Here is a 112,314-nt window from a genome sequence, read left to right as displayed (position 1 = left end):
GCTTGCCGCTGGGCGCATCAACAAGCCAATGGATGGGCGATATCGCGTGCCGTGGTCGACGGTGCACCGGCGCAAGATCACATGCTGCGCTTCGCACGCGTCGGCGGACAATCCACCTGCAGGCTGTATGAAATGTCGTTCGTCATAGACGAAGGCACCGCAGCCGATCTGCGTCACGCGCTTGCGGACCGCTATGGCGCGCCGCGCGCTAGCGCTCGTGCAACTGCCTCCGCCTCTGCCTCTGCGAGCAACGCTCTGCCGGTCTACGAATGGGAAAACGCGGTGAGCTCGATCACTCTGCGTTTCTCGCCGATAACCCATAACGCCACGCTCGTTTATCTGCTGAAAGCGCCCGACGCCTGGGTGAAGTCTGTTGTGCAGCAATGGAAAACCAGCAGCGTCGATGCAAGTTAGTGCAAGTTGGTTGGCACCGCTCGCGTGAAAAGTCGCGTAATTTTCGAGTGTCACGGAAAAGGTTGAGAAGAGAGTGTGCCTGCTCTCGACCCGCAGAAGAATGCAAAACAGGAGTGGCGGCGTCATGGTTAGCTCGATCGAATGCATGACCGAAGGATACGGTTCGCCTTTTGCCGAACCCGCCATTCGACTCGGCATGACGAACGTCGCAAACCAATGAAACTCCTCGCCCGCCGGGTTAAAAAATCGCTGCACTATGCTTCGCTCATCTGCACTGTGCTCAGCCCATGCTTGTTATCAGGTTGCGCATTGACCGTGATATCCGCCGTTGATGCGGCCGGTTCCGTTGTGCAGGCCGGGATAAGCATTGCGTCGAACCATTCGTCGCCTACCGTCGTCAATGGTGATCAGGCATCCCTCCACGCCGTGTGCATTGAGTGGAATTCCTTGGTCCCCGTTGGCGACTTTGTTCCGGCGTTGCAATACGCTTTGCATAAACGCGGGGTGGAGTCGACCGTGTATGCGCCCGGGACTTCACCTCCCGGTTGCGAAGCGACGCTCGTCTACAGTGCGGCCACGGATTGGGGGCATCGGACATTCACCGACGGATACACCGAATATCTATCGGCCATCAACCTCACGTTGATCCAACGGGGAAAGATCGTGGTCGCCGCCAGCTATGCGACGAGCGGCGCGAAGCTCGACCGTTTCGCGAGCACGGCGACGAAGGTCAGCGCGCTCATCGACAAGATGGTGGTTGCAACGGCGGATTGACCAGAGATTGAAACAACAACGCGGCCAGACAGGCTGCGGCATTATGGAGAGTCCCGTATTCCAGTGACGCAAAGCCGGGACTCGCAGACTCTATAACCTCGCTCGGTTAGCCAACTCAGGCAGCTTGCCTGCACGATGCCTCGTCACAGGCCGGCTCCACACCAACGCATCCAGATAGCGTCGAATTCAATGCCTCGACGGGCTCGGGCCGTACGGTGCTGTGTTCACCCACGGTTTCATCCTGCGTGACGCGAGGCTCGGTTTTGGCGCTCTTACCGGCCCGCGACGGCGGCTGGCAATTCCCGCACACCGTGCCCTGCGCTGCGTCTTGCTTGCGCGTGACGAACTTGCCCGTGCAGCTGCAGCAACGGGTCAACTGGAGAATGCTGGCGTCAAAGAACCGCACGAGCGTCCAGGCGCGCGTGAAGCTCAACATGATGTAGATGTCGTGCCGCTCGCAATGCTCGAGATAGAGCTTGTAGCCTTTCGTCAATGCGTCGAAATGCGAACATCCCGCGAGATCCGTCAGAAATCTATAGATGTTGTAGAAGAGCGATGCGTGAATATTTGGCGCCCACGTCAGGAACCAGTCGACTGAGAACGGCAACATTCCCTTCGGCGGCGACACGCCCTTTACTTCCTGATAAAGGCGAATCATGCGGTCACGAGAGAGATTGACTTCGCTTTCCAGAACTTGAATTCGGGCACCAAGCTCGATCAGGATGGCCGCCCGCATCACATCTTGAGCGTCTTCAGCAATGCTCTTCTTCGCCATTGGCGTAATCCTCTTCTTATATAAAAACGCTCGACTGCCACGTCTGTCAGCGCTATGGGACTAAGCCCAATAATTCACGCCCGGGAACCGAGCACTCGCAAGAACGTCTCCGCGTTCTGCGTCGCCGCGTTAGCCGGACGGTGCGTGATCAGTGCGCCGGGGAGATCGATTACCCGATCCTCAGGCGCGCGGTGTCCAAGGAGGAAAAGCATGAGCAACACTCCGGACATAAAACCTACGGCACCGCCGATTAGCAACATGCTGCCTCCGTGAATTTTACAGAGCTCAAAAAGGGATCGTCGATGAATTGGTCATTGATCCTTTGACGAAAACGTTTAGGAGAAGCGTCGCATTGTATTAGCAACACCCTATCCTGAACGCAATGATCTTCCTTTTCTCTCAGGTAAATAGCGTGGAAAAGACAAGGCTTTATCCTAAGGCTTACGGAATATTTCCTTTAATTGCTAACCGTTTCTGAAATGCGCGCTCTCTCTTTAGTGATTTGAATAAACGGGGGGCGGCCTCAAAAGCGAAGTGCAACACCTATCTCGTATAAGGTGTCGCAATGCCCGAAAAAACTTCGTACCAGCAACTCCAACCTGAAGAGCGCCTGGCCATCGCAAGCCTGCGGCTACAGAATGTGAGTGTCCGGGCCATGGCCCGGATACTCGGGCGCTCGCCAGCCACCGTTAGCCGTGAACTGACGCGAAACAGCTCTGCGGTTGGCTATTCATCCCAGCCGGCTCAAGCACTGAGCGTCGCACGCCGTAGCGCGGGACGCCGCCCCACTAAGCTTTGCCTGCAAACCGTTTGCTGGCGAGTGGTTCTCACCCTGCTCGAGTGGAAATGGTCGCCCCAACAGATATCGGGCACACTTAAACGTATGTATCCGACCGACTCGACCCAGCACGTTTCGCACGAAACCATTTACACGGCTATCTACGCCCAGCCGCGCGGCGAACTGCGTCGTCAGCTCATTGCCTGCCTGCGCCACGGCCACAGCACGCGCATGCCACGTACACGGGGCACAGACCGGCGCGGACAGATTCCCGACATGGTCAGTATCCACGTGCGGCCGCCCGAAATTGAAGACCGACTGCTGCCGGGGCACTGGGAAGGTGACTTCATCAAGGGCGCGGGCAACCAATCTTCTGTCGGCGTGCTGGTCGAACGAACCAGCCGCCTAGTACTGCTCGCCAAGATGGAAGACGCGAGCGCCGAGTCCGCGTTAGCAGGCTTCTCTGCCAAACTAAATTCGATTGTCGCGCCGCTACGGCAGAGCTTGACGTACGACCAGGGTAAGGAGATGTCGCGGCATAAGGAGCTTGCCTGCGCCACCGGCGTGAACATCTACTTCTGTGATCCACATAGCCCCTGGCAACGCGGGAGCTGCGAGAACACCAACGGATTGCTTCGCCAATATCTGCCCAAAGGCACCGACCTCTCGGTCTACAGTCAGGACGAACTCGATGCCATTGCCGACAGTCTGAACAGTCGGCCCCGAGCAACTCACGCGTTCCATTCTCCATTCGAGGTCTTCGCTGCAACACTTGCCTCAGCCAGCCAAACTCAAGGCTCTAAACACTAGAGCCTCCTGTTGCGCTTCGGTTTGAAACCGCCGGGCGAAATTTTTTATAAGATTCAGGAAGGACTTGGCGAACGTACATGCTGCTCGGCGTTTCGTTGCTAGCGAAAGTGCGCAATCATAACGCTGCACATTGACGAAGCAATGAGGATGAATTGCTTGGTTGCAAGCGTTCTTCTTCGTCAGTTGATAAACGGTAATAGAAGATTGCTTAGTACGATCGTGCAGCCTGACGCCCATTCGCCATGCTTTGCCGCTTGCTTCGAAGCAAATGAATAGCAGCGTTGATCAGCTTGTCACCTGTCAAAGGTGAGGTTGCATTGTCATTTTCTAATCGACTTTCGCTTGAGGGAAGTCCTACTCGTCAATCATGAAACAACTTACCCAAACCCTCCTTCTCGCAAGCGTGTTTGCAACCAGCGCTGGCAGCGCGCTCGCCCAAAGCACTTTGCCAGCCAGTCTGGACGGCGGCCGCATTGGCCGCGGTGGCTTTGAGCCGGGCTTTGCGGTCGTTAATGATCTACAGCATTTGCAAAGGCTATATGACCTTAACGGCCGCGAAAGCGAAATGCGGGATATCTACCACGACGTCCTGCTAAAGACGCAGGTTCCCGCGGTCCGTCAATACGTCTACGAAGCACTCGCCCGCAACCTGCTCCGCCCGGCCAACGTCGACCAGGCAATTACGACTATTCGCACGAGTCTGGATGAAGATCTGAGCACGTTGGCGAAACATCCATCCGCTCCGTGAAGCACGTGCGGCGCCCAAGAGGGCGCCAGGTGTTTAGCTGAAGGAAAGATAAGAACGCCGCCAACTCGAAGCGGTCAGCACTGATGCAGTTGCGCTCAGTTCCAGGAATCCTGGCGCCGATCTCGCCCCTACCATCGCAGAATTAGAACGTCAGCACGCTAAGAAACATTCGTTGCAACCAGCCTACCGTCGTTGCATCGGCCAGCATGCCGACACCTGCCTGCTCAATTCGAGCATTAGCGACTTTACTTGACGATACGTAGTTTCCAACCTCGATGTCTTTAGGGTTCACGATACCCGACAACCGCAGGCGATCGCGGTTCTGGTTCATCGCAATGATCTTGTCTCCCGCAATCACGAGGTTCCCCGTCGGCAGCGTGGCGATAACCGATACGGCAAGGGTCCCGGTCATCCCTGTCGTGTTCGACACAGCCCCCTGACCTTTGAAAGTCGTGCTAGCCGATCCAATGTTAAACAACTTGGCTAGTCGCGCTGCTGCGCCGCTAGATTGATCGGCGGCTTGCGCGCTAATGTCGCTCGATCGATTAGCCGAGGCATCGCCGCTGTTATTAGCCGAGTAGGATTCGGAGAGACGGATCGTCAATACGTCGCCCACGTGTTGCGCACGCGGCGTTTCGTATAAGGTCAACGCATTGCCGCCCTGGAAGATCGCGCCGCCCGTTTCTATGTTCAACGGACTTGAGACCACGACCGGCGCAAACGTCGGCATGTCGACGATAGAATTCGAGCCGCCTGAGCATCCGGCTAACGAAACCATACCGCTAGCCAGAATCACAAACTTTAACGAGTTCATGTTTTTATTGGTTCGCCAGATTAAGGTTCTCGGCCGCGCGTGGCATGACAAGATAATGAACGGCGCCTGAGTTGCCGGCTTGTGGCTAAGCGCTAAGTCCGACGCCTAAGCCGTCCTCGCCCGCTCGTCACTCGTCGGTTTGCGCGGCAAATCGGACATGCTCAATCGATGGCGTCGGCGCATGTATCGAACGGCGCGGCAGCGGCATGACCCACTGCCGGCACGATCTTGAGCGTGGCCGATACCAGGCGGCACGGCAGTGCAGCTACGGCACAACCCTCCATCGGCAATATGACCACGCCCGCCATGAGGCATACCGCTAGCCGGACGCAGCGTTTATAAAACTGCAGATTGAACATAAATAAGGCCGCTACCCTTTCAAGCACTGGTGTTGATACGTGTGCCAACCAAGCCGTTCGATGGCAGCGCGGGCGGAGCCGCTTGCTCGATCGGCAGCGACGGCAACTCGGTCTTAGCGCTATTTCCGGCTGCGCTGCCCGAGCTTCCACCAGTTGGACGCATGGGTGTTGGCGCTATACGTTCAGCGGGGCTGTAGTTGTTAACATTCATGATCAGGCTCGCTTTCAATAAAGATGAAGGGATCGAGGCAGCGTCAAGATAGCCTTGCGCACATGCCAGGTCGCTAGAACTTTCTTTCGACACTGAATGATCCTGCTTAAGGGCTAGCATCGATTAATGAATGATCACGGCTTTTTCTCGACTCCTTACCAGCACTTACCGCGCTATCGCAGCCGCAATCAATGCAGCACTCGACTCATTCCGTCGATCAACATTCGGCGCCGGCAGACCTAGATCTTCACGTCGACGAACAGCCCGATCGGATCCCAGCGAACGCCCTTGGTCTCTTCGCTCAAGCCATCCAGAACATCGGCTAACGGCACCTCTCCCGCATTGCCATCAGGCGCTACATAGGATTGCAATGCGTTGTCGAGGGTGCTGACAGCTCCAGCAAGTGTGGTGCTGTCGCTCGTACCAGCATCACTGCCGGATGTGGACACTTGGGGATCATCTAGCTGCCAGTCCCAGACGTCAGATGGATCATTACCTTTCACGGAGGTTGACCGGACAGTTTTCGCAAGCTCTTCTATGGAAGAGCCGAGATCGACATAGGCTGATGTCACCTGGTCTGCTTGCGCCGGATCGCCGACTTGTTGGGCTGTCGCATTGAGACTGTGTTGCAGGACAAGCGCCTGATATAGCGCTACCAGGAATTGCTTGCCTGCGCTTTTGTTTGCGTCTTCGCGCGCGAGGGCTCCAGCCGCGGTGCCGGAGTGGTCAGAAAATGAATCAGTATCGGTGACGTCGCTACTGGCCGACGTCAACGCGCTCGGGTCTAACCCCATTCGTTGCAACGTCAGCTTGAGTGCCGCCATCAAGGCGTCACCGCTTCCGGGCGATGTCGCCGACGTCCGCTCAGGGAGCCCGCTGCTGGGCGCACTGGCCGGTTGCTTGGCCGTATTGCCGGGAAAGTCCGATGATGAAATTGACATACTGGAATCGAGTGCCATGGTGTGCCTCTGTTCGTTGTTCCGTGACGCCGAATCGGCTGCGTAGAGCAGATTCGCAGGTTCGCAGGGGTGCTGATGATTGAGTGGCGAGCGCACGGATTCATTCGCCCAGACGTCATATCGACCCAGCTAACAAGAATCTGTAGTGCTGGAAAGGCGAGGTAAGAAGCCTAGCCTGATGAGCTTGCCGACAGTCTTACGGACTAAGCGCTGTTGCCGCGACAATGAAAGATCCGGTAACGAAATCATCACCTTCCCCCTAGTCGTTAGCTTGAAAGCGAGTGCGATTCTTATCTTTATTGCAAGCGTTCAATGCAAGCAACGTAACTTGACGGCGCGCCATTTGACGGCCTTTCCGCTTAGACAAATGGCGTCACTTAGCCAACTCTCTTACCGGCTCTTTCGTAACCTAAGGTTGTTCGCACCGCTGACGTTATCACTAAGTATTGAATGTACTTGGAGGATGAAATGAATTTTTCCACGACCGGCGATATTGCTTGCAAAGTTCGGATCAACCCTATCATGCTTGTTAGCGGTCAAGGTATAGCAAGCCGTGCAATACGGTATCGCGGCAAACACACGCTGCGGGCCGTGCTTGGATTCCTGGATAGTCAGCGGGAGGTTCGCGCACTCGTTTTTAGCCACACATTCGACGGAGATATGTTGTGGGTCGACATCCAGACTGGAGAGCTACGAAGCTTTGAGGAGTGGCGATTCGAAGCGGCATGATCCACGCGCAAAGAGGCCGGCTTCTGCGTGGTCAGCGAGGCACGGCATTCAGGTAATAAACACGATCCGGTCGCCCACCGTCGAACCGCATTCCACGAAATACGCGGTACGGGCGGCCCTGACGTCGAGAAGAACGCGTTCGATGCCGTCAACACCTGGACTTTCATGAAGATGCGTTTTAACAACGACTTCCGAGCTTCGTCTGGCTAACGCGTCAAGCCGGACTTCCACGAGATACTTGATAGCATCTCGTTGGTTCATGAAATACAGAATCATTAACAACGTGTCCTTACTGCAGATAAAGCGGCGCTCTGTTACCGGGCCGATACTTCTCCCGACATGACGTCGATCCAGACAGGACCCTCTTCAGCTTGATGGCTAAAGACAAGCGCCCGTACTTGCGGCCCCGCTATTCTCAAGAAGCGCAGTACGTCGCTCCTGCGTTGCTTGCCGCGATACGGGACGCTGCATACTCCTTGATCGCATTCCTTCAGCAACACAACGTCGTTACGCTTAAGAAGCCGCTCAATCATTGTTTCAACCAACTCATGCGAAAGCCGAGCGACACTCCCCTGCACCTGACTCGCAAGCGCAGGCTGGCAGGGATCGGTGCGGATATTTGTATGCTTCGCGGCACCAGTCATTTACACCCCACCGCACAGACGATGGCCGATACGCCCGCTACGGCACCGGCAATTCCGCCAAGGGCAAACGTCTCCACCGAACTGGCGCAAGCTTGAAGATTGAGTGTGCAAAAAAGCATCGCAATGTAAACGCAGCGGCGCAAGATTTTTCTCCCTCAACAGTCATTGCTGCGGTCTGGACCGGACAAAACGCCGAGGCACTTGACGCAGCTTCCCGTTGTTGGCCCGACGTGTGTTTGAAGGGGCCAACGCATCAACGCAGAGGACCCCCATGCACGCAGAGAGAGATTAGAGTGCTTTGAAGCGGAGCATTTCGGCAATTACGGGCTGTAGACACCGTCTGCTTACGAGCCATTACCTGGGGCTGGAGAACGCGGCCTGTTTAGCTTATGCAAAGGGGACAGTCTGACTCAACCAAAGGTCGTTGAATTGCGGCAGGTTCCACTGTTTAGGGTCTTCAATTGCCACTATCCGATCACCGCCCTTCAATTTCTTCAGGTCTACTACTTGTGGAAAGACCGGTTGATTCGACCTGCATGAGAAGAATGTCTTGACGATCGGCGAGAGGATTGACCCACTGCCTTGATCGAGCACGACAGCCAGGAATCCAGACTCCAGCCGGACCAGCGAGCCCACCGGATAAATGCCTACGGTGCTTATAAAAGCCGCGAGAATAGTCTTGTCGAACTGTCCCTCCCACGACGCCATGCTGCGAAGCGCCTGAGTCGGATGCCAGGAAGATTTATATGACCGCTCGGATGTAACGGCGTCGTACACGTCGCAGACTGCGCCCATCCTGGCCAACAGGGGAATGGCCTTGTCTTTGAGCCCATGCGGATACCCGCGGCCATTTATCTTTTCATGGTGGTGCAACGCAACCTGCAGCACCCCGGCACTGACATCGGCTGACTGCAGCATTTGCCATCCATCGTAGGAGTGTTTCTTGGCGACCTCGTACTCTTCCACACTCAGCTTTCCCGGTTTGTTCAACACGGCGAGCGGCATGAGTGCCTTGCCGAGATCATGAAGCAATCCGGCCACGCCGGCCTCCAGTACATCCGGTTCGTCCAGTTCAAGTTCGCGCGCGAGCGCCGTCATCAACGCGCAGACGGCGACGGAATGCATATACGTGTAGCCGTCGTGGTGCTTCAGGCGCGCCACGCTGGTCAATGCGTAAGGGTTGCGTATAACGGACGCAGCAATGCTCTTCACCAGCGGCATCATGCTGGCGCCGGACACCGCGCGTCCCATGCGGGCCTGTTGAAACACAACCTTCATTTCATTGGAGGCTGATTCGAACAGTCGCTTTGCGTGTTCAATTTCCTCGCCTACCGGTCTTCGCGGCAATTGCGCGCGCGGTACACCGCCCGCAATGCGTTGCTCGCCATCCCCCGTCTGCGCAGTGGAGCTCGCCGCAACGAACGGGTCAACCGGCTCTCCCAGGCCGTCATCAGGGCACGACAGACCTCGATCCGTGTCGATCACAATGGACGTTATTCCGCTTTCGACGATCTTCTCGATATCGATAGCGGTGAGCAAGAACGAGCTCTTCCAGAATGGGTGATCAAGCCAGCGCCGATCCAGACTGTGCAAGAACATGCCAGGACGCAATACAGAGGCTGCGACCGTTTTCAACATAGCCAACTCCGATGAGCCTTGATTTGGAACTAGCGAGGGAGAAGCCACATCACCTTCAGCTCCGGCCTACACTTACGTGCTCCACCAATGTACTGATCAGATCCTTGATTTCTTTCTCGCAGCGCCTTGTTACATCGTTAGCGCCAAGGTACAGCGCCAACACGTGCTAACCCGCCAACTCGTCTTCCTACATCGAATGATCGCGCGTAACTGCCTGTGATCATCAAAGAATGACCGCAATATATTCCAGACTCCTTACCCTGACTTACCGCCCATTTTAATGGGGTCATCGTAAGCCTCAAGTAAAGTCCTGGACCGCTAGCCGGCTGCCCCTAGCGTACCTCACGCCGCTTGAAAATAAACACAGCCAGCCATTTGCGCGCGCCTGGAACAACGTCCGGTTAATTTGAAATATTTGGTAAGTACTGACCGATCCCTAGTTCTTTTCCTTGCATTCCAGGCATCGAATCCAGTCGAGTATGCGTGAAAGTCCCATTCTTCCTGCGATAACGATGACCCTCTTCAAGTCCACCCTGATCTCTGTGTTTCTATTGGGCAGTCCGCTCGTGGCGCACGCTACCAGCTTCGATTGCAACCTCGGTCGCTCAGCGACGGAAAAGCTGATTTGCCACAACGAATCTTTATCGAAGCTCGACGATGAACTCGGAAAACTGTATTGGAAGGCGCGCCACGCGGTTGCAGATAAGCGCTCATTCCGTGCTGACAGCGATGCCAAATGGACCTGGCGGGAAACGCATTGCACGAATGAAACCTGTCTCACGACCTGGTACTCCGGCCGTATCGAAGAACTTCAGCAAATGGTCGATGACCTGCAATCCTTCTCGAAGCCGTCGCCCGTTCGCACGGCCTCCGTGAGTTTATTGACGGAGGCCACGATTGCCATAGGTCGATGCACTTTTGCCGAGCCCGGCATGATCTCGCTCGACAACTGCAGGTCGCTGATGAAATCCAATATGCGTTGGAAATATGACGTGCATGGAGGCGACTGGTTCTGCGGAGTCGCCGTGCTGAAGGACGAACAAAAATTGCCTACGGTCGCCCTTCAGTGAGCAAGCAAAAGCAAGCGGATTAGCGCCCGGCTTAGTACTTGTTACCGGCGATAGAACACGCGGAAGCGGTTGGTTAGCCGGACGTGTTATTTAAAAATTTCAATACTCGCCCTTCCAGGTTCCAAGCTTTAGCTTAGCGCCGGTGACCTCCCCAGAACCCGTGTGAGCCACTGCTAAATCGCGACGGTCCGCCATGAAAGCCGGAACCCATCGGCGCACCGACGCGTATGTGACCCATTTGATGAAAATGGTCGAAGTGCGAATGGTGATGGAAACGATCGACGAAAATAAAACTCACGCCCGCGCCAATGAACAGCGGCGGCCCCCAGTACCATGGGTCGGGATACGGATAACACGCGACCGGATACAGAAGCATGCTGCCGTCGGGGTTCTCGACCATTTGCCACGTTCCGTCGCTTTGCAGGCACGCCCGTCCCACGACTTGCTGCGCCGAGCCGTCAATATCCGCTTGTCCCGCTACGGCGCGGCAATTGGCTCCAGAGTCGGCATCCAGACCTACGGTGTCGTCGTACAATTGTGCGAGCGCGGGCGCCGCAAACCCCAGTGTGGCGAGCACTATTCCTAACCTGAATAACTGGCGCATCGTCGTCTCCTGCGTGAACCTGGACGCATCGGCATCGTTCGCCTCATGAGTCCGGGTATAGGGGTTAAACGATCGAAGCCATGGAAATATTCCGGCGCATGCACTCGGAAACACTCAGGCGATGCTTTTGCGCGCACTTGATACCGCGCGAGCGCCTAAGCGGCTTTATTGTGGAAATCCTTAGAGGGGACACACTTGGTATGTGCCTAATTTGGCATAAGCTTAATATCAGGCAACCCTCGTTGAGCCGGCGTCATTTTGTCTGCAAGCGCCGCTCTTATCGTGATGGAACGCTATCAGTCTTGTTTGTTTCACCCGGACGCAGTGCGCGCCTTTTCCGGCACAGCAGGTTCACTATTGCGCAAAGCGCTAGCCCTGTTCGCGGGACTGCTGCTCTGCGGTGCGGCAGCCGCAAACCCGGTTGCCGTGGTCATTCCGCTTAACGGCGCTGTCGGACCGGCCAGCGCCGACTTCGTCGTTCGCGCGCTTGCCCGGGCTGCTGAAGAACGCGCGCAACTGGCCATTCTCGAGATCGATACGCCTGGCGGACTTGACCAGTCGATGCGCTCGATCATCAAGGCCATCCTCGCATCGCCCGTTCCCGTTGCGGCGTTCATTGCGCCGGGCGGAGCTCGAGCGGCCAGCGCCGGCACGTACATTGTCTATGCGAGCCATATAGCCGCCATGGCGCCGGGCACCAACCTCGGCGCCGCCACACCTATCCGGCTCAGCGCAGGCGGCGGCTCCACCGAGCCTGAGCCGGGCCACGCGAAGACGGACGCAGGCGCGTCAGCGTCTGCCGGTGCGAATGCGGCATCCACCGAGACCGCCAAGCAAGTGCAGGATGCCGCAGCCTATATACGCGGCCTCGCGCAATTGCGCGGTCGCAATGTGCAGTGGGCCGAGCGCGCGGTGCGCGAAGCAGTCAGCCTGTCAGCGAGCGAAGCACTCGCGCAAAACGTGGTCGACATGAACGCTTCCGACGTACCCGACTTGCTCGCGAAGCTCAACGGCAGGCATGTTCAAACGATCACGGGCGATCATGTCCTGACGACCTCCGGCGCGGTGGTCGTGACGATCCAGCCCGACTGGCGCAGCCGCTTTCTCGCGACCATCACCGACCCAAGCGTCGCGCTCATTCTCATTACGATAGGCATGTATGGGTTGTTCTTCGAGTTCGCCAATCCCGGTCTCGCGTTACCCGGTGTAGCAGGCGCGATCAGTCTGATGGTGGGCCTGTTCGCATTGCAATTGCTGCCCGTCGACTTGGCGGGTCTTGGCCTGATCCTGCTTGGCATCGCCTTTCTCGTCGCCGAGATTTTCCTGCCCACGTTCGGCACGCTCGGCTTCGGCGGCATCGTCGCGTTTGCAATGGGTGCGCTCATGCTGTTCCGTACCGATGCCCCCGGCTATGGCATTCCCGTGGCACTCGTAGTGGGCCTCACCATTGCCACCGCGCTGTTTGTGTTTGTCGTGTCCAGCGTCGCGCTGAGGGCACGCCGGCGGCCCGTGGTCAGCGGAGCGGAAGCGCTGCTTGGCAGCATCGGCGAGATGCTGGAAGACGTGCCGCCGAGTGACAGCGGCTGGGCTCGCGTGCACGGTGAACGATGGCGTGTGTGCTGTCACGAGACTCAAGCCATGCTCGCGCGCGGAGAGCATATACGCGTGCTCGCGCGTCATGGCCTGACGCTGAGCGTGGCGCAGCTTGACGATATAAAACAAGGAGAGAAATGATGGTCGGATTCACGTTTGGCTTTAGCGGCATCTTGCTGGCGTTAGTCATCCTTATCGTATTTTCGTCGATCCGCATTTTTCGCGAATACGAACGCGGTGTTGTCTTCATGCTTGGCCGCTTCTGGAAGGTCAAGGGGCCGGGCCTTGTCCTGATCATTCCTGCGGTGCAGCAAGTCGTGAGAATGGATCTGCGCACCGTCGTCTTCGACGTGCCGCCGCAAGACGTGATCACGCGCGACAACGTGTCGGTGAAGGTGAACGCGGTGGTCTACTTTCGCGTGGTCGATCCGGAGAAGGCTGTGATCCAGGTCGCCCGTTTCCTCGAAGCAACCAGTCAGTTGTCGCAGACGACCCTGCGCGCGATCCTCGGCAAGCACGAACTCGACGAGCTGCTGGCGGAACGCGAACGCCTCAACATGGACATTCAAAAGGTGCTCGATTCGCAAACCGATGCATGGGGCATCAAGGTATCGAATGTTGAGATCAAGGACGTCGACTTGAACGAGACCATGGTGCGCGCGATTGCCCGGCAAGCTGAAGCCGAGCGCGAACGGCGCGCGAAGATCATCCATGCAGAGGGCGAACTGCAGGCGTCGGAAAAGCTGCTGCAGGCCGCGCAAATGCTCGCACAAGCGCCGCAAGCTATGCAGCTGCGCTATTTGCAGACACTGACCAGCATCGCAGGCGACAAGAATTCGACCATTGTTTTTCCCATGCCGATCGATCTGATCAGTTCGCTTCTTGAACGGCTTAAGGGACCCACCCAAAGCTGATTGCAATTTAAAACGCCTAAGAAGGAGCCCGATACTAATCATGCGCTAATCGCATTAATGTGAAAAATAAATGAATTTGACGCCTGATTGCTCAGGCGGTAGATTCGGGTTCACGCTAATTGATATTTTTTATTATCCTCAATCGACAAGCATCAGGACGCTAACTCGACCATTTCTTTCATACTGCTAACATTCCTCGATGCCTGCTCAACCACCCCGCCCCGGCATCCCCGCAAACCCACTAATCAAATTTGCGGTGGTCACCGCTCTTACAGGGATCGGCGCCGGCTTGGGCGGCATGGCGTTGGCCCTCCTCCTGCATTTAATCCAGCACGTCGCCTACGGCTACAGCCTCACGCATCTGGTCGGGCAAGAGAGTTTCTATGAGGGCGTCGAGGCAGCATCGGCTGGCCGCCGGGTTGCCGTGCTCGCGCTCTGCGGTCTCATTGCGGGCTGCGGCTGGTTCGTCATCTATCGCTATGGACGGCCGCTGATCAGCATCAAGAAGGCCGTTGCCTCCGACGACCCGCGCATGCCGCCCGCCACCACGACGGCGCATGCACTGCTTCAGATCATCACGGTTGCGCTCGGCTCGCCGCTCGGCCGCGAGGTTGCGCCCCGCGAGATCGGATCCCTGATTGCAGGATGGCTGTCGCATTACGCCGGTCTCACGGTTGAGCAGACCCGCTTGATGGTGGCTTGCGGCGCAGGCGCCGGGCTCGCCGCGGTGTACAACGTTCCGTTTGGCGGAGCGATCTTTGTGCTCGAAGTCTTGCTTCGGTCGTTCGAGCTGCGTGTGGTGATTCCCGCGCTGGTCACCTCGGTCATTGCAGCCGTGGTCGCGTGGCTCGGCCTGGGAGATGAATCGCAATACGTGGTGCCGCACTTCGGCTTGAGCGTGAACCTCGTGACGTGGTCCATTGTCACCGGCCCCCTGTTTGGCGTGGCCGCTTTCGTCTTTGTCCAGTTGACGACGAAATCCCGCGCAGCCGCACCGACGGGATGGACGCTGCCGCTTTTCTCGCTCGTCAACTTCGTGATCGTCGGCTTGCTCGCAGTGTCGTTCCCGCAGATCCTCGGCAACGGCAAGACACCCGCGCAACTAGGCTTCAGCAATGAGCTCACTATCGGCCTTGCAGGAACGCTGCTGGTCATCAAGGTAGCCATAACCGCCAGCAGCCTGCGCGCGGGCGCTCAAGGCGGCCTGCTCACGCCCGGCATGTCTAACGGTGCGCTGCTGGCTATCGTGCTGGGCGGGATCTGGACGTTGATGTGGCCGGGAACGCCCATGGGGGCTTTCGCGATTGTCGGGGCAACGGCCTTTCTCGCTTCGTCCATGAAAATGCCGATCACCGCGCTCGTCCTCATGGTCGAGTTCACGCGTGTCGATCATGATTTCATCGTGCCCATGTTGTGCGCGGTTGCAGGATCGATCGCGACCAATCGGTTGCTTGAACTCAGGATGCAAGCGCAGCAAGCGCGATCTCCAAACGCGAGTTCCGAACTCAAGGGTGGCGCCATATCGCAAGGCTGACGCGGTTCATCCCGTTCGCGAACAAGGCGTCCGCAGCAGTCGGTAAGAAATCGATATATGAGGAAAGACCTGTTTCAGTCCGAACCGCTTATGCTTGACTACGTCGCGCCAAGACCCCCTCTCCTGGCGAGGACGCTCCGTAAGCTTTATCCCGCGCTTTCGAGAGGGGTGCGGGCTTTTTTTTGCACGTCATTCAACTAATGCGAAACCGTTCCTATGTCGTTGACCTCGACGTTCGATGATCGCGGTTGAACGGCTTGCTTGATCAGCAACGCAACGCATGCGATCACGCCGGGCACCGCCACGACAGCAAAGATGTTTTCAAAACTGAAGTGCTGCCGGGCCAGTTCGGCAACGAGGAACGAGCCCGCGATACCACCGAAGCGTCCAATGCCCAGCATCCATGCAACGCCGGTACCGCGCCCCTGAGTCGGATAGAACGCCGCTGCTAACGCCGGCATGGAAGACTGCGCGGTGTTCATCAGCACGCCGGCCGCAAAAACAACCACGATCAGCAAGCTGATATTGCCGGCTGAGTGCCCAATGCAATACACGGTGACAGCGGTCAACGCATAGCATGCGGCGATAATCCGGTTCGGATTGAACCGGTCCATCAGGACTCCACATAGTACGGCGCCCATGCCGCCAAGCGGGAACAGCGCGGAAATCAACGTCGCGCGCTGCGGGCTCAAACCTGTTTCTTTTAGCAGGATCGGCATCCAGTTGATCGATGCATAGAAGATCACCAACCCCATGAAATAGGTCAGCCAAAGCATCACCGACCCGACGATATATTCCCGCGACAGCACCAGGCGGATACCGCTTTTCCCAGGCACGGGTTGAGCCTGTTCCGTCATGACGAATGAGGCGGCGTCAGCGGCGCTGCGACCAATGCGGCTAAGCGTAGCCCGAACCCTTTCAACGGAATGTGCATGGGCAACCCGGTAACGCACCGACTCCGGGAGGGCAATAAGCAGCAGGACCGCCAGCAAAAGCGGAGTCGCACCGCCGAGCAGCAAAACGCTGCGCCATCCAAAAGCGGGAATCATCCACGCCGCGAGGAAGCCGCCGAATGCAGCACCCAGCGGGAAGCCGCAGAACATCAGGTTGATCAGCGTTGCACGTCGGCGATCCGGGCAGAACTCGCTCATGATCGTCACTGCGTTCGGCATGGCTGCGCCCAGTCCGAGTCCCGTGATGAAGCGCAGGATCGTCAAGTGCGTCAGGTCGCCGGAGAAAGCGGAAGCGAGGCACGCGACGCCGAAGATCACGACCGATGCAATCAGAAGCACACGCCGTCCCAGGCGATCGGAAAGTGGACCGGCGAGGAGTGCACCGAACGCGAGGCCGAACAATGCGGCGCTCAAGACCGGCGCAAGCGCGGGCCGGCTGATATTCCACTCGGTGATCAGCGAAGGAGCAATGAAGCCGATAGCGGCTGTGTCAAATCCGTCCAGCAGGACGATGACAAAGCACATGGCGAAGATCAACCACTGAAACCCGCCGAACGGGTGTTCATTAATGAAAGTCTGGACGTCGACTGACGGACTCCTGCTCATGTCTCTTCCTTATATTTTTGTTAGGTCGTCATCGGGCGTGCGATTCTGTCAGTTTATACACGCCACGTGTCTGCGGCGGCGATACTAGTAGCGGGACATCGGCGTCGACTATGCGGGGCAACCCCTAGGTCCAGGCAAGCGCATTCGGAGCATCGTCTTTGACCCGCTTCGCATAACGCATCTCAAGGACTATCCAGGATTTATATAGTGGATATCGCCAGGGCTAGCAATTGTCTAAAGACGCTAGAGGCGCCTTTAGAATCAGATCAACGTCGCCCTGCAATTGCTAACGCACGATCGCAGTCATCAATCAAGTGGCGAGCGTCAGCCCGCCACTGCAATGATTCAATCAACGTCACGCATGCAGCACCAGCTTCTGTACGCGCCAATTCAGCAATTCGGCAACATACAGCACGTTCTCCGACGGACAAGCCATCTGGTGAATCCAGCCGAACTGCTTGAGCTGCTTGCCGGACTCGCCGAGTACTCCCAGCACCTCACCCTCGAGCGACAGTTTATAAATGCGCCCCGGAAAGGCGTCTGAGCTGTACAGCACCTGGTTAGGCCCCGGCGAAATGCAGATGGCCCACGGCGAGCCGGGTGCGAATGTACCAGCGGCTATGGCGGCCTCATCGGGCGCATAACCAATCGCCGGTCGCGCACCGGGAGACACCGGCACGTCGATAGTGAACTGGCGCTGAAAATTGCCTTCGCCATCGAACACCTGGATGCGCCGGTTACTCCGGTCCGCTACATAGACAAGCCCCTTGGCGTCAAGCGCAATACTATGCGGCGTGTGGAACTGCCCGGGGCCGGTGCCGCGCTCACCCCAGGACTTAAGCCAGTTACCGTCCTTGTCGACTTTTGCCACTCGCGAGTTGATATAACCGTCGCTGATATAGCTGTTACCGGCAGCGTCCCAGGCCACATCGGTTACCTGGCGGAAACGGCCCGGCTCGGCGGGAAGCGGCGGATTCGGGTGCTTGAGCGGACCGGTCTCCTCGTCTGCCGCCTCTTGCTTGCGGCCGAAGACCATTGCGACGCGACCGTCAGGCGTGAACTTGATGACCATGTCCGAGCCCTTGTCCGTCACCCAGATATTGTCCTGGCGATCCACCTTGACCATATGCGCGAAAGACCATGCGTATAGATTGCGGCCAATCTCGCGGACAAACCGGCCGTCGGGTGCGAACTCGAGAAGTTGAGCTGCCGCGGCAGCGTACGCGGGTCCATTGGTATTGCCCCGTGACAGCACGAAGATATGGCCCTTGGAGTTCAGCGCGATGCCAGAACATTCGCCGAAATAGGTATCGCGCGGCAAATGCACTGGGTTGGGGACCGAGTCGTAGGCAATGATTCGAGTTGGATCGGTGTCGGCATAGGCGGAGTGCGGTAGCAAGGCGAGTGCCGCGGCGCCCTCGGCTGCAAAGGCCAGGAAACGGCGGCGGGTCAGCACGCGAGTGGCTGGGTCGCCGCAGCATGGGCAGGATAGTGGATGTGCCTCAAACATTAAATCTCGCTCCTTGTTGTTCTTGACGATGGCGCTAAGCGCCATGTTTATTGAACGCGACCCGAAGGCAAGTTACGCATGGTTAGAGCCTTCCAGTCGTCCCCTGCGCCGGCGCATGGTCTTTTGGTGACCTGAGCGCGCCAGCGTGGCTTTCACTATAGTGCACATCATGAGCGGCAGATGCAGAGTTCGCGTCCGCTTGATGCCGGGGCCGCGAACCCGCGCGCTTATTTAACTTCGTTTGGCTTTAGCCGCTGTATCCGCCTCTGCGCCACCCGACTCTCTTGCCCGATGTAACAGCCTCGCGTCGCTGCGTGCATCCGGGTAAATATCGAAAGAAATGAAGCGGGCGATGTCGAATTCTCAAGGCGTCGTTCGTCATGCGTATAGGGCCGTAATCCGGCAAATGCGCCTTTGGACGCGCCGCATCGTGCCCCCATTTCCGATCGTTCCAGTCAATTCCCCCTCAACCACGAGGAGAGCATTCATGTCTTCCGTAAATGGCTCTGAACAGACGTTGCAGCCGGTCGCGGCACTGGCTCAATCAACGCGCCGGTTCCCGGGCGAAAGTACGCAGTACCGCACCGCACGCGACGCGCTCCTGGCAGAGGAGATCGAGTTACGCCGACACATCGAGCGTGTGGCTGCCCTGCGCCGGGCATTGCCAGCCGGCGGTGAGGTGCCACAGGATTACCGCTTCGAGGGCGAGCATGGTCCGGCCACGATCTCCCAGCTATTCGGCGATCATGACACCCTGATCACCTATAACTGGATGTTCGGTCCCAAGCGCGAACGGCCTTGCCCGATGTGCACGTCATTGCTTGGCGCCCTTGACGGAGAGATGGCCGATATCTTGCAGCGCGTCGCTTTTGCGGTGATCGCCCGCGGGCCAATCGAACGCCTGATAGCATTCAAGAAAGAGCGCGGCTGGCGTCACCTGCGGCTTTATTCGTCGGGTGGCAATAGCTTCAATTGCGATTACGCTAACGAAGATCCGGATGCCGGCGACAATCCTGCGTTTAACGTTTTCACGCGTTCAGGTGGTACTGTGCGCCACTTCTGGGGCGACGAGATGGGACCGCAAACGGCCGACCCGGGGCAGGACCCGCGTGGTGCGCCCGACCCCATGCCGCTGTGGCTCATGCTCGACCTGACGCCCGGCGGCCGCGGCAGGGACTGGTATCCGAAACTGGAATACGCCGCCAAGCGCGCTTGAGCCGGGCACCTGACTCGAGCACTTGAGCGGCATGACATCGAGTACCATGCCGCCATTCTTCCTTACCGATAAATAATGACACGACGCTTTCTTCAACTTGCCATTGTGCTGGGCCTCATTACCGCTGTAGGCCCGTTTGCCATCGACATGTACCTGCCCGCCCTGCCTTCAATCGGGGGAGCGCTGCACGCCACTCCGGCCGAAGTGCAGATGAGCCTGATGGTATTTTTCATCACGCTCGGCGTCTGTCAGCTCGTGTACGGACCGCTCTCGGATATCTTCGGCCGCAAGATGCCGATCTATGTCGGCCTCGCGATCTTTACCGTCGGCAGCGTGGGCTGCGCGTTTGCACCAGACGTCCACGTGCTGATTGGTTTTCGCGTGCTCCAGGCGTTGGGCGCGTGTGCCGGCATGGTTGTTCCGCGCGCGATTGTCCGTGACCTGTACACCGGTCACGATGCCACCCGGCTCATGTCGCTGCTTATGCTTGTTGTGAGCGTCTCTCCGCTACTCGCGCCGCTGACCGGCAGTTTCATCATTGCGGCGTTCGGCTGGCGCGGGGTCTTCTGGGCGCTGACGGTGGCCGGCGGACTCGCCCTCGTGCTTGCGGCTACGCAGTTGAAGGAGACCCGGGAGATTCATCATCGCGCCGGCAGCTCGTGGGCAACGGCATTCGCGGGGTATCGAAAATTGCTTAGTGATCCGACGTTTCTTGGACTCACGTTTGTTGGTGCGTTCGGCGTCTCGTCCTTTTTCATCTACCTGGCGAGCGCATCGTTCGTCATCATCAACCATTACGGCTTGTCGCCCACCATGTTCAGCTTGTGCTTCGCGCTCAACGCGGCGGCGTTTTTCGGCTTCAGCCAGTTGACTGCGCGGCTCACTGCCCGATACGGCATGCCGCGCGTCATTCGCGTTGCCGTTACGGGCTTCGCGATTTCGATGAGCATCGTAGCGGTGCTGTTCCTGGCAGGCGCCGACAGCCTCGCGCTGATGATGGTTTTCCTGTTTATCGGATATGGTTTCCTGGGACTGGTCTTGCCGACTTCCGCGGTGTTATCGCTTGAAAATCATGGCGCAATTGCGGGTACGGCTTCGGCACTGATGGGTGCATTGCAGTTTGTCGTTGGCGCGGCGGTGATGGCCGTATCCGGTTTATTCGCCGATGGCGCGCCAAAGCCGATGGTCGTCGGAATCGCGCTCTCCGCGCTGGTGGCGTTTGTCATTGCCCGTCTCACGCTGCGCGCCGAAAATGCGAGGTTGCCAGCGGCGGCAGAGTAAACAGAGAATGCGGAATTGAGAGCAGATGCGTGCGTGGTATATCCACGCACCTTCCTCTTCAATGTGCCTTGCAAAGAATCGCGGTCATCACCGGCGTGACTTCGTGAACAATAGCGTCGCTGCCCATTTGATGCAGGCGATCCTTGACGTCGTCTGAACCGCCTGTCACCACGACGCCGTAAGCCCAGTCCCCAACGGGATCTCCCTTGCCCGGCTTGAAGAGCGGATCATCCTTCTCATAGCCGAGCACGACAAAGACCGGGAATTCGAACGCCGTGAGCTTCACGCCATGGGCCGGCCTGAATGCGTTGATTGAATTCTTCTCGACATGCATTGGCTTGGACTGTATTTCGCCACTGTTCATCAGCGCGCTGATAAACACATGGCCCGTCGATTTGCAATTGAGTTGTTCTTCTACCGCGCTTCCATGTGCAAGTGTCGACAACAATCCGCAAGGCGCGAGCGCAACTACGCTGACGATCCGAATAAGCTTGGTGACCCGCATGGTTGGCCTCTATTTTTTTCGACGTTGCATCAGCCGCGACGTTTTGGTCGCGGTGTTTCACTCTACCTGCACCCGTAAATTATTGTCGGATTGCCAATATCTTTAGCTGCCCCGAACAAACAATCTTGATTGAGTGGCAGGCGTGAACGCCGCCGCGCCGCTTCAGCGTCCATGAAATCGGCGCCGTCGCCAGATGCAAACCTCCGCTTACAGCGTCACCCTCATTGCGGGCGCGATTGCCAGCTATGTCCGTTCTCTTTCGAACTTTCAAAAGATTTCTAACGACGCCGTTTCGAGGTTTTCTACTAAACCGGATGCGCCGGCTGCCTCTCTTCCATCCGACACAAATGAGCCTTTACATTTTCGAATTTGTTCACTAGCATTCGAATTCGAACATTATCGGTTCGATAGATTTTCTTAATTGATGTTGGAAATTGAAGTGAGCTAGGGCGGAACGATCGATCTGGCAGCGCTGAATCTATGTATTGATCAGCAAACAACATGTGTGATATCGCGGGATGTGACTTCGGCGGTGTTCTTTTTCGAACAAAGTGGATTTGTTTTCCCTCAGCTGGAGTTGCGGATCGGAGCGATCACCGGCGGCTCGCACTAATCGGGCTCCAAGGCCTTCATTCCGCCCCTTGGCAGGTCTTACTCCAACCGCATGAAGTGGTTGGCCTAACTAACGCCGCAATCAAAACGTAATATTCGTAGAAGCGCCTGCCTCACGGAACCGCAGTCAAAACAAGAGTCAGCAACGTCGCGAGGCATCATGCACAAAGCGGCGATCCATCTAAAAACCAGTGGAGAAGACAATGCAGGAGCAATACATTCTCGCGCTCGATCAGGGCACGACAAGTTCACGCGCCATGGTGTTCGATCGCCAGGGCAACGTAGTGTCGGTAGCCCAGAAAGAGTTTGGCCAGATCTATCCGCAACCGGGCTGGGTCGAGCACGATCCACAGGAAATCTGGTCGACCCAGGCGGGCGTAGCCGCTGAAGCCGTCACCCGCGCGGGCCTGAACGGTGCATCGATTGCCGCTATCGGCATTACCAACCAGCGCGAAACCACCATCGTCTGGGATCGCGAAACCGGGCAGCCGATCTATAACGCCATTGTCTGGCAAGACCGACGCACCGCCGACTTCTGCGACCAGTTGAAGGCGCAGGGACTGGAAGAAAAAGTCCGTGCCAAGACGGGCTTGCCTATTGATTCCTACTTCTCCGCAACCAAGATCCGCTGGATCCTCGACAACGTGGAAGGCGCGCGCGAGAAAGCGAAACAGGGACGCCTTGCCTTCGGTACGGTCGATAGCTGGCTCGTGTGGAACTTCACGAAACACGGCTTGCATATCACCGACGTCACCAACGCGTCGCGCACCATGCTCTTCAATATCCACACGCTCAAGTGGGACGACGAACTCCTCGACGCCCTCGATATTCCGCGCAGCATGCTGCCCGAAGTGCGTGCCTCGTCGGACGTGTACGGCCCGACCAAGACCACGGTCTTTGCCTCCAAGATCCCGATTGCCGGCATTGCAGGCGACCAGCACGCCGCCCTCTTCGGCCAGATGTGCACCGAGTCCGGGATGGTGAAAAACACCTACGGCACGGGCTGTTTCCTCGTGATGAACACAGGCGACAAGCCGATCGAATCAAGCAACAACCTGGTCACCACCATTGCATGGCAGATCGGCGACCAGGTCAACTATGCGCTGGAAGGGAGCATCTTTATTGGTGGTGCAGTCGTGCAATGGGTACGCGACGGTCTTGGCATCATCAAGAGTGCCAATGAAATCGAAGCGCTCGCGCGCAGCGTGCCGCATAGCGATGGCGTTTATATGGTGCCCGCCTTCGCCGGCCTGGGCGCACCGCACTGGAATGCGCGCGCACGGGGCACGCTGTTCGGCGTGACACGCGGTACGACCTCCGGCCACATTGCACGGGCGGCGCTCGAAAGCATTGCGTTTCAATCAATCGATGTATTGAAGGCCATGGAAGCCGACTCCGGCATCCGGATTGGCGAGTTGCGCGTGGACGGCGGAGCGGTCGCCAATAACCTGTTGATGCAATTCCAGGCCGACATGCTGGGCGTGGACGTAGTTCGTCCGCAGATCAGCGAAACCACTGCATTAGGCGCGGCGTATCTGGCCGGGCTGGCAGTCGGTTACTGGAAGGACGTGAATGAACTGCAAAGCCAATGGAAGCTGGACCGCCGCTTCTCGCCGGATGTTGCGGCTGACGAGGTCAAGCGACAGATGCACGGCTGGCAACGCGCGGTAAATGCCGCCAAGACCTGGGCCGACGCCACCTGAAAGAAGGGTGAACTCACGTTGAACCTGCGTTCAACGTGAGTCCCCGTCGCGTCCTTCCAAACGTGTTTACTGCCTCGCAATTCATCCTTTAGGAATCCTCCTCATGTCATCAACTATCGCTAAACCGACAGGCAGGCAATTTGTCGGCGAACTTATATCCGAAGCTATCGCCGTCCTCATCATCATCGCGTTCGGGGACTCAGTGGCGTGCATGTACGTGCTGTACGATCCCAGCCCGTATGTGAATGCCTATTGGGGTGTCTGCATGTCGTGGGGCCTGGCGGTGACGCTGGCCATCTATGTGACCGGCTCTATTTCCGGCACCCATGCCAATCCTGCGGTGACACTGGCGCTCGCGTTATTTCGCGGTTTCTCGTGGAAAAAAGTCTTGCCCTACTGGGTGGCGCAACTCGTTGGCGGCATTCTGGGCGCGGTCATTGTTTATGCGCTGTTCGGGCCGGTGATCGACCATTACAATCTGGTTCATCATTTGTCACGGGCGGACGGCGGCGCGGCGGGCGTGTTCTTCACGCATCCGGGCCTGGCCATTACCCCCATGCACGCGTTCTCCGATGAAGTCATCCTGACGGCGTTTCTTTTGTTCGGGATTTTCGCGATCACGGAGCAGTTCAACGAGATGGCGCCGCAGGCAAATGCGGGCGCGCTCATGATCGGATTCCTGGTGGCAATCCTTGGATCGTCGATGGGCTATCTGGAAGCATGGGCAATGAATCCCGCCCGCGATCTTGGCCCGCGTCTGTTTGCCTACTTTGCAGGCTGGGGTTCGTCCGCGCTGCCTTCGCCGGACAACTACTGGTGGATTCCGGTGGTCGCTCCGTTGATAGGCGGCGTGATTGGCGGCGGCGCTTACCAACTGCTGATTCATCCTTTCCTGCCGGCGCGCGTGCGCGCAGCGCAAGCCGAGGCCAATGGCAAGGACTGTGAGGAAGGCCAACGCGTCTGACAAATTGCCAGGCTGACTTAGCCCCTAGCTCAGGCAGCAGCTAAGTGCCGGACGTTGGTTAGTCCGGTGCTTAGCTGCTCAATTCCACGTTCGATGCTGATACCCGCACCGTTGCGTCTTTCAGTGGCCGCAACTTTTTGATGCGCGGGGATACCCGCTTAGCGACCCTCAGCAATCCAGTTGCCGAGCCGGAAACTTCGTTGCTCACGCTTGTTGCTGACAGACACCACGGCTATTCAAACTACCCATGTACTCCAAAGCCCGAATCACTGTCCCTTGACCACTGCTCCGCTCGTTGATGGCTGCGACATCGTCGTTCCGTTCTCCGTGGCTCCGCCGTAGCCAGTAGCGGCGTCTCCTGAATGCACGCGCGCTTCAGCGGCCTGAATATCGCTCGGATAGTAAGCGTCCTGCGAGTTCGGGCGCCATCCCGCGTTCTCGAGCTGGATGAGATCGGCGCGCACCTGGGCACGCGTCACGGGCTGGTCCGTGGTTTGGGCGAACGAGATGGCGGGAGCAGCCAGGACCAGGGCAAGTGTCGTGCAGATCAGTGTTTTCATGATGGGTAGCCTCTTTGAAAAGTGGCTTCACTCTCGATGAATGAAGCGCATGCTTCATCGCCCGGTAAGGGACGGTAAGCAACTTCATTCTGCGCGGCCTGCACTGACTCTAAGCTGACGCCCAGATGACAAGATCGCCATAATGAGCACCCCGAGATTCGAAGAAAACGACTTTGTAATCTTGCCGTCAGTGCCGGGTAAAGACCGGGTCATCACACTGGTTGCACGTGTCAGAGTCGCCGCTTTCTAGCACGTGTCCTATACCTTCATTGTGCTTGCGATCCTGCTCGCCCTGATCGGACCGCTTGGCCGTCATACGGACACCTACGGATATTTTTTTGAAAATTAATATTCCGACGGTCAGGATTTTCTGGTCGTATAGCGGATTCTCTGCGGAATCGGCAAGGGCTTGCGTCAGGATGAGCGCTTGCGCCGCGTGAGTTGGGGCTTACTGCCTGCGTTCATCGCCCCTTGAATGGGCGTGGTCATCATGCTCTAGCGATTCGTGCCGGGAATGCTTCCGTGCGTCGAAGATTCCCCAGATGGCAATGGCCAATCCAATCCCGAATCCGCAACCCAACAACACATAAGTACTCATCTGCGACCTTACAATGGGTGAAGCGATACTTGATGCGTGCGTCAGACATCGCTGTCCCGGATACTACCGATGCATTCTTTCAAAACGCATGCCATGCCCTACGCGGGCATCATCAGTCAGGCTCAGGCACGGTATCGAGCGCGGCCCAGCTAACGCTCGATACGCCCTTGTCCATGCTAAGCCGGCTCGCAACGGCTTCAACCTTCGATTGATATTTCGGATGCGTTTCGAGCGTTGCGATCACTTCCACTCGCTGCGAACCGTCGTCGACATCCGTGCTGCTGAGTCCCTGGAACGAGAGCGGCGCAGACACCATCGAGTTGGTGATCAACGCGCGGATATCCACTTCATCCTCCGCGCGGCAGACGACCGTCAGCACGTATTTGCGCACGAGGTCGGCGGAAGCCACCGGAGCAGTATTGATTGCGCGCCCGATCTCACGCAGCACGGTGTTGGTGAACAGGATAACCACGGTTCCCGCGATGGCGGGTCCATAGTGTGTCGACCCGCAAAGAACGCCAACGGCCGCCGAGCACCACAAGGTGGCCGCCGTATTGATTCCCTGGATTGCTCCCTGCTCGCGCATGATGACGCCGCCACCCAGGAAGCCCACGCCGGACACCACGTATGCCGCCATTTGCGTCACGGTCGCGGTCCCGTCCCCAGTCAAGGTGCCAAGGATCACAAACAGGCAGGCGCCACTGGTCACCAAAGTAATGGTGCGCAAGCCCGCCGTTCGCTGCCGCATCTGTCTCTCCAGGCCGATGCCGATGCCGCACGACAAAGCCACTATCAGAGGGAGAATGTACTCGTAGATCATGAAGCGATTCTTTGATTTGTATTGTTCGTGCACATTGCCTGACGAATACCGCTCAAGCACTCTCGATGGCCGTGCCGTCGCCATGCCGGCGCGGCTCACCGTATTGTCTGCGTGTGACAGTCCGATGACAGCGAGCAAACTACTCCGTTTGCGGGGGCTTGAGCGGTCACTGCCATTGTCCGTCGCCACGGCTGCTTTTCGTGCTTAGGACACTGCGTGATATGCATCCGGCGAGCACATGTCGATCCATGCCCGCGCCATTTCCTTGGAAGGCACAAGTGCCAAGCGAAGTTGCCACGAGTATTGACTCGCCGCAACGCTCCGTTCAAGTGCGGACAACGGCCGCGACTGATTGGCGCTGATAGAAGATAAGAGATGCACGGAAAAAGTACTGCGACGCGCACCATCTGCCTGCTGGCAAGACGGCGGCTAGGAATTCAAGCGCGGGGTCTTGCTGGTCAGGCAGCTAAACAATCCAGGGGATGACGACTACACGAGTCCAAAGCATTAGCCCGATTAATCATAATGAGCGAATTTTAGGCAGCCGCTAAATCGCAAGTCAACACAATTCGCTATTGCCCTTAACCAATTTCGCTAGCCAGCTTCCCTAGGCGTTGCAATGCATCGTCAAGGGTTTGATCGAATGGCTGCGGACAGCTCAACCGAATGAAGGAAGCGAAGCGCCGGGAATTGGAGAATATGGTCCCGGGCGCAATGCGAATGCCGCGCGTCAACGCCTCTTCAAACAGCCGGCCCGAATCCGTACCGGCCGGCAGTTCTACCCAAAGCACGATACCGCCAACCGGCACGCTAAGGCGAGTACCGGTTGGAAAATAACGAGCAATAGCATTGGCGGTCGCTTCCCGCTGCGTCCGCAATCGCTCCCTTAACTGGAACAAATGCCGGTCGTACGCACCCGATCCGATGAATTCCGCGGCAACGAGTTGAGACAAGCTTTCGTTGTTCCGGCTCTGCGCATACTTGAGCATCTTGACGCGTGCGTGCCATCGCCCTGACGACATCCACCCTAACCTCAAACCCGGCGCCAGGACTTTATTCAACGACGCGCAATGAATCACGCCGCCGTCACGGTCCCATGCCTTCAGAGGCTTGTTTTGCGCAGCGTCATCAAGCAATTCCCGATAAGGCTCGTCCTCGATCACCGCCACCTTATGCCGCGCGCAAAGCCGGACAAGCCCGGCCTTTCGTTCATTAGGCATCACACTGCCCAGTGGATTTTGCAGATGAGGTACGACCACCACGGCCTTGATGTTCCCATAGGCGTGCATCGCCATTTCCAGTGCTTCGAGCGACATCCCGGTTGTCGGACTGGTCGAAATCTCGAGCGCGCGCAAACCCAGGCTCTCGATAATCTGCAATAAACCAAAGAACGCCGGGGATTCAATCGCGACAGTGTCGCCTGCCTGAGTCACCGCGCGCAGCGCCAGGTTCACCGCTTCCACGCCACCCGTCGTAGCAATCACCTCATCGGGCGAAAGCGTCATTCCCGCTGAAAGAGCCCGCTTTGCAATGGCTTGCCGAAGCGCGGCTCCCGCAGCGTCTCCTGCGGCTTCCGTGAGCAATGTCGGCTGATGCCGCAGAATCTTTATCGTCAGCGCTTGCAGCCGGGCGGTCGGATAAAGCAATGCAGCGGCCGTCGCTCCGGCCAAGTTCAGCGCGTCGGGAAACCGTTGCGCTTGCGCGATCACTTTCGAAATGGATTCGTGCAAACCGACGAATTGCGCTTCCATTGGTACCGATGGATTGTCCGGCTCACCAACACTGGGTAACAGCGGCGCCGTCCGCCGGCGAACGAAATATCCGGAGCGTGGCTTGGCTTGCAGCCAGCCTGCATCTTCGAGTTGCCTGAAGACTTGCAGCGCTGTCGACAGACTGACCTGATGCCGCTGCATCAATGCCCGGACAGAGGGCATGCGATCACCCGGCGCGAGCGTCCCCGCGGCGATCACCCGGCGGTAGTGCTCGGCAAGACGCTCATACAGCGGCTCCCCGGCCATGGGCAAGTCGCGCGGCGTCGGTTCAATGGAGAGGGTCATTGTGCAGATGCTGCGGCTAACCCGGCGCTCGCGCCAGATACAGAGAACAGGAAATTGGACGGATACAGATAGCGTTTAGCGGATCTGTTACGCAACAGATTGTACCGCGCTGAATCTGTCGCTAAGCGAAGCACATCACTAAGCTTGAGACGTGCTTAAGCCTTTTCACAATGGGCTTGGCGAAAATCCTGAGAAACTTGGAAGGTGACCCTCATGCAATCGATCAGGCAATGTTTCTACCCCGGACAACGGAGCGCCCGGCATCAGCACGCGGGAACGCGGATCATTGCCATCGATGGCATGCTCCGGTTGACCTACCGTGATCCTGCTCTCGATTGGCTTTTAGACGTGACGACCCCCGTGGTGGTCAAGATAGAGGAAGGGGAATGCCACGTGCTGCCTTGCGACACGTTCGTGGAAATCGAAGCGGTCGGTTTTGCCTCGGTCAACGGGCTTGTCCACGTGCCCGGGCGAAGCGATGCGGTCGTTGCGATTATTGGCAGCGGCATCGCATGGCTTGCATCATGTGTGCGTGCTCTCGGTCAAAGATCGGGCAAGCGGAGAACACAAGGCTGACGTCTGCAATTTATATCGCCTAAACGTCTTTCCATTGGCGATACGTAGCGGCCTGTCCGCAATAGACTCCCTCACGATTGACCAGGTTCCACACCGTCACATTCTCGATCCAGAAGCGCCTGCCCGACTTGGCTATGCGAAGGCCGCGGTATCCGCTTGCATAGCCTTTGGTTCGCACGGATTCCAGCAATCCATCGCGTTCCTCGCGGTTAGGATGTTCCGCCGATAACCGGGAGCGCAGCGCCGTCATTTCGTCCCACGTGTATTCGAAACAGTGCTGAGCCGCGCGGTTTGCGTAGACAAACCGCGGGTCAGCGTCCGTGTTATGCGCGACCACGCAGAATGGCGCGTCTTCGTACAACCATCGTGCGGCATCAGCAGGCTGGATGCCCGGATCGAGCAACGGCGTACCGACGATCCGAAGGTGACTGTCCGTCAGCAGGGTGCAGAGCCGGGGTCTTGAGCGAGTGACATCGTCATGGGTCGAGTGTTAGGAGATTCGAATTCGAGCCGCGATATTACCGCGCTAGTCAAAAACCCGTCCCTGCACCGGCAAGACAGACGCCATTTTCTTAATGCCCGTTAGTGTCACTTTGCAAGTGGCTAAGCCAACGCTCCGCTTAGCAACTTCGGCATCTGCTTGAGCGGAGCGATATGATTCGCGTCGACCTTATAGTCCAACTCAAGCGTTGTTGTCACGTCCTGATAGTCCACCCATACCCCGCTCCCGGCGTCTTCCCACACTACGGCCTTTAGCGGTAGCTCAAGCGCTGCGTGCGGGTTGGCCTCCATGACCGGCGTGCCCGCCTTCGGGTTACCGAATAAAAGGAGCCGCGTCGGTCTTAAGCTGGTACCGGCCTTGGCAGCGGCGGCGCTCTGGTCGATATCGGCGAAGAGCGTTACGCCATGCGCGGCCAGCGCTGCCTTGAGCCGGGCAACGGTCGCCTCGAAGTCGTATTTGCTCTGCAACGTAACCACCGATGATGGGAATGCTGCGGGAGCGTCGGTTCGTGCGGTCATGGTATGAGTCATCCGGTCAGTGGCAAAATCAAGCGGTTCATCATGCTACCCGCACCAACGATTTCTCTATAGTGCGCCTCACCCAAGCTTCGCGGCAATCGAATAGCGTGATCGATGAGCGGGTTCTTGCGTCCCCTCAATACAGCCGATTCAAGCCGGTTATAGAGTCGTTTTCCACGTACTGCGGATGACAAATTAATGACACGAACGACCCATGGTGACTCTAGGCTGACGGAAAAAATTGCCGTCCGGTTCAACCAAATTTCATGGCCGTCATGTATGCGCGTCGCTATGCTTGCACTCGCGATCATCTCCGCGCTCTCATTAACGCCCGCGCTTGCGGCGCGCTTATCATCGCGCATCGGGGCGGCACTGGGGACACGCCGGAGAACACGCTGCAAGCGTTCAGCATCGCTCTTGAGAATGGCGCCGACGCGTTATGGATGACTGTGCAGGTAACGAAGGATGGCGTTCCCGTTCTCTATCGCCCGGCGGACCTCGGCTCGCTGACCGATGGAAAAGGTCGTCTGGACGAGATCACGCTTAGCGACCTTCGCAAGCTTAACGCGGGTTATTCATTCAGCCGCTTGGATGTATCGGGACAACTCAGCTATCCGTATCGCGACAATCCTCTGCCCATTCCTACGTTGCGTGAGGCACTGGATGCGGTGCCGCAGAATGTACCAATCATGCTCGACATGAAGCAAACGCCCGTAGCACCCCTGGTCGACGCGGTCGCGAAGGTATTGGATAACGCAAATGCGTGGTCGCGCGTGCGTTTGTACTCCACCGATGCTGAAGCAATCCAGTTAATGAAGGCGCACCGCGGGGCGCAGGTGTTCGAGACACGCGATGCAACTCGCAATCGTCTGGTGGATCTATCGCTGGGTGGTACGTGCGACAACCCGCCGCCCGCCGGAAGCTGGGTGGGAATCGAGTTGCATCGTCAAGTTGAAGTGATCGAGCGCTTCACATTAGGGACCGGCGTGTCGAAAGTAGATGCGAAGTGGTGGACGCCCGCTGCAGTCGAATGCTTCAAGACAAACGGCGATGTGAAGATCGTCGCATTCGGTGTTGATTCAGCCGATGCTTATGCAACCGCTGCCGCTCTGGGTATTGACGCAGTGATGACCGACTCGCCGCGCGCCATGCGCATCGAAAAGAAATCGCAGTAGCGAAGCAATATTGCGGCTTGAGGTCAACACGCGGCAACTCATTTATCGAACCCGTACAAGCGCCCCGGATTGTCGACCAGGATCTTCCGGCGCACGGCGCGGTCGGGTGCCCAGTATGAGAGCAGCGCAAGCATCTCTTGATCGTTCGGCACGGGCTTGCGCCCTGGATGCGGCCAGTTGCTCGCCCACAAGCAACGCTCCGGGTGTGAGGCCGTCAGGGCGCTGGCGAGCTTGCTGACGTCATCGTAATGAGGCGGTCCAAGCTTCGAGGTTTCATACGGCGCAGATACCTTCACCCAGGTCCGGCCCGCATCGAGCAGCGCAAGCAGGCTTCGAAAACCAGGGTGGTCTGTTGCCACCGGCTCGAGAAACTTGCCGATATGATCGATCGTCAGCAAGCAAGGCAGCGCGCGCAGACGCGCTTCATACTGCGCGAAATCGCGGCCATCGAGTTGAAGGTTGATCACCCAGCCAAACTCCGCGATACGGCTTGCAACGACTTCCAGATCGCCCCATCCGAGCAGGCCGCCACTCCCGGGAATCATCATGAAGCGAACGCCTCGCACCCCTGCGTCGTGCATGGCCTGCAGCTCGCTGACAGACGTGTCGGGCTTGATCACTACAACGCCGCGAGCCGTTCCGCCGGACTGTTCTAATGCATCCAGCAAGCAGCGGTTGTCAAAACCGTAACCCGTCGGCTGCACGAGGATCGCGCGTGTGAGACCCAGTTGGCGTTGCACCGCCGTGTAGTCACTCCACGACGCCTGCGGTGGCCCAAAAGTCGCGGTGCCGGCAAGCGGATAACGATCGAGTTCATAGATATGAACGTGGCAATCGCACGCGCCTTCATGCAAATTCAACGAAGCGTCGTTCAAGATTGATCTCCTTGCAAAGCGTCGGAAAACCCCGGCAAACGCGTGAGTCGCGCAGCGCATTCCGCGTTGACCGCGTGCTCCGGCATGACACCATCGAGCAGCGCGCGAACCTGGCGCACCGTATCCATCGCCTGATGCTCGATGGCTGGCGGCGTGAGCCCACCCACGTGCGGACTCGCGATAAGTTTCTGGTGCGCTGCGAGCGCCGCGCTCGGCATCTGGTCGGCGGCACGGCCCACATCGACCGCTGCGCCGGCGATCAAGCCGGCATCGAGCGCATGAAGCAGCGCAGTGTCGTCGACAAGTTCGCCGCGCGAAGCGTTGATGAAAAATGCTTCGGGCCGCATCCGCGCGAACGCTGCGGTACTGAACAAGTCCGCCGTCTCCGGTGTGGCAGGCGCAAGGCAGACAACGTAGTCGCCGCGCTTCAACACATCGTCAAATGAAGCCTGTTCAATTCCCGGCTGCGTGATCGTTGCCAAAGGATCAGTCACAACTACCCGCATGCCGAGCGCCATGCCAAGCTCCGCCAGCCGCCGCCCAATAAAGCCATAGCCGACAATGCCCAGCGCCGCGCCACGCAACTCGCGCCCCATTGCAATAACAGGTGCGCGATGCTGCCAGTACGCCGCGGCGGCCGCGCTAATGCCCCGGCTCAGGTCGATCATCACGCCCAGGACCCACTCCGCGACCGATGTATCGAAGCCCGGCGTTGCTCGCGTCACGAGCACACCTTGACGGCTCGCGGCGCCTACATCGATATTGCGGATATCCACCGCCACGCGGCAGAACGCAATTAGTTCGGATAGCTGGTCGAATAGCGCAGCGGGCGCAGCCGAATCGCGACTCGCGACCACAATGTCCTGCCCTTGTGCTTCGCGAATAAATTCGTCGAGTGACAACGGCCGGTCAAACGGATTGAGTTTCACCTCACCCAGCGTGCGCAATTCCGCCAGCGCCCGGTCGCCGTAATAGTTCTTGAGCGCATCGGGCGAGTGGGTCAAATAGATCTTCGTCATTTTGATGAGGTCGCCTTTTTGGCGCGCGCCGGTTTGGCAACCGACTGACGCACGATTAACGTAGGTTGAAAAAGGAAATCGGCAGCCGGCAAATCAGGCTGCGTCGAACGGGCGATGGCGCGTTCGACCATGGTGCCGGCCATCTCCGTCAAGGGCATCGCGACCGATGTCAACGCCGGATTGGTGAAGCCTGCGACCGACAAGCCGTCCATGCCAACGACGGATACATCGTCAGGGACACGCAAGTTCAGTTGCTGCAGCCCGGACATCAAACCGATCGCGAGCATGTCGTTGACAGTCACGAGTCCCGTGGGCATGGGTTGCATGGCGGCGACCTGGCTTGCCATCGCGAAGCCCAGGTCGGGCAGTTCTGAATCACCGAATGCTTCGGAGACGCGGCCTTCGACCACGCTTGCGCTATAACGCGGACCTTCACGTGACACACGTTCGCGGAACCCCTCGATCTTCTCGCCGCGGCTAAGCGTCTTGCCGCCGGGCACGAGGAACGCAAGCCGCTTGTGGCCATGCGCGATGAGATGGTCGGCAGCAAGATAGCCTGCCTGGTAATTATCGGCCGACACGTGGTCGACAAGCGAATGGCTGCCATCGTTCGCGCTGCGGTCATAGCTGACCACGGCCAGGCCGCGCGCGACAGCTTCGTCCAGATGGCGCTCGTCATTGAGCGACGACACCACGATCACCGCACGCACCCCGAACGAAAGCAGGTCCTCGAACATGCGCGCTTCCTGCTGCTTGTCCCGATGCGTATTGCCGAGCAGCAGCCGGTAGTTGAACCGCGACTGCGCTGCCGCTTCCACGTTCAGCGCGAGTTGACCGTACATCGGATTCGCGGTCGACGGCACGAGCAAGCCGAGCATCGGCGTATGACCGGTCTTCAACTGGCGTGCGGCGCGATTGGGCCGGAACGCGAGCTTGCGGATGGCTTCCTCCACGCGCGAATACGTCTCGGCACTCAGCTTCTCGGTGCGTCCGTTAAGCACGTTCGATACCGAACTCGTCGACACCCCCGCGAGCGCTGCAACGTCATGAATCGTAGCCATGGTGTGTCCGTGTCAGGCCATGTTGAAATGCCGCGGCAGCCACAGCGAAATGGACGGCACGAGGATCAGCAACACCAGCATCACCACGAGCAGCGCCAGGTATTTGAGCATGCGGCGCGAGACGTCCTCGACCCGCGTACCGGTCATTGCGCAGGTCGCGCATAAGCCCAGACCGAAGGGCGGCGAGAACAGTCCAAGCCCCATTGCGGTGACCGCGACCGTACCGAAATGCAGCGGATTGATGCCGGCCTGCACGGCGATCGGCACGAGCAAAGGACCGAAGATGATGAGCGCGGGCGCGCCCTCCAATACCGCGCCGAACACAATCATGATGAGCACCGATACCGCCAGGAACGCCACGCTTCCGTAGGTATGCGCAAGCGCCAGCATGCCGGCCGACAGCATGGAAGGGATCTGCAGGATGGTCAGTGCAAACGCAACGCTGGACGCCGCGGCGATGATGAACAGGATGCCCGCCGCCATGGCTGAAGCGCGTACGAACAAGCTCGCGATTGCACGCGGCGTCAGTTCACGGAACGTAAGACCGCCGACCAGGAGCGCATAGACCACGGCGAACGCGGAGACTTCGGTCGACGTTGCGATCCCAGACGTCACGCCCTTGCCGATCATGACGACCATCACGAGCGCGACCAGTGCACCGCCGAGCAGCCGGAAAATCGGCTTGCGGCTGGCGAAGGCTGTGCGCGGATCAACCTTCCTGCCGAAGATCACGACCATGGTGGCGAGCGCCATCGCCATCACGACCGCCGGCACGATGCCCGCCAGAAACAGGCCGCCTATCGAGATGTTGGCAACGAAGCCAATGATGATCATGTTGATGCAAGGCGGAATGGTTTCGGCCATCACGCCCGACGCCGCCAGCACGGCGGCGGTCTCGTTCGGGTCCTGGCGCGTACGTCGGACCGCGGGCACGACGATGCCCCCGACTGCAGCAATATCAGCCAGCTTGGAACCTGACACGCCGGAGAAAAACGCGGTGGCAAGAATGGCGATGAGATTCATGGAACCACGCACGCGACCGAAGATCCGCACCAGCAACTCGATCAGCCGCGACGACATGCCGTTCACTTCCATCACCAGGCCGGCCAGCACGAAGAACGGAATAGCGAGGAGCACGAAGTGATCCATGCCGGCCATCACCTGCTGCGAATAGATGATCATGGGCAAGGTCGGGTCGCTGATGAAATAAAGCAGCGCCGACAACGCCAGCACGAACGCGATGGGCACGCCGACCACCAAGCCGCCGATAAAACCCGCCAGCAGCAACGCCCACGGCGCGACAGCGTATTCCGGGAGGACCGTACTCCAGCCCCATAGCGCGGCGGCGGCCGCGCAGCAGCCAGCCAAGGTCAGCCATGTGGTACGGGTCGCGCCGGTGATCGCACTGGCTACCGCCACGGCGGTCATCAGCAAGGCGCCCAGCATCACCGGCAACACGTTGATCCACTGCGGCAAGCCCATCGGCGTGGTCACGTTCGCCGAGTCTTCCAGCAGCAGCCATGCCGAATACGCGAGGCCGCCCGCCGTGCCTGCAATGACCCAGTAGCCGGTCTGTAGTGCGGCCGCACGCCATGGTTGCGGCAGCAACGCGCGGAAGAAATCGATATTCACATGCTGCCGGCGTGCGAGCACCGTCGCGCCGCCCAGGAACACCATCGTCACCATGAGACCGCGCGCGATCTCCTCCGCCCAGTCGACGGGGTGGTGCACGAAATATCGAAGGATCACCGAGATGAACACCACCAGGACATCGACGGCAAGCACCACGCCGCACAGGCGTTCTATGAACGTACATAGCGTGGCAAGCAACTGTCCGCTGGTGGTCAGCGTGCCGAAGCCCCACGTGCTTGCGCTGATGACCGGGCCTGCAACCGCTGGCCCTGCTGCGTCTTGCGGACCATCCGCGATGCGCAACTCGTGGCCTGCCATCTTGCTGAGTGATTCATTCATCGTTCGGTTCTCGTCTCATGTTCCCGTGAGTTCCCGTGATCCGGAAGCCCCGTGCTGAATGGGGCATATCACGCACGTCACGCACGGGCGGCGTCGATGGCAGCCAGTACCGGTGCAGTCACCGGATTGCTTTGCGTGAATGGCACCCACAGCCTGTCACGCATCAGCTTGCGAACGTTGTTGCGCTCCGCGTCGGCCATCGGATAGAAAGTCATGCCGGCCTTCTTGAGGGCGCCAAGGGCATCTGCACCCTTCGTTGCAGCCTCTTGCCGCTGATACAAGCTCGCCTCGTGCGCGGCCTCCAGGAACTGGGGCTTGATGGCATCGGGAATCTTCGAGAGTCCCCGCTTGCCGATCACCGTGATGCATGGGCTGAACAAGTGATTGGTCTGCCAACTGTTCTGCACGACTTCATTGAGCTTGTTGGAAAGCACGCTGGCTGCATCGTGTTCAAAACCCTCGACCACGCCCGTCTGCACGGCGGTGTACACCTCGTTGAACGCAATCGGCGTGGGGATGGCACCCATCAACTTGAAGGTTTCGATGAAGGCCTGCGTGGGCAGCACACGCAGCTTGACGTTCTTGAGCGCGCTCAGATCCTTGATCGCGGGCTTGGTGTAGACGCTGCGCGCGTTGAAGTGCGAACCCCAGCCGATGATTGAACATCCGGTGCGCGACAGCATCAGCTTGTTGTAGACATCGGCCACGCCGTGGTCAACCGATTTACCTACATGCGCCCAGCTGTCGAAGAGAAAACCGAGATCCAGCAACGCGAGTTCCTGAAGCGCGGTTGCCCAGATCGAGCTGCCCGTGATCATCATGTCGATCGAACCGAGTCGAACCTGCTGAACGACATCGGCCTCCTTGCCCAACTGCCCGTTCGGAAAAAAGTCGACGCGAATCTGGTCGCCCACGCTCTTCTTCAGGTTCGCCTGAAGGCGTTCGAAATAGATGTAGTGCGCGGAATTTTCGTCGGCGGTCATGGTGGATGAAAACCGCAGTTGGACAGGCGCCGCCGCGCGCCCGATCGCCGGAAACGCGAGCGTGGAAACTGCAGCGCCAGCGGTTTGCACGAAGCGTCGGCGCGATAAGGAACGACGTGGCGAACAACGATCTGATCCGGGCATTTCATGTCTCCGTCTAGTTACCTGTCTAATTTTTCGACCGGTTTTTTGATTTGGTAGAACGTTTTACTAAATCGTTTTACGGATCATAAGGACATTCCCACGACGCTTCAATATCCTGGGGTTAACACGGTTAACTGGGGAATACCCCCGGGTTGAGCGACGGAATTTCTATCGGCCTGAGCACGCCAGGAATCTGCGAGCTGCGCCGCCGTCCAGGTGCCGCTCGGTACTCCATGCACAATGACTCGCTGTAGGAAATGCGGTCCGTGACGGTTTTTAATCGACCGATATTTACCAAGCATTCCTGACTATTTAAACCGGGTTTGATATTCTCGTCGATCGAGACGGCGCGCTCAAACGCCGGGCGTTGTCGGGCATCCCCGCTCTATGGCATTCTTATGCCATGTCTGCGATCAACCCCGCTACTGCACGCATCTGGTGCCGCTCTTGAAGGAGCGGCATTGTCACGTCTTTTTAATGACCATGATCGCCGCAGTCCGGCTGGCATGGATTAAATCCCCGGTTCGCTTGTCCTGCGGCAGTTCTTCAAGAGAATCCGACTATGCACGATCTTCATGACTCACACGACGCCCCGTCGTCCGTTCCGCGTCTGACCGTCCTGACCGGTGACCGCCCTACCGGACCGCTGCATCTGGGCCATTATGTTGGCTCGCTAAAGACCCGGCTCGCGCTTCAGGAAACACACACGCAATACCTCCTCGTCGCCGATACCCAGGCCATGACCGACAACGCTCATGATCCGGACAAAGTGCGCCGTAATGTATTGGAAGTCGCGCTGGATTATCTGGCCGTCGGTATTGATCCGGGCAAGACGACCGTCGCCGTGCAGTCAGCCTTGCCGGCCCTCGCGGAATTGACCCTGCTGTACATGAACTTCGTCACTGTCGCGCGCCTCGAACGCAATCCCACGATCAAGGAAGAGATTCAATCCCGCGGTTTTGGGCGCGATATTCCGGCGGGCTTTCTCTGCTACCCCATCGCGCAAGCGGCCGATATCACCGGGTTCAAAGCTCACTTTGTTCCAGTGGGAGAAGACCAGGCGCCGTTGATAGAACAAACCAACGAAATCGTTCGGCGTATTAATCGCCAGGCGGGTATCGACGTTCTGCCGGAAGCCGAAGCATTGATCCCGGCGATGGGCCGCCTTCCCGGTGTCGACGGCAAAGCCAAGATGAGCAAATCGCAGAACAACTCGATTGCGCTTTCTTCTTCGCCCGACGTCATACGTGAAGCGGTGAAGCGCATGTACACCGATCCAAACCATCTGCGTGCATCTGATCCGGGAACCGTGGAAGGCAACGTAGTTTTCACGTATCTGGACGTATTCGATGACGACCGCGCCGAAGTTGAACGCCTGAAGGCGGCGTATCGCGCAGGAGGGCTCGGCGACATGGCGCTCAAGCATCGGCTGGAGGATAAGCTGCAGGCACTGATCGCTCCTATACGGGAACGGCGAGAACGATTTGCCCAGGACCCGGCATACGTCTTTAGCGTGCTTAAGGAAGGCACCCAGCGCGCGAAGACTGTCACGCAGGAAACGCTGGATGAGGTACGCAGGGCGCTAGGAACATTTTCGTTTGAATCCGTAAGCTCCTAGAAATGATCAAGTGTCATTTGAGCGTGCCGACCCGCCGATCGATATGGTTATCTCCATTTGATATTTAACCTTTGCAGGCCCGGGTGCTAGCCTTTGAGACTGTTCATTCGCCGGGACTGGCCTTAGCCGCTAGCCGCACAAGGGCACCCGGGCGAGTCAGAACGTCGCTTGATCGCCAAAGGACATCAAACAATGAGCACCCTCACCGACGCGCCCGGTCTCACCCTGCACGACACGCCCGTCCGCAAATTCTGGTTCGACGAAGTCCCTCCTCCGGCTACGCCCGCGGCTGAACGCAGGCATCGTCTGGAGCGGCTTGCCGGCGCGTTTCGCCTGTTCGCCCAACGCGGCTTTGATCAAGGTCTGGCCGGCCATATCACTGCACGCGATCCTGAATGGACCGACCATTTCTGGGTCAATCCCCTTGGCAGGCACTTCGCCCGCATGCGGGTTTCCGACTTGCTGCTGGTGAACAGCGCTGGCGAGATCGTGGTTGGCAAGGGACCGGTTAATCAAGCTGCGTTTGCGATTCATGCGGCCATCCACGAAGCTCGTCCAGATATTATCGCGGCTGCGCATACGCATTCCCTCTACGGAAAAGCCTGGTCGACGCTGGGACGCAAGCTCGATCCGCTAACGCAAGACTCCTGCTCATTCTATGAGGATCACGAACTATTCGATGACTTCCAGGGTGTGGTGCTCGACACCAAGGAAGGTGCACGCATTGCCGACGCGCTGGGTTCGAGCAAGGCGGTGATCCTGAAAAATCACGGCATCCTCACCGCGGGCCCGACGGTCGAAGCCGCCGCGTGGTGGTATCTCGCACTCGATAACGCGTGCCACACACAACTACTTGCCGAAGCCGCCGGTACGCCTCAGCGCATTCCGCATGACGTGGCCGCGCTCACGCATGAAAGGGTCGGCCGTCCGGGAGGCGCGCTGTTTTCGTTCGAGAGCTTGTATGAAGGTCTGGTCGAAGCAGAACCTGATCTGCTTGATTGACTTGAAACGGTATGGAGCAACTAAGGCGATGCATCACGCATCGCCTTAGTCAACCGTTCACCATCAAGCTTTAGCGATCTGCGTATCCGAGATAGCGCGTACGTCTATTCTTCTTGGAAGGATGGCATCGCGGAAAGCACTATCTGCGACTCGCTGCAACGCGACAATATCGTTCTCGGCAACAAAACGTTGCTTCAGCGCTGAGCGCGCGATAATGGTCTTTGCAGCATCGAGTGGCAGGCGGGTTAATGACGCGTAGACCTGAGCGTACGCATCGGGATTGGCGACGGCCCACTCGCCCGCGCGTTGCAAGCGCTGGAGCAAGTCTGCAATGGCGAGGCGCTTCAGGGGATCGGCCGCTGCCGTGCCAGACGCCGTCACAAAGCCCAGTCCGCTATTGATGCCAGTGCCATCCCTTAGCACCCGCGCACCCCGTTGAACTGCGGTTCCGAAGTACGGATCGAACGTCGCCCAGACATCGATACGTCCCGATTCAAACGCGGAGAACGCGTCGACCGGCAAGACAAACCGCACTGACACGTCCTCGCGCGAAAGACCCGCTTCGGCCAGCGCACCATAGAGCTGGAATTGCGAAATGCTCCCACGCGCCGACGATACAAACACCGTGCGTCCCTTGAGCTCCGCCACGCTGCGCAGCTTCGAGTCCGCCGGAACGAGGATGCCCAGCTGCGCGCCGGAGCCAACGCGCGTCGCCACGATCTTGAGTGTGGGATCGCCAACGGCTGCAGCCAGCACCGGCAGATCACCGGCAGGCGCCAGGTCGACAGCACCCGCGCGCTGTGCTTCGAAGAGCGGTGCCGCGCCCTGGAAATTAGCCCACTTGAAGGCATACGGGGTGCCGCCGAGCACTTTGGCAGCCTCGGCTAGCGCGCGCGTTCCGCCCGCCTGATCGCCCAGAATAAGCGTGACGGAACGCAAGGCCGCGTCCTCCGCCCTCGCCTGCCGCGATGCGAAACCGCCTAGCCCGGCGACGGCCGGCGCGGCGCCTAGCAAGCGCAATGCGCGCCGCCGTCCATCGAAAACCTTGGAACCATCCATCTGTATCAATCCTCGCGGGCGAAATCAGCGCCCAGAGTAGCGACGCTGCGACGCCTTGAGAATTATTCAATTCCGATATGGTTATGAGCGCCCGAGACTTAAGCATTGCAGGTTTGAGGGCTTCGCTTGGGGCTCGTAACAAAGCTTGCAAAGGTGTCACGATCCACCAAAACACAACGCCGGAACCCGCCCGCCGGGCCAATCTCGCTCCGAAAAAAATATTGACAACACATCTTAAGATATATATCTTAAGATGTGTTTTACGATATCTACGGAGTTTTACGATGCGACATCACCGCAGCCGCGAGTTCGCTCGCACCCACGCTGGATTTGAATCTTCAGGCCATTTTTCCATGCATGCCATGTGGCATGCGATCGGCCGCCATCACCGCCATGACGACGATAGCCGCTTCCCAGGCGGCCCCGGAGGCTTCGGCGGCCGCGGCGACGACGGCATGCCGCGCGGCCGCAAATTCACCTCTGACGACCTGCAATTGCTCCTGCTTGCTCTTCTAGCCGAAGCACCGCGCCATGGCTACGAACTAATCAAGGCGCTTGAAGTTCGATCGAATGGTTTTTACAGCCCGAGTCCCGGCATGGTCTATCCGGCGCTGACCTACCTGGAAGAACTGGGCTATGCAACGGTTGAAGTGGAAGGCAATCGCAAGCGTTATGCGCTAGCCGAATCCGGACGCAATTACCTCGCGACTAATCGCGAGCGCGTCGATGTAATGCTAGCCAAGCTAAGCCATTTTGCACGCAAGATGGATTCGGTGCGCCGCGCGTTTGCAGGCGAAACCGGCGATGAAAACGCGGACGCCAACGGCGACAGCAATGCATGGTTGCCCGAGTTCATCCAGGCACGCCGCGCGCTCAAGCACGCGTTGCTAATGCGTACCGACGCACCCGTCAGCGAGCAACGCCGTATTGCCGCGATCCTTGTCCGAGCCACTGCCGAGATCGAAGGAAAAACCGCAGGAGATCCGGCGTGAATCAACACTCAAGAGAACACACAATGCAAAACAGCGGGCCCGATCTGACGGTCGGCCGCGTCCGTCATCAACTCAAATTCCGCCTGGCTCAAGTCAAGCGCGTTCAACCGCTTACGCCGCACCTCGTGCGCATCACGCTAGGCGGCGACGATCTTCGCGACTTTGAATCGGCATCCTTTGACGACCACATCAAGGTCTTCTTTCCACAACCCGGAGCCGACAAGCCGGTCATGCCGACGGCCGGCCCGAACGGTCCGGTCTTCGCCGACGACCAGCCGCGGCCAATTGCACGCGACTTCACCCCGCGTCGATACGATCGCGAAGCATGCGAGCTCGATATCGAGTTTGCGCTGCATGAGGCAGGACCTGCCGCGACGTGGGCAGCGCAAGCGAAGGTCGGACAGTATTTGGGAATTGGCGGTCCGCGCGGTTCTTTCATGATCCCCGAGGGATTCGACTGGCACCTGCTGATTGGCGACGAGACGGCGCTCCCTGCCATCGCACGCCGCCTGGAAGAGCTGCCGCCGGGAACGCGCGTGGCCACGCTGATTGAAGTGGAAGATCCATCTGCACGTATCGACTTCACGACGCAAACCGACCTGTACGCCGAATGGCGCTACCGCAGCGAATCGGACTTCCCCGGTGCAGCCTTGTTACTGGCGTTGCGAGAAATGTATTTGCCGACTGGCGAAGGCTATGTGTGGGCCGCCGGCGAAGCGACGGTCATGCGTGCGGTTCGCCAGCACCTGTGCACGGAACGTGGTGTCGACAAGAGCCGGATTCGCGCGGCAAGTTACTGGAAACGCGGCGCGGAAGCGGTTCACGAATCCATTGACGACTGACCTGCGCCTTGTCTGCTTTAGCCGTTAAAAGAAATCTAATCAGGATGACTATATGTATAGTCTAGACGCGAGTCGCGAGCGGCGCCTTCTCTGGCTGCTTGCGCTTACACAGTTCACCATCATCATGGACTTCATGGTGATGATGCCGCTCGGCCCGCAAATCATGGGGAGCTTTCAGATATCACCGGCCGCGTTCGCCACCGCCGTTTCAGCCTATTCGTGGTGTTCGGGTCTCTCAGGGTTGCTTGCCGCCACTTACATTGATCGCTTCGATCGTCGCCGTATCATGTTGACGGTCTATGCGCTGTTCGCGCTGTCGAACCTCGCGTGCGCCTGCGCCACCAGTTTTCCCATGCTGCTGATCGCACGCGCTTTTGCGGGCATCACCGGCGGCGTGCTGGGGTCGGTCATCATGGCGATCGTCAGCGACGTTATTCCCGTCTCGCGCCGCGGCGCCGCGACCGGCACGATCATGACGGCCTTCTCACTTGCCGCGGTGGCGGGCGTGCCGGCAGGCGTTCTGTTAGGCGCGCATTTCGGCTGGTTCACGCCGTTCATCTTGCTGGTGGGTTTATCGGTCTTGATCTGGCTCGCCGGAATGAAGCTTGTGCCTTCACTCACGGAGCATTTAAGCCGCACGCCGCCTCCGTTACGAAGTGTCATGCCTACGCTGTGGAGGCTGATATCGAACCCGCGCTACGCCAATGCATTCGCACTGACGTTCATCGTCATGGGGTCGCAGATGCTGGTAATCCCGTTCATCTCGCCCATGCTTGTGGCTAATCACGGCGTGGCCCCGGCGCAGTTGTCGTGGTTATACATGGCGGGCGGCGCCGCGACGTTCTTCACAGCGCGGCTCGTCGGCAGGCTTTCCGATCGCTATGGCAGCCGCCGGATGTTCCGCCTGCTGGTAGTGCTATCGCTCGTGCCCGTGCTGTTCGTCACTCACCTGCCGAACCTGCCGTTCATCGCAATGGTCCTGCTGTTTCCCGTGTTCATGGTGATTGTGTCCGGCCGCATGGTGCCGATGCAAGCGTTGCTGACGACCGTTCCCGAACCGTCCAATCGCGGCGCTTTCTTAAGCACGAACAGCGCACTGCAAGCACTCGGCGCCGGTTGCGGTGCATGGCTTGGTGGACTGTTTCTATCGTTCGATGCGCACGGGGCGATCCGGGGATATGGCACCAACGGCTTGTTGGCGGTCGCGCTCGTATCATTCGCGGCGATCTGGGTCGGCCGCGTGAAAGCGGCGTCGGAAAGGGCTGTTTCGCCGCCTATTGCCGCAGAGCCGGTTGGGGAAGTCTAGTCGTTTTAGCAAGGTTCAAGTGAGCTTGAAAAAGTTGCGCCTCGCAAGTATATTGGTTGCGAGGCGCAACTGTTTGGAGCAGCCATGGACTATGTCGATTTACCCGAACAATCGCGGGATCACACCATCCTCGAGCTTCGCGACTTTTCGCGAAAGCTGGTACGCGAGCTGGGTTTCATGCGCAATACGCTGGCCGACAGCGACCTCGCGCCATCGGCCGTTCACGCGGTCATCGAGATCGGGTTGGCGCCGGGCCTTCAGGCGCGCGACCTGGCCGACACGCTACGGCTCGATAAATCGAACACCAGCAGGCAGTTGGCAAAACTCGAATCCTTGGGACTAGTAACACGGGAAACCGCGAGCGACGACGGCCGGTCGTCACGGCTGTTCCTGACGGCAGCCGGCAAGAAGTTGCGGCAAAAGATCGACCGCTTTGCGACCGATCAGGTCTCCAATGCCCTCAGGCGACTGGTGCCTGCGGACCAGCAAACGCTGGTCCGCTCGCTTGCGCTTTACGCGGATGCCCTGGCGCAGGACAACGTCAACAAGACACCTCGAGCGGCGGCATCGATAGACGAGAAAATCCTTGAGGGCTATCAACCGGGATGCATTGGAGACATAGCGAGCCTGCATGTACGTTTCTATTCGCAAGCAGCCGGCTTCGGTGTTTTCTTTGAAAAGAAAGTCGCCACCGAACTGGCGGAGTTTGCCATGGCCTTGCCGTCTCCCGGTAAGGCGCTGTGGCTCCATGTCGAGAACGGCAGGTCACTCGCTTCAATAGCCGTAGACGCGGACGACGCCAATGACCGGCTTGCTCATCTGCGATGGTTTATTGTCGACGAGTCATTGCGCGGCTCAGGTGTGGGACGCCGCCTCCTCTCCAAGGCGCTGGATTTCGTCGATCGTGAATTCGATGAAACCTATCTTTGGACTTTCAAGAGCCTTGACGCCGCGCGTCATCTGTACGAGTCGTCCGGATTTTATTTGACCGAGGAAGCAGAAGGCTCGCAATGGGGCACTCATGTGATCGAGCAGAAATTTAATCGGCGTTCGAGCGAGAGGTCTTAGTCTTAGGCCCTAGTCCCGGTGTCAGCAAATCCCCTTATAAAGACCAAGCGCCCGCTAAGCCCATGAAGACATGCAGTTAATTACTTGCATTTCCACGTCTCGCTGACTAATATGCAGTCAGGAGGCTGCATATGACATCGTCAACTGATCGAATAGAAAAACAGAGCCTTGTCGAGGCCCCGCGTTCGCGCGTCTGGCGCGCGTTGTCGAATGCCAAAGAATTCGGAAAATGGTTCGGCATGGATTTCAAAGGCGAAACCTTTGTCGCGGGTACGTCCGTCCATGGACGCATTACCCACCCCGGATACGAACATCTTGTCTGCGAGATGTTGATTGAACGCATTGAACCTGAGCGGCTATTTTCCTGGCGCTGGCATCCGGGCGCCATCGATCCGGCCATCGACTACTCCGGCGAGCCCACCACCCTGGTCGTATTCGAGCTTGAAGAAGTTGGCTCAGGTACGTTGGTGCGCATAGTCGAAACCGGCTTTGACAATATTCCGCCCGAACGCCGCGCGGATGCATTCCGCCTGAACAACCAGGGATGGGAAGCGCAAATGACGAACATCGAAAAACATGCTGCCAAGGGCTAGGTCTCCATCGAATAAAGCGCTGCTCAAGGGCCCGGCGCAACGAAACGCGGCGGCGGTTTTTGCGGCGCTAGGCGACGAAACGCGCTTGCGTCTCGTCGCTGTGCTGTGCGCCGGCAGCGCGATGTCAATTGCGCAACTCACTGCCGGGACGGACATCACGAGGCAGTCGGTCACGCAGCACTTGCAGGTGCTGGCGAACGCCGGGCTGGTGCGCGACATCAAGATCGGGCGCGAGCGCTTGTGGGAATTTGAACCGACGCATCTGGAAGCCGCCCGGCGGTCTCTTGAAACGATCGCACAGCAGTGGGATCACGCACTGATGAAACTAAAGCTCGCCGTGGAGCGTTGACATGCAAAGCGATACGGCCGGTTTGTCGTGCGTGGCAATTTAAGATCAAGCGGGGTTCTCTATGGATTGGCCAAGCAACTAATGAATCACTCTTATCAGCTAAGTCCCCGCCTAAGCGTTGCGCAACCTGCGACTTAGCGTTAATCTTGCATCCTTAGCACGCGACTCTATTCAATCCGCTTTCCATGACAAACCCTACGCACATTCACCTTGCCGCTATCGAGCCCGACTCGACGGCTGGTCATGCGCGTCTTAGCGGTCCCAAGGATTTCGGTTTCTCTGTTTCCCCACCTGTCGTTTCTCCTCCGAACACCGTCGCGGCTGGCGCAGTAGCGCCGCCGCACACGGGCGTTCCTGGCTGAACTTTTTCTCCTCAAGTCTTAGGCTTCCGGCCTGACCGCAGCACCTGCTGGTGCCCGGCGGCTTGACCGCGCTCGCCTAAGTCCTTATTCCCCCGACAGGTGAATACTCATGGCTTTTGTAAAATCCGCCGTCGCCGCTTATGGTTCGACGGCACTCTTTGTCCTGCTGTGGAGCAGCGGTGCAATCGTTTCGGAACTGGGACTCCATCACGCCCCGGCCTTCGCTTTCCTTGTGCTGCGTTTTGCCTTGGCGTCGAGCGTCCTTGCGATGCTGGCTGTATGGCGCGGGCGCTGGTTGCCAGCTTCTGGAACGCGTTTGCAAGTCGCGATCACCGGCGCATTGCTGACCGGTGGTTATCCGATTTGCTATCTGCTCGCGCTCGATCGTGGATTGACGCCCGGCATTCTCGCAACGCTCCTGGGCGCACAGCCCATCCTCACACTTGTGCTGGTGGAGCGTCGCTTGACCCCAGCACGCTTGGGCGGCCTGCTCCTCGCGTTGGGTGGTTTGTCTCTCGTTGTATTCGCAGCCGGCAGCGCTAAGCGCTTTCCTCTAGCGGGCGTGCTTCTCGGCGCGGGCGCGTTAGCGTGCATGACAACTGGCGCCATCCTGCAGAAGCGCCTGAAGCAGCAACCGATCGATGTCCTGCCGCTTCAGAACGTTGTTGGCCTCGTGCTCGCCATGTTGTTCGTACCGTTCGAGCCCGTCAGGTTCGTACCTAGCGTGGATTTTCTTATACCGTTGCTATGGCTAGGCATTGTGATATCTGTTTTCGCACAGTTGCTGTTTTATCGGCTGATGCGGGCCGGTAATCTCGTCAACGTGACGAGCCTCTTTTATCTTGTGCCCGTGGTCACCGCCGTGATGGATTACCTCGTGCTAGGCAACCGTCTTGCGCCTCTTGGCGTAGCAGGAATGGCGTCGATCCTTGCGGGTCTGGTACTGGTATTTCGCGCCACGCCGACAACGAAACGCTAAGCGCTAACCGCTGCATTAGCAACTCGAATACGCGGTTCGCATACCGGGTATTCGAGCCGAGTCCACAACTAGCCAGTACACGCCTGATCGCTTCGTTATATGTTGCCGAACATATCGAAAATTGTTACCGGCAATGACTCCACTACAAGAACGATGCCTCGCCACACGTCGACACCCGCGGCTGATCCCGGTGGAGACTATGCAAGGATGTTGTTTGCCAAAGCCGACACGGTACATCCCCAAGGCCCGCAAAATCCTGGAGAAAAAGGCGCAACAACTGGTGGGCGGCCGCGTGACGCGGGACGTGCCTGCCGGGAAAAATCCGGTCAAGTACTTTATGGAAACGCGGCGGGTGGATGTGTTTATCGGCTATTGCAGCTCACATGAAACGACGCCTGATACGAGCGTCACACAAGTTGAGTTGACGACAAATCTGGCCATCTCGGCCGACTACGGCATGACCGTGCTCGACGATTCGCAGAATAAGTCGACATGTGATGCGGCTTATCGATCGGCCATGTACCTGATGAGTCCGCAAGCGCAAGCCATATTGCCTCGCTACGGTTTCAGCGCGGTCGCGATGAGCTTACCTAGCTAGCAAGATGGGCACGTTCGCCGTCATCCGGTTCAAACCAGTCCGGATTGCGTTCGGCGACCGGCTTTAGCGAGACCAGTATCTCGCGCAAATGCGCGCGCATGGCTTCTTCCGCGGCATCGGCATCATGCGCTTTCAATGCACTCACAATGCGTGCATGTTGCTTGATCAGCAATTCAAGCGGCGACACTTCCGGCAAGCTCAGATAACGCACGCGGTCCATCTGAGCCTTGATGTCCTGAATAGTGTCCCATGCCGCCACGCAGTCAATCGATTGTGCAATCAGGAAATGAAAACGCTCGTCGAGTGCAAGGAAGGACGTGGTGTCGTGCGCTTTCGCGGCAGTCTTCTGATCGCGTAGATTGTCGGCAAGATCGGCGAGTTGCGCCTCCGTGATTTCAACCGCGGCCTTGCGAGCCACTGCAGCCTCGATCGCTTCGCGGATGAACCTGCCTTCCCGGACGCGTCGCGGTGAGATCTTCTTAACGAAGGTCCCTCTCTGCGGCAGCACCTGCAGCACACCCGATTCGACCAGCTTGATAAACGCTTCCCGAACCGGTTGCCGGGAGACCTGGAACATGTCTGAAACTTCCGTCTCGGACAGCGGCGTGCCCGGCACCAGCGCGCCCGAAAAAATGGCTTCACGCAAGGCACGAAAGATTTGCTTGCCGATGGGTTCGTGCGATTCAACGCGCAGCTGACCGCGCAGGTTGGGCAGTGCAACACGCGGTTCAATCGTGCGAGCGCGGCCACGGGCAGTGGCGGCCGGTGGCATGGAAGAAGCTGTTTTTTTGTTGCGACCAGCGCCGTCAGACGAAGACGCGTCACGTTGCAACGGTGCCGGCAAGACGTTTTTCGTGACCATGACGCACACCTGACCGAGGAGTAAAGAGAGGACAAGATGAAGCCTGGACTTCATCTTGTAACCTACCATACTACCACGCCATTGCAGCTGTTCGAAGCCTCTTGGGAGTTCTAAACCCGCTAGGAAACGAATGCGCGCCGCGCCTTCAATCTGTCGCCACGCGGTTCGCGAATCCATATCAGCGAGCAAAGCGATCCCAGCACCGCAACAGCGCCCGCCAATACGAACGCGCTGCCATACGCACCGTGAGTCGCTTGCACGATGAAGCCCGTCACCGCAGGTCCTATTACGCCGGCGAGGTTCGCCAGCAGGTGCACGAAGCCGCCCACGCCACCTACATTCTCCCGTCGGACGGTGTCCGCGATCACGGCCCAATAGACCGCGCCCGTGACGTACAGGAAGAAGATGGATACGGACATCAGCGCAACTGCCCCCTCCATGCTGACCACTCGTCCGGCAAATCCGACACACACGGCCGCGACCCCGAGGCAAACCGATAAAACGATCCGCCGCGCAAGCAACGGCTTACCCGTGATACGCAAGATCAGGTCCGTGATAAAACCGCCAGCGGCAAGGCCGATACTGCCGAGCACCCAGGGAATCACGGTCGCAATGCTCATGTCATGGAGCGACATGTGATGGGCTTCTGTCAGGTACGTGGGAAACCACGACAGGAAGAAAAACAGCACGTAGTTGTAGGCAAAAAAGGCGAACGCTGTTGCAAGGATGATCGGTTGCTTCAGGTAGAACTTCAGCCCCATTTTTTCGCCTTCGGGCGCATGCTCCATCGACGAAGCCTGCTGCTGGCCGGCGACAATCAACGCAAGCTCCTCGGGTTTCACGCGCTTGTCCTGCTGCGGTTGCTCAGTCGTGGTCAAGGTCCACACCACGAGCCACGCGAGACCAAGCACCATGATTGCAACGAACGCCCAGCGCCAGCCAAAGCGGATCGCCATGTAGCCGACCACCGGTCCCGCCAGCGCGCCGCCCAGTGGCGTACCTGAACTGATCACACCAATGGCGCTGGCCACCTCGCGGCGTGGAAACCAGTTGTTGACCATCTTGCTGTTCGATGAACTGAACGGACCCTCGCCCATGCCGAACAGAACCCGCAACACAATCAATGAAAACAGGCTGCTAGCCAGCGCAGTCGCTCCGCAGAAGAGCGACCAGATACCCATCGACGCGCCAAACACTTTCTTTGCCCCGATCTTGTCGGACAGCACGCCGCCGACAAAATTAAACAACGCATAGCCGATGAAAAAACTGCTGAACACGATGCCCATCTGCGCATGCGAAAAATTGAGGTCCTTCTGGATCAAGGGCGCTGCGATCGAGAGCGCGGCGCGATCAAGATAGTTGATCACGCCAGCAAGAAACAGCAAGCTGACCACGAACCATCGCTGGCTTCTGAACATGAATGTCTCCTGAAATACGCCTCTTTGTGATCGGGCGTTCGGGCAATGCAGTAATAGGGATTCAGTCGAACTGCAAATGCACCTTCATCGACTGGTTGCGGTCATGCGCCACTTCGAACGCATGGTTTGCATCCGCGAGCGGAAAGACATGCGTCATCAACGGGCTCAGGTCGATCTTCCCTGTGGCGATTTCTTCGGCGGCGACCGCGTATTCATCGGTGAAACGGAACGACCCCTGATAACGTAACTCCTTCGCCATCACGAGATTGGCTGCAACCGGCGACTGCCCTGCCGGCAGGTTGCCCACCTGGATCATGGCGCCACCCGCGCGTGCGGCCCGAAGCGCGGTGTCGAGCCCGGCAGGGCTGCCGGATGCTTCGATCACGATGTCGAAGGTGCCGCGCGACTGGGACCACGCTTCGACCTGTCCCTGGTCAGTGGCGAGTACGGTCTGATCGGCACCCAGGGCCGCGGCCATTTGCAGCGCTTTGCCGGCGAGGTCCAATGCGACCAGACGATGCGCTCCAGCACGCCGGGCGACCGATAGCAAAATGCAGCCTATGGGTCCGCAGCCGATCACCAGTACCTGGGCGCCGACCAGCGATCCAGCGTGCCGCAACGCGTGCAATGCAACCGCTAGAGGCTCGGCCATCGATGCCTGCGCAAAGTCGAGTGCGTCGGGCACAGGCACGCATTGGCGCGCGGCCACGGCAATGTATTGGCGGAACATTCCTTGCATGTGAGGGAACGTCGAAGCGCTGCCCATGAAGCGCATATTCAGGCAGTGATTAGTCATGCCCTTCACGCAAAACCGGCACTCGCCACAATTCAGCCCCGGGTTCACGGCAACACGCTGACCCACGCGCAAACCGCTCACGCCCTCCCCGAGCGCTGCGATTTCACCCGCGACTTCGTGACCCAGGACGAACGGTTCCCGGACTGCGAAATCGCCGCTCTTGCCCTTGAAGTAATACGACAGATCGGACCCGCAGATACCGCCTGCGCGTACGCGGATCTGGACCTGACCCCGTAGTGGCTGAGGTGCATCGACTTCATCGATACTCAGGCGTTTCGGTTCGTGAAGGACGGCTGCAAGCATGAGAAGCTCCGTTAAATAATATGCATGCCGAAGCACTGCACTTAGGGCTAGCGGCGCGCCGCAAAAACAGGGGATGCATGCGCTTCGCTGGAAGCAATAGCGAGTGGTTGCGTACCCCAGTCGTGAAGATCACCACCACGACGCAAAGGCGCCGTTTCAGGCAAAAGATAAATACACAGCGTGGACACAATGCCCAGTGCCATGACGTAGACAATCAATTCGACGGAGCTTCCGCCCGTGATTTGAAGCATCTTCACGGCCACCAGTCCGAGTACGCCGCTCCCGATCAACGATCCGATCTGCCAGATCAGCGCAATGCCGCTACAACGCACGCGCGCCGGAAAGAGTTCGGGAAAGAGCGATGCCTGCGGTGCATAGCAAAGACTGTGGCCGACTGTAATCGCGAGAATCATGACTGTCTGGATCGCCAGACGACTGCCGCTGTCGACGGCATGAAATAGCGGCACGACCAGCAGGACCTGCAGCACGCTGCCTGCAATAAATGTGGCGCGTCGGCCGATCCGGTCCGATAGTGCGCCTGCAAGCGGAATCGCGATCAGTTCAAGCGTGACTGCAACGATGATCGTCTGAAGCAGCAGGCTCTCACTAATACCGTGCACACGGCCGTAGGCCAGCACGATCATTGTGTACATCGCAAACGTGCAGGCTTCGATCAGCTTCGCTCCAACACCCTTCAGGATCGTGGAGCCGAATTGCCGGACGACTTCCACGACCGGGCGCGACTCGACCGCCTGCGTCTTGCGAATCTCCGCGAAGACCGGCGACTCCTCCGTACGCAACCGGATATACAGGCCCACGACAACCAGCACGATGCTGCCGAGGAACGGCAGCCGCCAGCCCCAGGCGAGCAGTTGCTCATGCGTGAGCGTGGCAGTGAGGATGGCGAAGATGCCCGCCGGAATCAGGAAGCCCGCAGGTGCGCCGAGCTGGACGAGGCTGGCGAAGAAACCCCGCTTAGGCGGCGGCGCATATTCGGCCGTCAGCAACACGGCGCCCGCTTGTTCTCCGCCAACGCCAAAACCTTGCAGTACGCGGATCAGGATGAGCGACGCCGGCGCCCAGATGCCGATCTGCGAATAGTCAGGCAGCAGCCCAATCAGGAATGTCCCAAGGCCGACAATCAGTATGGTGACGATCAGCGCCTTCTTGCGGCCAATGCGATCACCAAAATGTCCGAACACAATGCCGCCTAACGGCCGCGCGATAAAACCCACGGCGTAAGTCGCGAATGCAGCAAGTGTCCCGATCAGCGGGTCACTGCTCGGGAAAAATTTCGTGCCGAACACGAGCACTGCAGCCGTGCCATAGACGAGGAAATCGTAGTACTCGGCAGCGGTTCCTATAGTCGATGCGAAGGCGACGCGGCGTAACATCGCGCTACTGTTCTGAGCTGCCATTGCCTGTCTCCTTGTTATGATGCCGCGCAGTTAAGCCGCAGTTAAGCGCCGCAATTAAACACCGCCGCTCACCAGTTCCAGAGCGTGCCGTCTCCGAGTCGCGCGACCGGCAGGTAAGCCGGGTCGTAGGGATAGCGCGCCGCGAGTTCTTCGTCGATATCCACGCCATGGCCGGGTGCATCCCCGGGATACATCGTGCCGCGATCGAAGGTCCACGCATGGGGGAAAACATCAAGCGCTTCCTTCGGGAAACCCATGTATTCCTGCACACCGAAATTCGGTACCCACAAGTCGAAATGAAGCGCCGCGCCCATGCAGACCGGCGACAAATCCGACGGCCCGTGGCAACCGGTGCGCACCTGATAAAGCGAAGCGAAATCCGCAATACGCTTCAGGTGCGTGATGCCGCCCGCATGCGTGAGCGTGGCGCGAATGTAGTCGATCAACTGCTCTTCAATCAGTTGCTTGCAGTCCCAGATGCTGTTGAATACTTCGCCCACCGCGATCGGCGTCACCGTGTGCTGGCGAATCAACCGGAAGCCGGCCTGATTCTCGGCCGGCGTTGGATCTTCCATCCAGAACAAACGATGCGGCTCGATTGATTTACCCAGGCGGGCGGCTTCGATTGGCGTGAGACGGTGATGAACATCGTGGAGGAGATGAGTGTCGAAACCGAATTTATCGCGTACTGCTTCGAAGAGTTTCGGCACGAAGTCGAGATACTTTTCCGACGACCACGTTTGCTCTTCTACCGCGCCTTTGGTCGCCGGCTCATACATGCCCGCGCCCTTCGATACGCCATACACCGAACGCATGTTGGGCACGCCGCATTGAATGCGGATAGCCTGGTACCCCTCCTCCACATGCTCCGCATAACGGTCGAGGGCTTCAGGAATATCTCGTCCGGTCGCGTGCCCGTAGACCATCACGCTTTCACGCGACGCGCCGCCAAGCAGCTTGTACAAGGGCAGATTCGCGACCTTGCCGAGGATGTCCCACAGCGCCACGTCCACCGCGGCGATGGCGGTCATGGTCACCGGCCCGCGACGCCAGTAAGCGCCTTTGTATAAAAACTGCCAGATGTCTTCTATTCGTCCTGGATCACGACCGATCAGCAGCGGACACACGTGGTCTTTCAAATAAGACGCCACCGCAAGTTCGCGGCCATTGAGGGTGGCGTCGCCAATTCCATAGACCCCTTCGTCGGTCACCACTTTCAACGTGACGAAATTGCGTCCCGGACAACTGACGATGACATCGGCGCGGACGATTTTCATGGGGATTTCCTTGAGGTGCGATCAGTGGAATTGATGCTACCATACAAGTAGACTTAATCGTCAACCAAGGGTTTTCCCGCTTCAGGCTATTTAAAATGTCCGATAAATCCGTGCTTTGCCGCAAATCGCTCCCATTGATCCAGGATCATCTGCTGACGCCCGAGTGGCGCGATCCACGCATTGGCATTGTTCATTTGGGCATCGGAAATTTTCATCGGGCGCACGAAGCGGTTTATACGGAAGAGGCCATGCTTGCCGCAGGTGGTGACTGGGCAATCTGCGGCGTCACGCTTCAAGGCGATGTGACAAAGCGCGATGCGTTGATGGCGCAGGATGGCTTGTATAGCGTGGTGGAGCGTGGGGCGGAGGGTGTGAAGACAACGGTTCTCCGGGCGCTGCGTGAAGTCCTTGCGCTACCGCATGACCGCGCGCGCCTGTTCGAGTTGCTCGCCGACACCAATGTACGGATCGTCTCGCTGACAGTCACGGAAAAAGGCTACTGCCGCGATACGAAGACCGGCGATGTCGACCACGGCCATCCCGGCATCGCACATGATCTGGCGCATCCTGGCGAGCCCGGCACGGTACCGGGCATCCTCGTCGCTGCATTGAGAATGCGGCGCGATGCCTGCATCGCGCCGTTCACAGTGCTTTCTTGCGATAACCTTTCGCACAACGGCGCAGCATTGCGCCAGGTGGTCTGCTCCCACGCTCGCATGCTCGATGAAGCGCTGGCAAGCTGGATTGAGCGCGAAGTCGCCTTCCCGTCAACCATGGTCGACCGCATTGTTCCTTCGACCACGAACGCAGACCGCGATGCCGCTACCGCTGCGCTTGGGCTACGCGACGAAGCGCCGGTCCCGTGCGAGCCTTTTCGTCAATGGGTAATCGAAGATCACTTCCCTGCCGGACGACCCGCGTGGGACCAAGCAGGCGCGCAACTCGTGGATGATGTAATTCCATTCGAGCTTGCCAAGCTGCGCATGCTTAACGGCACCCATTCGACACTCGCGTATTTGTCGATGCTGGCGGGGTTCGAGACAATCGACGAAGCAATTTCATTCGGACCCCTGCGCACGCTTATCCATTCGATGATGACGCAAGAGATTGCACCGACTTTGAGTGTTCCGGCTTCGTTCGACCTCATGGCGTATCGCGATGCACTGCTGGACCGTTATGCGAACCCGGCGTTGAAACATCGCTGTGCGCAGATTGCCATGGACGGTAGTCAGAAGATTCCGCCGCGTCTTCTCGCAACGATTGCAACGCGCCTGGAACACGGCGAGTCAATAGCGAGGCTGGCACTTGGCATTGCAGCGTGGTTCGTTTTCCTGTGCGGACGCGCCGACGACGGGACGACTTTCGTTATCAGCGATCCGCTGGCCTCGCAGTTGACTGCGCTGGCTACCCATTCGGGCGACGATCCGAAAAGTCTTGTCGATGCGATGCTTGGTTGCCGCGATGTATTTAGTCTCGAACTTGCTTCGAACGAAGTGTTCCGGCGCGCTCTGATTGAAGCCGTCACGCAGTTGAAAACCGGAGCAAGATCGGCGATCGAGAAAACCAACCACAAGGCCTCCGAGACCAAGTCAGCGTCACGGCAAAACCTCTGAAGCACGAGGGACATTCACCCCCACCGCCTTGCGCCAGCGCACCGTCGCCAGCATGGACGCGACGACGATCAAACCACCGCCGACCCATGCAACAAGCGATATCTTCTCGCCCAGCCACATCCAGGCGAACAAAGCGCCGAATGCGGGTTCGCTACCCATCAGCAACGCAACGCGGGTTGGACTGCTGCGTTTGATCGCGTAGTTTTGCGCGAAGAACGCGAACAACGTGCACGCAAAAACCAGATAAAACACGCTGCCCCAAAACGACTCATGTCCGGCGAACGACGGCACGTGCTGCCACTGCTTCGGCGCAAACACAAGCGCCACCGCTGCACTGCCAAACGCGACCACACCCGACTGCACGGCCGTCACTGACAAAGGCGGCAGCGAAGAATCACGCATCACACGTTTCGTCACACAGACATTCAGCGCACGCAGCAAAGCGGCAAACAGGATCAGTGCATCGCCGGGATTTAACGCGACCGAACCGTCACCGGCAAGCAGCCATGCGCCTAACAACGAGAGCGCGACTGCTGCCCATTCAATCCGTCCGGGCCGGCGCTTGAGCAGCATCCACTCGACCAGCGGCGTCAGCACCACGCAGAGGCTAATCAGGAACGCCGCATTAGATGCGCGCGTCATCAGCACGCCAAATGTTTCGCTTAGGAAAATGCCCAGCAGCAGCAAGCCTGCTATAAACACGCCGCGCAGCGTTCGCGCGTCGGCCTGACGCAAACTTCGCAACGCCGGCGATAACATCACGAATGTAATGCCGAATCGCAGCGTCAGCAGGCCCAGCACCGGATAAAACACGAGTGCGCTCTTGACGACTCCATAACTGGTTCCCCACACCACCGCGACCACCAGCAACATGAGATCGGACAATAAGAGCAGGCGGTCTTGCTTGGGCATGATCGGACCTCAGTAGATGAGTCCGTATTGTCGAGCGTTGCACATGCGACGATAATCGGGTCGATGCGCAAAACCTTTATGTCGCAGATGCATTAATCCTGCGCCCCAACTCGCGACGGCCCGATGAATCAAACCGAACTCTTTGCATTGCTGCCCGACATGGCGGTATTCGCCCGTGTCGTCGATGCCGGCAACTTTTCCGTAGCCGCGCGCCAACTCGGCAGCACACCGTCAACGGTCAGCCGCCAGATCAAACGTCTTGAGGAAGCGCTTGCCACGCGGCTGCTTGAACGATCCACGCGCAAGGTGAAGGTGACAGAATCAGGCGAACAGGTGGTTCGATTCTGCCGCGACATCGTGAGCGCGGCGTCGGGCGCCGTGGATGCCGCCGGTTCACTGGTCGGCCGGCCGCAAGGGAAAGTCAGCGTGAGCGCGCCAACGGCCTTTGCGAAAACAGTCATTCATCCGCTCGTGCCGGGCTTTTTGCGCGCGTATGAAGAAGTCGACTTGCAGTTGCTTTATGCAGATCATGAAGTCGATCCGCTTGAGAACGATCTCGATCTCGTGATCCGCCTAACAGATCATCCACCGCCCGGTCTGGCGGGACGGCGGCTGGGTTCGGTCCGCTGGATGTTGTGTGCTTCGCCCGCGTATCTGCATGCGCGCGGTACACCCAAGCACCCACGTGATCTCACGCAGCACGACTGCCTTTATCTCGGCGAAACCGTCGACGACAACCGCTGGCGTTTTCGGCGCGGCACGGAAACGCAGACCGTGGAGGTGAGCGGGCGATATATAGCGAACCATGCAGGCGCGCGACTCGAAGCGGCGCAGCAGGATTTCGGCATTGCAAGCCTGCCGCAGTTCAGCGCAGCCGAAGCGTTAGAAAGTGGCGAGCTCGTGCAAGTGCTCGCCGACTGGGATCTCGAAGCACTCGCTTATGTAGGCTCGGTGTGGTTGCTGTATCCACCGAATCGTTTTCTTCCGCCCAAGGTACGGGCGTTGATCGATTATCTGGTCGAGCATATACGCGACAGCAAGTGACATTGGCTTGGCGCGTTGCTTAAACGCTTAAGGATGCGTTCTTGGGCCCGCTAGCCCATGTCAGAAGTCGAGCCGACCTAACAATTCATCGAACAGGATCATCACGTGCTCACGGAACGCCGGGCGAAGCTGAAGCCGTTCATACCACGCTTCCACATTCGGAACGTCGGGCCGCTTGATATCCAGTTCGAAGTAGCGATAGAGGTTAGACCCGACCGCAATATCGCCCAGGCTCAGACTGTCTCCTGCAATGAAGGGCCGCTCAGCCAGTATCCGGTCGAGAAGCTGGAAATGCTGCGCGCAACGAGCAAGATTCTCGTCAATGCTCTTCGCACTGCGTAAAGCCTCCGGCGTCCGGTAAAAGCCCCAGAACACACCTGTCAAGAAGGCCGGCTGCAAGCTGCTCTGAGACCAATCCATCCAGCGATCCGCCTGAGACCGCGTACCGGCGTTGTCACTCCAGAAACGCGGGCTGCCATAATGGACCGCGAGGTATCGCAAGATGCTGTGCGACTCCCACACAATCGTACCGTCGCCGCCTTCTTTAATGACCGGCACGCGCCCATGTGGATTCAGGGCCAGGAACTCGGCGCGTTGCGTCAGGCCGAAGCCCGCCTCCGGCGGGAATATGTCCATGCGGTAAATCAAGCTCGCCGATCAGCCACATGACCTTCTGAACGTTAGACGAGTTGCGCCGCCCCCAAACCTGAAGCATTGAACCTCCCCTGAGGTTGATTTCCGCTCACGCCTTGTTAGACGCCTTACTTAGCGGCCGGATAGAACCGGCCGCTCGTTACTAAGCCGCTAGGTCACTAAGCCGCTAGCGTGATCGCAGTCGAGAAATATCACCGAGGTAATTTCCAAGCCGCTCGATCCACTTGAACAACGGCCTGCGTGCGAGAGCATACGCGCTGGTCAGCGAAATTTCCGCGGCTATATTGGCGTCAGTGCTTATCCAAATTCGCTCGCCTCGCGCCACGCGAAGCACATCGCCCGTTTGCAACCAGTAGTCGTACGGCGAGAAAATGCGCGTGACCCAAACCCTTGCCGTTCCCACGCGCAATTCGGAATCGGACCGCACGCGCCATGAGGCGATCTGACCCGGCTGTATAACAAAACGAATGATCATCTCCGGCGCCAGCGCATGCGCTGACGCCGAGGTTTCGGGTGCCGCTCGGAAAACAAACCGCTCGCTTGATCCAACCATCATCTTCTCCGTCGATTAAACCGAAAGACGGAGGCACCACAAAAAAAAGGCCCAACCGCTTTTCGGTAGGGCCTGGTGTTTGCGCATCTGTTCCTATTTCCAATGCAAACACGTCCCCGATGAAGCACCCCAATGGGCGTTCATTCGTTTAATTGCTACCAAGGACGTTAACTTTTGCATAGTCTTGAGTGTCAGATATCGCCTAGAGCTTGTCAACAAATTTTAGGTTGTGGCTTAGAGCAAAGCGCAATAACACATGGCGATCCTAAATGCTCGAATGCTCCGGCTAGTGCCTGATAAGGGCTAATCTTTAGTTTCCGGCGGTGAACTGGTTAGGCCTCGCATACAATCGTCCTCACGCAGCAAAGCCTTGCCACTCGCTTGCCATTCACTTGCCATTCACTAAGCGCACGACCGCCGTTGTCTCGCCCGAACATGTACAAACTCGCTTCTCCACAAGAAGCCAGCAGGGAACGATATGGAGATTAAATGGATCGAGGACTTTGTTGCGCTTGCCCAGTACCAAAGTTTCTCGCGAGCCGCTGAGGTCCGCAATGTCACGCAGTCCGGTTTCAGCCGGCGAATCCAGGCGCTCGAACAATGGGTCGGCGCCGACCTGATCGACCGCAGCAGTTATCCGCCCACGCTGACACCCGCTGGGCGTCTCTTCAGGGAAGCTGCCGACGACATTCTCAACCGCCTCTTCGACACCCGCGCCATCATCCGCACGGAACAGCGAATGCCCGGCATTGGGCTGCAGATTGCAGCGGGCCACACTATTGCGCTGAGTTTTCTTCCCGCGTGGCTCAACGCGCTGACCGCCCAATTCCGCGATGTCAGGGCACGCGTGATTCCCACCAACGTCCATGATTCCATCCTGATGCTGGTGAACGGCAATTGCGAATTGATGTTTGCTTATCACCATCCCGACCTGCCGCTTCACCTCGATCCCACGCGCTATGAATACCTGACGGTGGGCATCGACACCTTCATGCCTGTCTGCAAGCCGAATCAAAAATCGGGGCCTTCCATGCGATTGCCCGGCACGGCAAGCCGGCCGCTGCCGCTTATCTCGTACACCGAGACCAGCTATTTTGGCCGCTGCCTGGCGTTGCTGCTTCGCCGCGCCAAGACGCAACCGGCACTGCGTCCGCACTACGAATCGGATATGGCGGAAGTGCTCAAGAAGATGGTGCTGGAGGGCGAAGGCATAGCATGGTTGCCGAAAAGCTCAATCCAAACCGAGCTGAAAAATGGCGAGCTCGTTCCGGGCGGCGGTAAGGAATGGGAGCTCGAAGTGGAGTTGCGTGTGTACCGCGACGCGTCGAATAAAAATGAGTTCATCGACACCCTGTGGCGCTACCTGCGCTCCTCCGCCTGAGAAAATTTATACGTGTTTACCCTGGTTATGCGGCTCTCGCATAACGACATGCTGAACCCGCATCGCGGGTTTTTTGTCCGCTTCTACTATCCGACCAGAGACGGAAAAGGCCCTCGCTAAGCCGCGCCAAGGCGCTTTTCGTCAAACCCATCGCACAGCGGCTCACGCTCATTCTCGTGCGAGATACCTCTGGAAGGATTGAAATGAAAAACCGGCTAACGCTTTATATCGTCATCGGCATGGTGCTTGGCGTCGTGATCGGCTATATCTGTCACCGGACAGCCGCGGATTCGAATGCGGCAAAAGAAATGGCCGGCTACTTCTCCATCATCACCGACATCTTCCTGCGGCTCATCAAGATGATCATTGCACCGCTGGTATTCGCCACGCTGGTGTCGGGTCTGGCGGGCATGGACGGAACAGCAGACGTGCGCCGCATTGGCATTCGATCAGTGGGCTGGTTTGTCTGCGCGTCACTCATATCGCTTGCCCTCGGCCTGTGTCTCGCCAACCTTCTGCAACCGGGTGCGAGCCTTCATATGGTCCAGACAAGTTCCGACGTCAGCACCGGCCTCAATACCGCAGGGCTCAGCTTCAAGGACTTCGTTACCCACGCGTTCCCAACAAGCATTCTCGACGCGATGGCGCGCAACGACATCCTGCAAATTCTGGTGTTCTCCGTGCTCTTCGGCGTCGTGCTGGGCGCGATCAAGTCGGACCCACGGGTGACACCGCTCGTGCAAGCTATCGACGCGCTCGTTCCCGCCATGCTCAAGCTCACCGACTACGTGATGCGCCTTGCGCCCGTGGGTGTATTCGGGGCGATTGCATCAGCTGTGACGTTGCATGGTCTCGATGTGCTGATGACATACGGCAAGCTGATCGGCGGCTTCTATGTGGGACTCGTGCTGTTGTGGGTGATCCTGATCGGCGCCGGCTACGCGTTCCTTGGCAACAGCATCTGGTCATTGCTCAAGGCGATACGCGAGCCGGCCATGCTGGCGTTTTCAACCGCAAGCAGCGAAGCCGCGTATCCGCGCCTGACGGAAAAGCTGGAAGCGTTCGGCGTCGACAAGAAGGTGGTGGGCTTCACGTTGCCGCTGGGATACGCATTCAATCTCGATGGTTCGATGATGTACCAGGCGTTCGCCGCCATCTTCATTGCGCAGGCGTTTGGCATCGATATGCCGATCGGCACGCAGATCCTCATGCTGCTCGTGCTCATGGTCAGCAGCAAAGGCATGGCCGGGGTAGCGCGAGGCTCGGTCGTCGTGGTTGCCGCCGTTGCACCGATGTTCCATCTACCGCCGTCGGGCGTTGTGCTGATCCTCGCGATCGACCAGATACTCGACATGGGCCGGACCGCAACCAACGTGATCGGCAACAGCATTGCGACGGCCGTGATTGCAAAATGGGAGACCGCCCGGGAGACGGCTCAACTCACACAAACGGAAGCGGTGATCTTCGACCAGTTGCAAGGCGAAGCAAAATGAATGAGAAGTCGAGCGAAAAGCACAAGCAACAACGCCGCTCTTTTGGCGTCATTGGCGGACTCGGCCCGCTCGCCAGCGCCGACATGTTTTTCAAGCTCATCAAGTCGACGCCCGCGACCGGTGACGCGGATCACTTCGATGTCGTCTTCGAGCAGCATCCGTTTCGCGGCGCCGGCGCGACCAGCGCCGCGACAGTTGAACGCAAGCTTTATATCTTCGATCTCATTCGTGCATTCGAAAAACGCGGCATCGAGACGGTCGTACTGCCCTGCTTCCTGAGCCACACTTTCATGGACGAGTTAAAGGCCAACTCGCCCTTGCAGATCGTGGACATGATCGAGGCAGTGCGACACTATGTTCGCCGCAAGTTCCGTTCAGTGCATCGCATTGGTGTGCTGGCATCCGACTACGCGCGGGGCAACGGTCTCTTCGAACGTTATTTTTTGGCGCCTGAATTCGACGTCATTCATCCGCGAATCAGTGACGGCACGGATCCGGTTACGCGCGCCGTATATGGTGAAAATGGCATCAAGTCTGGGCATTTGCTCGGTCAGCCGGTTGCTCTTTTGAAAGCCGCTTGCGAGGATCTCATTGCGCAAGGCGCCGAGATCATCGTGCCGGGCATGACCGAAATTGCACTCGTTGCAGATGAGCTAGGCGCGCTGAGCGTCCCGCTAATCGACTCGAATCTTGCCTATGCCCAATACATTGTGTCGGGCCAGTACGAATCGCCTGCCAAGCTATTCAAGGTCGGCGTGGTGGGCGGCGTTGGCCCTGCGGCCACGGTGGACTTCATGCAGAAGATTGTCAGCAACACACCAGCTAAACGCGATCAGGATCATATCAAGCTGCTGGTCGAGCAAAATCCGCAGATCCCCGATCGCACCGAGAACCTGATCGGCGATGGCCCGGACCCGACCATTTCGTTATATGCCACGTGCAAGAAACTGGAGAGCGGCGACGCCGACATAATCGCGATTCCATGTAACACGGCACACGCATTCGTACAGAGGATCCAGCCGTATCTCAGCGTCCCCATCGTCAACATGCTGACCGTGACGGTCGAGATGCTTCGCGATTCATTTCCGTCGATTAAGGAAATTGGACTCCTTGCGACCTCGGGAACGGTGGCGAGCGGCGTATATCGGCAAGCGCTGGAAGCACGGGGATTGCAGCAAGTCTTGCCGAGTCCGGCATTGCAGGCAAGCGTGATGAATGCGATCTATGGCACGAAGGGCGTAAAGGCGGGCTTCGTCAAAGGACAGTGTATGGACAACGTCTGCGAGGCGCTCGAAGGCTTAGCCGACGAAGGCGTCGAGATTGTGATTCTTGGATGTACGGAGTTACCGTTGCTGCTTCCAGGGACTCAATGGCTAAGCGCTCGCGGACGGACGATCACGCTAGTGGACCCAACCGATATCCTGGCTAAACGCTGCGTTGCGTACGCCACCGCAAAGGCCGGACTAATAAGGGCTGAGTCAAAAGCCGCGCACTAAAACATCAAGACATTGCGCCAGCCGTGCTAAGCCTTGATCTCCGCACGCAAGAATTCGATCAGTGCCTGCTGGACGGCATTGAGCGCACCACCAGAGCTCACCAACGCAAGTTCGGTCGGCGGCAAATCCGGCAGACCCGTGCAGATCCGATGTTCGGGAAGCACGGCGGTCGTAGGCAGAACCGACACACCAAGCCCTGACGAAACTGCCGCCTGGATGCCGGTCAGGCTATGACTCCCGAACGCCACTCGCCAGCGCCGCCGCGCTTTGTCGAGACCACGGATCGCGCGTTGCCGGTAGACACAACCTTGCGGAAACAGCGCCAGCGGGACCGGTTCATCCGTCAGTTCAACGCCTTCGCCTTTTACCCATACAAGCGATTCAGGCCACGATGCGAGGCACTCTCCGCTTCCCGGTTCGCGCTTGAGCAACGCAATCTCGACCTCGCCTGCCGCCAGCTTCCGCTGGAGATCGACACTCATGCCGCTTACCGTTTCAAGCCGTACGTCGGGCTTCATCTTCACAAATCCCGACAGCATGGCCGACATCCGGCGCGCGTCGAAATCCTCGGGTACGCCAATGCGAACCGGCTCAAGCGCCACGTCGCTGGTCAACGCATCCTGAGCTTCCCTCGATAAAGCCAGCAGCCGCCGCGCATAGTGCGCAAGCAACTCCCCATGCTCGGTGGCGCTCACGTGATTGCCGGTCCGGTCGCGCAGCAGCAGCGTACGACCGACTGCCGCCTCGAGCTTGCGGATCTGCTGGCTCACCGTCGACTGGGTACGGTGGACGCGTTCGCCAGCGCGCGTAAAGCTGCCTTCATCGACCACGCAAACCAAAGTGTTTAACAACTCGAGATCTAGCATGAGCCACCACCGCTTATTTGAATTTCGATTGACCTTTAGAGTTTAATTTAATTTCCAAATAACGCTCAATCCTTTTACGCTAGCGGTATCGACTCAGCTAAGTGAATAAATCAATGACTTTCAACGCGCTTGAAAACAGCCAACGGCCGCAATGGCTCACCTTCGACTGCTATGGCACCCTGATCCAGTGGGACGAAGGACTGCAAGCCGCCGTCCGCAAGATCTTGTCCGCCAAGCAAACGGCGACGATCGATCCGGCTCGATTTATCAGCATTTATGATCAGCATGAACACGCGCTTGAGCAAAGCTCGCCGCATCGGTCATTTCGCAGCGTGACCGCGGACGCGTTCGGTCTCGCACTCGATGAATTCGGCTTGCAAAGCGACCCGGACGATGCCCGAACGCTAACGGACAGCATCTCCGCCATGCCGCCGTTTCCAGAAGTGACCGCTGCTTTAAAGCGGCTTAAGGACATGGGTTATCGTTTGTGTATTGTGTCGAATACGGATGACGAGATCATCGCGGGCAATGTCGCGCAGCTTGGCAGGTTAATCGATCGCGTGGTCACGGCGCAGCAAGCAGGGGCTTATAAACCATCGCGGAAAATATTCGACTATGCTTTCGACTCGCTTGGCGTGACAAAGGACGATGTCGTTCATATCTGCGCCAGTCCGCATCTCGATCACGCCGCTGCGCGCGAAGTTGGCTTTCGCTGCGTCTGGATCGATCGTGGCACGGGCCGCATGCTGCTGCCGGATTACACACCCGACGCCACGCTTCCAACGCTCGATCAAGTCCCTGTGCTATTCAATAGACTCGGCTGGTAAATTTTCAAGGCAATCAATCATCATGGCTCACTCGCTTTCTATCGGCAGCAACTCTGTTCCCTCACGTATTGCGCGGCTCGATTCCGACGCCGTCGTGCAGGCACGTGTGGAGCTTGCCGCGTGCTTCCAGCTCGCGGCTCAACGGGGTTACGAAGAAGGGGTTTGCAATCATTTCTCGGCAGTCGTGCCCGGGCACGATGATCTGTTTCTCGTCAATCCCCATGGCTACGCGTTCAGTGAAATTACCGCATCGCGCCTGCTCGTTTGCGACTTCGAGGGACATGTGATCGCCGGTGATGGTCAGCCAGAAGCGACAGCGTTTTATATCCACGCACGACTGCATCAATCGAAACCGCGAGTGAAAGCTGCCTTCCACACGCACATGCCGAACGCGACCGCGTTGTGCCTGATCGAAGGACCACCGCTTTTATGGCTCGGGCAAACGGCGCTGAAGTTCTATGGACGCACTGCCGTCGACGAGCATTACAACGGGTTGGCTTTGGATGAATCGGAGGGAGATCGTATTGCAGACGCCATGGGCGACGCCGACATCCTGTTCCTGAAGAACCATGGTGTGATGGTGGCGGGCGCCAGCATCGCGGAGGCTTGGGACGACCTCTATTATCTGGAGCGCGCCGCTGAAGTTCAGCTTAAAGCCATGAGCAGCAACCAGCCGCTCAAGCCCGTGCCGCACGAAATAGCTCAGCGCACCTATGAACAAATCCGCTTGGGCGACGCACAAAGCGCCCGCGCGCACTTGGACAGTTCGATCAGAATATTGCGCAATCAGGGAAATGGTTTCGAACACTAGGCGTGAATAGTCGCGTGTCCGGAAGCGACAACACGCTGCCGCTTCCGGCCTGCCATGTCAGGACCAGCGTTCGGGCCATCGCCGGCCGCGCACAACGTTATTGAACAGCAAAGCGATCACTAGCAGCACGCAAACGCCGCTTAGGACCGGGACAAAAAAGAATCCTATTGAGGCGTTGCCGCTAAGCATGATCACCAGCGGATCAGCGCCCGCGGGAGGATGCACGCATCGCGTAAGCTGCATCAAGGCAATAGCGAGCCCAACGGACAACGCCATTTGCCAGATCCCCGGACCGGCGAACCAGAACACCGCCAACCCGACGGCAGTGGAAAGCAGGTGTCCGAATACGAGGTTGCGGGGCTGCGCAAATGGACTATCGGGTGCGCCGAATAACAAGACGCTCGATGCACCGAATGGCGCGATCAACAACGGACTGCTCGTCAAGTGCCCTAGCAGCGAGACCACGCCAATCGCCAGAAAACCACCCAGGAAACCAAATGCCGCTTGTTTGAATGGCGCTAAAGGAACTGGGGGCGCCGTGCGGGCGATCTGTTCGTTCATTGTATTTAAAGCCCAGGGAAATGCGCACGCCGGTCTCGATCAAGCAGACCAGCGTGCCCACGGCGTTAAGCCTTCTTGTAGCGGGCCGCCTCTTCCGAGCCCGAGGTCGCATTGCCTGCGCTGTACGAATGTGCGCCTACGCCCGCGAGACGTCCACCATCGACGATCAGATACTCTTCGCGAATGGGTTCATTAGCGAACCAGCATTCAAGGATCTCGCGCGTGCCTGCGGCGTAACGTGCCTGAGCTGAAAGCGTCGTACCTGACGTATGCGGCGTCATGCCCTGATGCGGCATGGTGCGCCACGGATGATCGCTCGGAGCCGGCTGCGGGAACCAGACGTCGCCTGCATAGCCTGCAAGCTGGCCGGATTCCAGCGCACGCACAATGGCGTCACGATCCACGATCTTCCCGCGCGCCGTGTTGATGATGTATGCGCCGCGCTTCATCTTGCTGATCATCTTCTCGTCGAAAAGATGCTCCGTTTCCGGGTGCAGCGGGCAGTTGATGGTCACGATATCGCAGACCTTTGCCATTGATTCAGCAGTAGGGTGCCACGTCGCGCCAAGCTCGCGCTCGACTGCTTCCGGCAAACGATGGCGGTCGGTGTAGTGCAGTTTGACGTCGAAGGGCTTGAGGCGGCGCAACACTGCCGCGCCGATGCGCCCGGCCGCCACGGTCCCCACGTTCATCCCTTCAAGATCGTAAGCACGCGAGACACAATCGGCAATATTCCAGCCGCCCTTCTTGACCCATTCATGCGACGGCAGATAGTTACGGACCTGCGACAGGATCATCATCACGACATGCTCGGCCACGCTGATGCTGTTGCAAAACGTCACTTCGGCGACCGTGATGCCGCGATCAATGGCTGCCTGCAAATCGACGTGATCCGACCCGATTCCTGCTGTCAGCGCGAGCTTGAGCTTGGGTGCACGAGCGATCCGTTCGGCGGTCAGGTACGCTGGCCAGAACGGTTGCGAAATAACGATCTCCGCATCTTCCAGTTCACGTTCGAACGTGGAGTTGGGACCGTCCTTGTCGGACGTGACAACCAGGGTATGTCCCTGCGATTCGAGGAATTTGCGCAAGCCTAGTTCGCCGGATACGCTGCCCAGCAATTCGCCCGGCTTGAAGTCGATTGCCTTCGGTGTCGGGGCGCTTTGTCCGTCGTGATACTTGGTGATGGCGGGCACGTCGTCCCGGGCGTATTTCTTCGGCATTCCGTCGACGGGATCGTCGTATAAAACGCATAGAACCTTGGCCATGTCTGTCTCACTCCACTCTGATTTGGATAACACCAGCGCCGATGTTGCGGCTCCGACTTGGTCGATACGTGGGCTGGCACGTCGACCGAGGACAGTGTCGCGAAGCCTGTGCGAAGGGTCCAATCGTTTGGATGGATCAGGCGATAAGCGGTTCTTATGATGGCTCGCGTGGAACGTTGTTGGTGTTTTGATTTTGAATTCGTTCGCACTCGGACGGGGATGGGGCGGGTTTGGGCGGGGTGGGTTTTCAGCGTTAGCGGTCGGGTTCAATGCCGGGTTGCTGCTCTCCAGGCCTTCGCGCGTTTTATGTTGGCTCATTTCTTTATCACTATTAGCCACTGCGCGTGGCGGCGCGTCATTTCTTTGTCCAAAGCGACAAAGAAACGAAGCAAAGAAAACGCTTTCACCTCTCTAAAAATTAAGTGTCCACAGCGTGCAGTTTTATTTCATTGGTACCCGAAAAGCACGGTGCTCGCCAGAGCACCGGATGTGTGAACCCCTCCTTCTCGCGAATCCTGACAGTAAAACGCTTCGCCCCGTACGCTCTCGGGCAAGCACCCTTGCCCCACGAATCCGCACGGCCCCACCCGTACTCGCCGCTGTGGTGCTTCGCGGGTTAGCTAAGAGTTTGCATTGTTATTTGCCGGGTTAGGCCTTATGCATTCTGCAGGTGGTTTAAAAAATGATTCGGCATGCGTACCAATTCGGTGGAAGGTTTTCCGCGGATAGCGCGGGGCGCTCCTTGGGCAGGTTCAGTCGCTAGTGCTAGCCCGAGAGCGTACGGGGCGAAGCGTTTTACTGTCAGGATTCGCGAGAAGGAGGGGTTCACACATCCTGTGCTCTGGCGAGCACCGTGCTTTTGGGGCACCCATGAATCAAAACTGCACGCTGTGGACACTTAGGGTAGTGCTGTTAAAAGCGCTTTCTTTGCTTCGTTTCTTTGTCGCTTTGGACAAAGAAATGACGCGCCGCCACGCGCAGTGGCTAATAGTGATAAAGAAAACAGCTAACGTAAAACGCGCAAAAACCTGGAAAGCAGCAACCCAGCACTGACCCCGACCTCCAACCTCAAAAACCTGGCCCCCCAACCGCTAACGACCGCGCCGAACAACAAAACATCGGCCCAACGCCAACCCACCTACAGAACAACCGCGCAAGCACATTAAACAGTGACCAGGCCCGACGAAACACGGGCCGCCTCCGGCAACAATGCGTCAAACTCTCGTTGCAGATCAAGTTGCTCGGCCGCTTTCCATATGGCGGCAACAAGTGGCGGCAGCGTATTACGATTGCGCGCAATAAGACCAATTCCACGCGTCAACTCCGGCAATAAAAGCGATGCACGCACGCCACTGCCCGCAGGCAGGACACTCAGAAGGCTATGCGGAAACACACTGAACAGTCCAGCATGCTGAACGTGCGCATAGAGAGACAGAAGCGAGTCGGTTTCCAAAACGACCCTAGGCTGGACGCTCTCGCGCCGAAACGCAGCATTGATCACCTGCCGGTTCTGCATGGTGGCGGTCAACAGCCCGAGCGGTAATCCATCCACATTGCTCCATTGCACCGTGCCTGCATCGAACCTCTCGCCCGCGCCCGGAGGCGACAACACCAGATAGCGTTCGAAATAGAGCGGCAATACGCTGAACCCCGCCTGCACCTGCTCGTCGAGATACGTCAGGCCAACATCGAGTTCATGCTCGTCCAGCTGACGCAGGATGGAATCAGAGCTGAGCGAGCGCACCTCGTAGTGCATATGCGGATGCTCACGCATGCACGGCGCAAGCATGCTGGTGGTCACCGGCATGACGGTCGGAATCGCGCCAATACGAAGTGTCCCGATCAGGTTAACCTGCGCGGCGGACGCATCCTGCCGCATGTTCTGAAGCGACGCGAGCGTTTGCCTCGCCCAGCCAAGCACACGCTCACCATCCTCGGTGAAACCTACGAAGCGCCGTGTCCGCTCGACAATCACCAGCCCTAGTTCGGCCTCCAGCGTACGAATGGCCGACGACAGCGCGGGCTGGGAAACGTGACAGGCTTCTGCTGCGCGCGCGAAATGTTTTTCGCGCGCCAACGTGACGAGATACTCAAGTTGCCGAATGAACATTGCGTCCTTTGTTAGCGTTTCTTCGCCGACCTTACCGACCTTACCGACGTTAATCAGGCAAGCAGGTCCTCATAGAACGAGCCGAACGGCCTTGTAGGGTGAGCAAGCTGGATCTCCAGGATCCAGAGCCCGGCTTGCGGATGCGGATCGAAATTTCCAAGATTGCCGGCCTTGAAGATTGCGTGCGGGAAATCGCTCACGCGATGCCCTTTGATGTCGAGATTCAATTTCCACCCTAGCGCCGACGCACGCTCCGCCGCATAGTCATACAACGCCTTGCCGCCGGCGCCCGTCGTTCGCCAATGATGCTCGACCTCGTCAAAGACAGTCTTTGCCGCATCCGCGCACGCTTTCATCTCTGCATCTGCTCCAACCACGAACGTTGCGCCTGCATCGCCTTCATGCCCTATCCAGACCACGCCGAGATCGACGAAAAAAATATCGTCGTCTTTGAGCCGCGGATCTGTCTCGGAACGTTGCTTGAACGTCCGCAAGGTGTTTTCTCCGAACCGGATCAGAATGGGGTGCCAGATTCGTTCCATCCCGAGTGCCTGCAGGACCTGCTGGCACTCACTCACTGCTTCCGACTCAAGCATTCCGGGCTGAATTCGTGCCGCCACCTGTTCGACGACCTCCCACGTTTTGTCGCGCGCGTAATGCATTGAATCGAGAACGAATTTCTCTCCGACCGCTTGTTGTTGGCCTCGTTGCAAGGTATCGCTCACTCACGCTCTCCCGTTTCGCTATATTCCGATAAATATATCGCATTCTACGCGGGGCCTGCTGGCGCCCGGATAGTCTCAACGCGCGGGGCGCAGTCGCGCCGTTCGCGAGAAGAAATCCAGTTCTCGTCTAAATATGGATTCCTACATAAATAGATTGCTTGGCAAGCACCGCAACCAACGCTTAGTTCCTCGAGCGTGAAATCAATCCGAAAGCGTGGTCGTAAGCGGAATAGACCCATGACTTCTGAAGGACGGAGCACGATATTCCCAAATATTGAGCCGCAGAACCTTCTCCGTTCCGACGTCCCGTCTAGCCCGTCCATCAAAATAGTCCGACTAGTTAAGGGTATACATTGATTAATTGGTCAGGCCACTGTTCTAGCATGTCGATACGTCGTCATTCGACCGTGCGTGCCCTTGAGCATGCGAGTTCCACGGAGCGTAGCGACGCCCGGCACCGGCCCTTTCCGGCCACGCCAACAGGTGAAATGAGTTGTTCAAAAACTACGACACGGGAGATCGGTATGGCACAAGATCGGGAAGACCTGGGTGAAGTACAAAGCGTGCGTCGGGGATTGCTTCAAGGCGCTGGCCTGACTGCAGCGCTGGCAATGCTAGGCGGCGTGATCACACCGGCGCAAGCCGCGGACGCCGCCCCGTTTCCGGCACACAAGCGCTGGAAGATCGTATTCGTTAACCACGTCACAACAAACCCCTTCTTCGTTCCCACGCAATACGGCATTCAGGATGCGTCCGCGTTGCTAGGATTCGATTACCAATGGACCGGCTCGGCCAATGCCGATGTGGGCGAAATGGTCAACGCGGTGAATGCGGCCATTGCCGCCAAGGCCGACGCCATAGCGGTTCCTATCGTCGACCCTAAGGCTTTTAATACGCCGATCCAGAAAGCACTCGACGCAGGCATTCCGGTATTTGCCTACAACGCCGATGCCCCCAGCGGCAGCGCTAACCCGCGCCTCGCGTATATCGGCCAGGATCTGTATTTGTCGGGCTATCAAATGGGCGAGCGTATCGCCAGCCTGGTAGATAGCGGTCTCGTCGCACTGTTTATCGCGACGCCCGGCCAGCTCAACATCCAGCCGCGGCTCGACGGCGCAATCGACGCGATCAAGAAATCGGGCAAGAAAATCGATACGCAAACCATTGCGACCGGCGCGACGGTCAACGAAGAACTCTCGAAGATCAAGTCGTTCTTCCTTGGGCACCAGGATCTGAAAGGCATGTTCGCCGTCGATGCAGGCAGCACGCAAGGCGTCGCCCAGGTCATGAAGGAGTCCAACCTGCCGTCTAAGGGCGTGCACGGCGGCGGCTTTGATTTGTTGCCGCGCACCGTCGAGCTGATCCACGACGGCTTCCTCGACTTCACGATCGATCAGCAACCTTACGTGCAGGGTTTTTATACCGTGCTTGAAGCGTTCATCTTCCTGACCTCGGGCGGACTAGTCGGGCCGGCGAACATCAACACGGGCCTGAAGTTCGTCACGAAAGGCACGGTTGACCCGTACCTGACCACCGAGACGCGGTATGAAGGCAAGAGCACGAAACCTCAGATCGTGCCGCGTACGGGTGCGATCAAAGGGTGACCACTCCCGTGACGGATGCCACTCGGGCGAACCGGCGCCCAAGGTTATGGCCGGGCGCGCTGAAGCGATCCAGCGAGATCCGCATCCTTGCGGTCGCGCTGATCCTCAGCGCGTACTTCGAGACGGCCAACCACGACTTCCTGCTGACTAGCGCGAGCCTGGAAAACCTCTCGCAGTTCATCGCGCCGGTGGCCATCATCGCCTTTGGCGAAATCATGCTGATGATTGGCGGGGAGATCGATCTTTCCGCCGGCATGGTCTTCGCATTTGCGCCTTTCATCATGCATTTCGCGGGCGAGGCAGGCGCGCCCGAATGGCTCGCCCTGCTGACCGGCTTGCTGGCAGCAGGCTTGGTCGGCCTGATCAACGGCGCGGTGACGGTGTATCTGCGCATCCCCTCATTCGTCACCACGCTCGGCACGCTGTTCTTCGTGAATGGACTGACGCTGACGCTGTCACGAGGCACGCCGGTTTCACCCCATGAGGGCACGATATTTTCGGCGTTCATGGGCGAGTGGGGATACAGCGAAATCATCTGGACCATTGCTATCGCTGCAGTCATGCATGTCTTGCTTCGCCATACCCGATGGGGCTTGCATACCATCGCGGCGGGCGCGAACCAGCTAGGCGCAAGCGAAGCGGGAATTCAGGTCAAGCGGCTGAAACTCGGCAACTTTGTGATTGCTGCGTTGCTTGCCGGTTTCACCGGCATCCTGGAGGGCTTCAGGATAACGTCCATCGATCCGCAGGCAGGCGGCAACCAGATCATGTTTCTCGCCGTCGCCGCTGCGGTGATCGGCGGCACGCCTCTCGCCGGCGGTTCGGGCACGATCATCGGCGGACTGATTGGCGCGGCGGTTCTAGGGATACTCAACGATGGATTCACGCTCATCGGCATCAACGCGTTCACGTTCAACATGATTCTCGGCGCGGCAATCCTGGCGGCCATGATATTCAACATCCACATCGCCCGTCTTGCACGCAAGGGAGACCTCTGATGGCCGACGTATCAGCAACTGCGCCGGCGGGAACCACGGGGACGGCCGCGTTGCGGGGTGAAGATATCGTCAAACGTTTTGGCGCGGTGACCGCACTCGACGGCGTGTCGCTGACGCTCAGGCAAGGCGAGATATTGGGCGTGCTCGGCGACAACGGCGCGGGCAAATCGACGCTGATCAAAATCCTTACCGGATTCCATCAGCAGACGGGCGGCAAGCTGTTTATTGGCGACGAAGAAACGCTGCTTCGCTCAGTCGATCATGCGCGGTCGCTCGGCATTGAATGCGTCTATCAAGACCTGGCGCTGGCGAATTCGCTCAGCATTTATCACAACATGTTTTTGAATCGGGAGATCGTCCGGCGTGGTCCGTTTCGTCTGTTGAATAACAGCGCCATGCGTAAGCGTGCAGAAGAATGCCTGGAAGAGATTGGCGTGCACGTGCCGTCCGTTGATCTGCCGGTCGAGCAGCTTTCGGGCGGGCAACGCCAGGCGATTGCCGTTGCCCGTGCGGTCAATTCGAATGCAAAGATCCTGCTGCTCGACGAACCGCTTGCGGCAATGGGCGCGCGCGAGGCGGGACTGATTATCGATCTGGTTCTACGGCTGAAGGAAAAGCAAGGGCTCTCCATTGTCATGATCATGCACAACTACGCGCAGACGCTCGATATAGCGGATCGCGTCATGCTCATGCAGCGTGGCCGCGTGACTTACGAGCGGGAAGCGGCCAGCACGTCGGTGGCTGAGTTAATGGATATCGTGCGGCGCGAATATAGGTCCATGCGAACGGGCGCGAGTTAGCCTGGCCGAATTGCACGACTACGATTCAAACGCTGCTTGCAACGCAACCAGGAACCGCAAGTAGGCGGTCGCACCCGGATCCGCATGCCCCACGCTGCGCTCCTGCACCCACGCAGCACGCCCCTTTTGCGATTGCAGTCCAGCAGTTTCTTCGACTCGCTGCTGTGCTGTCGCGATCATCGCTGCAAGCATTTCAACGGCTGTACCGGCCGACGACTCGAGTGTGTCAAGGCTCGGAATCAACGCATCGAGAACGGTCTTGTCGCCGACCTTGGCTTTCCCGCGTTCGGCAATCCGCCCCGCTATCGCGCGCCCGATCTCCAGCGCCTCCGCCTTTCCGACCGACGTCTTCCCTGCCATTACCTTCGATGCCGCCATCAAACCGCCACCCGTCAATGCCGCGAAGGTGGACGGGTTCGCGGTAGAAAACGCCTTCCCGGCGCTGAGCAGAATATCGGCCACGGTCGCGTCCTCCGGCAGACCATCCAGCGCTTTGATGACGGCAGCGGCGCCAGCCGACACCGTGATGCCCAGGTCCCCGTCACCCAGCGCGGCATCGAGATCGCGTAGCTCATCGGCGTGTGCAGGCAACGCGCCCAAGCTGCGCGCAAGCACCTCGCGGAGTTCCTTGCAGGTAACACTCATCGCATGTTCTCCTGATTAATTCAGCTGCTGGTCATTCACGAAAGAACGGCGAGCGCGCGGGCGCTGCCAGCAGCGCTTCAAGTTCATCGTCAACCTGCATCACCGTGATCGATGCCCCGGCCATTTCCAGGCTCGTCACATACTCGCCCACATACGATCGCGCGATAGTCAGCCCCTGGTCCGCGAGCATGCCGGCCGCTCGCCGATACAACACGTAAAGCTCTTCCAGCGGCGTCGCGCCCAGCCCGTTCACAAGAATGGCAACGCGCGAGCCCTTCGGCAACGCGAGATCGCGAAGGATCGCGCTGGTTAGCCGGTCGGCAATTTCATCGGCGGTTTCCAGCTTGCCGCGATGCGACCCCGGCTCGCCATGAATGCCGATGCCAATCTCCATCTCGCCATCGGGCAACGTGAACGTGGGCTTGCCGGCGGCGGGCAGAATAGTCGGCGACAACCCGACGCCCATCGTGCGGCTCTGGCTATTCGCCTTGCCGGCAATGCGCGCGACTTCGTCGAGTGAATCGCCCCGCTCCGCCGCTGCGCCCGCGCACTTGAACGCGAACACCATGCCGGCCACGCCGCGCCTGTCCGCGCTTCGTTCAGCCGGTGCAGACGCCACGTCATCAGTCAGGACGACAGTCTTGATGTCGATGCCTTCGAGCTCCGCCATGTCCGATGCAAGGTCGAAATTGAAGACATCGCCGCCGTAATTGCCATACACATAGAGCACGCCCGCGCCGCCATTCACTGCCTTGGTGGCCTCGAAGATCTGCGCGGATGACGGCGATGAGAACACATTGCCAACGGCCACACCGCCGCACAAGCCCTCGCCCACATACCCCAAAAAGCCCGGCATGTGCCCGGAGCCGCCGCCGGTCACAATGCCGACACGGCCTTGCTTGGGCGCGTCAGCGCGCACCAGCGCGCGTCGGTCCTCGGTGGCCGCCTTGATCCATCCGGGATGCGCGAGCAGCAATGCATCGATCACTTCATCGACAAAATTCTCGGGCTGATTGATGATTTTTTTCATGGATATCGTCTCCTTGAAGCGCGGTTTTTCCCGGTCGATCTGACAACGATGTCATCCGGCGCGCGGGGTTTCAGTCGTCTTTTTTTTAACGGCTGCGTTCAAAGCTTGCGCCGTTGGCTGACGGCGTCGAGCAGCACCGCCGCGAAGATCACGCCACCCTGAATGAATTGCGTCCAGAACGGGTTCACGCCAAGCAGCGACAGACCAACGTTGATCACGCCGATCAGCACCACGCCAATGAACGTGCCGACAATCGAACCACGACCGCCGGCAAGCGAGGTGCCGCCGATCACAACCCCGGCAATCACCTGCAGTTCCAGGCCATTTGCGGCCGATGGCAGCGCCGAATTGAGCCTTCCCGCGAGTACGATGCCTGCCACCGCCGCCGTCGCCCCAGCGAGCGTGTAGGTGAGGAAGATCACGCGATTCACGGGGATACCCGCAAGCCGCGCGGCCTCCTTGTTGCCGCCGACCGCGAACACCTGATGCCCGAAGGTCGTCTTGCGCAGCAACACGTGACCGATCACGAACACCACCAGCATCACGATCATCGGTGCGGGCAAGCCGGCGAGCGTCTTCGCACCGAATGCAGTAAACACGTTAGGGAAGTCGAACTTGGTCCGGCCATCGGAAATAGCGAGCGTGAGTCCACGCGCCATGGCCATCATTGCCAGCGTCACGATGAACGGCACCAGCCTGAGCCACGCGACCGACAAACCATTCAGCGCGCCGACCAGCGCACCCACCGCCAGCGCCACGCCCAATCCCCCGATGCCGAGCGCCACGTTGCCGGGGCTAGACCCCGCCATCACGGTCGCCGCGACCATGCCGCTCAGCGCGACCAGCGAGCCCACCGACAGGTCGATGCCCGACGTGATGATCACGAAGGTGCCGCCGACCGCCGCAATGCCGACCACGGACACCTGCACCATGATGTTGGTGAGCGTGCTGGTGGTCAGGAACTCGGGCGATGCTATCGACAAACCGATGCAGATCAGGATCAACGCCACCAGCAGCGGCCCAAGACCCGTCCGCAATTGCCGGATGATGCGGCGGGAGCGTGCTTCCGAATCCGCCTGGTTCGCTGCCGTGGAAGTCATGCCCCTACCCCTGTTGTAGCCCACTGAATAACTGTTTCGGAATCCGCATTATCGCGGGGAATCTCGGTGACGATATTGCCCCGGTACATGACCAGGACCCGATCCGACATGCCCAGTAGTTCCGGCAATTCCGAACTGACCATGATGACGGCCGCGCCCGCTCGCGCCATCGACACCATATGCGCGTAGATCTCGGTCTTGGCGCCTACATCGATACCGCGCGTGGGTTCGTCCAGCATGATCACTGCCGGCTGCGTGGCCGTCGCGCGGCCGAGGATGACCTTCTGCTGATTGCCGCCTGATAAATTGCCGGTGATCTGCAAGACCGACGACGCACGCACACCGAAACGCGCGCTGGCTTCCTGCGCGAGCTTGCGCTTTTTCGTGTTGCTGACGAAGCCACCCGTGGCGAGCGCGAGCAAACTGGACAGCGCGACGTTTTCTTCGATGCTCGCTTCGAGTACAAGCCCTTCAAGCTTGCGATCCTCGGACGTGTAAACAAGTCCATTTCGAATGCCTTCCGCCGGCGAGCCGATAGAAACCTTTTTGCCCCGTATCAGCACTTCGCCGCCGCTTAGCGGCAGTGCGCCGAAGATCGCCTTGAGCAACTCGGTGCGCCCCGCCCCGGCGATGCCAGCAATCCCCACGATCTCGCCTGCGCGCACGCTGAAAGTAGCGTTACGCAGCACTGGCGGACTGGCGAGATTGCGGACCTCCAGCACGACTGGACCATAGTCGCGCGGCTCCCACGGATAGAACGAATCCAGGTTCCGCGCGACCATGGCCTGTACCAGATCCTGCTCGGTCCACTTCGCCATCGGACGTGCGCTGACGGTTGCGCCGTCGCGCATGACGACGGCCGAATCCGCGAGTTCGAAGACCTCTTCAAGATGATGCGAGATAAAGATGATGCCCATGCCGGCTTCGCGCAAACGCCGGACCACGGCGTAGAGATTGGCGATGTCCTCGCGCTGCAGCGCGGCAGTGGGCTCGTCCATGACGAGAATGCGTGCGTCGCGCGCCAGCGCCTTGGCAACTTCGACAAGCTGGCGTTTATTCAAGGGCAGGTCGCCAAGACGCATGGATGGCGAGACGCCTTCGAGGCCCACTTGAGCAAGCGCTGTTCGGGCCATTTCGTTGGCCTTTTTACGCAGCACAAGACCGCTGCGTGACGGCATCCGGCCGAGAAACAGGTTCTCGGCAACCGTCATGTCGTTGACCAGCGAAAGCTCTTGATAGATCACGGCCACGCCGGCGTCGATAGCTGCGTGCGTACCGCGTGCGAGAGGCCGGCCATCGATCTCGATGGTGCCTTCGTCCGGTTCGTAGGCGCCCGAGAGCGTCTTGATCAACGACGACTTCCCCGCACCGTTCTCACCAACAATAGCCATGACGTGACCGGCCTGCAATTCAAGGCTGACGCCTCGCAGCGCCTTGACGCCGGGAAAGCTCTTGACGATACCTTCCATGCGCAGCAGCGGCGCTGCAACGGCCGTGGTGGCCGTGGAGTCACCATCGCTTACGTCCAGACCCCTCTCACTGTTCATGTTCGAGTCTCAATGGATATCGATGAACATCACTCGATATCACGTGCACATTCACATGCGAGTGCGCGCTCCTGAATGTGCAAGAGCGCGCCTGAGCAGCTTACTGACTGACTTGCTCCGACCAGAGGCCATATTTCTTGGTCTCATCGGAGTCGATGTTGCTCTTGTCGATCAGCAAGGTCGGCCATGCATAGTTCGCCGGGACCGGTTTCTTTGCGCTGTAATCCGCGATGAAACTCAGCGCCTTCGCCGACATCTCGATCGGGTTCTGCGAAATGGTCGCGTCCTGCTTGCCCGCGCGAATGGCAGACAGCGCCTGTGCCGTGCCATCCGCGCCAATGATCATGATGTGCTCTTTGTCACCGAGCGGCTTATAGCGCCCGGCGTTGTCGATCGCCTTCTCCGCACCCACGGTATTGTCGTCGTTCGCCCCGAACACGGCGTCGATCTGCGGGTACTTTTGCAAGATGTTCGTCATCGCATTCAGCGACTTCTCCTGATCGAACGCGCCTTCCTGACGGGCGACCACCTTGATGTCCGGGTACTTGGCGATCGCATCGCTGAAGCCCTTTTCGCGGTCCGTGGCAGCCGTGGTGCCGACCAGTCCAATCAGGTCGACCACGTTACCCTTCGCGGATCCATAACGCTTCTTCAACTGGTCAGCGATCCAATTCGCGCCCGTTGCGCCGAGCGCCACGTTGTCCGACGCCACGAACGATGTCACCTTGCCGCCGTCCGAGCCGCGGTCCAGCGTGAACACGGGAATGCCCATGGAGTTGGCTTTCTCGACAGCGGGGATGATCGCCTTCGAATCGATCGGGTTAAGCACCAGTGCTGTTACGCCCTGGCTTAGCAGGTTGATGGCGTCGTTGACCTGTTGCTGCGCGTCGCCATTGGCATTGGTCTGGACGAGATCGAATCCTTGCGCCTTGGCGCCTTTCTCGACCCCTGCTTTCAATCCGACGAAAAACGCGTTGTTCAGCGTGGAGACAGAAAAGCCGACCTTGACCTTGCCGCCGCCCGCACTTGCGGCGGGCGCGGATGCTGCTGCGTCGCTGGCCGCGGCGCTCGCTCCCGCATCAGTCGATGCCGTAGTCGACGACTCGTTCTTCGAGCAACCGCTTAGCGCCGCGGCCGCGCAAAACACTAACGCTCCCGTCGATGCACCGACCTTCGTCCATCCGTCGAACCGTTCTGAATTCCAGGCCATAACCGTCTCCTTTGTGTAAGTTATAAAGTGAGTTCTAGCGTAAGTCTTAAAAGAAGATTGAGATTCCCTTGCATCTTCTTTCACTTCGATCGACAAGTTTCCAGCTAGCGGACGAGCCAGAACTTAGCGATATTCCTCAACGATATTCAGTCTAGCGAAATACAGTCTTATCTGGTCGAATGCTATCCTCGCCAACCGCAGCGCGCCATCCCCAAAATCGCAAGCAACCGTTGCAGATTTGGAGCACATCCATCCCGTTCAAACCTTCTTGCGCAAACCATATCCCTTGAATTTCTCAATGACCTCGTTGATCGCTTCATCGGACAAGACTGGCGGCGTCCCGATCTGGCAAGCCAGCAAATACTGCTGCGCGAGGACTTCCACTTCGTTGGCAAGCCATAACGCCCGGGCGAGATCACGTCCAATAGCAATCACGCCATGATGAGCAAGCAAACACGCCATGCGGTCTTTCAAAGCGGCAATGGCATGCTCCGATAAAGCCTGACTTCCGAAGGTCGCATACGGCGCGCATCGAATGGAATTGCCGCCCGCGACCGCCACCATGTAGTGATGCGCAGGAATATCTTTACTATGGATTGCCAGCGCGGTCGCCGCATTCGAATGGGTGTGCACGACCGCGTTGATCTCGGGCCGCGAACGCAGGATGTCGCGATGAAACCGCCATTCCGTCGATGGCCGGCTTTGCTCGAACACCGCTGCATCATCGGCCACGTCCAGCGGCAACCAGACGATGTCCTGCATTTGCAACTCCGCATAGGGAACACCGCTTGGCGTAATCAGCAAACCATCCTGCCATCGCGCGCTGATGTTGCCGGAGGTCCCCTGGTTTATCCCAAGGCGCTGCATTTCGAGGGCGGTCTCGATGACCTCTCGTCGCAATGCAGTCTCGGCAGCCGGCGTGCTGTTCACAACGCACCCCCGTTCGATGAAAACAGCGCGGCGAAGTTTCTATCGAAGGGCTGCCGCACAATCCCGCGTTCGGTGATGAAGCCGGTCACAAGATCATGAGGCGTGACATCGAAGGCCGGGTTGCGCACTTTGATATCGACAGGCGCGGTGGGATGCCCAGCCAAGTGCGTCACCTCATGGTCTTGCCGCTCTTCAATCACTATGTCCGACCCGTTCGCTGTCAGCAGGTCGAGCGTTGACGACGGACACGCAACGTAGAACGGTATGCCGAAATGACGCGCGGCAATGGCCACGCTCAACGTGCCAATCTTATTGGCGAAGTCACCGTTAGCGGCCACCCGGTCCGTGCCGACAATCACCAGGTCCACCAAGCCCTGCGACATGATGGACGCCGCCATGCTGTCGGTGATCAGCGTGACGTCCACTCCCGCTCTTTGCAGTTCAAACGCTGTCAGGCGTGAGCCTTGCAACAACGGCCGGGTTTCATCGGCGAAGACACGGAAGGACACGCCTTGCTGATGAGCCATGTAGATGGGTGCCGTCGCGGTGCCTATACCTGTTGTCGCCAATGCGCCCGCGTTGCAATGGGTCAGCACGCCGCAGCCGGGCGTGATCAGGGATACTCCATGCTCACCGATGCCGGCGCAAAGCGCCTGATCCTCGGCATGAATCTTCATGGCCTCGTCAACCAGCAACTTGTACAGCGTGCCTGAGTCTTGCGACGCCGAGCGTTGCGCAGCGGCCAGCATGCGCTTGAGGCTCCAGCTCAGGTTCACGGCCGTCGGCCTTGCCGAATCGAGGAAGCTGGCTTGCTGAGTTAGTTGCGACTGAAAATCTTCGATGGAGAGGTGCTGCAGCGGTTGCATCGCCACACACAATCCATACGCCGCAGCCACCCCGATCGCCGGCGCTCCGCGCACTCGCAACTCGTGAATCCAGCGCCATACGTCCTCTACTCCGCTCACTCGCTCGACCACGACGGCTTGCGGCAAACGCGTCTGGTCCAGGAGATGCAAACCGCCCTCTTGCCAGGCAAGCGTCGCGGGAAGGGCTTCTGAAGCCGCCTGCAAAACCATGAGTTCTCCAGATTCAAAAATTGTCGTGAGCGGCGTTGCATCAGGACGTTCGCCGGCTTGACCGGCATCGGCTGTGGTTAGCGGGCTCACATAGGTCACGCCAGCCCCTCGCTTTGCGACCGGACGGTCCTGGCGTGAGCCAGGACCTCGTCGATACCGTCGAACTGCTGGCGTTGTACAAGCAACGCTTCAGCAAACCGCAGACAACGGACTTCAATCTTTGCGCGCACGGCTTCGTCGGGGATGCTCGTGATTTCCGCGACCTTCGCCATGCCCACAATCCGGCGAATCATCTTGCAGCCGGCGAATCCAAGTGCGTCCGCGAAAAGCCTTCGCATGAAATGGGTTCGGAATGCTTCCGAGCACGCTTCGTCAGGATCGTCGCCAATGAAATGCTGTCTGCTGCTGCGCTCATGATCCCGCCAGAGATTCAGGAACTTGATCGAGAAGCCGTTCCAGATCTGCGCAGCCTGCTCGAGCAGCCATTCTTGATAGTGCTCGGGATCTTTACCCTCCATGCGTCCATGCCAGTCGCGAGAGAAATACGCCAACCAGAGATTCGCGAGGATCGCGCCGACATCGAAACCCATGGGACCGTAGAAAGCGAACTCCGGATCTATGACGAACGTTTCGTCCTGATTGACCATGATCGAACCGGTATGCAAGTCGCCATGCAGCAAACTCTCCGCACGCGTCATGAATGCCCATTTCATTTCCGCGACGGCAATGCGCAACGCCGCCGACGTTCTGAGCCGTTCTACCGCAGCGCGAGGCAAGGCCGGGCTGTAAATGTTTGACGGATGATCCTCGAACGGATAAGTAAAAACGAGGTCCTCCGTGATCTTGCAAAGCTCGCTGTTGACCGACGCCGCAACGGCCTCCTTCTTCACACGCGGCGCCAGAAACAGATCAGAACAGAAGAACAGCGTATGCGCCAGATAGGTGGAGAGGTGATCGCCAAGCTTTGGATAAACGGTGCCTTCCATCAAGCCTTGTCGCAAGATCTTGTGGGAGGACAAGCGCTGCATGACCATCAGGAACAGCTCACTGTCCGCGTGATAAACCTCGGGCACGTGTTGTGGGCACAACGCGCCGAACCGGCGCAGCGCCGCGACCTCATGCTCCATACGCTGACGCGTCAGCGGCCAGCTCGTTCCCACCAGCCGCAGGAAAGGCGGTGCTTGTTTGACGACCACGCTTTTCTCGGGTGCCTGAGCATTGCTGACGAAATAAACGAAATTCAGATTACCGTCGCCGACTTCGACTACGTCCAGTTCGTTCGTATTGCCGAGCATTGGACGCACCGCCGGAACGCCACTAAGGTAGGCCGTCAGCTGAGCAGAATTCAACGCTTCAAATTCCATCGATTCCCCCTTCACAGACTTCCTCGGGCTTGACTCTCGGGCTTGACTTCGCGTGGCAGGCTAATGGCAGCTTCAGTGGCGCTTACGCACCAGATCGAACTTGAAGATGCTGGTGTTGTAGTAGTCATTGCTGTAACAAATGGGTTTGCCGGTATCGTCGAAATCCACTTCATCCAGCAACAGGAATAGACCCACTCCCTCCCGCAGCTCAGGCAAATCCCGCGAGGTCAGGATCGTCGGTTGAATCGAACTATGCGTATGCGACAGGCGGACCCCGGTGCGCTCGAACATCGCGAACAGGGACTCCCCCATATTGCTGTCGGCTTTGTCGTATAACGCCTTCGGCACGATGTCGATGCAATACGCTGCTATGGCGTCATTGGCCCACCGGACCCGCTCGATTCGTACACATGGGTCACCTTCCTGCAACGCCAGTTTTTGCGCGAGATTTTCTGACGCCGCAATAGGTTCTATCTGCAAACGGCTGGTCGACGGAACCGCCCCGACACTCTTGATCATGTCGGTTACGGACATCAGATCATCCAGACCGCCTTCCAGCTTCAGCGAAATTTGTCTGATGAACGTGCCTCGTCCCTGGATACGCGATAAAAGCCCATGCGAAATCATCTGCGCCACGGCTTCGCGCAGACTGGAACGACCTACGCCGAGTTGCTCGCATAGTTCTATTTCGGTGGGGATTTGATCGCCTGGCTTCAGAGCCCTTTCACGAATCATGGCGCGCAGGGATTCCTGTATTTTCTCGCTCATCGATCGCTCTACACTGAGGCGCATGATTCGTTTTTTTGCGTTGGTTTAGTGCAAGATACATCAGACGTCTGATGTTTTCTTCAGGACTTACCCTGATTTTTGGGAAGGGATTTGCGGCCTTAAGGCGAGGCGGCCATGACGTTGCGTCATGTGCGTCGCCTTTCGCGGATGACCTATGATTGGGGATTTAAATCACGCCCGCCCCCGAGGACTTCGCGCTAATGCCCTCTTCAATCCGTAACTCGCTCGCCTGGATCTTCGAAGCATTCGAGGACGATTCAACCTACATCGGCAAACGGATGTTTGGCAGCGACGCTGCCTATATCGACGGTCTGCTGTGTCTGGTCGCGGCTGATCGCGACCCGCCGTGGAACGGCTTGCTGGTGTGTACATCGCAAGACCGCCACGCCGCTCTCATGGACGAAATGCCCGCGCTGCAACCGCATCCAGTGCTGGGTAAATGGCTTTACGTACAGCAAGACGATCCGGCATTTGAAACCATAGCGGAGCGGATGACGGCGCTCGTGCTGGCACGCGATCCGCGCGTGGGGGTCGAGCCAAAACCCCGCAGGCGTGGCGCGAAGGCCACGCCGTCAACGGGATAAGCACGAGGGCCAGCGTTCTTAAATCGACTTGATTAAATCGACTTAACCTCGCCGCCGTCCATTCGAATGGCGGAGCCCGTCATCCACCGGGCCGCTGGTGAAACCAGGAATGCCATCAACTCCGCAATGTCTTCAGGCTCACCGTAACGCGTGATCCCCACCTCGCCCGGGAACCTGACGGTTGCCTCCTCGACCGTCATGTTGTGAAGCGGCGCCCAGTGCTCGAGATAAGAGCGCCTGCGCCCTGTCATCACGGGCCCCGGCATCACGCTGTTTACCTGCACGCCGTCCGTGATCCCCTTGTCAGAAAACGCCTTCGCAAGCGCAATGATCGCCGCGTTGATGGTCCCAACCGCCGCGTACGGTGCTTTGGGAAAGAGCGCCGAATTCCCTGAGATCAAGACAACGGAACCTTTCGAAGCCATGAGTGCGGGCCAGGCTTCAATGGTCAGGCGGCGCGCGCCGTGCAACTTCAGCGCCATGCCTGCATCCCACTGCTCGTCCGTCATCTCCAACACGTCGATTTGAGGCACAGCGCCTGCAATATTGAGCAACGCGTCAATGCGCCCGAATTTGGCGAGTGTTTGTTCCACTACCTCCTTCGCCGACGAACGGTCGGACAGGTCCAGGTCAATCACGAGGGGTTCCGCACCGGCCTCCCTGACGGCTGCAGCCGTGTTCTCAAGCTTGGCGCGATTGCGCGCAACCAATACGATCGACCCGAAATCCCGTGCGAGACGGACTGCAGTCGAGAAGCCGATGCCCTGGCTAGCTCCCGTAACAAGAGCGACTTTGTTCGACATTTCAATTCTCCTAAGTATATGAAGGCGTTCGCTTCCAGTCGTGAACGACTACCCTTTCGCAACAACCCGGATCATCGGGAAAGGAATTCACCCATCGCCGCAGCGATCTCTGTCGCATGCGTTTCCAGGGCGAAGTGGCCGGTATCGTAAAAGCGGATTTCAGCATCGGGAATGTCCCGCTTGAACGCCTCTGCGCCCGGCGGAAGGAAGAACGGGTCGTGCTTTCCCCATACCGCCAGAAACCGCGGCTTGTGCGTGCGGAAGTACTCCTGAAACGCCGGGTAGAGAGCCACATTGCTCTTGTAGTCACCGAACAAATCGAGTTGAACTTCGTCGGCGCCCGGGCGGGTCAAGTAGAAGTTGTCCAGCGCGGTACCGTCCGGCGAGACTGCAGCCTCATCGGGCACGCCATGGGTGTACTGCCAGCGTGTCGTCTCCGGCGCGAGGAAGCCGCGAAGCGCTTCGCGATTCTTCTCGGACGCGTCTTGCCAATACGCACGGATAGGGTTCCATCCGTCGCTCAAGCCTTCCTCGTACGCGTTACCATTCTGCGAAATGATCGCGGTGATACGCTCGGGATGCTTGGCCGCAATCCGCAAACCCGTCGGTGCGCCGTAGTCGAACACATACACCGCGAAGCGATCGAATCCGACCACTTCCGTAAAACGATCGATGACGTTGGCGATGTTGTCGAAGTTGTACTTGAACTGCTCGCGAGGCGGCATGTCGGACAGGCCGAACCCGGGGAGATCCGGCGCGATGATATGGAAGCGATCGGCCAGCAACGGGATCAGGTCGCGGAACATGTGGCTGGAACTGGGAAAGCCATGAAGCAACAGCAGCTTGGGTGCGCCCGCAGGCCCTGCTTCACGATAGAAGACGTTGAATCCATCGACATCCGCGGTACGGTACGTGATACCAGTCATGGTGATACTCCTCGTTGAGTCCTACAGTTGCGCCACATGCTCCCGGCGATAAAGCGACGACATAGACATGAACGCCAAACCCTTTGGGTTGAATGCGTCGAGTCCTGCCGCTACAACGAAACTCTCGATCTTTCTCTCGATCTATGAAACACGCACTTCACGCACGGCCTGAAGAATCAGGTCAACCACACAATCCGGTGCAGTGATAATCGGCGTGTGGTCGACCTGATGCACGCTCACCCGCGCCTTCATGCGTTCGGCCATAAAGCGCTGGGTCTCCGCGACAATCATGTGATCTTCCTCCGCCAGCAGATACCAGCTCGGCACGTCCTTCCAAAGCGGGCGTCCGATTGGAACGCTGATACAAGCCGGCGAGATCGGACGCTGAACCGCGGCCAATACCGCCAACTCTTGCGCCGAAGCGTTTTGTGCAAAGGCCAACGCAAACGCTTCCTCGGGCAACCAGATCAAGCCGTGGTTATCGGGCGCAAGCTTGGGCGCCGTAGAGTGCGGCTCGTTTCGATAGAACACATCGGCGACCGTTTCGCCCTCCGCCGGGGCAAGCGCGGCGACGTAGACCAACGCCTTGATCTTCGGATCCCGCGAGGCGCCAATGACCGCGCCGGCATACGCATGCCCCACCAGCACAACAGGTCCGTCGATCCGCTCCAGGGTTCGGTCAAGGGAAGCAACGTCATCTTCCAGTGTCGTCAAGGGCACTGGGACAGTAACCGCGTTAATACCATTTGACTGGAGTCCGATTATCACCTTGCTCCAGCTTGATCCGTCGGCCCACGCTCCGGGCACCAACACAACTTTCACATCGCTTTCGGCCATTTTCTCTCTCCTGTGGTCATGGGCAACCTGTCTGGGGCCGGCGTCATCGCAGCAAGCTAACCGTCAGGTGAAGTAACCCTGTCAATGCATTTGAGAAGGTTATTCGAGATTGTGATAACCTGTCAACAGTGATTTAGAAGGTTATTTTTGATCCACCTTGAATTCCATTGAGGTAGCCATGCCGCAGCAACTTCCCGCAATGTTCATAGCCGACTCGCCCGGCCTGGATTTTTTGAATTCGATAGCGACACCCGTCGACGTCCCGATCGACTGGATCGACGATGGCGAGGGCCTGCTGGCCTGGCTCGAGCAGTCGAAACTGATACCCGTGGATGTGCTGCACACGATGCGCGACCGCGCGATGCCCGGCGAACTGGATCGCCTGGCGGATCAGGCGCGCAGTCTGCGCGAATGGTTCAGGGTGTTCGTCCGTGAGCGCAAGGGCAGGACGCTGGGGGCTGCGGATCTGCGCAAGTTAGAACCTCTGAACCTGCTGCTTGCACGCGATGAAGCGTTTGGGAAAATCGTCGCGCATGAAGAAACTGCGACAGGTGCTCTTACGTTTGAACGCACGCGGCGTTGGAGTTCGCCGGAATCATTGCTTTTGCCGATTGGAGAAATCCTGGCGAAGCTAGTGTGCCAGGAGGACTTTACTTACGTGAAAGCATGCGAAGGTCCAACCTGCACGCTGCTGTTTGCGGATCACACGCGGGGGCACGCGCGGCGCTGGTGCAGCATGGCAGCATGCGGTAACCGGGCGAAGCAAGCGGCGCATCGGAACCGGATCAAGGAGCAAGGTTAATGTTATCCGGATACCTAACTAATTCCGGATTGATCCCTTATGCAAAGAGCGACGGGGCCCAAGAAGGATCGGCATTTAAAGGCACAGTGATTCACTCGTCCCTCGTGCTAACCGATTGCAGCCAATCGACAAACGCCCTCATATGGACTGGCTTGTCCGCATCGAGCGGCACCAGCGCGTAGTAGGTTGAACCCGGCGAAAGCAAAGTGGGAAATGGCTTCTGCAACCGGCCGCTCGCGCAATCAGTCTCAAGTGTAGGAAACGGACCTATGCCGAATCCGAGCCCATCTGCTACAGCCTGCAAGGTCACAAAAAAATGGTCGAAGCGTAAGGTGCGACTCGCCCGAAGCATAGGTCGGCTCGCCGCTTCCACCCACGCCTCCCAGTCGCCCGGACGGGTTTCGCTCGACAGCCAGGTCTCCTGAGCAAGCTGCTCGACGGACGTGATGCCCGAACGGGCGAGCAGCGCCGGACTCGCAATCACGGTGTTCGATTCCCGGAACAGCGGCCACGCCTGAAATTGCCCGCCACTCGGTACGTCCCGTCGTATTGCAACGTCGAAACTTCCCCTGAGCGCGGGCTCCGTCGACATCGCGGTCGAAACGCGCACATCCACGTCCGGGCATATCTCAGCGAACAAAGGCAACCGGGGGATCAGCCAGCGCATCGCGACCGTGGCCGAGGCGCTGACCCGGATGACCTTTACATGCCGGTTCTTGCCATAACGTTCAGCGGCGTCCGCAATGTGGTCGAACGCGGCGCTGATTTCGCTTGCGAGCGCCCGGGCGTGCGGAGACGCCACCATGCTTTGTCCCTCGCGCACGAACAAGGGCTGGCCAAGCCAGTCCTCGAGACTCGCTATCTGCCTGCTGACTGCGCCGTGGGTCAGGTTCAATTCCCGGGCTGCGGCCGAATAACTTCCTGCACGGGCGGCGATTTCGAATATGCGCAACGCATTGAGCGGTGGAAGCTTTTGTCTCATGTGTGATTTTTACGCACAGGTACGGCTAGTTTTTAGCGATTGTGTGAGAAAGATACTCATCATACGCTGGCACCAAGCTCAACGAGAGAGGTGATCCATGACTGAACTTATCAACGTTAATTCCCGATCCTATCGGCTGCCGTCGGCGCCAACGATTGTTGTCTGCGTCGATGGATGCGAACAGGAATACATCAATCAGGCCATCCAGGCCGGGAAGGCTCCGTTCCTCGCAGAACTAGCCACCTTTGGCACGGTGCTGACGGGAGACTGCGTGGTGCCGTCGTTCACCAACCCGAACAATTTGTCGATAGTGACGGGCGCACCGCCATCCGTTCACGGCATCTGCGGAAATTTCTTTTTTGATCAGGAAGCGAAAGAGGAAGTCCTGATGAACGATGCGAAGTACCTTCGCGCGCCCACTATTCTTGCCGAGTTGGCTCGCGCCGGCCGGAGCGTTGCGGTGGTGACGGCAAAGGACAAACTGCGCAGCCTGCTTGGACATCAGCTCAAAGGGATCTGCTTTTCGGCTGAAAAGTCCGACGAGGTGAGCCTCGCGGAACATGGTATTGAAAACGTGGTGGCAAGGGTCGGCATGCCGGTGCCGCCCGTGTATAGCGCGGAGCTTTCGGAATTCGTTTTTGCCGCGGGACTCTCGTTGCTGACGAACGAGCGCCCCGATCTCATGTACCTGTCGACGACCGACTATGTACAGCACAAGTACGCGCCGGGCACGCCGCAAGCCAATGCGTTCTACTCAATGATGGACGGCTATTTCAAACGTTATCACGAGGAAGGCGCGGTATTGGCCATCACGGCCGATCACGGGATGAATGCAAAGACTGACTCCATCGGCCGGCCGAACATCGTATTTTTGCAAGACCTTCTGGACGCCCGATACGGCGCGCAGTTCGCGCGCGTGATCCTGCCGATTACAGACCCCTACGTGGTGCATCACGGCGCGCTTGGATCCTATGCAACAATTTATTTAAGCGATGTAGAACGCCGCCGCGAAGTCACGGAGTTTCTCACCGGCACTGCGGGTATTGAAGCGGTCTTTACGCGCTCGCAAGCGAGCCAGAAATTTGAAGTCCCCGAAGATCGGATTGGCGATCTCGTCGTGCTCGGAGAACGTCTGACGGCACTCGGCAGCGCTGCCGAGAAACACGACTTGTCTGGATTGACCGTGCCATTGCGTTCACACGGCGGGATGTCCGAGCAAAAAGTGCCGCTTATTTTCAACCGCAAAGTGACTGACCTCGATGGCGCCCGTCGTCTGCGCAATTTTGACGTTATCGATATCGCGCTCAACCACCTCGGTCAATAAAGTAACCGGCTAGCGCAGCGAAGACTGCGCGCCGCACGGAGACAGACATGCCCTCAGATACACCCTCAGACTTACCCGATGCTTTGCAATGCCAACCAATATATAAACTCGCCTCTTTTACCCAGTACAAATGGCGTGCGCTCATAGGCGTGACGTTCTGCTATCTCTTCTATTACACCGGACGCCAGACCCTGGGCTTTGCGGTTTCCGGCATCCAGCATGACTACGGTTTGTCAAAATACGAGCTTGGCTGGATCAGCGCGACCATGTTGTGGTGTTATGCGGGTGGCCAGTTCATCAACGGCAATCTCGGCGATAAACTCGGCGGCAAGGCAATGATGATCGCCGGTGCAGTTCTCTCGCTAGCGACGAACTGGGTCTTCAGCTTCGGTCACACATTCTGGTTTTTCCTGCTTGCATGGGGCGCGAACGGCTACTTTCAATCGATGGGTTTCGCGCCCGGCAGCCGCTTGCTGTCGAACTGGTGGGATCACACACATCGCGGCTTCGTGTACGGCGTCTATATCGGGTTTTCGGGATTTTCTTCCGTGCTCGCTTATGTCTTTCCCGTCCTCATTCTCGGCACGATGCATCTCGGCTGGATCTGGATTTTCAGACTCGCACCGCTTTCAATGCTACTCGGCGCACTGGTCTTGCTGCTGTTTGTATCGGAGCGTCCCGAAGACAAACAACTACATCCCGTTGAACCCGCAGGCGGCATCCCACCGCCCGCCGTGGAGGATGATTTGACCAGCGCACAACGGTATTCACTCGTGCTGCGAAACTGGAAGCTTTACATCACCGGGTTGGCCATTGGTTTTCAGAACGCAGCACGATACGCGTTAGTCGTCTGGGTGCCGGTACATTTTCTTGGCATGGACTGGAAGAACTCTTCAGCGCTAATTGATCCGAAGTGGATCACGGTCGCGTTGCCCATAGGGATGGCGCTTGGCTCACTATCGAATAGCTGGATCTCCGACGTGCTGTTTCAGGGGAGACGCTACGTTGCCATCGTCTGGTACATGGTGCTGGCGTCAACCACGGCGATCTTCATGGTGTTCGTGCCGCACGCAAGCATGCTCGCAATTGCCCTGCTGTTCCTGTGCGGATTTTTTGTCTTCGGCCCGGCGTCATCGTTCTGGGCGCTATGCCCGGATATCTTTGGACGCCGCGTTGCAGGCACGGCAACGGGCGTGCTCAATACCATGTCTTATATATTCGCCGGCATTGGCGAGCCGGTCATCGGCCACATGATTGACTCAACCGGTAATACGTCAATCATCTTTCCAATTGTCGCGGGACTGTGCGCGGCGAGCGCGGTCATGTCGATGCTGATCAGGCGCTGATGCAAGCAGTCGCGTGACGCCCCGCTCAAACGGGCCCTCATCAAAGCTCAATTGCGCCTGTTCAATGCTATCCCCATACTTTCCCGCCCACGATATAAGGGCCACGAATGGGTCCTGAAGCGTCCGCCCTAGCGGGGTGATCGAGTCCTCAACCGCCACCGGCGGTCAACACGCTGAGCCCCGGTGCCATCGACACACCGATGTTCGACAACGTAAGCAACAAAATGCGGCTTTCGCTAACCAGTCGTGTCCCATTGAACCGCTTAGGGCTGCCCGACGAGGTGGCGACTGCAGCGTTATTCCTCGCGTCCGCTGACGCCGGGGTTGTTCCGTTAGATGCTAAGGATAACGACGTTTAATGTAAGCGGCTAAGGTCGGTCGTAGAGCGAAGGTCCACGACTGGCGGACCCTCGCCTCGTGCTACCGCTTCGGGGCCAGCGCAAGCGTTCCACTTATCGGCGGACGCTTACGGTCCGCTTCCCTCACACAGAACCGACATGATCCCGCACGGCGCCGCTCTGTCCTTGCTGCTCGCCGAACTGCAGGGCAGCCAACTGCGCATAAAGCGGCGAGCTCAGAAGAAGCTCGGCGTGACGGCCTTGCGCCACAATGCGGCCGTGTTCCATCACCACAATGCGGTCGGCTTGCTGCACCGTAGCCAGCCGGTGCGCGATGACCAGCGTGGTGCGGTTCTGCGCGGCGTTATCGAGCGCCTTTTGCACCAGCCGTTCGCTTGCCGCATCGAGCGCGCTGGTGGCCTCGTCCAGCAGCAGGATGGGCGGATTCTTCAAAATCGCCCGGGCGATCGCAATGCGCTGGCGCTGTCCGCCGGAGAGGCGCACACCGCGCTCGCCCAGGAACGTGTCGTAGCCTTGCGGCAACTCGTCGATAAAACCAGCCGCAGCCGCCATCTCAGCAGCGCGCTGCACTTGCTCGAGTGTGGCCTCGGGCGCGCCGTAGCGAATGTTGTCCAGCACGCTGCCCGAAAAGATCACCGATTCCTGCAGCACGACCCCAATTTCCCTGCGCAACTCAACCAGCGGCACTTGCCGCGTGGCCACGCCGTTGATCAGAATGGCGCCGGCTTGCGGATCATAAAACCGCAGCAGCAGTTGAAACAGCGTGGTCTTGCCTGCCCCGGACGGTCCGACCAACGCGACATGTTCACCCGCGCGGACATCGAGTGAAAGACTTGAAAGCGCGGCGACGCCGGGGCGGGACGGATACGAGAAGCTGACGTTGTCAAAGCGGATGCCCTCGCCGCGAGTGGGCAACGGCACCGTCGTCTCGGCTTCCACCACGGGTGAGCGCGCCGAGAGCAGTTGCAGCAGCCGCTCAGTGGCGCCCGCGGCCCGTTGCAGGTCGCCCCATACCTCGGCAACGGCCCCGACCGCACCCGCCGTGAACACTGCGTAGAGGATGAACTGGGACAACTGTCCCGCCGTCATGCGCCCGGCGAGCACCGCCTGCGCCCCAAGCCACAGCACGAACACAATCGCCGTGAACACCAGCACGATCACGACCGCGGTCAACAAGGCGCGCGCCCGAATTCGCGTGAGCGCGGTTTCAAAAGCCAACTCCACCGCCCCGCCAAACCGCCGCGCTTCGAACGGCTCCTGCGTGTACGACTGCACCGTCGGCATCGCATTGAGCACCTCACCCGCGACCGCGCTGGCATTCGCTATCTTTTCCTGACTCGCGCGCGAAAGCCGCCGTACGCGCCGGCCGAATATAACGATCGGTGCGACCACTACAACCAGCGTGCCGATAATGTAAGCCGACAGCACCGGACTGGTCACCGCCAGCATCGTCACGCCGCCGGTAAGCAGGAAGAAATTGCGCAATCCCAACGACAGGCTGGTGCCCACTACCGCCTGGATCAACGTGGTGTCGGCAGTGAGCCGCGACAGCACCTCGCCAGTCTGCGTCGTCTCGAAGAACTGCGGACTCATCTCCAGCACGTGGTCGTAGACCGCACGCCGCAGGTCAGCCGTCACCCGCTCGCCCAGCCAGGATACAAGGTAGAAACGCGCCGCCGTGGCGCCGGCCAGTATCAGCGAGACAAAGAAGAGTGCGAGGAAATATCGATCGATGTGCGCCCGGTCGCCACTGGCGAAACCGCGGTCGATCAGGTATTTGAATGCCACCGGCAACGCCAGCGTGGCACCCGCCGACGTCACCAGCGCGAGGAACGCGAGCGCCCAACGCCCGGCGTAAGGCCGCAGGAACGGAAACAGCGCGAATAGAGGACCTATGGCCCGCGAAGGCGGAGACTGTGAAGGCGGTAAGGACGGGACAGCATCTGGCATGGTGATTCCAAGTGGATCGAAGGGCTCCTCGATTGTGCCAGTGCCGCAAGTTCGAAGACGGAATAGTCAAAGCCAGACGCCGATTGTTCGAGCGTGTATTCCGCGGCGTCAGCTCCATGAAACTATCTGCCGCGTGGTTGCCGCGACAGCTCATCTGGTTCAAGATCGAGTCGACTTATCCGGAACGAGCCATTCTCATGACAGACAATCCCGATCCCGACAAACTCAAGGGCCCCGGTGGCCTGACGCTACGCGAGATCCATGAACAGGTTCAGAAGAGCCTCGAACGCGATCGCAAAGAGCAGGCAACGCGCAACGCCGTCGCGCCGCCGAAAGGCAGATGGCAACGTTGGGTGCGCTACGTGTGGGGCCGCAGCGGCCGGCGCTAGCGATCGTTTAATCACAGATGCAGTGGCCGCAAAATTTCGAGCCCGACGATGGGACCACAACAGGTCCGCGTCGGGCTCAACTACCAAACTACCAATCTACCGATCTATCAATCGCTCATTCAGATCAGCGCATTCCGCCACTCGCGACAATGTGTTCGCCCGTCAACCAGCGCGAGTCGTCCGACGCCAGAAACACGGCGATCGACGCGATATCGTCCGGCTGGCCCAATCGTCCGAGCGGGGTCTGGGTGAGCGCCCATGCGTCGAGGTCGGACCCGATTATCCCTGCGCTATGGGTACCTTCGGTCACCACTACGCCAGGATTGATCGAGTTCACGCGAATTTTACGCGGCCCGAGTTCGCGCGCCAGCACGCCGGTAATCGCATCGACCGCGCCCTTCGTGCCGCTGTAGACGGCACTCGCCGGCGGCGTAATGCGGCTGACGACCGAACTGACATTGATGATGCTCCCTCCTTCACCCAGATGACCCGCGGCCGCTTGTGTCGTAAGCAGCACGCCTAGCACGTTGGTGTTGAACTGCTTGTGGAAGTGCTCTTCAGTGATCTCTTCGATCGTCGAGAATTCGTAGATCCCTGAATTGTTGACCAGGATGTCGAGGCGACCAAAGTTTTCGATGGCCGCGTTGATAATGCCCTTCGCGTCCGCTGCCTTCGACACATCGCCGCCGACCGTAACTGCCCGGCCGTCGGCCGCCGTAATTGCTGCTACAACAGCATCGGCACCCGCTTTGCTGCTTGCATAGTTGACGACTACCGAAGCGCCTTCTGCTGCGAGTGCCTTGGCAATAGCAGCGCCAATACCCTTGGATGCACCTGTAACAACAGCTACCTTACCTGTGAGCTTGCTCATGATCGTTTCCTTGAAGAGATTGGCTACCGGAATCGACTGGTTGTTTTTGCGACCAATCGATTTGCGTTGGAAGGAATGTAGAGATCTCTTCGGCCGCGATAAAGCGGCGCAAAACGAATTGACTGGATGGATTTGACGAACAATTGAAGCTCAGGATATTTTGACCGAGAGTTCCGTCCCGCCTTTGATGGGCAATTTGACAGACAGAAAGCCGTTTGAAGGATCTCGAATGAATTCCATATAGTCCGGCTCGCCGTTATCGTTCATCAAAAATCCGCCGATCCGAATCTGCGGCGCCACGATTTCGATAACCTGCCGGGCGAGCGATGGTCCCGACCCTAGCGGCCAACCATCGAAGAGCGCGAAGTCAACCGGACCGCCAAGATCCTTCAGCGTCTGCCGTCCGTCGCCCTCGCGAATGTCCACATAGCGGCTCAATCCCGCTTCGTCGATATTGCGTCTTGCGGTCAGCACCTTCGAAGGAACCAGTTCGGAACCGATCACCGTTCCCCCGCCGTTATCACGCATTGCTGCAGCGAAATAGAGCGTCGACAATCCGACCGAAGTCGCGAACTCCACCACTCTCGTTGCACGCATAGCGCGGCAAAGCAGGTAGATCAGATCGCCTTGGGCAGGGAATATCGAAAAGCCGTAGTCGGCATAGTCAGCGGGATCACAGCTCGGATTGGCACGCGGACCGCCATCTTCCGGATAGCGCTGCGACGCCCATACCCGGTCGATTACAGCATTGACCTGTGGATCCTGAAGAGGACTTTCGCCCTTGGGCGTTCTGGCTTCACGAAGAAATTTTTCTATCGCTTCTACGTTCGATTCGGCGTTCATCAGTCAGGCCTCTGGTGAAAAACTAAAGGAATGTCATGTCCGGAAGTTGGGACCGTTGTGCAGGTCGCTGGGAATGAAGACGTTTCGAGCGCAAGAATATTGTGCGAACGACGAGGATTAATTGACTGGCAGCTCGCACCGCCTACGCTGTAATTGAAGGCTTACATGCGCCCAAAATTCGGCGCACACTGACATTACTGTCCGCTAGCAGACTTCCGTTAGGTACCTTGAATAGTCTGGACGCCCGTCGCGCTCAGTAAGAGCGTCGGGGCCGAAGCGTTCTTTGCGTCAGCCGTTCCGCAATACCTTCATACCGTTCGCGCTTTTGTTTGCTTATGTCTTAGCGTATGGGCTCTTTGCGTCCTGCTCACACTGTTGCTTACAAAGCAGATTCAACACAGGTCAATCTGGCTGTCGGGAGAACACAAAAATGAACCCTACTCTGCTAGCGAAACGCGGATTAATACGTCCTGCAATGGCGCTCCTTTCCTGCTGCATAGCGATGTGGTCCGCGATGACGTACGCGCAAACCATCCAGCCCGGCGCGCTCTATCCGGTCGGGATGAAACAGATGGAATACGTCGACACGGCGCAGGGCAACCGCCATCTGGCGCTCACGCTGTTCTATCCAGCTTTACTTAGCAATGCCGACAAGCCCATGCACATGGTTTTCTTCACTAACCTGCACCTCTACAAGAACGCCCAGGTGGTGTCCGACAATGTAAAGCGTCCACTCATCATGTTCTCGCACGGGCATGGCAGCAACGGACTTTACTATGCATGGTTTGCGGAATATATGGCATCGCACGGATATATCGTCGCTACGCTTTATCACTATCGGGCCAACACGTACGACGCAACAATCATGTACACGAGGAGCAAGCTCTGGCAGCGCCCTGTCGACATCAGCAAGGACATCACGTTCCTCTTGAACGATAAAGCCTGGGGACCGCATATCGATCCAAACCGGATTGGTGTTGCCGGCCATTCACAGGGTGGCTTCACCTCGCTCTGGATTGGCGGCGCAATGGTGAACGCGGACAAGTACCTCGCCTACCAGCGCGCCTGGAAAAATAACGAGCTTGTGCCCGCGTCACTGCGCAAGGACTTGCCGCTCGACGCCGGGCCGGCGCTCAAGGTGGCCGACAGCCGCGTCAAGGCAGTGTTCGCGATGGCGCCGGGCGACTTGCCGGGTTTCGGAATGGACGAGCAAGGGGTTGCTCAACTGAAGGTGCCCGCCTATATCATCGTGGGCGCGAGGGACACGCAAGCGCCGCCTAAAGATAATGCCGAATTCGCGGCGAAGTACGCTCCCCACGCACAGCTTGATGTGATGCCGGGCCTTGTCGACCATGAAATCTTCGCTAACGAATGCGATCAGGATGGAAGGGATACGTGGCCGGAAGCATGTATCGATGCGCCCGGCGTAGACCGCACCAGCTTGCACGCGTACATCGGGAATGCTGCGCTGAAGTTCTTCGATACCAACCTCAAGGTTCAGCGAAACTCGCTAAACTAGTTGACCGACAACAATGAGCGACGGCCTGCCGCCTTCGGTAACTCATCGCGCTAGAGCTGAGCCTCAATAGCGGCCTTGTCAATGACCGACCATACTCGTTCGATCTTTCCTTCGCGAAATTGATAAAACACATTTTCTGTGAAGGAAACTTTCTTTCCGTTCACCGGCAGGCCAAGAAAATTTCCCTTCGGGCTACAGATGAATTCCAATCGGCTGGCGACATGAGACGAATCGGCAATCAGCAGATGAATGTTGAATTGCAGGTCGGGAATATCGCTAAAGTCTTTTTCCAGCATCTCGCGATAACCTGACAAGCCTAACTGCCGGTCGTTGTGGTACACGTCGCCGTGAACAAACTGTCCCAACTGGGGCCAGTCCTGCGCGTTCAGGCACGCAATGTAGCCTCGATAGACGGTGGAAAGGTCGTTTTCATTCATGGCAATAACCCTATCTTTTTAAAAGACTCTTGCCCCAAAATAGCATGAGTTGAAATCCACCACCTACCGCTATGAACTCGCCACCTTCCGGAACCGAACCGCTAATCGAAGGCTTAAGTGCCATCACGTTCTCCACGCGCGATATGCGGCGCGCCGTGCACTTCTATCAGGCGTTGGGGTTCCCGCTATTGCACGGCGGCGAGAACGAACCGTTTACTTCATTCGCCGCGGGCGGGTCGTTTCTCAACCTGACCGTAGAGACGCATGGTCCGATCAACTGGTGGGGCCGGGTGATCATCTATGTGTCGGAAGTCGATGCGATGTATCACAAGGCGCTCGCAGCCGGATTTAAACCTGCGTTCACACCGCGCGACGCACCTTGGAATGAACGCTATTTCCATATCGTGGACCCGGACGGACACGAACTCAGTTTCGCCCGGCCATTGAGTTGAACGTGAGTTGGCCGCGTGATGGTGGTGCGGCGCCGGCGTCACCAATCCGGTATGCGAAATGGACGTACGTCCCAGCGGCCTTTGGCACCACGTGATGCGCGTTCCTGACGGACATGAACTCCACATGAATTTCGTCTTTATCGACGTCGACAAGCCGAATAGATTGGCATGGAGAAATGCCGGGAACGGCGAACAAAGCGATGGGCCGCCGTCCGCGATCATTACCGTCACCTGTTACGAACCGAATTCCGCGACATCTGGCGACATAGTTTACGCATGGTTTTTAACCGGACCGCACATTACATTAGCTTCACCCGACGCGACAACGGCCTTCTCCCGCAAAGATGCGTCCAATCTCAACCGGTTATCTGTCCATCATGGTTACCACTGGAAAAATTGCTCTTTGCGCGACGTTGTTCGTCATCGCCGTCTCGCTGATCGAGGCATGCATACTCACCCGCAAACAGCGCAATAGCGCGATGCCTTTCGACTGGCATGAAGTATGGATTTCACTGGCCGATGTGGCGGGTCGCAAACTGCTCGCACTGCTACCGCTTTCGCTCGCGACGCCGATTTTCGCGCTTGCCTGGGATCATCGGATTTTCACCGTCACGATCAATAGCGCGCTGATGGTGTTCCTGCTCTTTATCGGCCAGGAGTTTTGCTACTACTGGTACCACCGCGCGTCGCACTGCATTCGATTTTTCTGGGCGACGCATGCCGTTCACCACTCGCCGAATCAACTGACGCTTTCGTCCGCATACCGGCTTGGGCTGACCGGAAAGCTGACCGGTTCAGCGATGTTTTTCGCACCGCTTGTATGGCTTGGCGTGCGTCCGGAAATCGTGCTGGCGACGCTAAGTTTTAATCTGCTTTATCAATTCTGGCTGCATAACACGTGGACCCCGAAACTCGGCTGGCTCGAATATGTGTTCAATACGCCATCTGCACATCGCGTGCACCATGCATCGAATACCGACTATCTCGATGCGAACTTCGGCGGCGTGCTCGTCATATTCGACCGCTTGTTCGGCACGTATGTCGAAGAACGCGCTGATGAACCGTGCCGTTACGGTCTCACGACACCCACGCGCTCTCGCAATCCGTTGGTCGTCGAGTTCGAACACTGGGTCAGCCTTGCCCGAGATGTCGTGACGGCGGGCAGCGTGCGGACTGCGATTCGTTATGTGATGCTGCCGCCGGGCTGGCGCGCTGACGGTGCAGGCGAAACAACCGAAGCGCTGCGTCAAAAAAACCTCGCCGCACGCCGCGCGGTTCCAGCCAGCACGCAGGGACGGTGACGGGTTTTCCAAAAAAGGCAAGCCACGCAGTCAGCGCTTTTCTTAATGCATAAGGGCTGGTAATCCAGCCCTTATGGAAGTCTCACATTTCTACTCGTATCCATGTCTTCGCTTATCGACGATGGATAGGAATTCTTAGGTCGCTTCTTCTATCCTGCGATTCAAAGAATGCGGCCTGTGGGCTCGACTCCAACACGCGACGAACCTCTGTTGGTTATTCAAGAATACAGAGCAGTCGGCGCAGCGCAACCGGTCGGAGCTAGCGCTGCGCCATTTGAACCACGTACCTGCAACTGCAACAACGTGGTGTCAAACCCCACCACACCATGTTAAACAGGCGTCTGGTCGCTTAGGATGCTTGCGTCTAACGTTGCGGCGTCTAACGAAATGACAGGCACCGCGGTAGACCGGCCCACAAATCGTTTAGAAAGAAAATTGCGTACCGGCTCTTCAACGAATTTCGTCAAGATGATCGCGCTCACAATCGTAATGGCGCTTGCTACCAACATCGGCGCCGGCGCGGACGCGTTCGGTGTTCCCGTGACCATATATACCGCCTGTCCTATGGGGTAATGAAGCAGGTAAACAGGATACGAGAGCCATCCAAGGAATCGGGCTATTTGTATTTCAACCGGGGACGTGCACTGAACCGTCGACCCGAACAATACCAACCACGGCGCGACGCAGAAAATAATAAGCATCGGATACAAGCCGCGCAGCGACATGGGGAATAAGAACAAAACCAGTACCAACGCGTACAGCACGTAGATGTTTGCAAACACCCGAGGCACCATTGCCCTCACCGGTTTGGCGCTCGCACTTTTAACGTTGTACAAAAACACGCCTGCCATAAACCCGAACGCGATCCGGAAAAACCCGCCGTCAAGCCTGCTGCTGGACCAGCCTTGCTCGAAATCAGCAAACCCGTGACCATGCGTTTCAACGACCGTCAGTGCGCTGAATACGACGAACATGACGGCGCTGAAGACGATTATTTTGAATATCGACCGAGTACTCAGGCGCACAACAAACGCGAACGCGAGACTTGCGAGCACCTCGAAGAACAGCGACCACGCCGGTGGGTTACTGGGAAAAATGGCGGCTATGGTGAGTTGCGCCGGCGGTACCGACTGAATGCTGGTCATGCTGGCCGCGCCGAAATCGCCGAGATAGGGAGCGAGAAAAAAATTATCGAGCGTCGCGGCGGCAACATTTCGGACCGAATAGTTCGATAAACCTACCGCTCCCGCCTCGATAAAAACCGGCAGCGCGATCAGCAAGGAAATCAGCAACATTGGATACAGGCGGATCAGGCGCCTGCTCACATATTCAGTACTTGTCATGCCGTTCAAGAGGCGCGCACCGTAAGAATGTGCGATGACGAAACCGCTCAACATGAAGAACAGATCGACCGCTTCATAAGCGTTTTTGAAGACCGTTTCCTGGCTGAAGTGGGAGATCATTACTGCGATAGCGGCAACGCCTCTCAGCCCGTCGAGCGCGTCAAATCTATTATGTGTCGCGGACATTCGTTGGCCTTTTTATTTTTTGGAGACGAATAAACAATCCTGATTTTTTTCGTTTTTACCGCCATTTACATCCCTCAATCTAGCATTGGTAAAAACGACCTGATGTGCGCTGCGGCACGCATCTTACGAACCAAAATTGGATTTGGACCATTCTCTAAAACGCGGCCGGCCAACATTCGCGTGAGCGGTCGGCTGTGAGCGACGCGTTCGAGTGCGACAGGTGCGTCGCTATTGCGTGCCGGCTCGGTGTATCACGAACGTTTCGGTGCGAGAGCCGTAGTGCTTCGTGACTTCGGCATCGGTCATCAGTCTGGACGACTTCAGGATTGGACCCGTCGCTGCATAGAGTCGATCGGGATCGGGACCGTACATATACAAATAGCCATCATTGCCGTCTATATGAAACTCAGTCTCGCCAAGCTCGCCAGCGCCCGCACGCTTTATCGCACGTTCTAGCCGATGCTCCAGCGCGCTTATTTTCTGGCGGTCCTTGGGGTAGTAATCGAAATGAACCATCATTACCGGCCCCGGCGGTCTTTGTGACTGCTCCGAAGCCGTTACATTGCCAACGAACAATGCAGCACACAAAAGCGTAATGAATGTTCTTCTCACCATGGGCACGATATCGCTGACGAAAAATGACCTTCAATTGTCGACGATGTAATCAATCCCGTCGAGTGTCGCCGCCGTGCCAGCAACGTTTGAATTGTTGGACCCTCTGCATGTCGCGCTACACTGAAGACCAAGCCGCCCGTCGGAGGAAACCATGACAGACCTTGACCCTGACACCACTTTTCGGGGCTTGCCCCTCACTCCTGAGCAGAACGCGGAAGTGAGGCATTACATTAAATTGCAGACGCAGCGTGGCTTGCCTTGGGACACGTTGGAGCTAAGTGCAATGCTTAAGGACATGTTGCAACCCCCGGGCGACGAGAACGACGAATTCGACGAGTTAGACACCTCGGCAGACGAGACAAAAGCGGCCGCCGAGCGCGCTATGGGATCCGTTGAGGAAGAGATGGATTCCATCGAGGCGAGCGAGGAATGGCATGCCGCAATGGAGTCGGAAATCATGAAAGGGCCCAGGCGATAGAGGCATGCAGCCTCGATTACGAAATCGCCCTCATTGCTGTCAAGGACTACCGCAACCAGGTCTTCTGACAATCGCGCGAAAGCAATATCGAACGCCAGGAATTCATTCCGCTGCCATCACGGGCGCTATTTCGATCAAGGACCTGAGCCGTTCCTGATCGACCGGTGTCGCCGGGTTGTAGACAATCATTTGAAGATCCGGCCGCCCATCGACCGCGAAGGACGAGTATTCCAGCGAGATCGGCCCGAGCACCGGGTGGCGCAAGTGCTTGACCCCTTCGCCGTGAGTCTGCACCTCGTTGTCCTGCCACATGGCGGCGAACTCGGGACTGGACCGGCACAGTTCATCGATAAGCGGCGCCACTTCAGCGTCAGCGCCTGCGCGGGTGGCATCGATTCGGAAAGCGCTCACCACGAAGCGGGCTACGCTTTCCCAATCGAACTGCGCAGCACGCACGCGCGGATCGCAGAAGATCATGCGCAGAATGTTGCGTTGCTTGGGCGGCAGGCTGCCGTAGTCGGTGAGCACGGCCGCCGCCGCCCGGTTCCAGGCGACCACGTCCCACGTCGCCGTCCTGACGATCGCCGGGCTATAGGGCAGCGCCTCGAGCAGGCGCTGCAACCGTGGCGTGATCGCGTCACCGCCGCGATAGCGGACCTCAGGCGGATGACCAAGGCCGAGCAGGAACACGTGTTCGCGCTCGACTTCAGTCAGCATCAGCGCGCTCGCGATACGGTCCAGCACCTCCGCCGACGGATTACCGCCGCGCCCCTGCTCAAGCCACGTGTACCAGGCTGCACTGATATTCGCGCGCTGCGCCACCTCTTCCCGGCGCAATCCCGCCGTCCGCCGCCGGCTACCGGAGAAACCGAAGGTCGCGGGATCGAGCTTCGTCCGCCGGTTCTTCAGATAGCTGCCGAGCCGATTGTCGTTCGCGCGTGAGCTCTCGTTCTCGTGGGGCATGTGCAACCTGTTAGACGTATACCTGAATAATGTAGTCACTTTAACAGGATGATTTTATCTCGTACAACGAGGTTCGACGAAGGAATGCAGCTACCGACCAGCGCGGATTCTGCTATTTCCAGAGCCTTACAAAAGCGCGGCGCCTGACCCGCGACGCTGAACGCTAAGCAGAAAATCCGCCTTCCCACTCGCGTCGATCCCGAGAATTGACTAACCTTGTCAAAACATTCCGCAACGGAGTCTTGGCATTAGCAAAGCACCCGCTCGCTCTTGCCGGACTCCCTGACAAATCGAGAATATTCATCCGATGCCCACCGACATTCCAGAGCCCCAAGCCGTTTGCGATTCCATCTCCCGCAGCGCGATCTTCCTGGTCGCCACGCTTAAAGCCGGTCCCGACAGCGCGAGCACGGTACGCGCGTTATGCGCTGACGTCGCCGCTCTGGTTCGTGCGGTCGGTACTCGCGCGCCTACGGCCAACCTCTCGTGCGTCTGCGGTTTTGGCTCAGACGGCTGGGACACGCTTTTCGGTGCGCCACGTCCTGCGAATCTTCACGCCTTCCGCGAGTTTGGCGAGGGCAAGCGCCGCGCTATCGGGACGCCGGGCGATATCCTGCTGCACATCCGCGCAGACCATATGGATCTCTGCTTTGAGCTCGCTTCCCTGTTGATGGAGCGCCTGCGCGACGCGGTCTCGGTCGTCGATGAAGTCCATGGCTTTCGCTATTTCGACCTGCGCGACATGGTGGGTTTTGTCGATGGCACGGAAAACCCGAGCGGCCGCGAGGCAGTCGAGTTCGCCCTCATCAGCGATCAGGATCCGGCATTTGCGGGTGGCAGCTATGTGATGGTGCAGAAGTATCTGCACGACATGGTGGCTTGGGAATCACTGCCAGTCGAGGCGCAGGAACGTATTATCGGCCGCAGGAAATTGTCCGATGTCGAGCTCGCCGATGGAGTCAAACCCTCGTCTTCGCATAGCTCGCTAACGACCATCGAGAAGGACGGCAAGGAAGTGAAGATCCTGCGTCACAACATGGCATTCGGCCGTCCAGGCGCGGGTGAGTTCGGGACGTACTTTATTGGTTATGCGAGTGCGCCTGAACCCATCGAGCAGATGCTCGAGAACATGTTTGTTGGACGCCCTCCGGGCAATTACGACCGGCTTCTCGATTACAGCCGCGCGGTCACGGGCGGCCTGTTCTTTGTTCCATCCGCGTCCATGCTTGAAGACCTCGCGGATCGCGATCCGCAGGCTTCGAAGGAAGAATCACCCTCGGCTGGGTGATCGCTGACCACGCAACGGCTTGTTGCGTGCGTCGTCTGCAGAGTGTGTCGACACTGCATTTTGCCCCGCAAGAATGATCCCTTGCGGGCAATCCATACAAGCAGATTACCTAGACAAAACTCCCGCATCAGAAGCGTATTGAAAGAAATCAGGAATACTTAAGTAAGCAAGCCTCATGAAAGCCGCATGCGAACGCATCAGTCTTTCTTCTTCTCTTCAGCAAGCTTACAAACCCCGTCAACTATAGGTCCGCTGCCGGTCCGCTCTTGTCATCTGCACGACACCTGCCCCCGTCACGATGGCCATCTGGCATCGCACATTCTCTGCGAAGGATTCGCTTCGACCATCGAAGGCGACATGGTGCATGTGCTAAGCCTCAACTAAGCCTCAGTTAAGCGACTACGCCCGCGAGTAACTACTCTCCAGCGTCTTATCGCCATCGAAAACAATAGCCGCAATCGCACCAGGAGCGAGACATGCATGATGTGGCAGATTCCGACAGGTTACAGAGCAACGGTGTGAAGTCGGTCCAGCAGTACATCGATGAACATCCGATGTGGCCCGACGGGACACGCCTCCCATCGGTGCCCATGACCGCGATGCAATGGCGCATCTGGGCGCTGGCCGCAGCGGGAAAGTTCTTCGAAGGGTTCGTCGTTTTCATGACGGGGGTCGCACTCCCGCTGATCTCGCGCGAGTTCGGCATCAGTGCGGCGCAGAACGGTTTCATCAGCGCCGCGAGCCTGATGGGCATCCTGGTCGGAGCGGTGGGACTGGGGGGCATGTCCGACTACTTCGGGCGTAAACGGATGTTCATCGTGGAGATGATCATCTTCGTGGCGTTCCTGGTGCTGCTCGTTCTTTGCACCAACTTCACATCGCTCGTGATCTGCCTTTTTGGACTTGGCGTGGCGCTCGGTTGTGATTACCCGACCGCGCACATGATCATCTCCGAAAGCATCCCTAGCAGCAGTCGGGGCAAGCTCGTGCTGGCAGCGTTCGGCTTCCAGGCGTTGGGCGCGCTCGGCGGCACGGCCGTGGGCTTCCTGGTGCTCTCGACCATCCCGACACTCGATTCATGGCGCTGGATGTACGGCACCGCGATCATCCCGGCGCTGGCGGTAACCATCGGCCGCTTCTACATCACGGAAAGCCCGAGCTGGCTGCATATTCGCGGCGCGGTCGACCGCGCGGAAGCCGCTGCGCAGCGATTGCTAGTGCGCAGCCCGCAGTACCCGACAAGTATTGCGCTGTCGCGCGAACTGGAAATGGCCGCCACAGTCCACGGCGGCAACAAGAGCTTTGCCGCGCTGTTCGCGCGGCGTAACCTGCGCGCCACCATCCTGGCCTCGGTACCGTGGTTCCTGCAGGATCTCGGCACGTACGGCATCGGCATCTTCACGCCGACCATTCTCGCAGCAGCGTTCGGCAGCAAACCTGACCATGTCCGAAGCATCAGCGACCTGATACTGAACGACATACTTGCGGCCAAGGGCTCAGCCCTCATTACCCTGCTGCTGATTGTCGGCATCATCTTCGCGGTCATCCTCGCGGACAAGGTCGGACGGATCTGGCTGCAAGTGATTGGTTTTATCGGTTGCGCGGCAGGCCTCCTGATTGCTTCGTTATCCGATGGATTTGAAGGATCGACGAAGACGGTGGTGATTTTCGCCGGCTTCATGCTCTTCAATTTCATGACCAACCTGGGCCCGAATGCACAAACCTATCTGCTCGCAGGCGAAGTGTTTCCAACGGCCATACGCGGCACCGGAGCCGGGTTCGCGGCGGCTGTCGGCAAGATCGGCGCGGTCGCGACTGCGTTCCTGTTTCCCATTCTGCTCACGGGCATTGGCACCGGTCCGCTTCTCTACATTCTCGTGGGCACATCGATTCTCGGCGCCGTGGTGACGTGGATCTTCCGCATCGAGACAAACGGCGTGAGCCTTGACGACATTGGACGATAGATCTAACAACAGGCACGCGCTCACAGACCGCCACGATGTTCCCCACACAAGAGATGGTTTCCCCGTATCGCGACGGAGACGTGCATGACTAAGCAACATAAAAACACGGCACGGCGGATGCGCCCGCACCGGTTCGCAGCCCTGCCGCTGTGCATGGCTGCGTTCGGCTTGATGACGAGCGCATTGGCCAATGCACAGGACCTCACATTGAGCGAAACCGGCTCGACCTTGATGTATCCGCTCTTCATCACATGGGTGGCCGAGTACACGAAGACTCATCCCGGCGTTCATATTACGGTGGGCGAGACAGGCTCCGAGGCCGGCATCCAGCAAGTGCTCGCTGGAAAGGTCCAGATAGGTGCTTCGGACGCCTATATGACCGACGCCGACATGCGGCAACACCCGCAGATCATCAACGTCCCGCTGGCCATTGCCGCGCAGACGGTCAACTACAACGTGCCCGGTCTCAACACGACGCACCTCAAGATGGACGGGCCGGTGCTCGCCGGCATCTACACGGGCGAGATTCGCAACTGGGATGCGCCGCCGATCGCCGCACTCAATCCAGGCGTAGCGTTGCCGCATAACCCGATCGTGCCGATCCATCGCGCCGAGGGCTCCGGAGATACCTTCGTGTTCACCCAGTTCCTGTCATTCTCGACGCCGAATTGGGAAAGCAACCAGGGATATGGCACGTCGATCTCGTGGCCGAGCGTGCCGGGTAGTGCGACTGCAACGGGCAACGCGGGCATGCTGCAGGCGCTGCAGACAACGCCTTATTCGATTGGTTATGTCGGCGTTAGTTTTACTGACAAGCTGACCGCTGCGCATCTCGGCACCACCGCGCTCAAGAATGGAGCGGGCGAATTTGTTACGCCAAGCAAAGACGCGATCACGGCAGGCGCCGCTTCACTGGGTCCGCGCACGCCGGCTGATGAACGCTTGAGCCTGGTGTTCGCGCCGGCATCGGGCTCGTATCCGCTCGTCAATTACGAGTACGCGGTTGTTTCGACGAAGCAACCTGACGCCACCACTGCGGCCGCGCTGCGCAGGTTCTTGCTCTGGTCGATCGTGCCGTCCGAGACCAATGAGGCCTACCTCGATACGGTGCACTTCATTCCGCTGCCACCGCACACGTGGGAGTTGAGTCAGGCACAGGTTCAATCAATCAAGTAGCAGCGCATGCAAGCATCAATCACTAATCGTAGACAAGTGACTGCATCCGGACAACGCACTCGAACCTCGTGCGTTGTCCGAAACATCTGATCCAAACCAAATCAATCAGTGGCCGCTGTGCAAATGCGCTGCCTTCTTGGCTGCGTGTTCAGCGTGCTCGCCCGCATGCAACCCGTGACCATGCGCCAGGTGAGCATGGTGGCTTGCACTCTCGTGGTCGCCTGCTTCGGCGTGCTTGGCTGCTTCGCGATGATGCTTCGCGGCCGAATCGAGGTGCTTGGCTGCTTCGTGATGATGGTGATGAACTTCGTGTTGATCGCTCATGGAAGTCTCCGGTATTTGCAACGGGGCTCAATCCACAATAGGAATGAGCATCACCACGATAGTTAAATGCGGTGTCACTTGCGTGAACTCCATGGGGGAATATTGTTGAGGCGCCGTAACCGGAGTTTACGAGGCTCGTTTACCAAGCGCTAAGATCATCGCGCACCTCATGCATAGCGCGCAAGAAACATGTCAGCGGCGGATTCCGCTACTTGCTTTTGTTCACGCTTGCTTAACGGAGACTGCCCCATTGTCACTTGCGGCCAGAAAGCAAACGCCTTGACGAGAGCCTGCAATTGCAGCGAAGCGAACACGGGGTCCGATGTCTTGAGCCGGCCATCGGCAGTCGCTGCGCGAATCCATACGGTCAGGTCTTCTTCGCGCTCACCCATGCGCGCCACCATGTCGCGCGCACGCTCCGGCGAATGAATGCCCGCCGCTATTGCGACGCGCGCGAGCGACAAGAAAGCCTCGTTATTTAAAAGACTCAGCTTTTTAAGCAGCAATTGCAGCAACTGCGCGCGCAACGGCTGCGAGTTGGAATAAGCAGGCGCCTCGCCCGTATCACTCGAGTCCCACAACTGCCGCAGGGTGGCTGCGAACAGCGCTTCCTTGCTTGGAAAATGGTTGTAGACCGTGCGCTTCGATACGCCCGCGCGGGCTGCAACGCGGTCCATGCTGGTGGCGTCGAAACCCGCGGCGAGAAATTCTTCAATAGCCGCAGCGATCACAGCGGCGCGCTTGCGATCGGTGAGACGTGGCAGGTTGGTGGTGGAGTCGGCAGTCGTATTCATCGATAAATTTTACACCAGGTAGTTTACTTTTTTCTACGATAAACTACACTGTGCAGTCTACTTTCCCTACTTTTGAAATTGGGACGCCATTACATGACATCGTTCACCGGTTCTATCCGCCGTGCCTTGGGGCTAACAGCGGCGCAACGCGGCCGCGAATCATTTGACTCGTCAACGCAGCACAATGGCGAGCGCTTCCGTAATGTCAGCCCTCGTCCCTTGGAAGGAATCGGAAAGACCCTGGGCATTGCATGGAATCTGCTGTTCAAGAAACCCGCCGGTACTGTGCCATCAAGCCCTCTGCCTGTCGATGCGCTGACGCGCGAACAGCTTGACGCGGCGCCGGATCGCAGCTTGTTTCGCCTCGGGCATTCAACCATGTTGCTCAAGCTGCGGGGTCAATTCTGGCTGACCGATCCGGTCTTCGCCGAACGTGCGTCGCCGTTCAAACGGTTTGGTCCAAAACGCTTTCATGCCCCGCCCATTGCGCTCGCTGACCTGCCGCCACTGCGTGGCGTGATTCTGTCCCACGACCATTACGACCATCTGGACCGCGAGACGGTCCTTGCGCTCGCGAACACCACGGGCATCTTTTTGACGCCGCTCGGCGTGGGCGATCGGCTCATCGAATGGGGCATCGACGCGTCGAAGGTTCGTCAGTTCGACTGGTGGCAAGGCGTTGAGATCGACGGCATCACTTTCACGGCAACGCCTTCGCAGCATTTCTCGGGCCGCAGCCTCTTCGATGGCAACAGCACCTTGTGGGCATCGTGGGTTATCGTCGACGCCGATCTGCGCGTGTTCTTCAGCGGCGATACAGGCTACTTCGACGGCTTCAGGACGATCGGCGAACGGCTGGGTCCATTCAACGTAACGATGATCGAGACGGGTGCCTACGACGCCCAATGGCCGTACGTGCACATGCAGCCTGACCAAACCGTGCAGGCCCATCTCGATCTGCGCGGCGACTGGCTGATGCCGATCCACAACGGCACGTTCGATCTCGCGATGCATCGCTGGCAGGATCCGTTCGAGCGCGTGACGGGGCTCGCCGCCGCAAGTGGCATTCTGCTCACGACGCCGCGCATGGGAGAGCGGCTTGACCTGGCCGCGCCGCACCGCGGTCAGCGGTGGTGGCGCGAGACAGCGGACGTCGTGCAAGAGCCGAGGACAACGCGGCGATGGTTCTCATGCCGCAATGCAAGCGAAGTAAATTCGCAGGGCTAAGCATTCACTGATCATTCAATGAAGCTCGCCGTCAAATACAGCTACGACCCCGGCGTCCATCGATAAACAATGAGATTGGACTGGTTGTAGTTGTCCTTCGTGACCACGTACTCGCCGGTCGACCGCAGATATGACCTCAGGCCATACATTGAATCGACGTTATTGCCTACGTCCACGGCAGCGGGGTTGCTATTGGTGAAGGTCGTGTCCAGGTTACCCGTGGAGAGATTGAAGGCGTCAATGTTAGGCACGGTTCCTACATACCCGACGAACAGATAGTTGCCGGCGGCCGTGATCGATTTCGGATTGGGGCTGGTCAGGTTGATCACCGGATTCGGTGCGCGCTGGTTACCTGCAAGCCAGCCGTGATACACCTCGACCCGTGTTCCTATCGAGGTCCAGTCTGTACTTCCGACTATGCCTTGCGCCAGGATCATGGTGTCGCTCTCCGGGAGGTAGATGATCCGCGTCATCGGCCAGATGGACCTCGGCGTGGCATATGCAATGCCCGCTCCCCAGCTCGGTTTGCCGTCGGCGTCAAAACCGGTCAACGGATAGTAATAAATGCGGTTCGTGCGGTCCGGGCCGGCCCAGATGTTTCCGTTGCTGTCGAGACAAAATCCTCCCGTGATCAATGCAGTGGCATTGAACGCCGTGCCGGGTAAAGATCCATCGGGGATGGCGATGTAGCCATTGGCCGCGTTGAAGTGGAAGAAGTAAAAAATTCCCGGATTCTGGCCGGCCGCCACCATGATCCGGTTTGCGCCGACCGTGGCAATTTGTGCGAAGTGCTCGCCGCGCTGGGTGTCGCTCATATCGATGCGTGGATCGGACGGATAGTCGATCGGATCGACCGTGTTCGCCACGAACGTTCCGCCCGCGCCGCCCGTGTAGATATTGAAGCCGCCGTAGAAATTGGCGCCGTCTGTCGCGGGGTCGGGTGCGCCGTTGCCTTCAAAGTTCAACGCCTGAAGCGTCCACTGCAAGGTGCCTGAACTGTCGTAGGCGTGGATGTCGGTAGTGCCGTTGCGGCCAAGATCCCACGTTCCACCCCACGGGTTGTTGAGGACATACAGATTGCCGGTGGCGTCCTTGCCAATGCCGGCAACGCGGGTGAAGCGCTTGTCCCCGACTTGGCCCTTGATGCCCGTAGTCGTGTCCAGATACCCGCCCTGAATGCCGAACGTGCCGACCTGCGTTGGCTGACCCGTGCTCGCCGCGGTCTGATAGATCTTGATGTTCATGTCGGGCCCTTCGTCGCCGACCAGAAGCTGTCCAGCCGTTGGATCGAAATACAACGCGCTCGGGCGGGACGTGGCGGGCATCTGGATCGAGTTCAACGCTGCGCCGGCCGCGCTGAACTCGACGATCGTGCCGGCGTTCTGCTGCGCGACCCAGACGTTGCCGGCGCTGTCCACGGCGAGCGCTCCGGGCGCTGCCACGTTGATATCGCTTTGCCAAACACCGTCGGTGGTAAAGACGCGGACGCGATTTCCAGGGAAGTCGCTCGCATAAAGAAGGGAGCCCGATGTCGCGAGTCCGGTCACGACATCACCCCGCGTCTGGGTCGTTGTCGCACTGACGGGGATGGAAAGATCGCGTGTTTTACTGGTTCGGTTATATCGCCCTACCCAGCCGCTGCCGTTGGTCCTGTCATATTGCAAGGCGGCAAAAATCGAAGTTGCGTTACCCGTAATGGCGCTGCCCTGGAATTCGTTATGAATTCCGATGGACCCCATGTTCTGGCGATTGCCGTAGATAGCAACGCCGCCTTCGTTTTCGTCCCAGAGGGAAGCGGTATAAATAGTCCCCTCGGGCGCAACCCATATGGAGCGGGCGCCATTACCGACATAAGTGGAATTCGTTCCGTATGTGTTCGCAACCCAGTCAGTGGTGTATTGCGCCTGACACTCCGGCACAATTGCCGCGATCAATACAGCGGCGGCAAATACCGCACGAATGCGCTTTTTTAACATGAAAATTGGTCTCGTAATGGTCGCCTAATCCAGATGCAGAATGCGCAGGCGATAACACCCCTAAGCCCCGCGACCCGTGGGTCGGCGCTTGATTGGGTTAAACGTAAAAATTAAACGGGGCACTTATGGAATTAAGAGAATCGGCACGGTCAATGTAGTGCTAGAAGGCATATGCCAAGTAATCCTTACGCTATAAGGCTCGAATCCCGAAACCCTCCGGTAGTTACTTTGCGCATACCGCAAAAATATCGCCATACCTAATCGTATGATGAAATATTCTAAAATGCATCGATAAAAAATCAAAAATAAATGCCCAATCCTGATTCGACGTCATAAGCGTGAATTAATTCGACGTGATTGACGGAACGGCAAACGCCGATTTATGCCAGTCGTAGAGAATTGACCGATTCAATTGATTACTTAAAAACA

The 112,314-nt window shown here is 58.3% G+C and carries 110 protein-coding genes and 1 pseudogene (1 of these 111 only partly in view); 52 read left to right on the top strand and 59 right to left on the bottom strand.

All coding sequences use genetic code 11. The annotated features are described in order from the left end of the window. Both ACSQ83_RS09705 and ACSQ83_RS09700 read left to right on the top strand, forming a co-directional pair. On the top strand, positions 1–414 hold the 3' portion of the coding sequence (locus tag ACSQ83_RS09705) for a hypothetical protein (protein ID WP_436227983.1). The gene continues 315 nt to the left of window position 1, outside the view; only the last 414 of its 729 coding nucleotides appear in the window; its start codon lies off the left edge, out of view; the stop codon is at positions 412–414. A 315-nt stretch (positions 415–729) separates the two neighbouring features. Next, a complete protein-coding gene (locus tag ACSQ83_RS09700; protein ID WP_414953439.1) occupies positions 730–1,188 on the top strand; it encodes a hypothetical protein in 459 nt (152 codons plus the stop codon). Positions 1,189–1,303: 115 nt separating this feature from the next. Here the strand turns inward: ACSQ83_RS09700 and flhC are convergent, their stop codons facing one another. Next, positions 1,304–1,963 carry a flagellar transcriptional regulator FlhC gene (gene flhC / locus ACSQ83_RS09695; RefSeq protein WP_414953411.1) on the bottom strand — a complete coding sequence of 220 codons (660 nt, stop codon included), beginning with the start codon at positions 1,961–1,963 and terminating at the stop codon, positions 1,304–1,306. A 74-nt stretch (positions 1,964–2,037) separates the two neighbouring features. Further along, on the bottom strand, positions 2,038–2,175 hold the full coding sequence (locus tag ACSQ83_RS09690; RefSeq protein ID WP_414953410.1) for a hypothetical protein: 138 nt from the start codon (positions 2,173–2,175) through the stop codon (positions 2,038–2,040). A 353-nt stretch (positions 2,176–2,528) separates the two neighbouring features. Between ACSQ83_RS09690 and ACSQ83_RS09685 the strand changes: the two genes are divergently transcribed. Further along, on the top strand, positions 2,529–3,551 hold the full coding sequence (locus tag ACSQ83_RS09685; protein WP_436227982.1) for an IS30 family transposase: 1,023 nt from the start codon (positions 2,529–2,531) through the stop codon (positions 3,549–3,551). Positions 3,552–3,918: 367 nt separating this feature from the next. Then, positions 3,919–4,299 carry a hypothetical protein gene (locus ACSQ83_RS09680; protein WP_436227981.1) on the top strand — a complete coding sequence of 127 codons (381 nt, stop codon included), beginning with the start codon at positions 3,919–3,921 and terminating at the stop codon, positions 4,297–4,299. A 142-nt stretch (positions 4,300–4,441) separates the two neighbouring features. Here ACSQ83_RS09680 and ACSQ83_RS09675 read toward each other — a convergent pair whose 3' ends face one another. From ACSQ83_RS09675 to ACSQ83_RS09660, 4 genes are all read right to left on the bottom strand, one after another. After that, positions 4,442–5,113: a flagellar basal body L-ring protein FlgH gene (locus tag ACSQ83_RS09675; protein ID WP_414953169.1), complete on the bottom strand. Its 672-nt coding sequence runs from the start codon at positions 5,111–5,113 to the stop codon at positions 4,442–4,444. A 161-nt stretch (positions 5,114–5,274) separates the two neighbouring features. Beyond that, positions 5,275–5,421: a DUF6726 family protein gene (locus ACSQ83_RS09670; RefSeq protein ID WP_366144565.1), complete on the bottom strand. Its 147-nt coding sequence runs from the start codon at positions 5,419–5,421 to the stop codon at positions 5,275–5,277. A 70-nt stretch (positions 5,422–5,491) separates the two neighbouring features. Beyond that, positions 5,492–5,683 (bottom strand): hypothetical protein, encoded by a 192-nt coding sequence (locus ACSQ83_RS09665; RefSeq protein WP_436227980.1) that lies wholly within the window; start codon positions 5,681–5,683, stop codon positions 5,492–5,494. A gap of 239 nt (positions 5,684–5,922) precedes the next feature. Further along, positions 5,923–6,642 carry a hypothetical protein gene (locus tag ACSQ83_RS09660; protein WP_436227979.1) on the bottom strand — a complete coding sequence of 240 codons (720 nt, stop codon included), beginning with the start codon at positions 6,640–6,642 and terminating at the stop codon, positions 5,923–5,925. A gap of 468 nt (positions 6,643–7,110) precedes the next feature. Here ACSQ83_RS09660 and ACSQ83_RS09655 point away from each other — a divergent pair, with 468 nt between their 5' ends. Further along, complete coding sequence (locus ACSQ83_RS09655) at positions 7,111–7,371, top strand: hypothetical protein (RefSeq protein WP_414953166.1); 261 nt, start codon at positions 7,111–7,113, stop codon at positions 7,369–7,371. A gap of 48 nt (positions 7,372–7,419) precedes the next feature. Here the strand turns inward: ACSQ83_RS09655 and ACSQ83_RS09650 are convergent, their stop codons facing one another. Beyond that, on the bottom strand, positions 7,420–7,632 hold the full coding sequence (locus ACSQ83_RS09650; protein ID WP_414953165.1) for a hypothetical protein: 213 nt from the start codon (positions 7,630–7,632) through the stop codon (positions 7,420–7,422). Positions 7,633–7,742: 110 nt separating this feature from the next. Between ACSQ83_RS09650 and ACSQ83_RS09645 the strand changes: the two genes are divergently transcribed. Beyond that, positions 7,743–8,111, top strand: coding sequence for a hypothetical protein (locus ACSQ83_RS09645; RefSeq protein ID WP_436227978.1), 369 nt, complete (start codon positions 7,743–7,745; stop codon positions 8,109–8,111). A gap of 291 nt (positions 8,112–8,402) precedes the next feature. Here the strand turns inward: ACSQ83_RS09645 and ACSQ83_RS09640 are convergent, their stop codons facing one another. Further along, positions 8,403–9,653: an HD-GYP domain-containing protein gene (locus tag ACSQ83_RS09640; protein WP_414953163.1), complete on the bottom strand. Its 1,251-nt coding sequence runs from the start codon at positions 9,651–9,653 to the stop codon at positions 8,403–8,405. Between the two features lie 512 nt (positions 9,654–10,165). Between ACSQ83_RS09640 and ACSQ83_RS09635 the strand changes: the two genes are divergently transcribed. After that, positions 10,166–10,723: a lysozyme inhibitor LprI family protein gene (locus tag ACSQ83_RS09635; protein WP_414953162.1), complete on the top strand. Its 558-nt coding sequence runs from the start codon at positions 10,166–10,168 to the stop codon at positions 10,721–10,723. 133 nt (positions 10,724–10,856) lie between these two features. On the opposite strand, the gene ACSQ83_RS09630 is transcribed toward ACSQ83_RS09635, so the two are convergent. Beyond that, on the bottom strand, positions 10,857–11,327 hold the full coding sequence (locus tag ACSQ83_RS09630) for a hypothetical protein (protein WP_436227977.1): 471 nt from the start codon (positions 11,325–11,327) through the stop codon (positions 10,857–10,859). 285 nt (positions 11,328–11,612) lie between these two features. Here ACSQ83_RS09630 and ACSQ83_RS09625 point away from each other — a divergent pair, with 285 nt between their 5' ends. From ACSQ83_RS09625 to ACSQ83_RS09615, 3 genes are all read left to right on the top strand, one after another. Next, on the top strand, positions 11,613–13,061 hold the full coding sequence (locus ACSQ83_RS09625) for an NfeD family protein (RefSeq protein WP_436228076.1): 1,449 nt from the start codon (positions 11,613–11,615) through the stop codon (positions 13,059–13,061). Beyond that, the gene (locus ACSQ83_RS09620) at positions 13,061–13,834 is read left to right on the top strand and encodes a slipin family protein (RefSeq protein WP_436228075.1); all 774 of its coding nucleotides are present in this window, start codon (positions 13,061–13,063) and stop codon (positions 13,832–13,834) included. The genes ACSQ83_RS09625 and ACSQ83_RS09620 overlap by 1 nt, the downstream gene beginning before the upstream one ends. Positions 13,835–14,033: 199 nt before the next feature. Continuing rightward, positions 14,034–15,368: a chloride channel protein gene (locus tag ACSQ83_RS09615; protein WP_436227976.1), complete on the top strand. Its 1,335-nt coding sequence runs from the start codon at positions 14,034–14,036 to the stop codon at positions 15,366–15,368. A 197-nt stretch (positions 15,369–15,565) separates the two neighbouring features. Here ACSQ83_RS09615 and ACSQ83_RS09610 read toward each other — a convergent pair whose 3' ends face one another. Then, positions 15,566–16,927 (bottom strand): MFS transporter, encoded by a 1,362-nt coding sequence (locus ACSQ83_RS09610; RefSeq protein ID WP_436227975.1) that lies wholly within the window; start codon positions 16,925–16,927, stop codon positions 15,566–15,568. 355 nt (positions 16,928–17,282) lie between these two features. Beyond that, positions 17,283–18,437: a peptidyl-alpha-hydroxyglycine alpha-amidating lyase family protein gene (locus tag ACSQ83_RS09605; protein WP_436227974.1), complete on the bottom strand. Its 1,155-nt coding sequence runs from the start codon at positions 18,435–18,437 to the stop codon at positions 17,283–17,285. A 487-nt stretch (positions 18,438–18,924) separates the two neighbouring features. Between ACSQ83_RS09605 and ACSQ83_RS09600 the strand changes: the two genes are divergently transcribed. Continuing rightward, positions 18,925–19,653 (top strand): DUF899 family protein, encoded by a 729-nt coding sequence (locus tag ACSQ83_RS09600; RefSeq protein ID WP_436227973.1) that lies wholly within the window; start codon positions 18,925–18,927, stop codon positions 19,651–19,653. 75 nt (positions 19,654–19,728) lie between these two features. After that, on the top strand, positions 19,729–20,934 hold the full coding sequence (locus tag ACSQ83_RS09595; protein WP_436227972.1) for a multidrug effflux MFS transporter: 1,206 nt from the start codon (positions 19,729–19,731) through the stop codon (positions 20,932–20,934). A gap of 58 nt (positions 20,935–20,992) precedes the next feature. Here ACSQ83_RS09595 and ACSQ83_RS09590 read toward each other — a convergent pair whose 3' ends face one another. Then, positions 20,993–21,439: a hypothetical protein gene (locus ACSQ83_RS09590; RefSeq protein ID WP_414953155.1), complete on the bottom strand. Its 447-nt coding sequence runs from the start codon at positions 21,437–21,439 to the stop codon at positions 20,993–20,995. Positions 21,440–22,254: 815 nt separating this feature from the next. Here ACSQ83_RS09590 and glpK point away from each other — a divergent pair. Both glpK and ACSQ83_RS09580 read left to right on the top strand, forming a co-directional pair. Next, a complete protein-coding gene (gene glpK / locus ACSQ83_RS09585) occupies positions 22,255–23,754 on the top strand; it encodes a glycerol kinase GlpK (protein WP_436227971.1) in 1,500 nt (499 codons plus the stop codon). Between the two features lie 103 nt (positions 23,755–23,857). Beyond that, positions 23,858–24,718, top strand: coding sequence for an MIP/aquaporin family protein (locus ACSQ83_RS09580; RefSeq protein ID WP_436227970.1), 861 nt, complete (start codon positions 23,858–23,860; stop codon positions 24,716–24,718). Positions 24,719–24,984: 266 nt separating this feature from the next. Here ACSQ83_RS09580 and ACSQ83_RS09575 read toward each other — a convergent pair whose 3' ends face one another. The 3 genes from ACSQ83_RS09575 to ACSQ83_RS09565 all read right to left on the bottom strand — a co-directional run bounded on the left by ACSQ83_RS09575 (position 24,985) and on the right by ACSQ83_RS09565 (position 28,753). Next, positions 24,985–25,278, bottom strand: a complete 294-nt coding sequence (locus tag ACSQ83_RS09575) for a DUF4148 domain-containing protein (RefSeq protein ID WP_414968694.1) — start codon at positions 25,276–25,278, stop codon at positions 24,985–24,987. A gap of 710 nt (positions 25,279–25,988) precedes the next feature. Further along, positions 25,989–26,696: an MgtC/SapB family protein gene (locus ACSQ83_RS09570; protein WP_436228074.1), complete on the bottom strand. Its 708-nt coding sequence runs from the start codon at positions 26,694–26,696 to the stop codon at positions 25,989–25,991. Between the two features lie 581 nt (positions 26,697–27,277). Continuing rightward, on the bottom strand, positions 27,278–28,753 hold the full coding sequence (locus ACSQ83_RS09565) for a PLP-dependent aminotransferase family protein (RefSeq protein ID WP_436227969.1): 1,476 nt from the start codon (positions 28,751–28,753) through the stop codon (positions 27,278–27,280). A 213-nt stretch (positions 28,754–28,966) separates the two neighbouring features. Here ACSQ83_RS09565 and ACSQ83_RS09560 point away from each other — a divergent pair, with 213 nt between their 5' ends. Continuing rightward, a complete protein-coding gene (locus tag ACSQ83_RS09560) occupies positions 28,967–29,329 on the top strand; it encodes a hypothetical protein (protein ID WP_436227968.1) in 363 nt (120 codons plus the stop codon). A gap of 19 nt (positions 29,330–29,348) precedes the next feature. On the opposite strand, the gene ACSQ83_RS09555 is transcribed toward ACSQ83_RS09560, so the two are convergent. Then, positions 29,349–29,732 carry an MEKHLA domain-containing protein gene (locus ACSQ83_RS09555; RefSeq protein WP_436227967.1) on the bottom strand — a complete coding sequence of 128 codons (384 nt, stop codon included), beginning with the start codon at positions 29,730–29,732 and terminating at the stop codon, positions 29,349–29,351. A gap of 200 nt (positions 29,733–29,932) precedes the next feature. Next, positions 29,933–30,349 carry a DUF302 domain-containing protein gene (locus tag ACSQ83_RS09550; RefSeq protein WP_436227966.1) on the bottom strand — a complete coding sequence of 139 codons (417 nt, stop codon included), beginning with the start codon at positions 30,347–30,349 and terminating at the stop codon, positions 29,933–29,935. A gap of 266 nt (positions 30,350–30,615) precedes the next feature. On the opposite strand from ACSQ83_RS09550, the gene ACSQ83_RS09545 reads away from it, so the two are divergent. Next, positions 30,616–31,524 carry a glycerophosphodiester phosphodiesterase family protein gene (locus ACSQ83_RS09545; RefSeq protein WP_436227965.1) on the top strand — a complete coding sequence of 303 codons (909 nt, stop codon included), beginning with the start codon at positions 30,616–30,618 and terminating at the stop codon, positions 31,522–31,524. 38 nt (positions 31,525–31,562) lie between these two features. Here ACSQ83_RS09545 and ACSQ83_RS09540 read toward each other — a convergent pair whose 3' ends face one another. The 5 genes from ACSQ83_RS09540 to ACSQ83_RS09520 all read right to left on the bottom strand — a co-directional run bounded on the left by ACSQ83_RS09540 (position 31,563) and on the right by ACSQ83_RS09520 (position 37,577). Beyond that, on the bottom strand, positions 31,563–32,399 hold the full coding sequence (locus tag ACSQ83_RS09540) for an amidohydrolase family protein (protein WP_436227964.1): 837 nt from the start codon (positions 32,397–32,399) through the stop codon (positions 31,563–31,565). After that, positions 32,396–33,418, bottom strand: a complete 1,023-nt coding sequence (locus tag ACSQ83_RS09535; RefSeq protein ID WP_436227963.1) for an NAD(P)-dependent oxidoreductase — start codon at positions 33,416–33,418, stop codon at positions 32,396–32,398. The genes ACSQ83_RS09540 and ACSQ83_RS09535 overlap by 4 nt, the downstream gene beginning before the upstream one ends. Beyond that, complete coding sequence (locus tag ACSQ83_RS09530) at positions 33,415–34,479, bottom strand: LacI family DNA-binding transcriptional regulator (RefSeq protein WP_436227962.1); 1,065 nt, start codon at positions 34,477–34,479, stop codon at positions 33,415–33,417. Before ACSQ83_RS09530 ends, ACSQ83_RS09535 begins: the two co-directional genes overlap by 4 nt. 12 nt (positions 34,480–34,491) lie before the next feature. Then, complete coding sequence (locus tag ACSQ83_RS09525; protein WP_436228073.1) at positions 34,492–36,429, bottom strand: TRAP transporter large permease; 1,938 nt, start codon at positions 36,427–36,429, stop codon at positions 34,492–34,494. Between the two features lie 98 nt (positions 36,430–36,527). Then, complete coding sequence (locus tag ACSQ83_RS09520) at positions 36,528–37,577, bottom strand: TRAP transporter substrate-binding protein (protein ID WP_414953141.1); 1,050 nt, start codon at positions 37,575–37,577, stop codon at positions 36,528–36,530. A 562-nt stretch (positions 37,578–38,139) separates the two neighbouring features. Between ACSQ83_RS09520 and trpS the strand changes: the two genes are divergently transcribed. After that, positions 38,140–39,195: a tryptophan--tRNA ligase gene (trpS, locus tag ACSQ83_RS09515; RefSeq protein WP_436227961.1), complete on the top strand. Its 1,056-nt coding sequence runs from the start codon at positions 38,140–38,142 to the stop codon at positions 39,193–39,195. 192 nt (positions 39,196–39,387) lie between these two features. Next, a complete protein-coding gene (locus ACSQ83_RS09510; RefSeq protein WP_414953139.1) occupies positions 39,388–40,197 on the top strand; it encodes a class II aldolase/adducin family protein in 810 nt (269 codons plus the stop codon). A 63-nt stretch (positions 40,198–40,260) separates the two neighbouring features. Here the strand turns inward: ACSQ83_RS09510 and ACSQ83_RS09505 are convergent, their stop codons facing one another. Next, the gene (locus ACSQ83_RS09505) at positions 40,261–41,256 is read right to left on the bottom strand and encodes an ABC transporter substrate-binding protein (protein WP_436227960.1); all 996 of its coding nucleotides are present in this window, start codon (positions 41,254–41,256) and stop codon (positions 40,261–40,263) included. A 284-nt stretch (positions 41,257–41,540) separates the two neighbouring features. On the opposite strand from ACSQ83_RS09505, the gene ACSQ83_RS09500 reads away from it, so the two are divergent. From ACSQ83_RS09500 to ACSQ83_RS09465, 8 genes are all read left to right on the top strand, one after another. After that, on the top strand, positions 41,541–42,248 hold the full coding sequence (locus ACSQ83_RS09500) for a PadR family transcriptional regulator (protein ID WP_436227959.1): 708 nt from the start codon (positions 41,541–41,543) through the stop codon (positions 42,246–42,248). Between the two features lie 23 nt (positions 42,249–42,271). Continuing rightward, positions 42,272–43,090, top strand: coding sequence for a siderophore-interacting protein (locus tag ACSQ83_RS09495; RefSeq protein WP_436227958.1), 819 nt, complete (start codon positions 42,272–42,274; stop codon positions 43,088–43,090). 52 nt (positions 43,091–43,142) lie between these two features. Further along, a complete protein-coding gene (locus tag ACSQ83_RS09490) occupies positions 43,143–44,396 on the top strand; it encodes an MFS transporter (protein WP_414968698.1) in 1,254 nt (417 codons plus the stop codon). Positions 44,397–44,480: 84 nt separating this feature from the next. Continuing rightward, entirely contained in the window at positions 44,481–45,464 is a 984-nt protein-coding gene (locus ACSQ83_RS09485; RefSeq protein ID WP_436227957.1) for a helix-turn-helix domain-containing GNAT family N-acetyltransferase, read from the top strand. A gap of 131 nt (positions 45,465–45,595) precedes the next feature. Then, the gene (locus tag ACSQ83_RS09480) at positions 45,596–46,057 is read left to right on the top strand and encodes an SRPBCC family protein (protein ID WP_436227956.1); all 462 of its coding nucleotides are present in this window, start codon (positions 45,596–45,598) and stop codon (positions 46,055–46,057) included. After that, on the top strand, positions 46,041–46,406 hold the full coding sequence (locus ACSQ83_RS09475; RefSeq protein WP_436227955.1) for an ArsR/SmtB family transcription factor: 366 nt from the start codon (positions 46,041–46,043) through the stop codon (positions 46,404–46,406). Before ACSQ83_RS09480 ends, ACSQ83_RS09475 begins: the two co-directional genes overlap by 17 nt. Positions 46,407–46,877: 471 nt before the next feature. Then, complete coding sequence (locus ACSQ83_RS09470; RefSeq protein ID WP_436227954.1) at positions 46,878–47,747, top strand: DMT family transporter; 870 nt, start codon at positions 46,878–46,880, stop codon at positions 47,745–47,747. A gap of 214 nt (positions 47,748–47,961) precedes the next feature. After that, positions 47,962–48,345: a substrate-binding domain-containing protein gene (locus ACSQ83_RS09465; protein ID WP_436227953.1), complete on the top strand. Its 384-nt coding sequence runs from the start codon at positions 47,962–47,964 to the stop codon at positions 48,343–48,345. On the opposite strand, the gene ACSQ83_RS09460 is transcribed toward ACSQ83_RS09465, so the two are convergent. From ACSQ83_RS09460 to manD, 5 genes are all read right to left on the bottom strand, one after another. Next, entirely contained in the window at positions 48,338–49,117 is a 780-nt protein-coding gene (locus ACSQ83_RS09460; RefSeq protein WP_414968708.1) for a GntR family transcriptional regulator, read from the bottom strand. The two genes, ACSQ83_RS09465 and ACSQ83_RS09460, sit on opposite strands and share 8 nt — an antisense overlap. A gap of 209 nt (positions 49,118–49,326) precedes the next feature. Continuing rightward, on the bottom strand, positions 49,327–50,625 hold the full coding sequence (locus ACSQ83_RS09455) for an MFS transporter (protein ID WP_414953129.1): 1,299 nt from the start codon (positions 50,623–50,625) through the stop codon (positions 49,327–49,329). 61 nt (positions 50,626–50,686) lie between these two features. Next, positions 50,687–51,724: an L-idonate 5-dehydrogenase gene (locus ACSQ83_RS09450; protein WP_436227952.1), complete on the bottom strand. Its 1,038-nt coding sequence runs from the start codon at positions 51,722–51,724 to the stop codon at positions 50,687–50,689. A 47-nt stretch (positions 51,725–51,771) separates the two neighbouring features. Beyond that, positions 51,772–53,142 (bottom strand): MFS transporter, encoded by a 1,371-nt coding sequence (locus ACSQ83_RS09445; protein WP_436227951.1) that lies wholly within the window; start codon positions 53,140–53,142, stop codon positions 51,772–51,774. A 68-nt stretch (positions 53,143–53,210) separates the two neighbouring features. Further along, positions 53,211–54,419 carry a D-mannonate dehydratase ManD gene (manD, locus tag ACSQ83_RS09440; RefSeq protein WP_414953126.1) on the bottom strand — a complete coding sequence of 403 codons (1,209 nt, stop codon included), beginning with the start codon at positions 54,417–54,419 and terminating at the stop codon, positions 53,211–53,213. Positions 54,420–54,514: 95 nt separating this feature from the next. Here manD and ACSQ83_RS09435 point away from each other — a divergent pair, with 95 nt between their 5' ends. Further along, positions 54,515–56,032: a mannitol dehydrogenase family protein gene (locus ACSQ83_RS09435; RefSeq protein WP_436227950.1), complete on the top strand. Its 1,518-nt coding sequence runs from the start codon at positions 54,515–54,517 to the stop codon at positions 56,030–56,032. Here ACSQ83_RS09435 and ACSQ83_RS09430 read toward each other — a convergent pair. Further along, positions 56,015–56,944: a DMT family transporter gene (locus ACSQ83_RS09430; RefSeq protein ID WP_436227949.1), complete on the bottom strand. Its 930-nt coding sequence runs from the start codon at positions 56,942–56,944 to the stop codon at positions 56,015–56,017. The two genes, ACSQ83_RS09435 and ACSQ83_RS09430, sit on opposite strands and share 18 nt — an antisense overlap. Positions 56,945–57,067: 123 nt before the next feature. Here ACSQ83_RS09430 and ACSQ83_RS09425 point away from each other — a divergent pair, with 123 nt between their 5' ends. Then, positions 57,068–57,988 carry a LysR family transcriptional regulator gene (locus ACSQ83_RS09425; protein ID WP_414953123.1) on the top strand — a complete coding sequence of 307 codons (921 nt, stop codon included), beginning with the start codon at positions 57,068–57,070 and terminating at the stop codon, positions 57,986–57,988. 60 nt (positions 57,989–58,048) lie between these two features. On the opposite strand, the gene ACSQ83_RS09420 is transcribed toward ACSQ83_RS09425, so the two are convergent. Together ACSQ83_RS09420 and ACSQ83_RS09415 are read right to left on the bottom strand one after the other, a co-directional pair. Continuing rightward, entirely contained in the window at positions 58,049–58,624 is a 576-nt protein-coding gene (locus tag ACSQ83_RS09420) for a glutathione binding-like protein (RefSeq protein ID WP_436227948.1), read from the bottom strand. Between the two features lie 184 nt (positions 58,625–58,808). Continuing rightward, entirely contained in the window at positions 58,809–59,117 is a 309-nt protein-coding gene (locus tag ACSQ83_RS09415; protein ID WP_436228072.1) for a DUF2917 domain-containing protein, read from the bottom strand. Positions 59,118–59,673: 556 nt separating this feature from the next. Here ACSQ83_RS09415 and ACSQ83_RS09410 point away from each other — a divergent pair. The 3 genes from ACSQ83_RS09410 (at position 59,674) to ACSQ83_RS09400 (ending at position 63,565) form a co-directional block, all read left to right on the top strand. After that, the gene (locus ACSQ83_RS09410; RefSeq protein ID WP_414954722.1) at positions 59,674–60,576 is read left to right on the top strand and encodes a LysR substrate-binding domain-containing protein; all 903 of its coding nucleotides are present in this window, start codon (positions 59,674–59,676) and stop codon (positions 60,574–60,576) included. Positions 60,577–60,779: 203 nt separating this feature from the next. After that, positions 60,780–62,069, top strand: coding sequence for a dicarboxylate/amino acid:cation symporter (locus ACSQ83_RS09405; RefSeq protein WP_436227947.1), 1,290 nt, complete (start codon positions 60,780–60,782; stop codon positions 62,067–62,069). Next, complete coding sequence (locus ACSQ83_RS09400; protein WP_436227946.1) at positions 62,066–63,565, top strand: aspartate/glutamate racemase family protein; 1,500 nt, start codon at positions 62,066–62,068, stop codon at positions 63,563–63,565. The genes ACSQ83_RS09405 and ACSQ83_RS09400 overlap by 4 nt, the downstream gene beginning before the upstream one ends. A 26-nt stretch (positions 63,566–63,591) precedes the next feature. On the opposite strand, the gene ACSQ83_RS09395 is transcribed toward ACSQ83_RS09400, so the two are convergent. Then, on the bottom strand, positions 63,592–64,431 hold the full coding sequence (locus ACSQ83_RS09395; RefSeq protein ID WP_436227945.1) for a LysR family transcriptional regulator: 840 nt from the start codon (positions 64,429–64,431) through the stop codon (positions 63,592–63,594). A gap of 113 nt (positions 64,432–64,544) precedes the next feature. On the opposite strand from ACSQ83_RS09395, the gene ACSQ83_RS09390 reads away from it, so the two are divergent. Then, positions 64,545–65,258 carry a haloacid dehalogenase type II gene (locus ACSQ83_RS09390; protein ID WP_436227944.1) on the top strand — a complete coding sequence of 238 codons (714 nt, stop codon included), beginning with the start codon at positions 64,545–64,547 and terminating at the stop codon, positions 65,256–65,258. Between the two features lie 22 nt (positions 65,259–65,280). After that, positions 65,281–66,069: an aldolase gene (locus ACSQ83_RS09385; RefSeq protein ID WP_436227943.1), complete on the top strand. Its 789-nt coding sequence runs from the start codon at positions 65,281–65,283 to the stop codon at positions 66,067–66,069. A 57-nt stretch (positions 66,070–66,126) separates the two neighbouring features. Here the strand turns inward: ACSQ83_RS09385 and ACSQ83_RS09380 are convergent, their stop codons facing one another. Continuing rightward, a complete protein-coding gene (locus tag ACSQ83_RS09380; protein ID WP_414954717.1) occupies positions 66,127–66,630 on the bottom strand; it encodes an HPP family protein in 504 nt (167 codons plus the stop codon). A gap of 65 nt (positions 66,631–66,695) precedes the next feature. Beyond that, the gene (locus ACSQ83_RS09375; protein WP_436227942.1) at positions 66,696–67,898 is read right to left on the bottom strand and encodes an NAD-dependent formate dehydrogenase; all 1,203 of its coding nucleotides are present in this window, start codon (positions 67,896–67,898) and stop codon (positions 66,696–66,698) included. A gap of 870 nt (positions 67,899–68,768) precedes the next feature. Here ACSQ83_RS09375 and ACSQ83_RS09370 point away from each other — a divergent pair. Next, positions 68,769–68,951, top strand: a complete 183-nt coding sequence (locus ACSQ83_RS09370) for a hypothetical protein (RefSeq protein WP_414954715.1) — start codon at positions 68,769–68,771, stop codon at positions 68,949–68,951. A 109-nt stretch (positions 68,952–69,060) separates the two neighbouring features. Here ACSQ83_RS09370 and ACSQ83_RS09365 read toward each other — a convergent pair whose 3' ends face one another. Beyond that, positions 69,061–70,008: a LysR family transcriptional regulator gene (locus ACSQ83_RS09365; RefSeq protein WP_436227941.1), complete on the bottom strand. Its 948-nt coding sequence runs from the start codon at positions 70,006–70,008 to the stop codon at positions 69,061–69,063. A gap of 53 nt (positions 70,009–70,061) precedes the next feature. After that, positions 70,062–70,733 carry a M24 family metallopeptidase gene (locus ACSQ83_RS09360; protein WP_436227940.1) on the bottom strand — a complete coding sequence of 224 codons (672 nt, stop codon included), beginning with the start codon at positions 70,731–70,733 and terminating at the stop codon, positions 70,062–70,064. A 524-nt stretch (positions 70,734–71,257) separates the two neighbouring features. On the opposite strand from ACSQ83_RS09360, the gene ACSQ83_RS09355 reads away from it, so the two are divergent. Genes ACSQ83_RS09355 through ACSQ83_RS09345 form a run of 3 tightly spaced genes read left to right on the top strand, consistent with a single transcriptional unit; the run spans position 71,258 to position 74,135 of the window. Next, complete coding sequence (locus ACSQ83_RS09355; protein WP_414954712.1) at positions 71,258–72,337, top strand: sugar ABC transporter substrate-binding protein; 1,080 nt, start codon at positions 71,258–71,260, stop codon at positions 72,335–72,337. 8 nt (positions 72,338–72,345) lie between these two features. After that, positions 72,346–73,335 carry an ABC transporter permease gene (locus ACSQ83_RS09350; RefSeq protein ID WP_436227939.1) on the top strand — a complete coding sequence of 330 codons (990 nt, stop codon included), beginning with the start codon at positions 72,346–72,348 and terminating at the stop codon, positions 73,333–73,335. After that, entirely contained in the window at positions 73,335–74,135 is an 801-nt protein-coding gene (locus ACSQ83_RS09345; RefSeq protein WP_414954710.1) for an ATP-binding cassette domain-containing protein, read from the top strand. Before ACSQ83_RS09350 ends, ACSQ83_RS09345 begins: the two co-directional genes overlap by 1 nt. A gap of 18 nt (positions 74,136–74,153) precedes the next feature. Here the strand turns inward: ACSQ83_RS09345 and ACSQ83_RS09340 are convergent, their stop codons facing one another. From ACSQ83_RS09340 to ACSQ83_RS09300, 9 genes are all read right to left on the bottom strand, one after another. Next, positions 74,154–74,780, bottom strand: a complete 627-nt coding sequence (locus ACSQ83_RS09340) for a DAK2 domain-containing protein (RefSeq protein WP_436227938.1) — start codon at positions 74,778–74,780, stop codon at positions 74,154–74,156. A 31-nt stretch (positions 74,781–74,811) separates the two neighbouring features. Continuing rightward, positions 74,812–75,810: a dihydroxyacetone kinase subunit DhaK gene (locus tag ACSQ83_RS09335; protein ID WP_436227937.1), complete on the bottom strand. Its 999-nt coding sequence runs from the start codon at positions 75,808–75,810 to the stop codon at positions 74,812–74,814. A gap of 98 nt (positions 75,811–75,908) precedes the next feature. Beyond that, a complete protein-coding gene (locus ACSQ83_RS09330; RefSeq protein WP_436227936.1) occupies positions 75,909–76,910 on the bottom strand; it encodes an ABC transporter permease in 1,002 nt (333 codons plus the stop codon). Next, the gene (locus ACSQ83_RS09325; protein ID WP_436227935.1) at positions 76,907–78,457 is read right to left on the bottom strand and encodes a sugar ABC transporter ATP-binding protein; all 1,551 of its coding nucleotides are present in this window, start codon (positions 78,455–78,457) and stop codon (positions 76,907–76,909) included. The genes ACSQ83_RS09330 and ACSQ83_RS09325 overlap by 4 nt, the downstream gene beginning before the upstream one ends. A gap of 100 nt (positions 78,458–78,557) precedes the next feature. Next, positions 78,558–79,667 (bottom strand): sugar ABC transporter substrate-binding protein, encoded by a 1,110-nt coding sequence (locus ACSQ83_RS09320; RefSeq protein ID WP_436227934.1) that lies wholly within the window; start codon positions 79,665–79,667, stop codon positions 78,558–78,560. Between the two features lie 258 nt (positions 79,668–79,925). After that, positions 79,926–80,597, bottom strand: a complete 672-nt coding sequence (locus tag ACSQ83_RS09315; RefSeq protein ID WP_436227933.1) for an L-fuculose-phosphate aldolase — start codon at positions 80,595–80,597, stop codon at positions 79,926–79,928. Beyond that, the gene (mtnA, locus tag ACSQ83_RS09310; RefSeq protein ID WP_436228071.1) at positions 80,594–81,673 is read right to left on the bottom strand and encodes an S-methyl-5-thioribose-1-phosphate isomerase; all 1,080 of its coding nucleotides are present in this window, start codon (positions 81,671–81,673) and stop codon (positions 80,594–80,596) included. The genes ACSQ83_RS09315 and mtnA overlap by 4 nt, the downstream gene beginning before the upstream one ends. Before the next feature lie 95 nt (positions 81,674–81,768). After that, positions 81,769–83,037, bottom strand: a complete 1,269-nt coding sequence (mtnK, locus tag ACSQ83_RS09305; RefSeq protein ID WP_436227932.1) for an S-methyl-5-thioribose kinase — start codon at positions 83,035–83,037, stop codon at positions 81,769–81,771. 72 nt (positions 83,038–83,109) lie between these two features. Then, positions 83,110–83,805, bottom strand: a complete 696-nt coding sequence (locus ACSQ83_RS09300; protein WP_414954702.1) for a GntR family transcriptional regulator — start codon at positions 83,803–83,805, stop codon at positions 83,110–83,112. 221 nt (positions 83,806–84,026) lie between these two features. Here ACSQ83_RS09300 and ACSQ83_RS09295 point away from each other — a divergent pair, with 221 nt between their 5' ends. Then, the gene (locus tag ACSQ83_RS09295; RefSeq protein WP_436227931.1) at positions 84,027–84,410 is read left to right on the top strand and encodes a hypothetical protein; all 384 of its coding nucleotides are present in this window, start codon (positions 84,027–84,029) and stop codon (positions 84,408–84,410) included. 32 nt (positions 84,411–84,442) lie between these two features. Here ACSQ83_RS09295 and ACSQ83_RS09290 read toward each other — a convergent pair whose 3' ends face one another. The 3 genes from ACSQ83_RS09290 to ACSQ83_RS09280 all read right to left on the bottom strand — a co-directional run bounded on the left by ACSQ83_RS09290 (position 84,443) and on the right by ACSQ83_RS09280 (position 86,976). After that, on the bottom strand, positions 84,443–85,213 hold the full coding sequence (locus tag ACSQ83_RS09290) for an SDR family oxidoreductase (RefSeq protein ID WP_436227930.1): 771 nt from the start codon (positions 85,211–85,213) through the stop codon (positions 84,443–84,445). A gap of 71 nt (positions 85,214–85,284) precedes the next feature. After that, complete coding sequence (locus ACSQ83_RS09285) at positions 85,285–86,139, bottom strand: alpha/beta fold hydrolase (protein ID WP_436227929.1); 855 nt, start codon at positions 86,137–86,139, stop codon at positions 85,285–85,287. A 141-nt stretch (positions 86,140–86,280) separates the two neighbouring features. Continuing rightward, the gene (locus ACSQ83_RS09280; protein ID WP_436227928.1) at positions 86,281–86,976 is read right to left on the bottom strand and encodes an alpha/beta fold hydrolase; all 696 of its coding nucleotides are present in this window, start codon (positions 86,974–86,976) and stop codon (positions 86,281–86,283) included. Between the two features lie 178 nt (positions 86,977–87,154). Here ACSQ83_RS09280 and ACSQ83_RS09275 point away from each other — a divergent pair, with 178 nt between their 5' ends. Beyond that, positions 87,155–87,778, top strand: coding sequence for a CGNR zinc finger domain-containing protein (locus ACSQ83_RS09275; protein ID WP_436227927.1), 624 nt, complete (start codon positions 87,155–87,157; stop codon positions 87,776–87,778). Between the two features lie 91 nt (positions 87,779–87,869). Here ACSQ83_RS09275 and ACSQ83_RS09270 read toward each other — a convergent pair whose 3' ends face one another. Further along, the gene (locus tag ACSQ83_RS09270) at positions 87,870–88,760 is read right to left on the bottom strand and encodes a LysR substrate-binding domain-containing protein (protein ID WP_414954696.1); all 891 of its coding nucleotides are present in this window, start codon (positions 88,758–88,760) and stop codon (positions 87,870–87,872) included. 97 nt (positions 88,761–88,857) lie between these two features. Between ACSQ83_RS09270 and phnA the strand changes: the two genes are divergently transcribed. The 3 genes from phnA (at position 88,858) to ACSQ83_RS09255 (ending at position 91,789) form a co-directional block, all read left to right on the top strand. After that, entirely contained in the window at positions 88,858–90,084 is a 1,227-nt protein-coding gene (gene phnA, locus ACSQ83_RS09265; RefSeq protein ID WP_436227926.1) for a phosphonoacetate hydrolase, read from the top strand. A 47-nt stretch (positions 90,085–90,131) separates the two neighbouring features. Then, entirely contained in the window at positions 90,132–91,430 is a 1,299-nt protein-coding gene (locus tag ACSQ83_RS09260; protein WP_436227925.1) for an MFS transporter, read from the top strand. 173 nt (positions 91,431–91,603) lie between these two features. Continuing rightward, complete coding sequence (locus tag ACSQ83_RS09255) at positions 91,604–91,789, top strand: SDR family oxidoreductase (RefSeq protein ID WP_436228070.1); 186 nt, start codon at positions 91,604–91,606, stop codon at positions 91,787–91,789. A gap of 123 nt (positions 91,790–91,912) precedes the next feature. Here the strand turns inward: ACSQ83_RS09255 and ACSQ83_RS09250 are convergent, their stop codons facing one another. Further along, the gene (locus ACSQ83_RS09250) at positions 91,913–93,739 is read right to left on the bottom strand and encodes an ABC transporter transmembrane domain-containing protein (RefSeq protein ID WP_414954691.1); all 1,827 of its coding nucleotides are present in this window, start codon (positions 93,737–93,739) and stop codon (positions 91,913–91,915) included. Positions 93,740–93,855: 116 nt separating this feature from the next. On the opposite strand from ACSQ83_RS09250, the gene ACSQ83_RS09245 reads away from it, so the two are divergent. Next, positions 93,856–94,128 carry a hypothetical protein gene (locus ACSQ83_RS09245; RefSeq protein WP_436227924.1) on the top strand — a complete coding sequence of 91 codons (273 nt, stop codon included), beginning with the start codon at positions 93,856–93,858 and terminating at the stop codon, positions 94,126–94,128. A 124-nt stretch (positions 94,129–94,252) separates the two neighbouring features. On the opposite strand, the gene ACSQ83_RS09240 is transcribed toward ACSQ83_RS09245, so the two are convergent. Both ACSQ83_RS09240 and ACSQ83_RS09235 read right to left on the bottom strand, forming a co-directional pair. After that, positions 94,253–94,999 carry a glucose 1-dehydrogenase gene (locus ACSQ83_RS09240; protein WP_436227923.1) on the bottom strand — a complete coding sequence of 249 codons (747 nt, stop codon included), beginning with the start codon at positions 94,997–94,999 and terminating at the stop codon, positions 94,253–94,255. Positions 95,000–95,149: 150 nt separating this feature from the next. Continuing rightward, on the bottom strand, positions 95,150–95,842 hold the full coding sequence (locus ACSQ83_RS09235) for an O-methyltransferase (protein ID WP_436227922.1): 693 nt from the start codon (positions 95,840–95,842) through the stop codon (positions 95,150–95,152). A 514-nt stretch (positions 95,843–96,356) separates the two neighbouring features. Here ACSQ83_RS09235 and ACSQ83_RS09230 point away from each other — a divergent pair. Further along, the gene (locus tag ACSQ83_RS09230; RefSeq protein ID WP_436227921.1) at positions 96,357–97,361 is read left to right on the top strand and encodes an alpha/beta hydrolase family protein; all 1,005 of its coding nucleotides are present in this window, start codon (positions 96,357–96,359) and stop codon (positions 97,359–97,361) included. A gap of 50 nt (positions 97,362–97,411) precedes the next feature. Here the strand turns inward: ACSQ83_RS09230 and ACSQ83_RS09225 are convergent, their stop codons facing one another. Beyond that, positions 97,412–97,798, bottom strand: a complete 387-nt coding sequence (locus tag ACSQ83_RS09225) for an ester cyclase (RefSeq protein ID WP_414954686.1) — start codon at positions 97,796–97,798, stop codon at positions 97,412–97,414. A 71-nt stretch (positions 97,799–97,869) separates the two neighbouring features. Between ACSQ83_RS09225 and ACSQ83_RS09220 the strand changes: the two genes are divergently transcribed. The 3 genes and pseudogenes from ACSQ83_RS09220 to ACSQ83_RS09210 all read left to right on the top strand — a co-directional run bounded on the left by ACSQ83_RS09220 (position 97,870) and on the right by ACSQ83_RS09210 (position 99,551). Next, on the top strand, positions 97,870–98,250 hold the full coding sequence (locus tag ACSQ83_RS09220) for a VOC family protein (protein WP_414954685.1): 381 nt from the start codon (positions 97,870–97,872) through the stop codon (positions 98,248–98,250). A 34-nt stretch (positions 98,251–98,284) separates the two neighbouring features. After that, a pseudogene (locus ACSQ83_RS09215) lies at positions 98,285–98,725 on the top strand (SRPBCC domain-containing protein); the annotation flags it as partial. Then, positions 98,628–99,551, top strand: a complete 924-nt coding sequence (locus ACSQ83_RS09210; RefSeq protein ID WP_414954684.1) for a sterol desaturase family protein — start codon at positions 98,628–98,630, stop codon at positions 99,549–99,551. The pseudogene ACSQ83_RS09215 and the gene ACSQ83_RS09210, both read left to right, overlap by 98 nt. 329 nt (positions 99,552–99,880) lie before the next feature. On the opposite strand, the gene ACSQ83_RS09205 is transcribed toward ACSQ83_RS09210, so the two are convergent. Further along, the gene (locus ACSQ83_RS09205; RefSeq protein WP_436227920.1) at positions 99,881–101,080 is read right to left on the bottom strand and encodes an acyltransferase family protein; all 1,200 of its coding nucleotides are present in this window, start codon (positions 101,078–101,080) and stop codon (positions 99,881–99,883) included. Between the two features lie 228 nt (positions 101,081–101,308). Continuing rightward, positions 101,309–101,599 carry a hypothetical protein gene (locus ACSQ83_RS09200; protein ID WP_436227919.1) on the bottom strand — a complete coding sequence of 97 codons (291 nt, stop codon included), beginning with the start codon at positions 101,597–101,599 and terminating at the stop codon, positions 101,309–101,311. 247 nt (positions 101,600–101,846) lie between these two features. Here ACSQ83_RS09200 and ACSQ83_RS09195 point away from each other — a divergent pair, with 247 nt between their 5' ends. Beyond that, positions 101,847–102,173 carry a hypothetical protein gene (locus tag ACSQ83_RS09195; RefSeq protein ID WP_414954561.1) on the top strand — a complete coding sequence of 109 codons (327 nt, stop codon included), beginning with the start codon at positions 101,847–101,849 and terminating at the stop codon, positions 102,171–102,173. 102 nt (positions 102,174–102,275) lie between these two features. On the opposite strand, the gene ACSQ83_RS09190 is transcribed toward ACSQ83_RS09195, so the two are convergent. Then, positions 102,276–103,136 (bottom strand): helix-turn-helix transcriptional regulator, encoded by an 861-nt coding sequence (locus ACSQ83_RS09190; protein WP_436227918.1) that lies wholly within the window; start codon positions 103,134–103,136, stop codon positions 102,276–102,278. A gap of 307 nt (positions 103,137–103,443) precedes the next feature. Here ACSQ83_RS09190 and ACSQ83_RS09185 point away from each other — a divergent pair, with 307 nt between their 5' ends. The 3 genes from ACSQ83_RS09185 to pstS all read left to right on the top strand — a co-directional run bounded on the left by ACSQ83_RS09185 (position 103,444) and on the right by pstS (position 107,564). Further along, positions 103,444–104,424 carry a Dyp-type peroxidase gene (locus ACSQ83_RS09185; RefSeq protein WP_436227917.1) on the top strand — a complete coding sequence of 327 codons (981 nt, stop codon included), beginning with the start codon at positions 103,444–103,446 and terminating at the stop codon, positions 104,422–104,424. Positions 104,425–104,900: 476 nt separating this feature from the next. Beyond that, the gene (locus ACSQ83_RS09180; protein WP_436227916.1) at positions 104,901–106,388 is read left to right on the top strand and encodes an MFS transporter; all 1,488 of its coding nucleotides are present in this window, start codon (positions 104,901–104,903) and stop codon (positions 106,386–106,388) included. An 84-nt stretch (positions 106,389–106,472) separates the two neighbouring features. Next, positions 106,473–107,564, top strand: coding sequence for a phosphate ABC transporter substrate-binding protein PstS (gene pstS, locus ACSQ83_RS09175; protein ID WP_436227915.1), 1,092 nt, complete (start codon positions 106,473–106,475; stop codon positions 107,562–107,564). A gap of 105 nt (positions 107,565–107,669) precedes the next feature. Here pstS and ACSQ83_RS09170 read toward each other — a convergent pair whose 3' ends face one another. Both ACSQ83_RS09170 and ACSQ83_RS09165 read right to left on the bottom strand, forming a co-directional pair. Then, positions 107,670–107,888, bottom strand: a complete 219-nt coding sequence (locus tag ACSQ83_RS09170; protein ID WP_075583274.1) for a hypothetical protein — start codon at positions 107,886–107,888, stop codon at positions 107,670–107,672. Between the two features lie 167 nt (positions 107,889–108,055). Next, positions 108,056–108,682, bottom strand: a complete 627-nt coding sequence (locus ACSQ83_RS09165) for a TetR/AcrR family transcriptional regulator (protein ID WP_436227914.1) — start codon at positions 108,680–108,682, stop codon at positions 108,056–108,058. A 93-nt stretch (positions 108,683–108,775) separates the two neighbouring features. On the opposite strand from ACSQ83_RS09165, the gene ACSQ83_RS09160 reads away from it, so the two are divergent. After that, positions 108,776–109,909, top strand: coding sequence for an MBL fold metallo-hydrolase (locus ACSQ83_RS09160; RefSeq protein WP_436227913.1), 1,134 nt, complete (start codon positions 108,776–108,778; stop codon positions 109,907–109,909). 41 nt (positions 109,910–109,950) lie between these two features. Here the strand turns inward: ACSQ83_RS09160 and ACSQ83_RS09155 are convergent, their stop codons facing one another. Beyond that, positions 109,951–111,885 carry an SMP-30/gluconolactonase/LRE family protein gene (locus ACSQ83_RS09155; protein WP_436227912.1) on the bottom strand — a complete coding sequence of 645 codons (1,935 nt, stop codon included), beginning with the start codon at positions 111,883–111,885 and terminating at the stop codon, positions 109,951–109,953. Positions 111,886–112,314 lie beyond the last annotated feature (429 nt).

Source organism: Caballeronia sp. LjRoot29 (assembly GCF_964252755.1).
Taxonomy (GTDB): domain Bacteria; phylum Pseudomonadota; class Gammaproteobacteria; order Burkholderiales; family Burkholderiaceae; genus Caballeronia.
Note: the sequence above shows the minus strand (reverse complement) of the source record. Positions and strands in the feature narration are given on the sequence as shown.

What these genes read in the sequence shown, in the direction of transcription:
- ACSQ83_RS09685 (WP_436227982.1), top strand. Translation starts at nt 2,529, where the DNA reads ATGCCCGAAAAAACTTCGTACCAGCAACTCCAACCTGAAGAGCGCCTG.
- ACSQ83_RS09415 (WP_436228072.1), bottom strand. Translation starts at nt 59,117, where the DNA reads ATGATCATTCGTTTTGTTATACAGCCGGGTCAGATCGCCTCATGGCGC.
- ACSQ83_RS09530 (WP_436227962.1), bottom strand. Translation starts at nt 34,479, where the DNA reads ATGGCTACGATTCATGACGTTGCAGCGCTCGCGGGGGTGTCGACGAGT.
- ACSQ83_RS09185 (WP_436227917.1), top strand. Translation starts at nt 103,444, where the DNA reads ATGCCCACCGACATTCCAGAGCCCCAAGCCGTTTGCGATTCCATCTCC.
- ACSQ83_RS09395 (WP_436227945.1), bottom strand. Translation starts at nt 64,431, where the DNA reads ATGCTAGATCTCGAGTTGTTAAACACTTTGGTTTGCGTGGTCGATGAA.
- ACSQ83_RS09220 (WP_414954685.1), top strand. Translation starts at nt 97,870, where the DNA reads ATGAACTCGCCACCTTCCGGAACCGAACCGCTAATCGAAGGCTTAAGT.
- ACSQ83_RS09575 (WP_414968694.1), bottom strand. Translation starts at nt 25,278, where the DNA reads ATGAAAACACTGATCTGCACGACACTTGCCCTGGTCCTGGCTGCTCCC.
- ACSQ83_RS09330 (WP_436227936.1), bottom strand. Translation starts at nt 76,910, where the DNA reads ATGACTTCCACGGCAGCGAACCAGGCGGATTCGGAAGCACGCTCCCGC.
- ACSQ83_RS09235 (WP_436227922.1), bottom strand. Translation starts at nt 95,842, where the DNA reads ATGAACGCCGAATCGAACGTAGAAGCGATAGAAAAATTTCTTCGTGAA.
- ACSQ83_RS09485 (WP_436227957.1), top strand. Translation starts at nt 44,481, where the DNA reads ATGGACTATGTCGATTTACCCGAACAATCGCGGGATCACACCATCCTC.
- ACSQ83_RS09225 (WP_414954686.1), bottom strand. Translation starts at nt 97,798, where the DNA reads ATGAATGAAAACGACCTTTCCACCGTCTATCGAGGCTACATTGCGTGC.
- ACSQ83_RS09245 (WP_436227924.1), top strand. Translation starts at nt 93,856, where the DNA reads ATGAAACTATCTGCCGCGTGGTTGCCGCGACAGCTCATCTGGTTCAAG.
- ACSQ83_RS09320 (WP_436227934.1), bottom strand. Translation starts at nt 79,667, where the DNA reads ATGGCCTGGAATTCAGAACGGTTCGACGGATGGACGAAGGTCGGTGCA.
- ACSQ83_RS09470 (WP_436227954.1), top strand. Translation starts at nt 46,878, where the DNA reads ATGGCTTTTGTAAAATCCGCCGTCGCCGCTTATGGTTCGACGGCACTC.
- ACSQ83_RS09635 (WP_414953162.1), top strand. Translation starts at nt 10,166, where the DNA reads ATGACCCTCTTCAAGTCCACCCTGATCTCTGTGTTTCTATTGGGCAGT.
- ACSQ83_RS09190 (WP_436227918.1), bottom strand. Translation starts at nt 103,136, where the DNA reads ATGCCCCACGAGAACGAGAGCTCACGCGCGAACGACAATCGGCTCGGC.
- ACSQ83_RS09660 (WP_436227979.1), bottom strand. Translation starts at nt 6,642, where the DNA reads ATGGCACTCGATTCCAGTATGTCAATTTCATCATCGGACTTTCCCGGC.
- ACSQ83_RS09535 (WP_436227963.1), bottom strand. Translation starts at nt 33,418, where the DNA reads ATGACGAAGATCTATTTGACCCACTCGCCCGATGCGCTCAAGAACTAT.
- pstS (WP_436227915.1), top strand. Translation starts at nt 106,473, where the DNA reads ATGACTAAGCAACATAAAAACACGGCACGGCGGATGCGCCCGCACCGG.
- ACSQ83_RS09295 (WP_436227931.1), top strand. Translation starts at nt 84,027, where the DNA reads ATGCCCTCTTCAATCCGTAACTCGCTCGCCTGGATCTTCGAAGCATTC.
- ACSQ83_RS09510 (WP_414953139.1), top strand. Translation starts at nt 39,388, where the DNA reads ATGAGCACCCTCACCGACGCGCCCGGTCTCACCCTGCACGACACGCCC.
- ACSQ83_RS09680 (WP_436227981.1), top strand. Translation starts at nt 3,919, where the DNA reads ATGAAACAACTTACCCAAACCCTCCTTCTCGCAAGCGTGTTTGCAACC.
- ACSQ83_RS09275 (WP_436227927.1), top strand. Translation starts at nt 87,155, where the DNA reads ATGCCGCAGCAACTTCCCGCAATGTTCATAGCCGACTCGCCCGGCCTG.
- ACSQ83_RS09480 (WP_436227956.1), top strand. Translation starts at nt 45,596, where the DNA reads ATGACATCGTCAACTGATCGAATAGAAAAACAGAGCCTTGTCGAGGCC.
- ACSQ83_RS09210 (WP_414954684.1), top strand. Translation starts at nt 98,628, where the DNA reads ATGGTTACCACTGGAAAAATTGCTCTTTGCGCGACGTTGTTCGTCATC.
- ACSQ83_RS09610 (WP_436227975.1), bottom strand. Translation starts at nt 16,927, where the DNA reads ATGAGCAGGAGTCCGTCAGTCGACGTCCAGACTTTCATTAATGAACAC.
- ACSQ83_RS09400 (WP_436227946.1), top strand. Translation starts at nt 62,066, where the DNA reads ATGAATGAGAAGTCGAGCGAAAAGCACAAGCAACAACGCCGCTCTTTT.
- ACSQ83_RS09370 (WP_414954715.1), top strand. Translation starts at nt 68,769, where the DNA reads ATGAATCAAAACTGCACGCTGTGGACACTTAGGGTAGTGCTGTTAAAA.
- ACSQ83_RS09170 (WP_075583274.1), bottom strand. Translation starts at nt 107,888, where the DNA reads ATGAGCGATCAACACGAAGTTCATCACCATCATCACGAAGCAGCCAAG.
- ACSQ83_RS09595 (WP_436227972.1), top strand. Translation starts at nt 19,729, where the DNA reads ATGACACGACGCTTTCTTCAACTTGCCATTGTGCTGGGCCTCATTACC.
- ACSQ83_RS09625 (WP_436228076.1), top strand. Translation starts at nt 11,613, where the DNA reads ATGGAACGCTATCAGTCTTGTTTGTTTCACCCGGACGCAGTGCGCGCC.
- mtnK (WP_436227932.1), bottom strand. Translation starts at nt 83,037, where the DNA reads ATGGAATTTGAAGCGTTGAATTCTGCTCAGCTGACGGCCTACCTTAGT.
- ACSQ83_RS09300 (WP_414954702.1), bottom strand. Translation starts at nt 83,805, where the DNA reads ATGAGCGAGAAAATACAGGAATCCCTGCGCGCCATGATTCGTGAAAGG.
- ACSQ83_RS09325 (WP_436227935.1), bottom strand. Translation starts at nt 78,457, where the DNA reads ATGAACAGTGAGAGGGGTCTGGACGTAAGCGATGGTGACTCCACGGCC.
- ACSQ83_RS09650 (WP_414953165.1), bottom strand. Translation starts at nt 7,632, where the DNA reads ATGAACCAACGAGATGCTATCAAGTATCTCGTGGAAGTCCGGCTTGAC.
- ACSQ83_RS09355 (WP_414954712.1), top strand. Translation starts at nt 71,258, where the DNA reads ATGGCACAAGATCGGGAAGACCTGGGTGAAGTACAAAGCGTGCGTCGG.
- ACSQ83_RS09285 (WP_436227929.1), bottom strand. Translation starts at nt 86,139, where the DNA reads ATGACTGGTATCACGTACCGTACCGCGGATGTCGATGGATTCAACGTC.
- ACSQ83_RS09630 (WP_436227977.1), bottom strand. Translation starts at nt 11,327, where the DNA reads ATGCGCCAGTTATTCAGGTTAGGAATAGTGCTCGCCACACTGGGGTTT.
- glpK (WP_436227971.1), top strand. Translation starts at nt 22,255, where the DNA reads ATGCAGGAGCAATACATTCTCGCGCTCGATCAGGGCACGACAAGTTCA.
- ACSQ83_RS09155 (WP_436227912.1), bottom strand. Translation starts at nt 111,885, where the DNA reads ATGTTAAAAAAGCGCATTCGTGCGGTATTTGCCGCCGCTGTATTGATC.
- ACSQ83_RS09490 (WP_414968698.1), top strand. Translation starts at nt 43,143, where the DNA reads ATGTATAGTCTAGACGCGAGTCGCGAGCGGCGCCTTCTCTGGCTGCTT.
- ACSQ83_RS09580 (WP_436227970.1), top strand. Translation starts at nt 23,858, where the DNA reads ATGTCATCAACTATCGCTAAACCGACAGGCAGGCAATTTGTCGGCGAA.
- ACSQ83_RS09250 (WP_414954691.1), bottom strand. Translation starts at nt 93,739, where the DNA reads ATGCCAGATGCTGTCCCGTCCTTACCGCCTTCACAGTCTCCGCCTTCG.
- trpS (WP_436227961.1), top strand. Translation starts at nt 38,140, where the DNA reads ATGCACGATCTTCATGACTCACACGACGCCCCGTCGTCCGTTCCGCGT.
- ACSQ83_RS09640 (WP_414953163.1), bottom strand. Translation starts at nt 9,653, where the DNA reads ATGTTGAAAACGGTCGCAGCCTCTGTATTGCGTCCTGGCATGTTCTTG.
- ACSQ83_RS09420 (WP_436227948.1), bottom strand. Translation starts at nt 58,624, where the DNA reads ATGGACATATTCCCGCCGGAGGCGGGCTTCGGCCTGACGCAACGCGCC.
- ACSQ83_RS09675 (WP_414953169.1), bottom strand. Translation starts at nt 5,113, where the DNA reads ATGAACTCGTTAAAGTTTGTGATTCTGGCTAGCGGTATGGTTTCGTTA.
- ACSQ83_RS09385 (WP_436227943.1), top strand. Translation starts at nt 65,281, where the DNA reads ATGGCTCACTCGCTTTCTATCGGCAGCAACTCTGTTCCCTCACGTATT.
- ACSQ83_RS09520 (WP_414953141.1), bottom strand. Translation starts at nt 37,577, where the DNA reads ATGCCCGGATCAGATCGTTGTTCGCCACGTCGTTCCTTATCGCGCCGA.
- ACSQ83_RS09475 (WP_436227955.1), top strand. Translation starts at nt 46,041, where the DNA reads ATGCTGCCAAGGGCTAGGTCTCCATCGAATAAAGCGCTGCTCAAGGGC.
- ACSQ83_RS09340 (WP_436227938.1), bottom strand. Translation starts at nt 74,780, where the DNA reads ATGAGTGTTACCTGCAAGGAACTCCGCGAGGTGCTTGCGCGCAGCTTG.
- ACSQ83_RS09615 (WP_436227976.1), top strand. Translation starts at nt 14,034, where the DNA reads ATGCCTGCTCAACCACCCCGCCCCGGCATCCCCGCAAACCCACTAATC.
- ACSQ83_RS09280 (WP_436227928.1), bottom strand. Translation starts at nt 86,976, where the DNA reads ATGGCCGAAAGCGATGTGAAAGTTGTGTTGGTGCCCGGAGCGTGGGCC.
- ACSQ83_RS09560 (WP_436227968.1), top strand. Translation starts at nt 28,967, where the DNA reads ATGCAATCGATCAGGCAATGTTTCTACCCCGGACAACGGAGCGCCCGG.
- ACSQ83_RS09200 (WP_436227919.1), bottom strand. Translation starts at nt 101,599, where the DNA reads ATGATGGTTCATTTCGATTACTACCCCAAGGACCGCCAGAAAATAAGC.
- ACSQ83_RS09495 (WP_436227958.1), top strand. Translation starts at nt 42,272, where the DNA reads ATGCAAAACAGCGGGCCCGATCTGACGGTCGGCCGCGTCCGTCATCAA.
- ACSQ83_RS09195 (WP_414954561.1), top strand. Translation starts at nt 101,847, where the DNA reads ATGACAGACCTTGACCCTGACACCACTTTTCGGGGCTTGCCCCTCACT.
- ACSQ83_RS09230 (WP_436227921.1), top strand. Translation starts at nt 96,357, where the DNA reads ATGACGTACGCGCAAACCATCCAGCCCGGCGCGCTCTATCCGGTCGGG.
- ACSQ83_RS09270 (WP_414954696.1), bottom strand. Translation starts at nt 88,760, where the DNA reads ATGAGACAAAAGCTTCCACCGCTCAATGCGTTGCGCATATTCGAAATC.
- ACSQ83_RS09590 (WP_414953155.1), bottom strand. Translation starts at nt 21,439, where the DNA reads ATGCGGGTCACCAAGCTTATTCGGATCGTCAGCGTAGTTGCGCTCGCG.
- ACSQ83_RS09165 (WP_436227914.1), bottom strand. Translation starts at nt 108,682, where the DNA reads ATGAATACGACTGCCGACTCCACCACCAACCTGCCACGTCTCACCGAT.
- manD (WP_414953126.1), bottom strand. Translation starts at nt 54,419, where the DNA reads ATGAAAATCGTCCGCGCCGATGTCATCGTCAGTTGTCCGGGACGCAAT.
- ACSQ83_RS09405 (WP_436227947.1), top strand. Translation starts at nt 60,780, where the DNA reads ATGAAAAACCGGCTAACGCTTTATATCGTCATCGGCATGGTGCTTGGC.
- ACSQ83_RS09670 (WP_366144565.1), bottom strand. Translation starts at nt 5,421, where the DNA reads ATGGCGGGCGTGGTCATATTGCCGATGGAGGGTTGTGCCGTAGCTGCA.
- ACSQ83_RS09620 (WP_436228075.1), top strand. Translation starts at nt 13,061, where the DNA reads ATGGTCGGATTCACGTTTGGCTTTAGCGGCATCTTGCTGGCGTTAGTC.
- ACSQ83_RS09655 (WP_414953166.1), top strand. Translation starts at nt 7,111, where the DNA reads ATGAATTTTTCCACGACCGGCGATATTGCTTGCAAAGTTCGGATCAAC.
- ACSQ83_RS09450 (WP_436227952.1), bottom strand. Translation starts at nt 51,724, where the DNA reads ATGCTTGCAGCCGTCCTTCACGAACCGAAACGCCTGAGTATCGATGAA.
- mtnA (WP_436228071.1), bottom strand. Translation starts at nt 81,673, where the DNA reads ATGGTTTTGCAGGCGGCTTCAGAAGCCCTTCCCGCGACGCTTGCCTGG.
- flhC (WP_414953411.1), bottom strand. Translation starts at nt 1,963, where the DNA reads ATGGCGAAGAAGAGCATTGCTGAAGACGCTCAAGATGTGATGCGGGCG.
- ACSQ83_RS09390 (WP_436227944.1), top strand. Translation starts at nt 64,545, where the DNA reads ATGACTTTCAACGCGCTTGAAAACAGCCAACGGCCGCAATGGCTCACC.
- ACSQ83_RS09545 (WP_436227965.1), top strand. Translation starts at nt 30,616, where the DNA reads ATGGCCGTCATGTATGCGCGTCGCTATGCTTGCACTCGCGATCATCTC.
- ACSQ83_RS09160 (WP_436227913.1), top strand. Translation starts at nt 108,776, where the DNA reads ATGACATCGTTCACCGGTTCTATCCGCCGTGCCTTGGGGCTAACAGCG.
- ACSQ83_RS09290 (WP_436227930.1), bottom strand. Translation starts at nt 85,213, where the DNA reads ATGTCGAACAAAGTCGCTCTTGTTACGGGAGCTAGCCAGGGCATCGGC.
- ACSQ83_RS09525 (WP_436228073.1), bottom strand. Translation starts at nt 36,429, where the DNA reads ATGGCAGGCCACGAGTTGCGCATCGCGGATGGTCCGCAAGACGCAGCA.
- ACSQ83_RS09410 (WP_414954722.1), top strand. Translation starts at nt 59,674, where the DNA reads ATGGAGATTAAATGGATCGAGGACTTTGTTGCGCTTGCCCAGTACCAA.
- ACSQ83_RS09600 (WP_436227973.1), top strand. Translation starts at nt 18,925, where the DNA reads ATGTCTTCCGTAAATGGCTCTGAACAGACGTTGCAGCCGGTCGCGGCA.
- ACSQ83_RS09460 (WP_414968708.1), bottom strand. Translation starts at nt 49,117, where the DNA reads ATGCCACCGGCCGCCACTGCCCGTGGCCGCGCTCGCACGATTGAACCG.
- ACSQ83_RS09240 (WP_436227923.1), bottom strand. Translation starts at nt 94,999, where the DNA reads ATGAGCAAGCTCACAGGTAAGGTAGCTGTTGTTACAGGTGCATCCAAG.
- ACSQ83_RS09345 (WP_414954710.1), top strand. Translation starts at nt 73,335, where the DNA reads ATGGCCGACGTATCAGCAACTGCGCCGGCGGGAACCACGGGGACGGCC.
- ACSQ83_RS09180 (WP_436227916.1), top strand. Translation starts at nt 104,901, where the DNA reads ATGCATGATGTGGCAGATTCCGACAGGTTACAGAGCAACGGTGTGAAG.
- ACSQ83_RS09565 (WP_436227969.1), bottom strand. Translation starts at nt 28,753, where the DNA reads ATGACCCTCTCCATTGAACCGACGCCGCGCGACTTGCCCATGGCCGGG.
- ACSQ83_RS09260 (WP_436227925.1), top strand. Translation starts at nt 90,132, where the DNA reads ATGCCCTCAGATACACCCTCAGACTTACCCGATGCTTTGCAATGCCAA.
- ACSQ83_RS09455 (WP_414953129.1), bottom strand. Translation starts at nt 50,625, where the DNA reads ATGTTCAGAAGCCAGCGATGGTTCGTGGTCAGCTTGCTGTTTCTTGCT.
- ACSQ83_RS09445 (WP_436227951.1), bottom strand. Translation starts at nt 53,142, where the DNA reads ATGGCAGCTCAGAACAGTAGCGCGATGTTACGCCGCGTCGCCTTCGCA.
- ACSQ83_RS09550 (WP_436227966.1), bottom strand. Translation starts at nt 30,349, where the DNA reads ATGACCGCACGAACCGACGCTCCCGCAGCATTCCCATCATCGGTGGTT.
- ACSQ83_RS09205 (WP_436227920.1), bottom strand. Translation starts at nt 101,080, where the DNA reads ATGTCCGCGACACATAATAGATTTGACGCGCTCGACGGGCTGAGAGGC.
- ACSQ83_RS09605 (WP_436227974.1), bottom strand. Translation starts at nt 18,437, where the DNA reads ATGTTTGAGGCACATCCACTATCCTGCCCATGCTGCGGCGACCCAGCC.
- ACSQ83_RS09425 (WP_414953123.1), top strand. Translation starts at nt 57,068, where the DNA reads ATGAATCAAACCGAACTCTTTGCATTGCTGCCCGACATGGCGGTATTC.
- ACSQ83_RS09365 (WP_436227941.1), bottom strand. Translation starts at nt 70,008, where the DNA reads ATGTTCATTCGGCAACTTGAGTATCTCGTCACGTTGGCGCGCGAAAAA.
- ACSQ83_RS09430 (WP_436227949.1), bottom strand. Translation starts at nt 56,944, where the DNA reads ATGCCCAAGCAAGACCGCCTGCTCTTATTGTCCGATCTCATGTTGCTG.
- ACSQ83_RS09375 (WP_436227942.1), bottom strand. Translation starts at nt 67,898, where the DNA reads ATGGCCAAGGTTCTATGCGTTTTATACGACGATCCCGTCGACGGAATG.
- ACSQ83_RS09435 (WP_436227950.1), top strand. Translation starts at nt 54,515, where the DNA reads ATGTCCGATAAATCCGTGCTTTGCCGCAAATCGCTCCCATTGATCCAG.
- ACSQ83_RS09335 (WP_436227937.1), bottom strand. Translation starts at nt 75,810, where the DNA reads ATGAAAAAAATCATCAATCAGCCCGAGAATTTTGTCGATGAAGTGATC.
- ACSQ83_RS09380 (WP_414954717.1), bottom strand. Translation starts at nt 66,630, where the DNA reads ATGAACGAACAGATCGCCCGCACGGCGCCCCCAGTTCCTTTAGCGCCA.
- ACSQ83_RS09570 (WP_436228074.1), bottom strand. Translation starts at nt 26,696, where the DNA reads ATGATCTACGAGTACATTCTCCCTCTGATAGTGGCTTTGTCGTGCGGC.
- ACSQ83_RS09665 (WP_436227980.1), bottom strand. Translation starts at nt 5,683, where the DNA reads ATGAATGTTAACAACTACAGCCCCGCTGAACGTATAGCGCCAACACCC.
- phnA (WP_436227926.1), top strand. Translation starts at nt 88,858, where the DNA reads ATGACTGAACTTATCAACGTTAATTCCCGATCCTATCGGCTGCCGTCG.
- ACSQ83_RS09505 (WP_436227960.1), bottom strand. Translation starts at nt 41,256, where the DNA reads ATGGATGGTTCCAAGGTTTTCGATGGACGGCGGCGCGCATTGCGCTTG.
- ACSQ83_RS09500 (WP_436227959.1), top strand. Translation starts at nt 41,541, where the DNA reads ATGCGACATCACCGCAGCCGCGAGTTCGCTCGCACCCACGCTGGATTT.
- ACSQ83_RS09690 (WP_414953410.1), bottom strand. Translation starts at nt 2,175, where the DNA reads ATGCTTTTCCTCCTTGGACACCGCGCGCCTGAGGATCGGGTAATCGAT.